This window comes from Bilifractor sp. LCP21S3_A7 (assembly GCF_052118825.1).
In the GTDB taxonomy this organism is placed as follows: domain Bacteria; phylum Bacillota; class Clostridia; order Lachnospirales; family Lachnospiraceae; genus Bilifractor.
Genome location: NZ_JBQKGL010000015.1, coordinates 1 through 82,171 on the forward strand (window position 1 = coordinate 1; position 82,171 = coordinate 82,171).

74 protein-coding genes and 2 tRNA genes are annotated in these 82,171 nt (G+C 51.0%); 63 read left to right on the forward strand and 13 right to left on the reverse strand.

The features are described from left to right. Positions 1-168: 168 nt before the first annotated feature. From ACTQ1O_RS12360 to ACTQ1O_RS12370, 3 genes are all read right to left on the reverse strand, one after another. The gene (locus tag ACTQ1O_RS12360; protein ID WP_441487524.1) at positions 169-1,596 is read right to left on the reverse strand and encodes a sensor histidine kinase; all 1,428 of its coding nucleotides are present in this window, start codon (positions 1,594-1,596) and stop codon (positions 169-171) included. A gap of 234 nt (positions 1,597-1,830) precedes the next feature. Next, on the reverse strand, positions 1,831-2,502 hold the full coding sequence (locus ACTQ1O_RS12365) for a response regulator transcription factor (RefSeq protein ID WP_441487525.1): 672 nt from the start codon (positions 2,500-2,502) through the stop codon (positions 1,831-1,833). Between the two features lie 141 nt (positions 2,503-2,643). Beyond that, positions 2,644-3,909, reverse strand: a complete 1,266-nt coding sequence (locus ACTQ1O_RS12370; RefSeq protein WP_441487526.1) for a hypothetical protein — start codon at positions 3,907-3,909, stop codon at positions 2,644-2,646. 242 nt (positions 3,910-4,151) lie between these two features. Between ACTQ1O_RS12370 and ACTQ1O_RS12375 the strand changes: the two genes are divergently transcribed. The 15 genes from ACTQ1O_RS12375 (at position 4,152) to ACTQ1O_RS12445 (ending at position 22,860) form a co-directional block, all read left to right on the forward strand. Next, entirely contained in the window at positions 4,152-5,657 is a 1,506-nt protein-coding gene (locus tag ACTQ1O_RS12375; protein ID WP_441487527.1) for a MurT ligase domain-containing protein, read from the forward strand. Between the two features lie 21 nt (positions 5,658-5,678). Then, on the forward strand, positions 5,679-6,434 hold the full coding sequence (locus ACTQ1O_RS12380) for a type 1 glutamine amidotransferase (protein WP_441475667.1): 756 nt from the start codon (positions 5,679-5,681) through the stop codon (positions 6,432-6,434). A 91-nt stretch (positions 6,435-6,525) separates the two neighbouring features. Further along, complete coding sequence (locus ACTQ1O_RS12385; protein ID WP_441475666.1) at positions 6,526-7,425, forward strand: cation diffusion facilitator family transporter; 900 nt, start codon at positions 6,526-6,528, stop codon at positions 7,423-7,425. A gap of 496 nt (positions 7,426-7,921) precedes the next feature. Further along, positions 7,922-8,353: a division/cell wall cluster transcriptional repressor MraZ gene (mraZ, locus tag ACTQ1O_RS12390; protein ID WP_441487576.1), complete on the forward strand. Its 432-nt coding sequence runs from the start codon at positions 7,922-7,924 to the stop codon at positions 8,351-8,353. Positions 8,354-8,375: 22 nt separating this feature from the next. After that, positions 8,376-9,320: a 16S rRNA (cytosine(1402)-N(4))-methyltransferase RsmH gene (gene rsmH / locus ACTQ1O_RS12395; RefSeq protein ID WP_441475665.1), complete on the forward strand. Its 945-nt coding sequence runs from the start codon at positions 8,376-8,378 to the stop codon at positions 9,318-9,320. A gap of 25 nt (positions 9,321-9,345) precedes the next feature. Next, complete coding sequence (locus ACTQ1O_RS12400) at positions 9,346-9,882, forward strand: hypothetical protein (RefSeq protein ID WP_441098775.1); 537 nt, start codon at positions 9,346-9,348, stop codon at positions 9,880-9,882. Between the two features lie 271 nt (positions 9,883-10,153). After that, on the forward strand, positions 10,154-12,421 hold the full coding sequence (locus ACTQ1O_RS12405; RefSeq protein ID WP_441487528.1) for a peptidoglycan D,D-transpeptidase FtsI family protein: 2,268 nt from the start codon (positions 10,154-10,156) through the stop codon (positions 12,419-12,421). Between the two features lie 156 nt (positions 12,422-12,577). Beyond that, entirely contained in the window at positions 12,578-13,528 is a 951-nt protein-coding gene (gene mraY, locus ACTQ1O_RS12410) for a phospho-N-acetylmuramoyl-pentapeptide-transferase (RefSeq protein ID WP_441098773.1), read from the forward strand. A 95-nt stretch (positions 13,529-13,623) separates the two neighbouring features. Continuing rightward, positions 13,624-14,994 carry a UDP-N-acetylmuramoyl-L-alanine--D-glutamate ligase gene (murD, locus tag ACTQ1O_RS12415; RefSeq protein ID WP_441487529.1) on the forward strand — a complete coding sequence of 457 codons (1,371 nt, stop codon included), beginning with the start codon at positions 13,624-13,626 and terminating at the stop codon, positions 14,992-14,994. An 11-nt stretch (positions 14,995-15,005) separates the two neighbouring features. Beyond that, positions 15,006-16,658 carry a hypothetical protein gene (locus ACTQ1O_RS12420; protein ID WP_441487530.1) on the forward strand — a complete coding sequence of 551 codons (1,653 nt, stop codon included), beginning with the start codon at positions 15,006-15,008 and terminating at the stop codon, positions 16,656-16,658. Between the two features lie 175 nt (positions 16,659-16,833). Then, positions 16,834-18,012, forward strand: coding sequence for a cell division protein FtsZ (gene ftsZ / locus ACTQ1O_RS12425; protein WP_441475682.1), 1,179 nt, complete (start codon positions 16,834-16,836; stop codon positions 18,010-18,012). A 323-nt stretch (positions 18,013-18,335) separates the two neighbouring features. Further along, positions 18,336-19,568: a type I 3-dehydroquinate dehydratase gene (gene aroD, locus ACTQ1O_RS12430; protein WP_441487531.1), complete on the forward strand. Its 1,233-nt coding sequence runs from the start codon at positions 18,336-18,338 to the stop codon at positions 19,566-19,568. 233 nt (positions 19,569-19,801) lie between these two features. Next, a complete protein-coding gene (locus ACTQ1O_RS12435) occupies positions 19,802-20,617 on the forward strand; it encodes an FHA domain-containing protein (RefSeq protein WP_441098769.1) in 816 nt (271 codons plus the stop codon). Positions 20,618-20,631: 14 nt separating this feature from the next. Beyond that, complete coding sequence (locus ACTQ1O_RS12440) at positions 20,632-21,696, forward strand: AAA family ATPase (protein WP_441487532.1); 1,065 nt, start codon at positions 20,632-20,634, stop codon at positions 21,694-21,696. Beyond that, the gene (locus ACTQ1O_RS12445; RefSeq protein ID WP_441487533.1) at positions 21,697-22,860 is read left to right on the forward strand and encodes a GTP-binding protein; all 1,164 of its coding nucleotides are present in this window, start codon (positions 21,697-21,699) and stop codon (positions 22,858-22,860) included. Positions 22,861-23,092: 232 nt separating this feature from the next. Here ACTQ1O_RS12445 and ACTQ1O_RS12450 read toward each other — a convergent pair. Next, a tRNA-Arg gene (locus ACTQ1O_RS12450) sits at positions 23,093-23,166 on the reverse strand. Between the two features lie 294 nt (positions 23,167-23,460). On the opposite strand from ACTQ1O_RS12450, the gene ACTQ1O_RS12455 reads away from it, so the two are divergent. The 3 genes from ACTQ1O_RS12455 to ACTQ1O_RS12465 all read left to right on the forward strand — a co-directional run bounded on the left by ACTQ1O_RS12455 (position 23,461) and on the right by ACTQ1O_RS12465 (position 25,363). Then, positions 23,461-23,820, forward strand: coding sequence for a metal-dependent transcriptional regulator (locus ACTQ1O_RS12455; RefSeq protein ID WP_441487534.1), 360 nt, complete (start codon positions 23,461-23,463; stop codon positions 23,818-23,820). Between the two features lie 212 nt (positions 23,821-24,032). Further along, entirely contained in the window at positions 24,033-24,200 is a 168-nt protein-coding gene (locus tag ACTQ1O_RS12460; RefSeq protein WP_441487535.1) for a hypothetical protein, read from the forward strand. Between the two features lie 332 nt (positions 24,201-24,532). Continuing rightward, positions 24,533-25,363, forward strand: coding sequence for a glycerophosphodiester phosphodiesterase family protein (locus ACTQ1O_RS12465; protein WP_441475654.1), 831 nt, complete (start codon positions 24,533-24,535; stop codon positions 25,361-25,363). 228 nt (positions 25,364-25,591) lie between these two features. On the opposite strand, the gene ACTQ1O_RS12470 is transcribed toward ACTQ1O_RS12465, so the two are convergent. Next, positions 25,592-26,371 carry a lysophospholipid acyltransferase family protein gene (locus tag ACTQ1O_RS12470; protein WP_441487536.1) on the reverse strand — a complete coding sequence of 260 codons (780 nt, stop codon included), beginning with the start codon at positions 26,369-26,371 and terminating at the stop codon, positions 25,592-25,594. A 179-nt stretch (positions 26,372-26,550) separates the two neighbouring features. On the opposite strand from ACTQ1O_RS12470, the gene ispE reads away from it, so the two are divergent. The 3 genes from ispE to ACTQ1O_RS12485 all read left to right on the forward strand — a co-directional run bounded on the left by ispE (position 26,551) and on the right by ACTQ1O_RS12485 (position 28,428). After that, the gene (gene ispE / locus ACTQ1O_RS12475; protein WP_441487537.1) at positions 26,551-27,435 is read left to right on the forward strand and encodes a 4-(cytidine 5'-diphospho)-2-C-methyl-D-erythritol kinase; all 885 of its coding nucleotides are present in this window, start codon (positions 26,551-26,553) and stop codon (positions 27,433-27,435) included. 23 nt (positions 27,436-27,458) lie between these two features. Beyond that, entirely contained in the window at positions 27,459-28,106 is a 648-nt protein-coding gene (locus tag ACTQ1O_RS12480; protein ID WP_441475681.1) for a GntR family transcriptional regulator, read from the forward strand. Positions 28,107-28,355: 249 nt separating this feature from the next. Further along, positions 28,356-28,428: transfer RNA gene (locus tag ACTQ1O_RS12485), tRNA-Ala, on the forward strand. 214 nt (positions 28,429-28,642) lie between these two features. On the opposite strand, the gene ACTQ1O_RS12490 is transcribed toward ACTQ1O_RS12485, so the two are convergent. The 5 genes from ACTQ1O_RS12490 to ACTQ1O_RS12510 are packed head-to-tail and all read right to left on the reverse strand — an operon-like array spanning position 28,643 to position 31,264. Continuing rightward, positions 28,643-29,416, reverse strand: coding sequence for a nucleotide-binding protein (locus ACTQ1O_RS12490; RefSeq protein WP_441487538.1), 774 nt, complete (start codon positions 29,414-29,416; stop codon positions 28,643-28,645). Next, on the reverse strand, positions 29,416-29,658 hold the full coding sequence (locus ACTQ1O_RS12495) for a kinase (protein WP_441487539.1): 243 nt from the start codon (positions 29,656-29,658) through the stop codon (positions 29,416-29,418). Before ACTQ1O_RS12495 ends, ACTQ1O_RS12490 begins: the two co-directional genes overlap by 1 nt. Then, positions 29,649-29,828: a hypothetical protein gene (locus ACTQ1O_RS12500; protein WP_441487540.1), complete on the reverse strand. Its 180-nt coding sequence runs from the start codon at positions 29,826-29,828 to the stop codon at positions 29,649-29,651. The genes ACTQ1O_RS12495 and ACTQ1O_RS12500 overlap by 10 nt, the downstream gene beginning before the upstream one ends. Then, complete coding sequence (locus ACTQ1O_RS12505) at positions 29,825-30,481, reverse strand: DUF3786 domain-containing protein (protein ID WP_441487541.1); 657 nt, start codon at positions 30,479-30,481, stop codon at positions 29,825-29,827. Before ACTQ1O_RS12505 ends, ACTQ1O_RS12500 begins: the two co-directional genes overlap by 4 nt. Positions 30,482-30,493: 12 nt before the next feature. Beyond that, on the reverse strand, positions 30,494-31,264 hold the full coding sequence (locus tag ACTQ1O_RS12510) for a nucleotide-binding protein (protein WP_441487542.1): 771 nt from the start codon (positions 31,262-31,264) through the stop codon (positions 30,494-30,496). Between the two features lie 283 nt (positions 31,265-31,547). On the opposite strand from ACTQ1O_RS12510, the gene ACTQ1O_RS12515 reads away from it, so the two are divergent. The 3 genes from ACTQ1O_RS12515 (at position 31,548) to ACTQ1O_RS12525 (ending at position 32,873) form a co-directional block, all read left to right on the forward strand. Then, a complete protein-coding gene (locus ACTQ1O_RS12515; RefSeq protein ID WP_441487543.1) occupies positions 31,548-31,997 on the forward strand; it encodes a TetR/AcrR family transcriptional regulator in 450 nt (149 codons plus the stop codon). After that, positions 31,987-32,586 carry a DUF3786 domain-containing protein gene (locus ACTQ1O_RS12520; protein WP_441487544.1) on the forward strand — a complete coding sequence of 200 codons (600 nt, stop codon included), beginning with the start codon at positions 31,987-31,989 and terminating at the stop codon, positions 32,584-32,586. Before ACTQ1O_RS12515 ends, ACTQ1O_RS12520 begins: the two co-directional genes overlap by 11 nt. A 161-nt stretch (positions 32,587-32,747) precedes the next feature. Then, positions 32,748-32,873: a TnpV protein gene (locus ACTQ1O_RS12525; RefSeq protein WP_441487577.1), complete on the forward strand. Its 126-nt coding sequence runs from the start codon at positions 32,748-32,750 to the stop codon at positions 32,871-32,873. A gap of 86 nt (positions 32,874-32,959) precedes the next feature. Here ACTQ1O_RS12525 and ACTQ1O_RS12530 read toward each other — a convergent pair whose 3' ends face one another. Continuing rightward, positions 32,960-33,094: a hypothetical protein gene (locus tag ACTQ1O_RS12530; protein ID WP_441487545.1), complete on the reverse strand. Its 135-nt coding sequence runs from the start codon at positions 33,092-33,094 to the stop codon at positions 32,960-32,962. A 49-nt stretch (positions 33,095-33,143) separates the two neighbouring features. Here ACTQ1O_RS12530 and ACTQ1O_RS12535 point away from each other — a divergent pair, with 49 nt between their 5' ends. From ACTQ1O_RS12535 to ACTQ1O_RS12625, 19 genes are all read left to right on the forward strand, one after another. Continuing rightward, positions 33,144-33,479, forward strand: coding sequence for a hypothetical protein (locus ACTQ1O_RS12535; RefSeq protein ID WP_441487578.1), 336 nt, complete (start codon positions 33,144-33,146; stop codon positions 33,477-33,479). A gap of 121 nt (positions 33,480-33,600) precedes the next feature. Continuing rightward, positions 33,601-34,137: a hypothetical protein gene (locus ACTQ1O_RS12540; RefSeq protein WP_441487546.1), complete on the forward strand. Its 537-nt coding sequence runs from the start codon at positions 33,601-33,603 to the stop codon at positions 34,135-34,137. 63 nt (positions 34,138-34,200) lie between these two features. Beyond that, the gene (locus ACTQ1O_RS12545; RefSeq protein ID WP_441487547.1) at positions 34,201-35,610 is read left to right on the forward strand and encodes a uracil-xanthine permease family protein; all 1,410 of its coding nucleotides are present in this window, start codon (positions 34,201-34,203) and stop codon (positions 35,608-35,610) included. A 166-nt stretch (positions 35,611-35,776) separates the two neighbouring features. Beyond that, positions 35,777-36,544, forward strand: a complete 768-nt coding sequence (locus ACTQ1O_RS12550) for an alpha/beta hydrolase (RefSeq protein ID WP_441487548.1) — start codon at positions 35,777-35,779, stop codon at positions 36,542-36,544. Positions 36,545-36,682: 138 nt separating this feature from the next. Continuing rightward, a complete protein-coding gene (locus ACTQ1O_RS12555) occupies positions 36,683-38,698 on the forward strand; it encodes a B12-binding domain-containing radical SAM protein (RefSeq protein ID WP_441487549.1) in 2,016 nt (671 codons plus the stop codon). 94 nt (positions 38,699-38,792) lie between these two features. Next, complete coding sequence (locus tag ACTQ1O_RS12560; RefSeq protein ID WP_441487550.1) at positions 38,793-40,172, forward strand: aminopeptidase; 1,380 nt, start codon at positions 38,793-38,795, stop codon at positions 40,170-40,172. A gap of 191 nt (positions 40,173-40,363) precedes the next feature. Continuing rightward, complete coding sequence (gene greA, locus ACTQ1O_RS12565) at positions 40,364-40,867, forward strand: transcription elongation factor GreA (RefSeq protein WP_441487551.1); 504 nt, start codon at positions 40,364-40,366, stop codon at positions 40,865-40,867. A gap of 277 nt (positions 40,868-41,144) precedes the next feature. After that, complete coding sequence (gene ftsH / locus ACTQ1O_RS12570) at positions 41,145-43,031, forward strand: ATP-dependent zinc metalloprotease FtsH (protein ID WP_441487552.1); 1,887 nt, start codon at positions 41,145-41,147, stop codon at positions 43,029-43,031. Positions 43,032-43,399: 368 nt separating this feature from the next. Continuing rightward, on the forward strand, positions 43,400-46,000 hold the full coding sequence (gene glgB, locus ACTQ1O_RS12575) for a 1,4-alpha-glucan branching enzyme (protein WP_441487553.1): 2,601 nt from the start codon (positions 43,400-43,402) through the stop codon (positions 45,998-46,000). Positions 46,001-46,119: 119 nt separating this feature from the next. Then, positions 46,120-46,593: a ribosome maturation factor RimP gene (gene rimP / locus ACTQ1O_RS12580; protein ID WP_441487554.1), complete on the forward strand. Its 474-nt coding sequence runs from the start codon at positions 46,120-46,122 to the stop codon at positions 46,591-46,593. Positions 46,594-46,637: 44 nt separating this feature from the next. Further along, entirely contained in the window at positions 46,638-48,020 is a 1,383-nt protein-coding gene (gene nusA, locus ACTQ1O_RS12585; RefSeq protein ID WP_441487555.1) for a transcription termination factor NusA, read from the forward strand. 44 nt (positions 48,021-48,064) lie between these two features. Beyond that, positions 48,065-48,316, forward strand: coding sequence for an RNase P modulator RnpM (gene rnpM / locus ACTQ1O_RS12590; RefSeq protein WP_441487579.1), 252 nt, complete (start codon positions 48,065-48,067; stop codon positions 48,314-48,316). Continuing rightward, the gene (locus ACTQ1O_RS12595) at positions 48,306-48,626 is read left to right on the forward strand and encodes a L7Ae/L30e/S12e/Gadd45 family ribosomal protein (protein WP_441475641.1); all 321 of its coding nucleotides are present in this window, start codon (positions 48,306-48,308) and stop codon (positions 48,624-48,626) included. Before rnpM ends, ACTQ1O_RS12595 begins: the two co-directional genes overlap by 11 nt. Positions 48,627-49,236: 610 nt before the next feature. Beyond that, positions 49,237-51,888, forward strand: a complete 2,652-nt coding sequence (gene infB / locus ACTQ1O_RS12600; protein WP_441487580.1) for a translation initiation factor IF-2 — start codon at positions 49,237-49,239, stop codon at positions 51,886-51,888. Then, positions 51,885-52,268 carry a 30S ribosome-binding factor RbfA gene (gene rbfA, locus ACTQ1O_RS12605; RefSeq protein ID WP_441475640.1) on the forward strand — a complete coding sequence of 128 codons (384 nt, stop codon included), beginning with the start codon at positions 51,885-51,887 and terminating at the stop codon, positions 52,266-52,268. The genes infB and rbfA overlap by 4 nt, the downstream gene beginning before the upstream one ends. Then, positions 52,252-53,202 carry a DHH family phosphoesterase gene (locus tag ACTQ1O_RS12610; RefSeq protein ID WP_441487556.1) on the forward strand — a complete coding sequence of 317 codons (951 nt, stop codon included), beginning with the start codon at positions 52,252-52,254 and terminating at the stop codon, positions 53,200-53,202. Before rbfA ends, ACTQ1O_RS12610 begins: the two co-directional genes overlap by 17 nt. A 115-nt stretch (positions 53,203-53,317) precedes the next feature. Continuing rightward, the gene (gene truB, locus ACTQ1O_RS12615; RefSeq protein WP_441487557.1) at positions 53,318-54,421 is read left to right on the forward strand and encodes a tRNA pseudouridine(55) synthase TruB; all 1,104 of its coding nucleotides are present in this window, start codon (positions 53,318-53,320) and stop codon (positions 54,419-54,421) included. Between the two features lie 12 nt (positions 54,422-54,433). Next, positions 54,434-55,360: a bifunctional riboflavin kinase/FAD synthetase gene (locus ACTQ1O_RS12620; protein WP_441487558.1), complete on the forward strand. Its 927-nt coding sequence runs from the start codon at positions 54,434-54,436 to the stop codon at positions 55,358-55,360. Positions 55,361-55,643: 283 nt separating this feature from the next. Next, the gene (locus ACTQ1O_RS12625) at positions 55,644-55,970 is read left to right on the forward strand and encodes a YerC/YecD family TrpR-related protein (RefSeq protein ID WP_441487559.1); all 327 of its coding nucleotides are present in this window, start codon (positions 55,644-55,646) and stop codon (positions 55,968-55,970) included. Positions 55,971-56,205: 235 nt separating this feature from the next. On the opposite strand, the gene ACTQ1O_RS12630 is transcribed toward ACTQ1O_RS12625, so the two are convergent. Continuing rightward, on the reverse strand, positions 56,206-57,183 hold the full coding sequence (locus ACTQ1O_RS12630) for a DMT family transporter (protein WP_441487560.1): 978 nt from the start codon (positions 57,181-57,183) through the stop codon (positions 56,206-56,208). Between the two features lie 140 nt (positions 57,184-57,323). Between ACTQ1O_RS12630 and hisH the strand changes: the two genes are divergently transcribed. The 10 genes from hisH (at position 57,324) to ACTQ1O_RS12680 (ending at position 66,715) form a co-directional block, all read left to right on the forward strand. Beyond that, complete coding sequence (hisH, locus tag ACTQ1O_RS12635) at positions 57,324-57,938, forward strand: imidazole glycerol phosphate synthase subunit HisH (protein WP_441487561.1); 615 nt, start codon at positions 57,324-57,326, stop codon at positions 57,936-57,938. A 123-nt stretch (positions 57,939-58,061) separates the two neighbouring features. Beyond that, positions 58,062-58,826: an imidazole glycerol phosphate synthase subunit HisF gene (hisF, locus tag ACTQ1O_RS12640; RefSeq protein WP_441487562.1), complete on the forward strand. Its 765-nt coding sequence runs from the start codon at positions 58,062-58,064 to the stop codon at positions 58,824-58,826. A 47-nt stretch (positions 58,827-58,873) separates the two neighbouring features. After that, complete coding sequence (locus ACTQ1O_RS12645) at positions 58,874-59,557, forward strand: uracil-DNA glycosylase (protein WP_441487563.1); 684 nt, start codon at positions 58,874-58,876, stop codon at positions 59,555-59,557. 61 nt (positions 59,558-59,618) lie between these two features. Further along, on the forward strand, positions 59,619-61,250 hold the full coding sequence (locus ACTQ1O_RS12650; protein WP_441487564.1) for a putative polysaccharide biosynthesis protein: 1,632 nt from the start codon (positions 59,619-59,621) through the stop codon (positions 61,248-61,250). Between the two features lie 581 nt (positions 61,251-61,831). Beyond that, positions 61,832-62,380, forward strand: coding sequence for a hypothetical protein (locus ACTQ1O_RS12655; protein ID WP_441487565.1), 549 nt, complete (start codon positions 61,832-61,834; stop codon positions 62,378-62,380). Positions 62,381-62,539: 159 nt separating this feature from the next. Further along, the gene (locus tag ACTQ1O_RS12660; RefSeq protein WP_441098737.1) at positions 62,540-62,905 is read left to right on the forward strand and encodes a metal-sensing transcriptional repressor; all 366 of its coding nucleotides are present in this window, start codon (positions 62,540-62,542) and stop codon (positions 62,903-62,905) included. 12 nt (positions 62,906-62,917) lie between these two features. Continuing rightward, entirely contained in the window at positions 62,918-63,577 is a 660-nt protein-coding gene (locus ACTQ1O_RS12665) for a DUF3786 domain-containing protein (RefSeq protein WP_441487566.1), read from the forward strand. A 110-nt stretch (positions 63,578-63,687) separates the two neighbouring features. Continuing rightward, the gene (gene cbiM / locus ACTQ1O_RS12670) at positions 63,688-64,731 is read left to right on the forward strand and encodes a cobalt transporter CbiM (RefSeq protein WP_441487567.1); all 1,044 of its coding nucleotides are present in this window, start codon (positions 63,688-63,690) and stop codon (positions 64,729-64,731) included. A gap of 323 nt (positions 64,732-65,054) precedes the next feature. Next, on the forward strand, positions 65,055-65,867 hold the full coding sequence (locus ACTQ1O_RS12675; RefSeq protein WP_441487568.1) for an energy-coupling factor transporter transmembrane component T: 813 nt from the start codon (positions 65,055-65,057) through the stop codon (positions 65,865-65,867). A 41-nt stretch (positions 65,868-65,908) separates the two neighbouring features. Then, the gene (locus tag ACTQ1O_RS12680) at positions 65,909-66,715 is read left to right on the forward strand and encodes an energy-coupling factor ABC transporter ATP-binding protein (protein ID WP_441098733.1); all 807 of its coding nucleotides are present in this window, start codon (positions 65,909-65,911) and stop codon (positions 66,713-66,715) included. A 140-nt stretch (positions 66,716-66,855) separates the two neighbouring features. Here ACTQ1O_RS12680 and ACTQ1O_RS12685 read toward each other — a convergent pair whose 3' ends face one another. Further along, positions 66,856-68,094 carry a class I SAM-dependent rRNA methyltransferase gene (locus tag ACTQ1O_RS12685; protein ID WP_441487581.1) on the reverse strand — a complete coding sequence of 413 codons (1,239 nt, stop codon included), beginning with the start codon at positions 68,092-68,094 and terminating at the stop codon, positions 66,856-66,858. Between the two features lie 401 nt (positions 68,095-68,495). Here ACTQ1O_RS12685 and scfA point away from each other — a divergent pair, with 401 nt between their 5' ends. From scfA to hisS, 10 genes are all read left to right on the forward strand, one after another. After that, entirely contained in the window at positions 68,496-68,642 is a 147-nt protein-coding gene (scfA, locus tag ACTQ1O_RS12690) for a six-cysteine ranthipeptide SCIFF (RefSeq protein ID WP_441098732.1), read from the forward strand. Positions 68,643-68,744: 102 nt separating this feature from the next. Continuing rightward, positions 68,745-70,142: a thioether cross-link-forming SCIFF peptide maturase gene (gene scfB / locus ACTQ1O_RS12695; RefSeq protein ID WP_441487569.1), complete on the forward strand. Its 1,398-nt coding sequence runs from the start codon at positions 68,745-68,747 to the stop codon at positions 70,140-70,142. A gap of 28 nt (positions 70,143-70,170) precedes the next feature. After that, on the forward strand, positions 70,171-72,480 hold the full coding sequence (secD, locus tag ACTQ1O_RS12700; protein ID WP_441487570.1) for a protein translocase subunit SecD: 2,310 nt from the start codon (positions 70,171-70,173) through the stop codon (positions 72,478-72,480). Between the two features lie 206 nt (positions 72,481-72,686). Next, positions 72,687-74,429 carry a single-stranded-DNA-specific exonuclease RecJ gene (gene recJ, locus ACTQ1O_RS12705; RefSeq protein WP_441487571.1) on the forward strand — a complete coding sequence of 581 codons (1,743 nt, stop codon included), beginning with the start codon at positions 72,687-72,689 and terminating at the stop codon, positions 74,427-74,429. Positions 74,430-74,669: 240 nt separating this feature from the next. Next, positions 74,670-75,194 carry an adenine phosphoribosyltransferase gene (locus ACTQ1O_RS12710; RefSeq protein WP_441098728.1) on the forward strand — a complete coding sequence of 175 codons (525 nt, stop codon included), beginning with the start codon at positions 74,670-74,672 and terminating at the stop codon, positions 75,192-75,194. 105 nt (positions 75,195-75,299) lie between these two features. Beyond that, complete coding sequence (locus ACTQ1O_RS12715; protein ID WP_441475622.1) at positions 75,300-77,654, forward strand: RelA/SpoT family protein; 2,355 nt, start codon at positions 75,300-75,302, stop codon at positions 77,652-77,654. Between the two features lie 33 nt (positions 77,655-77,687). Next, entirely contained in the window at positions 77,688-78,320 is a 633-nt protein-coding gene (locus tag ACTQ1O_RS12720) for an MBL fold metallo-hydrolase (RefSeq protein ID WP_441487572.1), read from the forward strand. 18 nt (positions 78,321-78,338) lie between these two features. After that, positions 78,339-79,802, forward strand: a complete 1,464-nt coding sequence (hemZ, locus tag ACTQ1O_RS12725) for a coproporphyrinogen dehydrogenase HemZ (RefSeq protein ID WP_441487573.1) — start codon at positions 78,339-78,341, stop codon at positions 79,800-79,802. Positions 79,803-79,811: 9 nt separating this feature from the next. Next, a complete protein-coding gene (locus ACTQ1O_RS12730; protein WP_441487574.1) occupies positions 79,812-80,642 on the forward strand; it encodes an HD-GYP domain-containing protein in 831 nt (276 codons plus the stop codon). Further along, positions 80,639-81,889 carry a histidine--tRNA ligase gene (hisS, locus tag ACTQ1O_RS12735; protein ID WP_441487575.1) on the forward strand — a complete coding sequence of 417 codons (1,251 nt, stop codon included), beginning with the start codon at positions 80,639-80,641 and terminating at the stop codon, positions 81,887-81,889. Before ACTQ1O_RS12730 ends, hisS begins: the two co-directional genes overlap by 4 nt. The last annotated feature ends 282 nt before the right edge of the window (positions 81,890-82,171 follow it).

Here is an 82,171-nt window from a genome sequence, read left to right on the forward strand (position 1 = left end):
CAAAGAAACTTCCCGTAGCCATAAAGTGAAAGCCAGCGCCTTGAGACGCTGGCCTAGCAACACGGGCTTATAGCCCGGACCGAACCACCCGTTTCACGGGTGGCGGCGATTGTGTGAACAGGCGGGCAGTTGTCAGGAATCTGCTGCCTTCTTCAGCCGGGAAAAGTCTCAAAGAGTTACGTGGAAGGAGATATCCGGTTTCCTGTAGCTGATGAAGATCTTGCCGTGATGGTTTTCTACGATCTGCTTTGCCATGGAAAGACCGATGCCGTAGCCGGATTTTTTGCTGTTGTGTGAGGTGTCCTCGCGGTAAAAACGGTCGAAAAAGCGGGTGTAATCTGTACCTTCGCCATCTGCGTAGGTATTGGTTACGGTGAGGTGGATGCCCTTGCCGTGATTTCTCGGGTGCAGGGTGAGGAAGACGGTGCCGCCTTCGTCACAATATTTCGCGGCGTTGTCCAGTAGGATATTGAACAGCTCTGAGAGTGCACTCTGATCTCCGGTAAAGTGAAGCTCGTCGTCGATCACGGTTTCGAGATGCTTGCCCTGCTGTTCGATGACCGGCCGGAAGTTTTCTGCGGATTGTCTTGAGACTGCTGACAGATTCATGTCTTCCGGATGCTTGAAACTGGTTTCCTGCATCCTGGTAAGTGTGATCAGGTTGTTCACAAGTCCGGTCAGGCGGGAAACCTGGTTGCGGATGCTGGTGGTCCACTCATTTTTTCCGTTGATCATCTCCAGGACCTCGGCATTGGCGGAGATCACAGTGAGCGGCGTCTTCAGCTCGTGTCCGGCATTGGTGATGAACTGTTTCTGGCTTTCGATGTTGCGGGCGATGGGCTGTACGACTTTCCGCGAGATGAAGGTGATGATAATCAGAAAAACAATCGTGCAGAATATGGCGAAGATGATCGAGTACCGGGAGAACATCTGAAAAGAACGATAATCGTTTGTGGAATCCATGAAAACGAGAATATAGGTTCCGTCTTCAGCGGGCTGTCCGTAATAGGAATAGATCATCTGGTTGTAATGGATCATTCCGCTGTTCTGACCAGATGCATAGCAGGATTCGGCAAAGCTGCGGGTTTCTTCCTCTGTGAGAGAGGAAATATGGTCGTTTTTCATGGTGAGAATGTGACCCTCTGCGTCAAAGATTGCGGAAAAATACCGGATCTGATAGCTGCTCTCGGGGGTCAGCTCCAGATATTCTGTCTTTGTGCTGTCCGGACCGATTTTCAGAGCACGGAAATATTCGCGAAGCCTGTACAGAATAGAGTTGATGTTGATGGTGATACCGGTTTCTCCTGATGTCGAAGACGAAGAGCCGGATACCGTACCGCTTTCCGATGAGACATCCGGGGAGGCGTCGTAATCGTGGTAATCCGGATCGTTCTTTTTCAGATAATCCTTGTATTCATTGAGCGTGATGGATGGAAGCTCGCCGCCGTTGTCCGCGATATATTGCAGCTCATCGTGTATATCGGACGATCTGTTCAGATAATTGAACAGGTTGACGGGGATGAGCAGAAGAACCATCAGGATGATGATGGCAAGGGTAGAATAAAGGATGAACTGGTGCTGTAATTTCTTGATCATTCCGGACTCCCTTTCAAAGTAAAATGCCATACGATAAATTGCGCCACATACAGTATAAGCTGCGGAATTGCTCCGCGCTTTGCACTCCCGCAATCCCACAGATAACCGACTTTGCGTTCACCCCACCGCTTCACACTTTGTGTCAGCGGGTGTGGCTCGCTGCCGGGACACATTCCATTACGTGCCGCTTGCGCGTTTATTTACGTGCCTGGGGCGGTCGGCCCGCTTCGCTGATTATCTGAATTGACGCAGCACGTAGGTTCCGCCGTGTTCACCGGCGATTTCGATATCTGCCCGGATTGCCTGAAGCTTGTTGCGCAGATAGCAGACATATACCCATACGATCTCCGGATCCTTATCAGTATTATCGCTCCAGATATGGTCGAGGAGTTCCTGCGTCGTCAGCTCTTTTCCTGCGTTCAGCATGAAAAATTCCATCATCTTTGTCTCTTTGCCGGCCAGGCGTATGGAGTTGTGACTGGAGAGCTCCTGCTCATCGGTATTCAGCGTGACATCTCCGAGGCGAAGCTGCTTTGGGGTGTAGGACTCGGAGCGGCGGGTGAGTGAGCGGATCCGGGCGAGAAGCTCGCCCATTGCAAAGGGTTTGGTCAGATAGTCGTCGGCACCGGCGTCCAGACCGGTGATACGGTCGTCAATTTCTGCCTTCGCCGTGAGCATGATGACGGGCGTCACGTTGCCACGACTCCGCAGAACCCTCAGGGCTTCGATACCGTCCATCTTCGGCATCATGATGTCAAAGATCATGCAGTCATAAGGGGCAGCCGCTGCTTTTTGTACGGCTGCTTCACCGTCATAAACTGCGTCAATTTCGTAACCTGCGTGTGAAAGAACCGCGACCAGTGCGCGGGAGAGATCTGGTTCATCTTCTGTCAGTAATAATTTCATTCTATCTATATGGCTCCTTTCTGCTGTTATCTTGCTGCGTCGCCCATCGGGTCCGGGATGCTCATGATCGGGCATGAGGTGCCTGACAGGCCTGAAATTTCCATCGGGTCTGATGCATGTCAGGCAGACGGGCTCTTTGTCTTACTGCTCTTTAGCGGAGCCTTCGTTGATCAGAGCGCGGATCGTCTGCATAGAGACGTCGCAGGATGCTAGTTCATCCGCGCACCGCTTCAGTTCAGAGGTGATCATCGAAGCATTGGATATGTTCTGCTTGTACTTGAGCTGGTGTTCAAGACTTGCCCACATGTCCATCGCAATGGTCCGGAGCTGAATCTCGACATAGTATTCTCCCGGGAAATTTCCTCGGACATCCTCATACGGAACGGCAGCCTTCAGAATCATATGGTAACTCCGGTAACCGTTTGGCTTGGCGTTTCGGATGTAATCCTTTTCTGTTATAACAGTCAGATCAGAGGATGCTTTCAGGTGACGTATGATGGCGTAGATGTCGTCGATGAATCGGGTCACGATGCGGATACCGATTGCATCAGTGATGACATTGAGCGCGGAATCGGGTGTCTCGGGCAAACCTTTCCGTCTGCATTTCTCACGCATGCTTTCCTCGCTCTTGATCCTGGCACTGAGATGTTCATAGATACCTTCGCCCTTTTCGGAACGAAAACTGTCGTTATAGGCGCGGATGCGGTCGGTCATGCTGTCCATCACAAACTTCAGCGCGGATTTATATTTTCCGTAAACGGAGTCTTCCGTATCCGCGGTCTGCGGCTTCGGCTCGGCGTCCTTCGTATCCGTGGTCTGCGGCTCCGGCCCGGCGTCCTTCGTATCCGCACTCTGCGGTTTTGGCCCGGCGTCCTTCGTATCCGCACTCTGCGGCTTAAGCCCGGCGTCTGTCGTGTCAGTGCATCTTGTCTGAACCCAGTAGGCACCCATGCTCTGACCGGGCTTTCCGGTGACTTCGTCATTGAGATAGGCGGAAAGATCCGCATCTTCCGGTTTCCAGGAAAGAGCAGCTTCCACGGTCGGGAATTCGATTTCAGCGTACCAGAATTCCGTTTTCTGTCCCTCGTCGACATGATTTACTTCAAGATGGCTGCCGTCCGAAAGCAGATATGTCCTCCGGATTTTCGGGATCAGTGGGAGATGGATGAGATCCTCCAGCTGTCGGAATTTGTCTTCTGAGATGGAAAGCTCGATCTCCTTTCTGGCAAGTGTCCCTGAGGATTTGAAGCAGAGAATATAATCCGTATCTCCTCCGCTTCTGGATTCCTCCCGGATCCGGACGGTCGGCGTGACCGAGAGATATCCCTGACGCATCCGATATTCAAAAAGAAGAGGGAGGGGCTTCTCCGGCCACCCCTTTACCATCCATTTTCTCTCAATTTCCATATGGTGTTCCTCGTTTCTGTATGTTCTGTGTTTTGGATTATGGCATACACGTTTTTTTCTGCGGTTTTATTTTAACATGGAAATGAAAGGATTGTGTGAAATAATAATCACGTCCTGAAATCTTGAAAACGTGTGGGGCATGTGCTATGGTAAGGTTGTTTTTTACGTTTATTCAGGGGAAAAGGCACCTTACCTGCACGGGGAAGTGTACTTTCATGACTATATAATAAGGAAGAAGAACTATGGCAAATCTTTTAAAAACCATGCTTGCCGTCGGGGCATGCAAGGCATCGAGGACGGCTCTCCGGATGATGCACCGTGGAGGTACGACGACGCCGGGCCGGCTGGCTATGAAGATCGATGGTGATATTCTGGAGACGGTTTCCCGGGACATGGAAATCATTGTGGTGACCGGAACAAACGGGAAGACGACGACTTCGAATATGATCGATCACGCGCTTTCGGGCAGCGGCAGAGAGGTGCTTGCGAATAAGTCCGGGGCAAATCTGCTTCCTGGCGTCACAGCGGAGTTTACCTCGAACGCGACGGCGACAGGCAGACCGAAAAAGCACTATGCAGTGATTGAATGCGATGAGGGCGCCCTCAAGCAGGTGGTTCCGAGGATACATCCGAAGGTGATTGTCGTGACGAACCTGTTCCGCGATCAGCTTGACCGGTACGGTGAGGTCATGCATACACTTGAGGAGATACGTAAGGGAATCCGCCTGGTTCCGGACGCGATTCTCTGCCTGAACGCCGATGATTCCCTGACGGCATCTCTGGCGCTCGGCGTTCCGAACCCGGTGACGTATTTCGGTATCGACTGTCCTGTCGGAGAACAGAAAAATGTGGAGATTTCTGACGCAAGATATTGTATCCGGTGCGGCACAGAGTATGAGTATGATTACCATACCTATGCGCATCTGGGAGGGTTCCGCTGTCCGAAGTGCGGATACCGCAGGATCCGTCCGGGGGTTGCCGTGACCGGGATCGAGAAGGTATCTTCCTCAGGAAGTGTTGTGCGGATGCGGTTCGGAGCAGACGGGAGTACGGACGCCGCCGCAGAAGATGGCAGGATCAGAGGAACAGCCGACGGGACAGAAGGCGGCAGGGACAGAAGCAACACTGCCGGGGCAGAGGAAGGCAAGGGCAGAGACACCGCCGCAGAGACGGAGCAGGAGGTCACAATCGGGCTCCCGGCTGTCTATAATATCTATAACGGTGCAGCAGCGATTGCCGCGTATCAGGCAGCGGGCTTTGAACGTAAGGAGATCATCGCTTCACTGGCGGATGTGCACAGCAGTTTCGGAAGAATGGAAACCTTCCGGCTCGGAGAAGTTCCGGTCCAGATGATTCTGGTGAAGAATCCGGCCGGGTGCAATCAGGCCTTGTCTTATCTCTCCGGACTCGGTGAGGATTACCAGGCGGTCTTCTGCCTGAATGACCGGACTGCGGACGGACATGATATCTCCTGGATCTGGGATGCGGATTTTGAAAAGGTCTGTCGGGATCCGCATATGATGCATGCTTTCGTTCTGGGAGACAGAGCGGACGACATGCGCCTGAGGCTGAAGTACGCGGACGCTGAGGAAGAGGACGTAGAGAAGGTGTCAGATAATGCGGCGCTGATTAAAAAGCTGAAGAAAAGCACGGTTCCGGTATTTATTCTTCCGAATTATACATCCATGCTTTCTCTTCGGGCGGCGCTCGGAGCGATTACCGGGAAACAGGAATTCTGGAAAGGCTGACAAGGAGAGGAAGGTTGAGCTATGAGTGAATTGAAAATCTGCCATCTCTATCCGGAAGTGCTGAATCTGTACGGAGACCGCGGAAATATCCGGTGCATGCAGAAACGGCTGGAGTGGAGAGGCATTGACGCGAGCATTACGCGGGTCGGCCTTGGAGATCATGAGGATCTCTCCCAATATGATCTGTTCTTTATCGGCGGCGGCCAGGACTTTGAACAGGAGGTTCTTTTGAAGGACCTGAAGGCAGGAAAGGCGGACGCGATCCGTTCAGCCATTGAGGACGGAAAAACATTTCTGTGTATCTGCGGTGGTTACCAGATGCTCGGACATTACTATGAAACCTATGACGGAGTCAGATGTGAGTTCCTGGGCGCAGTTGATTTTTATACCAGGGGCGGAAGCACCCGGATGATTGATAATTATGCCTTCCGGCTGGATGCCTCCTGTGGCGGAAGCACGGTTGTCGGTTTTGAAAATCACAGCGGCAGAACATATCTGGGCAAGGGCGTGAAACCGCTCGGTACGGTTTTGAAGGGTTATGGAAACAATGGAGAGGATGGAACAGAGGGCGTGCATTACAGGAATGTTTTCGGTTCCTACAGCCATGGGCCGGTGCTGCCGAAGAACCCGGAGTTCTGTGATTTCCTGCTGAAAACGGCGCTGGAACGGAAATATGGAAGCTTTGATCTGGAGCCGCTGGAGGATGCTTTTGAAAAACAGGCCCACGACAGCGTTCTTGCTGGCGTAATGGCCGGCACCGCCGGAGCAGATGACTGAGCACATTTGGATTGAAAGAGCCCTGGAGCCTGAGATGCCGGTGATCGGTGAGCTGGTATAGTGAGCTGGTATAAATTGGAGACATCTGTGTATGCAGGAGAAAAAACTGAAAATTGAAAAGGTCGCGATGCGGATCTCTTTTATCGGGACAGTGGCATTTGCTGCCGCCGAGTTCCTGATTTTTCTGATCGCGGGTTCGAGAGCGGTTCTGATGGACTTTGTCTTCGATTTCGTCGACGTGATTCTCATCGGACCGCTGATGGTTCTGATTCCGTTTCTTTATAAGCCGGCATCGGAACGGCATCCGTACGGGTACGGACAGGTGGAGTCGCTGTTTATTATCATGAAGTACCTCGCTCTGGTAATTGTGGATATCGATCTTCTGTACGACAATATCCGCACAATAATCGGCGGAGGGCAGATGATCGATGCCGGTGCCGTCTTTCTGTATGAGATGATTTCGAGCATCGGCACGCTGGCGATGTGCCTGGTTCTGAAGCACCTCAGCCGCAAGTATGAGTCCATGATCATCGAGGCGGAGATCTACTCCTGGAAAATTTATGTATATACCAGCGCAGGACTTGCGCTGGCCTTTCTTTTGACTATTTTCCTGAAAAAAACGCCGTATGCATTTGTCACGCCCTACATGGATCCGGTGATTGCGTCGGTGATGGCGATTGTCCTGATCATCCGTCCGATTCGGGAAATTGCGGCGAATACCCGTAATCTTCTGCTGTTCTCGGCGCCGCCGGAAACCGTTGAGGAGGTACGTGCGGTAGCTGAGGAGGAGCTGCGGAAATATTCATGTGATATTAACTTCCTCGAGGTTATCCAGACCGGACGAAAGACATGGGTGGAGATTTACATTGACAGCGAGTCGGATGTTGTGGTTTTGCGTCATCTGCATCTGATTCGTGACGCGATTCGGGAGAAACTAAAGGATAAATTTGATCAGTACTATGTGGAGCTGATTCCGGATATTCCGAATTGACAAAAGAAGATGACGTGAGCTGATTCCTGATATTTCAAATTTGACAGTAGAAATTGATGCGAAGGAGGCATTGCCTTTGACAGAATTTCTCGGAGCGGCCGGAATCATAGCCGCATTGTAACAGGATGCCGTCATTGCTCCGGTGAATGGCACGATGTACAGGATTTCCGGCGGCTGATCATTGCTATCGCCTTCCGGGGCAATGTTCCGGCGCGCCGCTTCACTTACGACAAGGCGGATGCTGACCGAAAGTGGCACATCCGCTACATCATGTGTCAGAGTTGACACGAAACACAAGATAGACCGGCCCTGTAACGGGGCCGGTTTTTTCACATAATTTTCGCGAAAACCGGTTGATTTTTAGGGGGCGCAAGACTAAAATGGGAACATAGGTGGTGATTTGTGGTGAATTGTGGTGGAAAAGGGAGACCAGAACACTTCTTGGGGAGGAAGTGGAGGACTCTCTGCCACGATCACGAATGAGGTTATTGTTTCTATGTTCATGGGTGAGTACAGCCATACAATTGACAGCAAAGGAAGACTGATCATCCCATCCAAGTTCAGGGAGGAGCTTGGGGAGAACTTTGTCCTGACAAGAGGATTGGATGGGTGTCTGTCAATCTATCCGGCTGCATCATGGAAAGCCTTCGAGGAGAAACTGGCCGAATTGCCACTTACAAGTAAAGATGCAAGAACCTTCACCCGTTTCTTTGTCAGCGGAGCAACAGGCTGTGAACTGGACAAGCAGGGGAGAATTCTCGTGCCGGGTACGCTGCGGGAATATGCAGGTCTGGAAAAGGATGTGATTCTGGCCGGGAACCTGGATCGCATTGAAGTCTGGAGCAAGGACCGGTGGGCGGATAACAACGATTACGAAGACATGGATGCCATTGCGAAGGGACTGCAGGATATTGGAGTGTCAATCTGAAGTCTGATGCAGGAGCTGGGATATGGAATTCAGTCATAAATCGGTATTGTTAAATGAGACCATCGAGAATCTGAATATTAAGCCTGACGGAATCTACGTGGACGGCACATTAGGGGGTGGCGGACACGCGTTTGAAGTTTGCAAGCGTCTTACAGGTGGGGGAAGACTCATCGGGATTGATCAGGATGCTGACGCGATTGAGGCGGCCGGGAATCGTCTTATGGAATATAAGGATCGGGTAACGATTCTCCGGGGCAACTATCACGAGATGAAAAGCATGCTGACAGATCAGGGCATTGCCGGCGCAGACGGTATATTGCTGGATCTTGGTGTATCTTCGCACCAGCTGGATGATTCAAGCCGTGGATTTACCTACCGGGCAGACGCCCCACTGGACATGAGAATGGACCAGAGGCGTGAGCTTTCTGCTTATACGGTCGTAAACACCTACAGCAAAGAGCAGTTGTATCAAGTGATTCGTGATTATGGTGAGGAGAAATTTGCCGAGAATATCGCCAAACATATCTGTCTGGAGCGGGAGAAAAAACCGATCCGGACAACCGGAGAACTTGCCGGTATCATCAAGGCCTCTATTCCGGCCAGAATGAGAGCGACAGGCGGACATCCGGCGAAGCGGACGTTTCAGGCGATCCGTATAGAGGTTAACGGTGAACTTGATGTTCTGAAAGATTCGCTGGACAGCATGATCGGTCTGCTGAATGAGGGCGGAAGAATCTGTGTGATTACGTTTCATTCTCTGGAGGACCGCATCGTCAAGAACATTTTCAAAAGAAATGAAAACCCGTGTATCTGTCCTCCGCAGTTTCCGGTCTGTGTATGCGGAAGAAAGTCAAAAGGTTTTGTAGTTACACGAAAGCCTATCGTTCCGTCGGTAGAAGAAATGGAAGAAAATCCCCGCTCGAAGAGTGCCAAGCTCAGGGTATTCGAGAAGCGAAGCGCAGGATGATTTCCCTGAATACAGGATAGCAGGAATGGCCAGAAGAAATACGAAATCATATACAAATGCAAAACGAAGGGTAAATTCGATAAAATCGGGTTCGGCAAAGTACTACAGACTGCAGGAATCATATGAAGACGGTAATGCCGTCCGAAGTTTCGAGGAAGAGACAGAGGAGGACATTATTGAGGAGGTAAAGCCGAAGGTGAGTGAGCGGACAAAGAGCAACCGCGCCAGGGCGAAGAATATGAGCGCCGGATATGTTCTTTTTCTTTCCGCAGTATGTATCGTCACGGTTTTTCTCTGCATTCATTATCTGCAGCTCCGCTCTGATCTGACCAATCAGACAGAGGAAATCGCCTCGATGCAGAATGCGCTCAGTCAGCTTAAAGCGGATAATGACGCATATTACAAGGAAACCATGGCATCACTGTCGATGGATGATGTGAAAGATACGGCATTGAATAAGCTGAATATGCATTACGCAACGGAATCCCAGATTCGTTATTACAGCGCAGAGGATGAGAGCTATGTGCGTCAGTACCAGAACTTATCGGAAGACGATGGCTGATTCGGATGAGTCGGGAGAGAAAAACGACTGCGAATCGCCGATGGATCCGGGATGCTGAATGGAAAACGAGACAGGCAGACATTATTATGTTATAATTTCAGAACCATGTGAATTGATCTGAGAAGACGCGCCGCTGTCGTCAGACAGTGCGTATCCGCGGCTTCCCAGATTAGTTCATATGGTTCTGATGTTTTTTGCACAGAAAAGTATATTTAGGGACTGCTTTTCCCGGGAAAAGACAGATCTGTGCGCCTGAAAAAGGAGATTTGATTTGAGCAGAAGAACGAATCGAAGAGAACGTCTGGAAAAGAGAAGAGAGCGACGCATGCGTCAGCGCCGGATCGGACACAGGACGAGCAGAAAACTTGTGGGTCTGTTCCTTCTGGTTGTCCTATGCCTGGCGGGGCTTGCCCTTCGGATTACTTATATCAACGCCTCTCAGGGAGAGCGGTATGAAAGAATCGTGCAGACACAGGCACAGCAGCAGTACTCGAGCTCGACGATTCCTTATCGGAGAGGAGATATTACAGACCGGAACGGGACAATTCTGGCCTCAAGTGAGAAGGAGTACAATGTCATTCTGGACTGTAAGGTCGTGAATACTGAGGTGAACGGTCTGGACGGGACTTCCAGCCAGACATATCTGGAGCCTACGGTAAAGGCACTTGTCAATGTTCTGGGAATTGATGAGGCTTCGATTCGTAAGCTGCTTACGGATGATGAGACAAAGAACAGCCAGTATCAGATTCTGAAGAAAGGATTGTCCATCACGGACAAGCAAAAATTCGAAGAATACACAGATGTGACCAGTGAGGAAAATGCGAAACTCACCGATGAGGAGAAGGAAGAAAGGGAAGACATCAAGGGAGTCTGGTTTGAAGAAAATTATGTCCGGACGTATCCGCTGAATTCGCTTGCCTGCGACACGATCGGCTTTACCTATGACGGCACAACCGCGGACTGGGGAATTGAAGGATACTACTCAGACATTCTCAACGGAGTCGACGGAAGACAGTATGGATATTACACCGATAACGCGGATGTAGAGCAGTCTACTATTGCCGCGAAGGACGGGGATAACGTCGTATCCACGATCGATGTTAATGTCCAGCAGATTATCCGTGACGCGCTGGAAGCGTATGAGAATGAGCAGGCAGATAATGAAGAGAAGAATAACGGCGCAAAAAATGTAGGTGTCGTTGTGATGGATCCGAACACTGGAGAAGTTCTGGGCCTGGATTCCGATAAATGGTATGACCTGAATAACCCGCGTGATCTGACTCCTTTCTATTCCGAGGAAGAGATCAAGAAGATGAGCAATGACGATATGATGGATGCTCTGAGCAATCTGTGGCAGAACTTTACCATATCAAATGCTTTTGAGCCGGGATCGGTTTACAAGCCGATCACTGTCGCAGAGGGATACACGACCGGAGTTCTGAATGATAATTCCACCTTTATCTGTGACGGGGGACAGCAGGTGGCCGATAAATATATTGCCTGCGAGGGCACTCACGGGCAGGTTACGGTTGACGAGGTAGTGAAGTATTCCTGCAACGATGCGCTGATGCAGATTGGCGCATTGATTGGCGAGAAGAACTTCCTCAAATACGACAACATCTTTAATTTCGGCATGAAGACCGGCATAGATCTTCCCGGGGAGAGCTCGGGCCTCCTGTTTGACGCGGATACCATGGGACCGGTCGAGCTGGCAACATCCTCCTTCGGGCAGGGATTCACTGTAACGATGATTCAGGAGGCCGCTGCGATCTCCGCAGCCATCAACGGCGGCTATTATTATAAACCGCACGTCGTTAAGCAGATCACGGATGAAAATGGTGCTGTGGTTCAGACCATTAACCCGGTTCTTGAAAGAAGGACGAACACCGAGGCGGTGAGTGAGAAGGTCCGGGAGGCCATGGGAACGATAATGGAGTATGGCGGAACCGGCTATGTGGCAAAAATTCCGGGCTACAGCATGGGAGGAAAAACAGGAACCGCAGAGACGCTTCCGCGGGGCAACAACAAGTATATTCTTTCCTTTATCGGATTTGCGCCGCTTGACGATCCGAAGGTTGTGGTCTATGTTACGGTTGATGAGCCGAACGCAGAGAATCAGGAATCTTCATGCTACGCCGAAAGCATTGCCCGGAACATCTTCACGGAGCTTCTTCCATATATGAATATCTTCCCGGATGAAGACGGGTACACTGCTTCAGATGTCGAGACAGGCTTTGTAACTACTGCGCAAATGATCAACAAGGAGTTCTCGATTGGCGAGAATGGCCCGATTTATACGACAACGGGAGGTTCAGCTTCCGGAAATGCCACACCTTCTGGAAATGGAGAGACGGATGCGTCTACGACGGAGGCGGGAGAAACTGTGACTGGCAATGATACAACCGTAGGAACGGCACAGGATGGAACGGATCTGCCGACCGTGGACATCGGTTCGGAGGATACCGAGAGCGGGAACGATTACTTTACCGATGGCGTCAGCAATGAAGACCTTTCAAATTACCTGGCGGAGAATCAGTAATGGAATATATCCCGCAGGCGGTTGACAGGATGCGCAAATTATGTAATATATGTGTACGGCACAAGGACTGCGAAAAAATAGTCGGAGTGTTAACTGACCGGGCTTTTTCGGGGCGCCGGTCAGTTATCATATGAAATCAGGAGTGGGAGACAGAATATGAGATGGATTGAATTTTTACCGGTATTTATAGCGTTTCTGGTGACTGCGGTCTGCACAGGACTGCTGATTCCTTTTTTGAATCGCAAAAAGGTAGATCAGACAGAACGGAAGGAGGGCGTTGCATCTCATCTGAAGAAGGCGGGAACACCGACGATGGGCGGTATTGCGATTATCGCGGGAATTCTTGTGGTGGCGCTTCTCTATTTCCGGTCAGAGCCGGCCATCGTCCCGATCATGATACTGACCTTTGGCTTCGGACTGGTAGGCTTTCTGGATGACTTTCTGAAGGTGGTACTTCACCGTTCCGACGGACTTATTGCATGGCAGAAGCTGATTCTTGAATTTGTTGTGACCGCCGTCTTTCTGTATGTGATGGTGCATGTGTACGGTGTTTCCCTTTCCATGCTCGTTCCGTTCAACACAGCGGCATCTGTCGATTTCGGGGCCTTCAGTATTCCATTCGCTTTTCTTGTGATTCTCGCGACGGTGAACGGTGTAAACTTCACCGACGGTCTGGACGGGCTTGCATCCTCCGTCACGATTGTGGTTGCACTGTTCTTCTCGGTATCGTCGATGATGCTTTCCGGCGGAATCACGCCCGTTACCTTTGCTGTGGTCGGCTCTCTGATGGGATTCCTTCTGTTCAACGCTTATCCGGCGAAGATCTTCATGGGAGATACCGGATCTCTGGCGCTGGGCGGCTTTGTTGCCGGGAGCGCGTATATGATGAAGATGCCGCTGTACATTCCGATTGTCGGATTTATCTATGCTTTTGAGCTGGTGTCTGTAGCGCTTCAGGTAACGTATTTCAAGCTGACCCACGGAAAACGGATCTTCAAGATGACGCCGATTCACCATCATTTCGAGCTTTGTGGATGGTCTGAGACCAGGATTGTGACAACCTTCACGATTATTACGGCTCTGCTCTGCCTCCTCGCCACAAAGTAATACGGCGAGTCAGGGGCAGGCACAGAATTTATCAGAGGTAAATATCCAGGCTCCGGAAACGGGACCGTCATTTCAGAATAGGAAGGGACATGGACATGGAGTTAAAGGGAAAGAAAGTACTAGTATTCGGATCCGGAAAAAGTGGTATCGGTGCAGCGCATCTGCTTCTGGCAAGGGGAGCGGTGCCGGTGATCTACGATGGCAATGAGAAAGCTGACCGGAAGGAGATTCTGGATAATGTTGGCCGGGATGTGGAGATCATTCTTGGCAGTCTTCCGGATGAGAAGGCGAAACAGATTGATCTTGTGGTCATGAGCCCGGGAGTTCCCTGCGACATACCGGTTGTACAGGATTTTTACGCGAGAGGAATTCCGGTCTGGGGAGAGATCGAGCTTGCTTACAGGATCGGCAGGGGAAAGGTGCTCGCTGTCACAGGAACGAATGGAAAGACGACAACGGTAACGCTTCTGGGCGAGATTATGAAGGATTATTTCCCTGAGGTCTATGTAGTCGGAAATATCGGGACACCCTATACGGACGTGGTCCTCGGGCAGAGCGAGAATGCGTGGACGGTGGCGGAAGTCAGCAGTTTCCAGCTGGAGACCATCGACAGTTTTCATCCGGTTGCATCGGCGATTACAAATATTACGGAGGATCACCTGAACCGGCATCATACGATGACGGAATATATTCGATGCAAGGAGCGGATTGCGGAAAATCAGACCGAGGAAGATATCTGCGTTCTAAATTATGAGGACGATATACTTCGTGAATTCGGCAGCAAGGTAAGAGCAAAGGTGATCTATTTTTCCAGTCGCAGAGTTCTGAAACATGGAATATATCTGGACGGCGGTACGATTTACATTGCGGATGGCAAGGAAAAGCTTCCGGTAGTCCGGACAGATGATCTTCAGCTTCTCGGTCTTCATAACTTTGAAAACATCATGGTTGCTGTTGCCATGGCGTATCACGCAGGTGTACCTGTGGAGAGTATCCGTAAGACGGTATGTGCTTTCAAGGGAGTTGAACATCGCATAGAGTATGTGGCCGAGGTAAACGGCGTAAGATACTATAACGATTCTAAGGGCACGAATCCGGATGCTGCCATTAAGGGAATTCAGGCGATGAACCGGCCGACCTGTCTGATCGGGGGCGGTTTCGACAAGGAGCTGGCTTTTGATGAATGGATCAAGGCGTTTGACGGTAAAGTAAAGTTTCTCGCACTGATCGGACAGACAAGAGAAAAGATCGCAGAGACGGCAGTGCGGCTCGGCTTCCCGAAGAAGAATATTGCTTTCTTCGATAACCTGGAGGAGGCGACGAAGGCTTGCGCGAAACATGCGGTTCCCGGAGATGCCGTTCTGCTCTCTCCGGCGTGTGCGAGCTGGGGCCAGTTTGACAATTACGAGCAGCGTGGAGATATGTTCAAACAGTACGTCAGAAGCATGTGCGAATGCCACGAATAAAGGAGTTCGTTTTGGATCAGGAAAAAAGAGGACATCAGGAAAAGAAAAAACGGGAGAGGATCCGGAGGAAAAAACTGCGGATTATCCTTGCGGCTGTCGGAGGCCTTCTGGTGTGCTTCGTGATTTTCATCGGCGTATTTTATGTTCCGGATCAAAATGCGGAAGTGACAGGGAGTTCGCGGTATACGGAAAAAGAGATCAGGGAGATGGTGTTCGGAGGCTTCGCGGATCGGAATTCTCTGTATCTGTGCTATGTGAGAAAGACGATTAAGCCCGAAAACGCACCGTTCATCTCATCTATACATGTGGAATACATGGGCCACAGCAGTGTCAGGCTCGCGGTAAATGAAAATTCTCCTGTTGGATATATTCAACAGGACGGAATCAACTATTATTTCGACGCAAACGGAATCGTGCTGGAGGCGGTTAAGGACGATAATCCAACGTCTGACGAGGAGGAGACAGAGTCCGTGGTGTCTTCGTCATCGGTTTCGGCTTCGTCTGTTTCTTCCTCTTCGGTTTCTTCATCCGGCACGCAGAAGACCGATTACAAGTCGCTCGGCCTTACGGCGACGCTGGTGGATCTCAACGGCGACGGCGTTCCCGAGACAGATGCGGATGGAAACTGGCTTGTGGACACTGATAGCGACGGGATGGTTGATCAGACAACTTCTGGTGTCGGACTGATTGATATTGACGGCGACGGCGTTCCGGATATCACACAGACAGACTACGACAATGCTAAGACGGCAAAAGAAGAGGAGAAAAAGCAGAAAGCCCAGACATCTGGGGCGGCAGCTGCAGCAGATTCCTCTGCGAACCGGACGGAGAATGGATCAAATGTACTTCAGGCTGTTTCATCCGGGTCTTCCGAACCTTCTGGCGATTCTTCCGCTGACACAGAGTATCATCCGGCATTGACGGATGTAACAAGGATTATCGGACTAACCGATAAGAAACTGACCGTTGGAAAGGCCGTTCCGGTTTCAGACAATAGCGTCTTTTCTACAATTCAGGCCTTGAGCCGGCTGATCAGCAAATTTGACATCAGACCGGACAAGATCGCGTTTGACAATGACCAGAATATTACCCTGTATTACAACGATGGAAAGGTGAAGATCCTTCTGGGAAAGGATACCCTTCTGGAGGACAAAATGTCGAAGGCTGCAGCGATTTTGCCTCAGCTTTCGGGAATGGAGGGAACGCTTCATCTTGAGACCTATACGGAGGATACGGTAAATATCATCTTTGATACGACGGAGACGGGGAAGAATTCCTCCGACAGTTCCGGAAGTACGGGAACAGTGACTGCTTCCGGAAATACGGCAGATGCTGGCAATACGACCGCTGAGGGAACCGACACTGCGGACGAAAACGGCGGAACGGCAGATACGTACACTGCGGGCGGAGACGGAAGCACGAATGCCGCATATGGAGACGCAGACACAGGGAATGCGGGCGGAGACGGGAGCACGGATGCCACATATGGTGAAACAGACACCGATGGCACCGGCGGAGCTGGAGACACGGACGCCGCATATGGAGACACAGACACAGGGAATGCGGGCGGAGACGGGAGCACGGATACCGCATATGAAAATGAAAACACCTATGACGACGGGACAGACGGAACGGCGGATGGCTATGGCGGAGCTGCATACTGATGACTGTGGCTGCCTACGTTTTTTTGAAAAAGTGTTGAATATTTCCTGCGAAGACTATATTATAGGAAGTGTGTTGTTTTCTTTGATTATAAGGAATGAGGGAAGATAAATAATTGGCAGAAGACCTGCTTCAGGTTTCTGGTCAGATAAAGGAGGAAGCATTTTGTTAGAGATTATGACGAACGAGGCTGAATCTTCAGCAAAGATTGTGGTAATTGGTGTCGGAGGCGCCGGCAACAATGCCGTAAACAGAATGGTAGACGAGTCCATCGGAGGGGTGGAATTCGTTGGAATCAATACAGATAAGCAGGCACTGACACTTTGCAAGGCACCGACTGTTCTGCAGATCGGCGAGAAGGTTACAAAGGGACTCGGAGCAGGAGCAAAGCCTGAGGTAGGACAGAAGGCTGCAGAGGAGAGTGCGGACGAGATCAAGAAGCTCGTGGAAGGCGCCGACATGGTATTCGTCACCTGCGGTATGGGCGGCGGAACCGGAACCGGTGCTGCTCCGGTGGTTGCAAGTCTGGCAAAAGAAGCCGGATGCCTGACAGTCGGTGTGGTTACCAAGCCGTTCCGTTTTGAAGCAAAGCAGCGGATGACAAATGCTCTTTCCGGTATCGACAGACTGAAGCAGAATGTAGACACATTGATTGTGATCCCGAATGATAAGCTTCTCGAGATCGTGGATCGCCGCACGACTATGCCGGAGGCACTGAAGAAGGCGGATGAGGTGCTTCAGGAGGCAGTACAGGGCATTACGGATCTGATTAATGTACCCGCGCTGATCAACCTCGACTTCGCGGATGTACAGACGGTTATGAAGGACAAGGGGATGGCGCATATCGGAATCGGTGCTTCCAAGGGCGATGACAAAGCACTTGAGGCGGTTCAGGAGGCAGTTCAGTCCCCGCTTCTTGAGACAACGATTGAGGGTGCTTCCAATGTCATCATCAATATCTCAGGAGATATCAGCCTGATGGATGCCAATGACGCTGCCAGCTATGTACAGAATCTCGCCGGTGACGACGCAAATATTATCTTCGGCGCGATGTATGACGACTCCACGCCGGATACCTGCAAGATCACGGTGATTGCGACCGGACTGGATGATGCATCTGCCAGAGTAGCAAATGTAAAGGACGCAGAGGCGGAGAAAATCGAGAAGACAGAGCCGACGATCCTCGGTTCCTCACAGAACCGCAGAAGCGGAGCCGCAGCTAAGACTGCACCTTCCTATTCCATGCCGAGCTTCACGATTCCAAAGCAGACCGCTGCACCAACCACGTCGAGACCGACAGCCCCGAAGACACCGAAGAAGGATATCCAGATTCCGGATTTCCTCCAGAAGCACTGAGATAGGGAGCGAAGAGAGGCGCATTTTTCCTCCGCAGGGAATAAGGATATTTTTCCGGTTCCTGCATGGAAGGAAGATTTGTGTCTGATTCAGGAGAAGAACGACAGATCTCAGAGATACCAAATGGGATCATAATTATCGAATTAGATAAATAATTAAGAGATTTTACAGCCCGGAACCTATCCGGGCTGTTTTAGACTGCAGATATTATCGTCGAGGTTCTGCTGCGATAGCAGGAAGTCCGGCGATTCAGGGGCAAAGGAGAAGATATGTGGTTCACAAGACGAAGAAAAAGAAATACATTTTTAGGAAGAAAGAACAGGATGGCAGAAGGCCAGAATACTGTGGATGAAAAGGAATCGACGGCAGGACGTGATGAGGAAAGTCTGTCGTGCGGGAATTCTGCGGAAATGAACCTGGAGAAAAAAACACCCGAAGAGTATTCGGAGAATGTGAATCCGTCAGACCAAGTGAACGTGACAGCAGAAGAACCTGCGGACCATGAGCCTGCGGAGGCTGAGAGCGAACGGCAGAAAGAGGGCGAAAATATCCGGTCTGTAGATGATGAGAATGGGCTGCACGGAGAAAACAAGAATGAGCTGCCCAGAGAGAACGGGAATACGCTGTCCGGAGAGAAGAGCGTAGAGAAGACAGATGATCCTGAAGCGGAGAAAGACGCGGATGTGCGATCGGATCATAGGGGACAGGAAATGAGACGAAATAAAGTTCACGAGAAAAAACAGCGTTCGCTCTATGAGTGGCGCCGTGAAAAGCCTGCAAAATCGCCGAAGCCGTTGAAGGCAGTCAAGAAACCGGTGCATCTGAAGAACGGAGTGATTCTGGGAGAGGGACTGCCGAAAATCTGTGTTCCGTTAACCGGGACAGGAAAGGATGAACTGGAAGCACAGGCACGAGAAGCTGCTGCGGCGTCTCCAGATCTTGTGGAATGGCGTGCCGATTATTTCGAGGACCTTGGAGACGTGGAGAAGGTGGCGGAAGTGCTTATGTCCCTACAGGAAATTCTGGGTGAGACTCCGATTCTCTTCACCATCCGCACGAAGAGAGAGGGAGGCAATGGACAGCTGACGCCGGAAGAATACCGGTCACTGCTTCTGTATGCGGCCGGGCGTCCGGAAGTTTCTCTGGTTGATATTGAGGGACTGAATCCGGAGATCAATACAGAACTCCTGATTTCCGAGGTCCATCAGCTGGGGATGCCGGTAATCGCGTCCTGGCACAACTTTAGCAGAACACCCAAAAAACCGGAGCTGGGCCTTGTGTTTGACAGACTGTCACGAACCGGGGCGGATGTGCTGAAGGTGGCAGTCATGCCAAAGAAGGCAAAGGATGTGCTGCGGCTTATGAGTGTTACCGAGGAGAAGAACCGTCAGTTCCCGAGTCCGCTCGTGACGATGGCAATGGGAGACCTTGGGAGGCTCAGCCGCGTGAGCGGAAGAATTACCGGATCAGTGCTGACCTTCGGAATCGTCGGAGACGCATCCGCGCCGGGACAGCTTCCGGTCGAGGAGCTCCGGGAGATGCTCAGGGCTATCTGATAAACAGAGTATTCGTTTCGGGATGGTTTCAATACACCCGCAAGGCCGGAAACGCTGCGAATGACAGCATTTTATTTCCGGCGTTTTCGGAGCGTTTCGCTGGTGTTTTCGGAGCGTTTCGCTGGCAGTTGTATAATTTTGTGAACTGATGTACAATGACTCTGGCTGATATCTGAGGAGGGGCGGAAAACAGCTGAAATCTTACAGACAGAGGATGTAGTATGAGGGATTTTTTGATTAATTCAGAAGAACTGCTCGATACGAGGGCCCTTGCCTTTGTGAATGGACAGGGAGCAGACTACGGATTGTTTCCGTGCTTCTGGATTCATTATAACGAACGAATCAAGCTGGCTTTTTTCCCGGAACGTTACAGAACGCTCGGGGAGGCGACGCAGGATATGGATCTCAACGAGGTGACAAAGGCGGCTCAGGCGCTGCTTGAGAGAGTGAGTGCTCTGTCAGAGCATGAGGAAATTTCACTGGAGAATGTCATCTGGGATACGGACAGCATTTATCTGGATGACGGAGGACAGGTGTATCTGATCTGCCTTCCGGCAACCATCCCTGAGGAGTCCAGGCATAGCGGTATCTATATGAAGCGGCTCTATTCCCTGATAGAAGATCTGGTATCGGATCGCGATGGCGGTGAATTTGTCTGCAGGCAGATCGCCTATCAGAAGCAGCAGAATTTCGGCGACTGGAAGAGCCTTTCCACTGCTTTGGAGCAGCGGTCTCCGGCTGAGCTCGACAACGAAAGTCTCACATTGAAGAGCATTAACACACCGCATCCGCTTACCTTTATCATCCGACAGGAAAAGTTCCGGATCGGGACAGATCCGGGGGAGGCGGACGGACTGATCACAGATGTGGATACAGTCAGTCCGGTTCACGCGATTATCGGTTGGAATGGCATCAATTATTATGTCAGTGATATGAACAGCGAAAATGGCACATATATCAATGATCAGAAGATTGCCCCGAATACGGAGATTCCGATTGGTGAAGGTACTGTTATTCGTTTCGCGGATTATACATTTAACGTAGAGTGAGGGCAACAGTGATTATGGAAGGTAAAAAACCGCAGCTGATCATAATAGACACCGATTCAGGATTTCTCAAACGGTATGAGGAGGATATCATCAGACGGTATTCTGTGAATGCCGAGGTTCAGGTTATCACGGATCCGGGATTTGTGGATGCCTACTTTTCGACGGAGCAGGACCCGGATCTGATGCTGATCGATGAGGCTTCCTATGGAGACGGCAGTCAATTTGAGGGGCATTCGATCGGCAAGATCTATCTGCTTGTTCCGGAGGTCGAAATGACAAAAACATATCCGGACAATGTGACGGTTCTGGTTGAGTTCATGCCTAAGGAAGAGATTTTCGAGAAGATCGATATGGCCCTTTGGTCAGAAGATGAGGCGGAATCTGCCGCACAGGCGGAGGATGTGACGCCGGCTCCGAAGCAGACAAGGGTGGTTGCCGTTTATTCTCCGATCGGGGGATGCGGGAAAAGCCTCGTGTGTGTGGCCCTTGCAAGAAAACTTAAGATGCTGGACCAGAAGGTGCTTCTGGTCGGATGTGATGACACACAGAGCCTGTCCGTATATCTTCCAGGAGAGAATTACGCCTCTCCGGAGCTGGCGGAAAAGCTGATTCACCCTGACGAAGATACCTACTGGACGATTCTTCAGAACATCAAGACGGATGTCGTTTCGTATCTGCTTCCGTTTGAAAAATCCCTGGGGATGATGAATATCGGCCTGGAGGAATTCGATGTTCTGATTCACACGCTTGTGGAGAAGCAGGATTTTGATTTTATTATTCTGGATATGGGGACCCGTCTCACCCGGGAGATCACGGAGAGACTGAATAAGATAAAGGCATTGATTCTGCTGACCGAGGCAAATGTTCTGGCAAACCGTAAAATGCAGAAACTGCTGAAAAACAGCGAGCTTCTGCCAAAATGCCAGTGCATGATCATCGCAAACGAGTATCAGTCGGATGACACCAGGGTGCTGAGGGATAAGGTTTTCGGGACTATCTCACCTTACCCGAACTGGGAAAAGGCACTGGAGGATCCGGTTTTCTACCGGCTTGCGCTGGCTCTGGAGGAGAGTGTGTAGATGCAGGTTAAGATCGATCTGATCACCGGCCTTCTTGGTTCCGGGAAGACGACGTTTATTATCCGGTATGTGCAGAAGTTTCTGCGAGAGGGAAAGCGTGTCTGCATTCTGGCGAATGACTATGGGGCAATCAGTGTGGACAGAGCGCTGTTGACGGAGGCTTTGGGAGAGGCATGCGATGTGGAGATGGTCACGGCCGGGGATTGGGACTGCTATCGCAGACGATTCCGGACGAAGCTGATTTCCATGGGCATGCTTGGCTATGACAGAGTCATTGTGGAGCCGTCCGGAATTTTTGATACGGATGATTTTTTTAACATACTCAATGACAGCCCGATCGACAGATGGTATTCGCTGGGGAATATTCTGTGCATGGTGGACGCGCATATACCGGAGCGGCCGGATGACACATGGAAGTATCTGTTCACTTCGGAAGCGGCAAATGCCGGCCTTCTGGTTGTATCCAGAGCGCAGGAGATTCCCGGATTTCCGTCTGTTAAGACATCGGAGGAAATCTGCGGCAGTATTCTCAGCCTGCTGAATGAGGGATCGGAGAAATACAAACTAAACAGGAATTTTCGGCAGGAAGATATTCTTGTCGCTGACTGGAACCGGCTTAGCGATGAAGACTGGAAGAGGATTCTGGAAGCCGGACACCGGAAAGGGGATATGGTTAAGCTTCCGATCGCAGAAGACGGCAGCTATCAGACCCTTTTCTATTATCACATTTCCAGACCCGTTCCGGAAGTATGCTCGCTTATTGCCGGTTTGTTTACCAATGAGGAAAAATACGGAAGAGTCATCCGAGTCAAGGGATTTTTCCACGCGCCGGGACTGAATAAACCGGAAGGATCTTCCGGATTGGAGAAGAATGACCGTTGTGAAGATGACCATTGCAGGGATGATTGTTGTGATGACAGCAGTCGTGCGGATAGCGGTTGTTCGGATGGCAGTTGCGCGGATGGCGGTTGTTCGAATGGTAGTCGTGCGGATGACAGTTCTGAGGATAGCTGGTATGAGATTAACGCGACTGCTGAGCACACGGAGATCAAGCCGACATCATTCCGGAAAGAGGTGATGATCATCGTGGGAGAGCGTCTGAAAGGCGCGGAGGTCGGACTGGCCTTCGGGGAGACCAGAAGTGTCACATACTATGATGTATGATACATGATATGTGAGATGCATCATGAGATACATGACGTGCGGGACACATGATGTGCGGGATATATAAAAATATATGAGAGATAAGGGAAAAGAGCCTGCCGGCGATCGGGTGAAAGGGCTCTTTTTTGTGTGCGGTGAAAAGGAAAGGAACACGCAAAAGGGTTCACAGGTGTTCCGTGATACAAAAAAGCTTCCGATCTCTTCAGAAAATCGGAAGCCTTTCATCTTGTAGCGTGTGATAGAGGATTCGAACCCCCGGCCTTTTGGTCCGTAGCCAAACGCTCTATCCAGCTGAGCTAATCACACACGGCTGTTTTTCAACCAGCGATGATTATCTTAACGCATACGAATTGTTTTGTCAATAGATAAATTAAAAAAACATAATCTTTTATTGACAACAGATATGGAGAAGTATAAACTTTACAGAGGTTAATAGCATCTAATATATATATGAGACAACAAATATATATTCGTATATATTATACTGCGTACAGGACATTTACCATTGATTCGACACCATTATAAGACCAATATGACACCATATGTTTTGCTGATCAGCAAACCGCACTGCCGGTTGTTGTTTTCGATGGAGGAGAAGGGATGATTACAGATGCGATGCAGGACTACTTATACACAATCCTGAAGCTTGAGGAGGACCGGGAGGAGGTGCGTTCCATAGATATTGCGAACGTATTGAAATTCTCCAGAGCCAGTGTTCACAATATGCTCCAGCAGCTGGAGGGAGAAGGGCTGATTCATATCTCACCCCGAAAGAAAATATCTCTGTCTGATTCGGGAAGCTCCATTGCCTGCGCGTATTGTGACCGGATTACATTTTTGTGTAAGATGCTGACAGACGCGGGAATAGAACCGGAGGAGGCACAGCAGGAGGCGAGAGCAATGGCGCGTTGTCTGAGCGAAGCATCCTACAAGGCACTCAGTCACTGCGACCGCAAATGAGAAGTATTTGTCATCTCTTCGAAGTACAGTATGTGGTGTTGTCTTAAGTGTGCTGTTTATTGCATGACGGTTTACCAAATGCAATTCTGTTCACAGCTGATCCTGCTGCAGAGATCAGGACAATCTGCATTACTTGCATATCTGTGTACAACTAATGTCTGGGTTGACAAACAGGAAATGAGCTTGTAACACTGCGGAGAATTTCAGACGCTTTGGTCAAAAGGATCAACCGTAACTACAGGAAGATTATGGTATTCAATACCCTGCTGATCATTCTGTGTGTGACAGGAGTTGTGATGCCCGGGACAACAGCTGCCCTTCACAATATGTCGACAGTTGCGATCGCACTGTCGAGTATGACGGACCTTCTGGACAAATAAGCGCTCTGACACGGACAAGCTTCTGTGGGGCCTGAACCCTGTACATGTAATAGGAATAGGTCCCGGCGGCACGGGACGGGCTGAAAAATGACTGGTATTTCTTTGATTTTGGAGATGCCTGTGTTATACTGTATAAAACCGTTGTCCAGCAGGCGGCCTTTGGGCATGCGAAGCATGCACGGAAGCTGCGAAGCAGCGAAGTGACGCGGGGACTTGTACAGTTTGTAGCACGATTTATCGTATGGGCGTTTACTGAGCAGGTAAATGAAAAATTCCGAAACCGGAGAGATACCGGCACAGAATACATACAGAAAAGCCTGGAGGGTGTTGCTATGGGTAAGACATTTAAGAAGGTGGCGGGTGTCTGCATCGGCACAGTTGCTGCCTGGACGTTTGCGGTGAAACCGAGAATCTGGAATAAACCGGATATCAGTGAAATCCGCCGTTATGATTATGCGAGAAGAGGGTACCGGGGAGAGGATGGCAGGATTCCGGAGAACAGCATGGCGGCGATCCGCGCTGCCATTGATCACGGCTACGGTCTGAACCTCGACGTGAGACTGACTCGTGACGGAGTGCCTGTTGTTTTTGCAGACTCCAGACTGGAGCGGATGACGGGAATAGAAGGCTCTGTGGAGAACAGTGTCCTGGACGAACTGAAGGAACTGAAACTTGGAGATTCAGAGGAGGAGATTCCGACGCTGGAGGAGGCTCTCCACGAGATCGATGGTCAGGTTCCGGTACTGCTGAATATCCATACGGAGGAAGACAATTATAATGCCATATCGGATCAGGTGTGTGAGGTTGTAGATGCCTATGAGGGCGTATTTGCAATTGAATCGATCGATGTGAGAGTACTGAGGTGGTATCGGAAGCAGCGCGGGGAGTACATCCGCGGACAGATTTCGGATTTTAATCACAGAAGCGGCTCCTCCTTTATGAATCTTCTGTTCGACATCCTTACAAGCTGTCTTCTGATGAATTTCCTGACGGCGCCGGACTACATCTCTACCAATATTGATTCACGCAATAATCCGAGCATCTGGCTGTGCCGACTCGTTTATCGCGTACCGAGAATGGACCGCACCGTCCGCTCGCTGGAGGATTATGAGCTGGTGAAGACAGATGGATCTACGGTTGTGTTTGAGGATATTCAGCCATAAGGCCGGTGGCGGAAACCGGACATGAAAAATCCATGGGGTTCTTTGAAGAAAGAATTCCATGGACTTTTTAGCGTGAATAAGTTATCTTTTGAATATGACATCTTTATCGTGGACAAGAGATCCTGTTCGGCGGTCAGCTCAGAGGAGAGTGATATTCCGGCAGACCGCCATCAGGCGGCCGTCTCAGAGGAGAATGATATTCCGTCAGATCGCCATCAGGCGGCCGGCCTACAGGAGGCTGGCATTGCGCTCGAGGGTCTGCGTCATGATCTTCCGGGTGTATTCACCGACATGCTTCTTCTCTTCACGGGATAGAGTCGCGGGATCGATCGGCTTTCCGAATTCGATGATGACATGTGTGGCCTTCAGCCAGGGAAAATGTCGCTCGAAGATGTTGATGGAGTTGGAAATGGACACCGGAATGATCGGCGCGCCGCTCTTCGTTGCTACACGGAAGCTTCCTTCGTGAAATTCCAGGAGAGGCGTGTCTGACTCCGCTTTGTTCCGGGTACCTTCCGGGAAGATAAAGACAAACTTGCCTGACCTGACTTGTGCGATTGCATCGAGGATTACCTGCATTCCCTGTTTCAGATCATTCCGATTCAGGAAGAAGCAGTAGATGTAGCGCATCCAGATGTTGAAAATCGGTATTTTCGCGATAGAATCCTTGGCGATGTATCCGCCCATGGTTTTCATAAACGGATAAGTCATGATTACATCATAAATACTGCGGTGGTTGCCGATGAAAACGGCGCCGCGGTCATCCGGAATATTTTCCTGTCCGATGGCAGTGATGCGGATGCCGGCGAGGACGCAGAGTACGCGAAACGCCCACCGGATCATGACCTGAGAAATCCGGCCTGCTTTTTCAGGATCTTTCCGATGAATGAGGGTTATGATTCCGAGCACAGGAAGTGTCAGAATCAGGTAAAGAACAGCAAATAATATCGAGATAAGTGAACGCAGCATATAATTTCCCCCGTTTTTCTGCTGATTGGAATTGTGCATGAAATGCTCCCCGTTTATGAAAACGATGGAACAGAACATGAAATGCCCCGGGCTATGAAGCTGATCGAACAGAGCATCATACGCTATAGATTATAAAATCGCGGGGAGGGTACTGCAAGCAGTAATCAGACAATTAACACATTTTTATCGGGGATTTGTCATGCAAGGATGGAGCAGCCATGGAATTAAAAGCAAGAGCGAAGATTAATCTGAGCCTGGATGTTGTCGGAAGGCGTCCGGACGGCTATCATCTGGTCCGGATGGTGATGCAGACGGTCGACGTCTGCGATACACTGGTTTTGCAGAAAAAGGATTCTGCAGGGATTTCGTTTGCGTGTGATGCGCCAGGGGTGCCGGCGGACAGCAGGAATCTGGCCTGGAAGGCGGCAGAGCTTCTGATGCAGGAATTCGGGGTCAGAGATGGTGTCAGCATTCTTCTGAAAAAAAGAATTCCGTCTGCGGCAGGCCTCGCTGGCGGGAGCGCTGATGCGGCCTGTGTTCTGAAAGGAGTGAATGAGCTGTTCGGATTCGGGCTGACGGAAGAGGAGCTCTGCAGAAGAGCCGTGAAGCTCGGTGCGGATGTGCCTTATTGTATTATGGGAGGTACGGCTCTTTCCGAGGGAATCGGGGAGGTGCTGACGAAACTGCCGCCCGTTCCGGATTGCCGGATCTTGCTTGCGAAGCCGGAGGACAGCGTTCCGACGGGACAGGTATATCATGACCTGGATCTGCTGGAGAGCTATCCCCATCCGGATGTGAACGGACAGATCCGTGCGATCCGCGAGGGAGATCTGGACGGGATCGTCCGCACGATGGGAAATGTTCTGGAGCTTGTGACGATACCGCACCATCCGGCTGTCACAGAGCTGATTCAGATTATGGAAAGAAACGGGGCAGAGGGAGCAAGAATGAGCGGAAGCGGACCGACCGTTTTCGGAATCTTCCGGCGGGAGGAGGATGCCCGAATAGCGTACGAAGAACTTGAGAATAGCGGACTGGCGAAGGATGTTTTTCTGACAAGGCCATATCCGGTGACAGATACCATGCAGGAGGTTTATGCGTGAAGACAGATAAACTGGTACAGACGATGAGTGAATACGAGGGGATGCCTCTTCGGGATGTCGTTTTTCAGACGCTGCGCAAGGGAATTCTCCGGGGCGATCTGAAACCGGGAGAGCGGCTGATGGAGATTCAGCTCGCCAACCGGCTGGGCGTGAGCCGGACTCCGATCCGGGAAGCTATCCGCATGCTGGAACTGGAGGGCCTGGTATACAATATACCGAGAAGGGGCGCACAGGTGGCAAGGATCACAGAGCAGGATCTGAGGGATGTTCTGGAGGTGCGCCTCGGTCTCGAGGAGATGGCGGTTGATCTCGCTCTGGAGCGGATTACGCCTGAGGGACTGGACCGGCTTTATCAGGCAAGCCGGAACTTTGAGAAAATGATTGGAAAAGCCGGGGTCACAGAGCTTGCGCGAGCCGATGAGGACTTCCATGCCATCATCTATGAGGCGACCGGCAATCGAAGACTGATCCAGCTGATCAGCAACCTGCGTGAGCAGATGTACCGCTATCGCGTCGAATATCTGAAGGATGAGAGCAATCGGAACACCCTGATCCGGGAGCACGATGAGCTCTGGAAGAGCCTGAAGGATAAGGACAAGGAGTCCGCGGAGCAGTATATGCGGCGGCACATCGAGCGGCAGATGAAGAATATTCAGAGCAACATACAGTGAGCACACGGATGCGGCAGAGTTATACTGCAGATGAAAAATATTCAGAGCAACATACAGTGAGCACACGGATGCGGCAGCACTATACTGCAGATGATATCGACTGCCGAATGTTCTGCGCGGCGGAATATTGAGAAGACAACCGGTGAAGGCTTCAGGGTTAACAGAATAAAAATATCGATGCTTAGAATTAAAAAAATTACTTGAAAATCATTGCTTGAAGGTTTATTATAGACAATGATTTCACAAAGAGGGGCATTAGCGCAGTTGGGAGCGCGCCACATTCGCATTGTGGAGGTCGTGAGTTCGAATCTCATATGCTCCAGACAGCCGGAAATCCTTTGTTTTCAAGGGCTTCCGGCTTTTTCTTTTCTGAAAATCGACTTCGATAAAAAACGCACAAAAACCGGATAAAGCTGTTCAAAGCAAAATGCCGGAAAGCCTTTATTTCGCTTCCTGAATCGTAAGCACTCAATAACCACCCCCTATAAAACAAGCAGACCCGAAACCCTGGGTCTGCCTGTTTTATAAGTGGGTGGTTATTGGATCAAAAACTGAGCCATTTCACTGATTGGAGCAATTGTCATTTGAAGCTCTGTACCAGTGAGACCTGCAAAAGCAAGATCGTGATTCAGCGGCATTCTGCCAATAATAGCTCCATGTTTACCGACTTCCTCTTCCATCATCTGCGCAGTTTCTTCGGTCAGCTTATTCAGGCAGAACCAGATGGGCTTGCCGATGCTCGTGCTTAAATCCGCAATTTTGGCGGACAGCCGCAGGGATTCAAAGGATGGGTCTACGATCATCAGAATGCCGTCCACGGAGTTATCCGTACCCCTGCCAAAATGCTCCACACCGGCTTCCATATCCAGCAGCGCAATTTCATCCTCCGCAAGGGTCAGATGAGCAACAAACTGCTCCAGAATGCTGTTCATGGTACAGGCACAGCCCTCATTGGCTTTGTGGATTTTTCCGCTGGACATGAGCTTTACGCCGTCTTTTTCACTGTAATATTCCTCCGGAATATCTGCCATGGTAAAATCCTCGGAGAAAAACTTCTTGGCAAAGGCAGAAAGCTTCATAGAGTCCAGCATGCCGGCGGTCATCATGGTTTTGAAAGCTTTATCCTTGCCGCCAAAATATTCGGTGAAATCTCTGGGCAGCTCGACCCCCAACTGACGGTGCAGACCGAAATTGGATTCATCGGAGTCCACTACCAGCACTTTTTTTCCCATGCGCGCCAATTCCTTTGCAAGGAGCGTCGTCACGGTGCTTTTTCCGCAGCCACCCTTGCCACATACGGTTATTTTCATCAAAATTCCTCCCATGTCGTGAAAATCTCTAAAATCGCTTCTTCGTAGTTGTGGCCAAATTCCTCACTACGACCCGCGATGCGAACATTGTTCTGTGCACCACGCTCCGGTTTGGGAAATTCCCAAATATGATAGTGAAGCCCACGATGGTCAAATTCAATACTGCCGCAGTCGTCCTCTTCCCAGTATTGAAAGGAAAGGTGACGATCTTTCAGAAATTGTTGAATTCCGGCTAAACACATTTTATATCTCCAATGGGTGTGGATTGTTCAATGGTATTGCCGCATTCGGTGCAGACCGAATCGGTGCAGACCACACCGTCCTTGACAAACACCTCAACGCTGTCTCCACATTGTGGACATTCCACTTCCAGAATTGTGATGGCATTTCTGGCTTCCTGACAGGTGATCATTTCTGTACCCCTTTCTCCTTCATAACACCTAAAATAATTTCTACAATATCCGTTAAATCGTAGGCGGAAAATGCCGCCGCGAAATTACTGGAAAACAGGATCTGACTGGACGCAGGAAATTCCTCGTCTGCCTCCCATAAAAGAAAGCGGATATAAAGATTATCAAACAACTCCAATTCAACTGCGGCATCTCCACCGGGAATCAGAATTCCTCCCAGCTTGGCAGCCGTTTCCTTGAAATCCGGGATCCGCCCCGAATAGGTCCTGAGCAGCCGCTGGATGCACCTTCCGTGAAAAACGTCATAGTACAGCTCTCCGGATGGAAATTCCCGGTAGGACTTAAACTCCCCATCCGGGAAATATACAGTGGAATAGAGCAAATACCGCAGAAGAAGAATTCGTGCCTTGGGGTTTCTGCCAAAAAGGTTGTCTTCCGAATCAATGGGGTTAATCTGGAAATCTGAACAGCGGGCGATATATGTCTGACCCAAAAAAACGAAGGTGAATTCTTTGCGCAGGGGATCATATGGAATCCCTAAACGGCTGCTGATTTTGTGTGGGTCTGTTTTTTCAAATGCTTCCAAATAGTATTCCAACGGCTTTTCCGTCAGGTTGTTCCTACCATATTGATCCAAATAGTTGTTTTTTTCCATGGTCTTATTCCTTTACAGCCCGATGTTCTGTAAAATGCGCACCAATGCCGTCCGGACAGGGGAATCCTCCGGCAGCTGAACCGTGGGTTTTCCGTCGCAGTCATAGCGATAAACCTCATCGCTCTGAGGTACCACGCCAAACAGCTGCAGCCCTTGCTTCTGAATTTCGTCCATGGTGCCGGCATCCAGCTTGCCATCCGGCGCACGGTTTACTATCAATCCTACCTGCTTGGGCTTGAAGTTCAGCTCCCGCATCAGTGCCGCGATCCGTCCCGCCGCCTGAACGCCCCGGCGGGAGCAATCACTGACCAGAATTGCCACATCCATGGTGGGAAGAAGGCCGCGGCTAATATGCTCCATGCCCGCTTCGTTATCCACCACAAGATAAGGGTAGTTGGCTTGTAGCCGCTGAATTTGGGTCTGCACCAATCCATTCACAAAGCAATAGCAGCCCTGGCCCTGGGTGCGGCCCATGACCATCAGGTCAAAATCCTTTTCCTCTGTAATGGCATCCTCCAGCCGCATTTGCAGGTAGTCGCCCTTGGTCATGCCTGCAGGGATGGGAGAATTTTGTGCCATTCCTGCCCGTTCGATTTCCTCCCGGATTTCTCCCAGGGTGGGCGGAGCTTCCACACCCAGCACCTCATTCAGATTGGAATTGGCATCCGCATCTACCGCAAGAATGGGTGTTTTGCCGTTCTTACACAGGTATTGAATCATCAGACCGGTCAGCGTGGTTTTTCCGACGCCGCCTTTTCCGGCTACAGCAATAATCTTCGCCATAGTTTTCTCCTCATGTTGTTAATTAGTAGACATCCTGTTGACTTTTTGCTTCAATATCATTATACTGATTGTCAGCAGATTAACAATAATCAGATTCTGGAAGCTGTGCAGAAACGAAACAGTTTCCAAAATCTGTTGAGGAAGGTGTCATATTTTGCAGCGAAAAGAAATCAATACCAAAGATCGCCGGACGAAGTATACGCGCAGTGTCATTCGGGAGGCTCTGATGGGGCTTCTGCGGATCAAACCCTATTCCAAAATAACCGTGACGGAGCTCTGCCGTTTGGCAGACATCAACCGGGGAACCTTTTACATCCACTACTTTGATGTGGATGATGTGCTGGACGACATTTTGGCGGAGTCTTTCTCGGATGTGAGCCAAACCATAGGTCATGTACTCTGTCCCCAAAAAGAAACCTGCACCTATCCATTTTGCCAGAAGGTACAGGAGAATGAAGCGCTTTGGCCCCTGTTTATGGATGAGACTGTCTCGGAAAGGATCATAAAACGACTGGCAGGCAAAAGCAAAGAAGGCTTTATCAGTTATCTGATGCAGCACAGCGATTTGACCTTTGAACAGGCAGAGAGTATTTTCTATTTCCAGATTCACGGCTGTCTGACCATTAACCGGCTGATGCTTCAAAACAATTGTCGGGACTGGCATAACGTACAACAGACCATTGATCGGTTCATTCGGGCAGGCTTACAGGAGTTTTTGCAAGATGGAGAATAATGGGCAGTTTGAATTGATGCGCTTTGCCGCCAGGCAGAAATTGGAAGGCGCAGATCCTGTTCGGCTTTCCGTACTGACCGGACTGTGCTGGGATGGAAGGACATTTGACACGGAAACTTTGGGAATCCCTATTCGGATCAGTTGGCCGGAATGTCAGATTTCTCCGGCACTGGAGATGTGGCACGACCTGACAATTTTGCAGTATCTGGCAAATACGAAAGGAACTGCGCTCACCGGAAAATTCCTTGCCCTGAGTGAATTTCACTCCGGCGGCTTGGCAAAGGGTACAAGCTTTGACCGGGATAATGACCGTATTATCAGCCGGATTGGTCTGCATGACCCTCAGGCAATCCGGGAAGCCGCTGCGAAGCTGGGTGGAACGGAACTGCATGAAAAATCTGATTTGTCCTTTTTGTTTTCCTTTCTGCCCCGCATTCCGATAAAGTTCAATTTGTGGCTGCCGGACGAAGAATTCCCTGCTTCCGGAAAAGTCCTTTTCAATGCTTCTGCGGAAAACGATCTGCAAATTGAAGCCGCCGGAACGGCAGCTGCAATTTGTCTTTCGCTTTTGGAAAGAAACATACTTTAAACGTCCAGCAGGTGGCACCGCATCGAGATTGATGCGACTTGGAAAAATACCCGACAGAGATGCTTTTCGGAGGAAAGAATAAGGTAAAGGGATCCCTGAATCTCCACCTGGAAGAAATTGACCACCAGACGCAGGAAACGGAACAGTGACACATTTCTCAGCTGGCCCAACAGAAGAACCTTACTGAGAAACTGAAAGCAGACAACCAAATGGAATGGGTTGCCCGGATGAACAACATTCGGCACCGGGCCGATGAGATTGTTCTGAATGAACTGATTTACGCCTAGAACACGGATCTTTATGAAAAAACGACAGACAGATTGGCATTTGCTCCAGTCTGTCTGTCATTTCTTTTTTGTATCTGATATTCCTATCAAAAAAGCTCCTTGTTCTTCTGCCCCAGCAGAGACTTCAAATCCACAACCGCAACCGTGTCCAGATTTCGGAAAGAAAAGTATTGCCTGCCGTATGCTTCCAGGTAGCTTTGTGCCAAGGAGGTCTTTCCCATTCCGCGCTTTTCCCGTGACCGCTATGATAGTGCCCACTACAAGCACATTCTGAAAAAGAACGGAGTTCGGCTGATTTCAGCCAAGGAGAATATTTCTGACGGCCCGGAGGGCATTATTCTGGAATCCATGCTGGAGGGGTATGCGGAATACTACTCAGCAGAGCTGTCCCAGAAAATCCGGAGAGGGCAGCAGGACAATGCCAGGAAGTGCATGAATAACGGCAGTAATATACCGCTGGGGTACTATGTGGACAAGGCCACCGGGCGGCTGGCGGTGAATCCCGAAACAGCCCCCTATGTCCAGGAGCTGTTCCCGGAGATTGCACGAACAGAAACTTCCGGTGTGAAATCCTCAGCGCCGCACGAACAGAGATGTTCAATGTAAAATTTCGTGTGGCATTTTTCTGTACATATGGAATTCAAGATGGTATCATATCTGTTTAGTGAGTACGTGAATTACGAGTGTGTGTACAATTGGAAATTTTAGGTAAAGGGGAGGTTACCCTTTGAAGCATTTTGTGAATAAGTACCAATACGGTCCAAAGGAAGTGGAGGAGTCGATGGGCGCATGGTGGCTCAGAAAATATCGGATTCCTCTCGCCGCGCTTCTGGCAATGTTTCTGGTTTTTGCGGTGTGTGCAGCAGTGACCGGGAATGCGGTCTGGCTGGTTCCCGGTCTGACCGGTATTTTCGGATTTCTGATGTTCATCGTCAGAGAGCGGCAGGCGGTCGGACGTGAGAAGGAAAATATCGTGCGAACCTATCATATGAGCGATCCGTTTATGCGTGTCGAGATTGATCATGAGATCCGCACCGTTGTCAGCAATACCAGAAATTCCATACCGCTAGCGGGAGTTGAGGGCGTAATTGTTACAAAACATATGATTGTGCTCCAGCTCAGCCACGACATGTCTCTCGGACTGAAAAAGGATTCCTTTGAACGGGGCACAGCGGAAGAGTGTCTTGCTTTCATGAAGGAGCAGGTGGAGAAGAACAGGAAAGACCGGAAAGAGTTTTCGAGAAAGAAGAGAAACAAAAAATAGCAGACATGTTTAAACATCGCCCAAAACAGTTATTCAGAGTGAAGAAAATGAGGAGGGAAACACATGAGACTGGTTTATGATGTTGAAGAGAGGCCGCCGTTCCGAAAGAATGTGATTTACGCGTTTCAGCAGCTGCTGGCGATCATTGCCGCGACGCTTCTGGTTCCGACCCTTGTCAATCTTGGAACGAAAGGCGCCACGGAGGTTGTGATGAGCCAGCCGGCGGCGCTGTTCGGGGCGGGAGTCGGAACACTGATCTATGTACTGTGTACACAGAAAAAGAGTCCGATTTTTCTCGGAAGCTCGTTCGCCTTTATCAATCCGCTGATCGGTGCCTGCACTTTCGGCTATCTCGGAATCTTCCTTGGCGCTGTCTTTGCGGGTCTGGTATATGTGGTGATCGCGCTGATCATCTGGAAGGTTGGAACCGGATGGGTTGACCGTCTGATGCCGCCCGTGATCATCGGGCCGACCGTCGCGCTGATCGGACTGTCTCTGTGCGGCTCCGCTGTGAATAATCTGCAGAGCAATGCGGCAGGAGAATACAATTTGATCGCGATCTTCTGCGGACTCTGCGCTTTCTTCACGACGATTGTGGTATCTGTCCGGGGCGGGAGATCAGTTCGGATGATCCCGTTCATCATCGGAATCCTTGTCGGATATGTTCTGGCATCTGTCTTTACTCTGATTGGTTATGCGGCAGGAATCGAATATCTGAAGATTGTTGACTACTCAGCGCTGATCGATAATTTCCGCACCCTTTCCGTGAACAGTTTTTTCAGCGTGCCGAATTTCACATTCCTCGGAATTTTCCATAATGGCGCGGACGCGATGAAAGGAGTCGCAGGCGTGCTTCAGGTCCTTCTGCTGTTCGGGCCGGTAGCACTTGTTGTATTTGCCGAACATATCGCGGACCATGAGAACCTCGGATCGGTTATTCGGAGAGACCTGATCCGTGATCCCGGCCTTCACCGGACACTTATGGGAGATGGACTTGGAACAATTATCGGATCATTCTTCGGAGGGTGCCCGAACACGAGTTACGGAGAGGCCATCGGATGTGTCGCGATCTCGGGTGATGCTTCTGTGTCCACCATCATTCTTACCTCCTGCATGGCGATTGTACTTTCTTTCTTCTCGCCGTTTGTGGCCTTTGTCAATACGATTCCGGTCTGCGTCATCGGCGGTATCTGCATTGCGCTTTACGGATTCATCGCGGTCAGCGGTCTCCGTATGATTCAGACCGTGGACCTGAATGACAACCGTAATCTTTATGTTGTCAGCGCAATTCTGGTGCTGGGAATCGGAGGACTCATTCTGGATCTGAAATATGTGCAGATTACAAGCATCGCTACCGCTCTTATCGTCGGGATTCTTGTCAACCTGCTGATGCACAAAGGGAAAAGCCCTGAGGAAGAGGAGGAAGAGCAGGAGAAGAAATATGAGTATGATAAGAATGAAAAGCTCTTTTGATTTACGCGAACAGTGAGCTGCAGCCGAATGCAAAGTATTCGTGTGCGGCGAGTGTCGCGATAGCGAGATAAAACTCGCGCAGCGTGTTTTATCTCGTTTTGACTGAACGCAAAATGAAGCTGTCACGCCGGTAAACCCGGCGCGGCAGCTTTTTCAGGAGGAGAAAATGAAATTCGCAGTTATTTTTCCGGGAATCGGATATCATTGTGACAAACCGCTGCTCTATTATTCGGCGAGAATTGCGAAGAGTCTGGGAATGCAGATCGTGAAGGTCTCCTTCCACGATCTTTCCGGAAAGAAAGATCTGATCGGCAATGAGGAAAAAATGGAGCACGTTTATGAGATCGCGAGAGATCAGGCGGAAGAAATTCTCAGAGAAATGGAATGGGACAGGGCAGATGAACTGGTATTCCTGTCGAAAAGTCTCGGAACAGCAGTCGCGGCATCCTATGCGCGGGACCATGGCTTGAGGGTACGCCATGTCTATTATACTCCGGTCGCCGGTACTTTTCATTTTATGGAGAAAGCATCCGGGATTGCCTTTCACGGAACAGGTGATCCATGGGTTGAGACGGAGGTTGTGCGGCAGGGATGCAGGGAGAAGATGGTTCCCCTGTACATCACAGACGGCGCGAATCATTCTCTGGAGACCGGTGATGTGATGGCGGACCTGCAGAACATGCGGAGTATCATGGAGAAGACATATGAATATCTGGCCGGCGGGGAGAGGATCTTCCGGATCCTCCGGATTTCGGAGGCGGACTATGGATGCGAGGAACTGCCGGAGAATACGGATGTCCCGGTATCCGTTCTGCTTGAGGATGCTTCCGGCATGGAAATGAGCATCACCGCAGGGGATGAGGAGCTGTACGGGAAGGATCTGAATGCCGGAGACCTTGCGTTTGTCCGGAACGGAAAACTGTTTCATGTATAAGAAGTGTCAGGAGACTGGACGGAAGCTTTGCTTTATGCCCAGGGCGTTGAGAAACTTCAAAAAGAAGTGTCGGGATCATGGACGGACGGCTGTTCCGGGAACTGTCCCGCGGGAAGCAGAACGCGGAGAGGAGAATAGGTGAAAATAGTACTTGCGGCGGTCAATGCAAAATTTATACATTCAAGTCTCGCGATCCGTGATCTGAAAGCATATGCGGAAAGTCACCGGGAATATCGGGGAAGACAGGGCGGCGGTCAGCGTGACACGATGATAGAACTGGCGGACTATCCGCTCAATAATCGTGACACGATTATCGAGCTGGCGGAGTATACGATCAATCAGCAGCCGGACAGGGTCCTCGCGGACCTGTACCGGAGACGGCCGGACGTGATCGCTTTTTCCTGCTATGTGTGGAATATGGAGTATGTGGCATCTCTGCTCGGCGATCTTCGCCGGATTCTTCCGGGCACGGAGCTCTGGCTCGGCGGCCCTGAGGTCAGCTATGACGCGGCAGAGGTCCTTCGGAATTATCCGGTCCTCCGGGGCGTTATGGCCGGAGAAGGGGAGATTACCTTCACCAATCTGGTAAATGCCTATGAAGCAGCCGGGAGAAGCGGATCGATGCCGCAGCTTTCGGGAATCAGAGGAATCGTATACCGCAGCGAAAGACAGAAGAATTCAAGGGAACAGTTATGCTCAGCTTCGGAAAAAAGTTTTGAGCCGGACAAGGATCTGACATCAAATGAAACAATGACCGGAAGCGAGAATCTTGCATTATATGAGAAGGTGACCGCAAAGTCAGAGGCAGAGCATGAAATTCTGGTTAATCCTCCCGCGGAAGTACCGGATCTCGACGAGATCCCTTTTTTTTACGCAGATCATAATTCCGCAGGCGAGGAGATCCTCCATCAGTTTGAACACCGGATCATTTATTATGAGAGCAGCCGGGGCTGCCCCTTCCGGTGCAGCTACTGCCTGTCATCGATCGGAAAGAGCGTCCGCTTCCGGGACCTTGAACTTGTGAAGAAGGAGCTTCAGTTCTTTCTCGATGAAGGTGTGCCTCAGGTCAAGTTTGTGGACCGCACGTTTAACTGTGATCATGATCACGCGTCTGCAATCTGGAGCTATATCCGGGATCATGACAACGGGATCACAAATTTTCATTTTGAAATCGAGGCGGAGCTTCTGACGGAAGAAGAGATCCGCCTGCTGTCCGGCATGAGACCGGGACTTGTGCAGCTGGAGATCGGAGTACAGTCCACGAATCCTGCGACCCTCCGGGCAATCTGCCGGCCGCAGAACGTGGATCATCTCCGGCAGATTGTATCGGAAATTCACGCTGCGGGGAATATTCATCAGCATCTCGATCTGATCGCGGGACTTCCGGAGGAAGATTATGAGAGCTTTGCCGCATCCTTTGATGAGGTCTATCGAATGGAGCCGCAGCAGCTTCAGATGGGCTTTCTCAAGCTGCTGAAGGGATCGTCTCTTCACAGGAATGCAGAGAAATTCGGAATCGTCTGCCATGAGCGGGCGCCTTACGAGGTGATCCGGACAAGGTGGCTGAGCTACGATGATATTCTCCGGCTGAAGGGGATTGAAGAGATGGTTGAGGCATATTATAACAGCTGGCAGTTCGCGTGCACCATGCGGGTACTTGTGGAGCGCGTCGGAAGCCCGTTCCGTGTATACGAAAATCTCGCAGCTTATTACTCGGAACATCATCTCACGGAGATTCATCTGTCCCGTCCGGAGCGATTTGAGGCACTTCTCGGTTTTGCCGCCGCGTTTGATCCCGGTTCGGAAAAATTATACCGGGAGCTCCTGGTCCTGGATCTGTATCTGAGGGAGAACAGCCGAAGCCGACCGGAGTGGGCGCGTGATCTCAGCTCTTGTCGGGAATTTTTTCGCAGATACTACCGGGAGGTAATGAACATAAAGCAGGACCGCCGGATGGTTCACGGGGATCTTTTTCTTCCGGAGACGCTGATCGCTGCGGGTCTCGTTTCCCCGGAGAGCCCGGAGCTGAAACTACATGAAGGCGTGGCGGTTCCCGTGGTTTTTGATTACCGGAAGAGGGATCCTCTCACAGATAACGCGGTGGTGACTGTCCTGCCCGGACGTACGGATCAGGGAGCTGCGGGCAGCATGTGAGCAGCAGAGGAAGGAACCGGATTTGAACTTTGACCGTTTCAAAATACAGATTTTGTGATATGATCTGTGTATCGAAAGAAAAGGAGAAAATCGAATGAAAGAAAAAAAACAAACGATCTGGGAAAAGGATGATGAGCAGAAGCTGAACGATTTCTGTGAAGATTACAGAATTTTCCTTTCCGGACATAAAACAGAGAGGGAAAATGTCGCAGGCATGGAAGAGGAACTGAAGAAGGCTGGAGCAAAATCTCTGGAAGAGGCTGCCGCTGAGGGCAGAGCTCTTAAACCCGGAGAAGTTGTATATACGGATATGATGAAGAAGTCTCTTCTGATCTTCCGAATCGGACAGAAGCCGATGACAGAGGGACTGCGTCTTCTCGGTGCGCACATCGATTCCCCGAGACTGGATCTGAAGCAGCATCCGTTGTATGAGGATACCGATCTGGCGCTTCTTGACACCCACTATTATGGCGGAATCAAGAAATATCAGTGGACGGCGCTTCCGATGGCCCTTCACGGCGTCATCGCGAAGAAGGACGGCTCGGTTGTGAATGTCTGCATCGGCGAGGATGAGAACGATCCGGTGTTCGGTGTCAGTGACCTTTTGATTCACTTGGCTGGAAAGCAGATGACCAAGAATGCCGCTGAGGTTGTCGAGGGAGAGAACCTGAACGTTTTGGTCGGAAGCAGACCGCTCGCATCCGCGGATGAGGACGAGAAGAACGCGGTTAAGGCGAATATCCTGAAACTTCTGAAAGAAAAATATGATATGGAGGAGGACGACTTCGTATCGGCGGAGATCGAGGTGGTTCCCGCGGGACAGGCAAGGGATTACGGACTGGACCGGAGCATGATCATGGGATACGGTCAGGATGATAAGGTGTGCGCATACCCGTCCTTCCGGGCAATCATGGACGAAAAGAATCCGGAGTACACCAGCGTCTGTCTTCTGACAGACAAGGAGGAGATCGGATCTGTCGGCGCGACCGGCACACATTCCCGATTTTATGAGAATACACTGGCAGAGGTCATGAATCTGCAGGGATGCTACAGTGAGCTGGCACTCCGCCGTCTGCTGACGAAGACCAGGGTTCTTTCCTCTGACGTAAGTGCCGGATTTGACCCGGATTATCCGGATGTGATGGACAAGAACAACTGCGCGTATCTTGGAAGAGGACCGGTATTCAACAAATATACCGGTTCCCGCGGCAAGAGCGGTTCCAATGACGCCAATGCGGAGTATATTGCGTTCCTGAGAAAACTGATGGAGGAGAACAATATTATCTACCAGACCTCTGAGCTTGGAAAGGTAGACGCGGGCGGCGGCGGAACGATCGCCTACATTCTCGCAAATCTTGGAATGGAGGTTATTGACTTCGGTGTTGCCGTTCTCAATATGCATGCGCCCTGGGAGATTACAAGCAAGGCGGATATCTATGAGGCTTACAACGCATACCGCGCATTCCTGAAGTAACGGAATCGGGATCCGGGAGGCGGAATTTCCTCCCGGTAAACCGTAATGCTCCGCAGGCGAGGCAGCAGACACTGTATAAGCTGCGGATTGCTCCGTGCTCCGCAGGCGGGGCAGCAGACACTGTATAAGCTGCGGATTGCTCCATGCTTCGCAGGCGGGGCGTCACAAACTGTATAAGAAGGTAAGAAATCATGCATGACAGACTGACACAGAGCGATATTGACAAGATGCAGGCGGAAATTGACCATCGGACTCTGGTGGAGCGGCCTCGAATCCTGAAGGAGGTTCAGGAGGCGAGAGCGCAGGGAGATCTGAGCGAAAATTTCGAGTATTATGCCGCAAGAAAGGCCAATCGGGAGAATAACAGCCGGATTCATTACCTTGAGAAGATGATTGAAACGGCAATTGTAATTGAAGACCGCTCAAAGAGCGATGAGGTCGGATTGAACAAGAAGGTGACTCTGCAGTTTGACGACGAGGAGGAGACCGAGACCTACAAGCTCGTCACCTCTGTACGCGCGGATTCCATGCAGGGAAGGATCACTCCGGAATCTCCTCTAGGAAAGGCCATCATGCGTCATAAAGCCGGCGATGTCTGCCACGTCAAAGTCAGCGATACCATCGAGTATGACGTCAAGATCGTTGGCATCGAAAACGTCGGGGAAGAGGAATCGGATACGATCCGCAGGTTCTGAACCGGACGCATTTGGACGACAGGCGGGACAGACGCAAGGCGCGGATTCACCATGGTTCGCTGTTTGTATAAGGCAACAGGCAATTAGAAAAATTGTATAAAATTTATATCCGCACGGTTGACAGGAGATCGCTGATGTAAGATACTGGTCTATATCAGATTAGCCATCAGACGACTCGGCTGCTAATGACGGGGCCGTCGATGAAGATTCGGGACGAAAAGCTGACACACAGTCCGGAATCTGATCTGGAACCAAAACAATGAACGGAGGTGATAGTTTGAAAGAGGTAAAAAACGATAAAAAGCCGATTGCGTTTTATTATGCCATCGTGCTGCTTGTGCTGCTCCTTCTCAATTTTCTTCTGATCCCGCAGATTAATAGTGCCAAGATACAGGACACAACATACGGCAACTTCATTGAGATGCTGGAGGATGGGAAGGTAAGCCAGGTAGAGGTCAACTCGGCGGACAGTGAGATCGAGTTCAAGGATTCCTCGGGTAATATGTACCGCACCGGTATGATGAATGACTATAAGCTGGTGGACCGTTTGCTTTCAGCGGGAATCAAGGACTTCGAGAGCCCGATTCAGCAGCAGATGTCACCTGTTCTGAGCTTCCTGCTGAGCTGGATTCTTCCTCTTGTCATTTTCTTCTTCCTTGGAAGATGGCTTATGAGTTCAATGACAAAGCGTATGGGCGGAGGCATGGGTGATGCCATGAGCTTTGGCAAGAGTAATGCCAAGGTGTACATACAGTCGGAGACCGGCATTAAGTTCAAGGATGTGGCCGGAGAAGACGAAGCGAAGGAGCTTCTTCAGGAGATCGTCGATTTCCTGCATAATCCCCAGAAGTACACGGAGATCGGCGCGAAAATGCCGAAGGGCGCTCTTCTGGTAGGCCCTCCGGGAACCGGTAAGACGCTCCTTGCCAAAGCCGTTGCCGGCGAGGCGAATGTACCGTTTTTCTCTATTTCAGGCTCTGAATTCGTCGAGATGTTTGTTGGAATGGGCGCGGCAAAGGTCCGGGATCTGTTCAAACAGGCCAACGAGAAGGCACCGTGTATTGTGTTTATCGATGAGATTGATACCATCGGTAAGAAGCGTGACGGCGGAGGATTCTCCGGCAACGATGAGCGTGAGCAGACATTGAACCAGCTGCTTGCGGAGATGGATGGATTTGATGGACGAAAGGGTGTCATCATCCTTGCGGCGACCAACCGTCCGGAGTCCCTGGATCCGGCGCTGACCCGTCCGGGCCGGTTCGACCGGAGAATTCCGGTAGAGCTTCCGGATCTGAAGGGAAGAGAGGAAATCCTGAAGCTTCACGCGAAGGATATCCGGATTTCCGACAATGTAGATTTCAATGCGGTTGCGCGCACCGCTTCCGGAGCAAGTGGCGCCGAGCTTGCGAACATGATCAATGAGGCGGCTCTTCGCGCGGTACGCGACGGGAGGAAATTTGTAACCCAGAACGACCTGATGGAGAGTGTTGAGACCGTAATCGCCGGATACCAGAAGAAGAACAAGGTGCTGACGACGAAGGAAAAGCTGATCGTCTCCTATCATGAGACCGGACACGCCCTGGTCGCTGCCCTTCAGACCCATTCAGCGCCGGTCACAAAGATCACGATTATCCCCAGAACATCAGGAGCTCTTGGTTACACCCTTCAGGTGGATGAGGGAGAACATAACCTGATGAGCAAGGAGGAGATCGTGAACCGGATCGCAACGCTTACGGGCGGACGTGTTGCGGAGGAACTGATCTTCCATTCCGTGACAACGGGAGCGTCAAATGATATCGAGCAGGCGACGAAGCTGGCAAGAGCAATGGTGACGAGGTTCGGCATGAGCGATGAATTCGGAATGGTAGCGATGGAAACCGTTACGAATAAGTATCTCGGCGGTGATACATCTCTGGCGTGCTCCGAGGCAACATCGGGTAAGATAGACGAGATGGTTGTGAAGATTGTGCATGACGCGTACAGCAAGGCAAAGAGTCTGCTTTCCGCCAATATGCCGAAGCTTCATGAGCTTGCCAAATATCTGTATGAGCGGGAAACAATCACCGGTGAGGAGTTTATGCAGATCCTTGAGAAAAAGCCGGAGCTGATACCGGATCAGAATCAGGGGGAGGCAGGACAGGGCACCGCTCCGGCGGCACAATAACCGGTTCGCGGCATTCGCACTGTGAAAATTGCACCCTGATCCAGTGAGCAGTAAGGACTCATACGATGCTGTTCACGCAGCGCGAAAATCTTTGCTGTACATTGTTGGGGCGAATAGTAACGCTCATCGGAAATCTGCGGTGAACACTGTGCAGATTTGTAGATATTATTCTGAGAAATGATGTATAATGGGAACCAAAGTTCTGTCAGAGGCGGCAGTGCTTTGGTTCCTTTTTTACGCGAACAGTGAGCCGCAGCCGAATGCGAAGTATTCGTGTGCGGCGAGCGTCGCGATAGCGAGATAAAACTCGCGCAGCGTGTTTTATCTCGTTACAGAATGGGGAGAAGCATTTTTCAGGAGGAGACCAGATGAGCATGAAGGAAAGTATGGAAAGCAGAATCTATGACCTGATGGACTGGGCAGAGATCGAGGCTGTCGTATATGCGGAGGAGGATTCGCCGCGGAGAGTGCTGGGCCCTGTGGCGCTGCCGGACGGCGTTTTGATCAGAGCATTCTTTCCGGGAGAGGAAAACGTCAGCGTAAAGACGGCTTCAGGGGATGTCGTCCCGATGGTTCTGGAAGACGAGGCAGGATATTTTGCGGTCATGCTTGACCGGAAGAGAATACCTGATTACACTTTTGTGATTCTGCACGAGGATGGTACGGTGTCGGAATACAAGGACCCATATGCATTTCCGTGCCAGATCACAGAAAAGGAAGAAATCCGGTTCCAGGAGGGCATATGGGACAGAGCTTCGGAAAAAATGGGCGCGCATCTGATGAACATCAACGGCACAGAGGGAGTTTATTTCGCGGTGTGGGCGCCGAATGCGATCCGTGTGTCCGTTGTCGGTGATTTTAATCTGTGGGATGGACGCAGACTTCAGATGAATCGTCTGCAGAGCGGTATTTTCGAGCTGTTTGTACCAGGAATTAAAGCAGGAAGTTTCTACAAGTTTGAGATCAAGGCAAAGGCCGGTCTGGTCTATCTGAAGGCGGATCCGTTCGCATTCCGCGCGCAGCAGCTTCCAGAGGCAGCTTCGGTGATCACGAACACCGGCTATGAATGGAAGGATGAGGAGTGGATGAAACGCCGGGAGGGATTTGATCCGTCCCATTCGCCCTTTGCGGTTTATGAATGCAATATCGGGACGTGGATGAAGCGGGAAGCTGGAAACCCTGAGAGGACTGCAGAGAACCGGGAAGCAGAGGATGGATCGGAGCATGCCCCGGACCTGGAAGAAGAGACTGGAGCGGTGCAGGCCCCGGACCAGAAAGGAGAGAATGGAGCCGAGAAAGCCCTGGATCTGGAAGAAGAAACCGGAGCGAAGCGGGCTGAAGACCGGAAGAAAGGGATCGGTGAGGCACCTTCGGTGTACCGGGACATCGCGGAAGATCTCGTCTTGTATCTGAGGGACATGGGTTATACGCACGTAGAATTCCTACCGGTGATGGAGTATCCGGACGATGCTTCTATGGGATATGTGACCAGTGGATTTTTTGCCCCGACCAGCCGTTACGGAACACCTGCGGATTTCAAATATCTGGTTGATACGCTGCATCAGAATGGAATTGGCGTACTTCTTGACTGGGTGCCTGGGTATTTCGCAAGAGGGAATGACGGCCTCGCATCCTTTGACGGAACCTGTCTCTATGAGCATATGGATCCGAAGAAGGGAGTCTGCCCGTCCAACAACGCACTGATCTTCAATTATGGACGCGGCGAGGTCGAGAGCTTCATGAAATCAAGCGCGATGTTCTGGATTTCGGAGTATCATGCGGACGGCCTGCGGATTCCGGATCTCTCCGGTATGCTGTATCTGAACTACGGCAGGCGCGATGGGGAGTGGATTGCGAATATGTACGGGGGCAATGAGAACCTGGAGAATATTGAGTTTCTCCGGAACCTTAATAATGATATCCGGGCAAACGGACACGGAGCGATCACCATTGCGGAGGAGACGACCGGATATCCGGCGGTTACCGGAAATACAGAGGAGGAAGGCCTTGGATTTGGTTTGAAGTGGAATAACGGATGCATCGATGATTATCTGAAGTATATCCAGCTCGACCCGCTCTTCCGCGGGGCGCACCAGGATGATCTTACATTCAGCATGGTATACATGTATACGGAGAAGTTCATGCTTGCGCTGTCACACAACATTCTGGAAAATGGAAGACCGCTGCTGCGCATGATGCCGGGCAGGGATGATGCCCTGAAGCTTGCAAATCTCCGTCTGACCTATGCGTACCTGATGATGCATCCGGGCAAGAAACTGATCTGCCAGGGGCAGGATTTCGGGCAGAAATCGAGAATGAGTGCTTCGGACGGCGTTGACTGGAGTGAGCTTGCCAACGGGGATCAGAAGAAAATGCAGGATTTCAGCAGAGCTCTGCTGAAGTTCTACCGAGAGCAGCCTGCGCTGTACCGGCTCGATGAAGAACCAGAAGGCTTCGAGTGGATCAGCAACCTCGACTGGGAGAGAAACCTTCTGGTATTTCTGAGAAAGACGGAGAAGGAGGAGGACACCCTGCTCGTTGTCGCGAACTTTTCGAATGTCGTATATGATAATTTCATGGTCGGAGTACCTTATGCGGGGAAATACAAAGAGATCTTCAACAGCGATGCCGCGGAATTCGGCGGCGGCGGTGTGATAAATCCGAGGGTGAAGCTGAGCCGGGCGGTAGAACAGGATGAACGGAAGGATTCGATCAAGATAAAGGTACCGCCGCTCGGAGTATCCGTTTTTCGCTTTACCGAGGCATTTGAGCGTACAGCACCGGATCGGGAGGAGAAGAAGCCGGATCGGACAAGCGTGAAATCCGCAAAAGCCATGAAGAAGGGGGAAACCGAGAAAACGGGAGAGACTCTGAAGAAAGCAGCAGTCACGAAAACGGAGAAAACCGTGAAAAAGGTCGCGGCTGCGGCTTCCAGGAAAATGGTGAACAGGAGAAGGGGAAAAGCGTAATGTATACAGCAGGGGCTTGCATTTGCGCGGCTTTCGTGGTATTTTGGTAACGTTAATAGTTGACTAAGGTAGGAGTGGGCGAGAAAAGTCCACTCCTATTTTATGAAAGGAGAGATTGCGTGAGCAGTAAGACGGAAGCAATCGAGAAGAAGGCGGAAGCGATTCTGATCCCGATTCTGGATGAGATGCACTATGAATTTGTGGATCTGGAATATGTCAAAGAGGCCGGCTGCTGGTATCTGAGAGCATATGCGGACAAAGAAGGCGGGATCACGGTGAACGACTGCGAAGACATCAGCCGGGTTTTCGGTGAAAAGCTTGATGAGCAGGATTTTATCGAGGATTCCTATATTCTGGAGGTCAGCTCTCCCGGACTTGGAAGACCGCTGAAGAAGGAAAGGGATTATCAGCGTGCAATGGGACAGCGAATTGAGATCCGCACGTTCAGGATTATTGATCACGCAAAGGAATTTACCGGGGTGCTGACGGGCTATGATAAGGATACGGTGAGCATCGTGGAAGATGAAACTGAGAAGCCGATGACCTTTCACAAAAAGGAGATCGCCCTGATCCGTATGGCGTTTGATTTTTAACGGTTGAATATAAGTTGGTTTAAGACCAGGAGGATAATGAAAAAATGAACAGCGAGTTACTGGAAGCTCTGAATACTCTTGAAAAGGAAAAGGGGATCAGCAAGGACACTCTTCTGGAGGCAATTCAGCAGTCTCTTCTGCAGGCCTACAAGAATCAGTATGACCGTACGGATAATGTAACGGTCACGATTGATCCGGAGACCTGTGATTATCACATTCTTTCCGCCAAGACAGTGGTAGAGCATGTGGAGGATCCGGTCACAGAGATCGGACAGCAGGAGGCGTTCAAGATCAATTCCGGTGCGCAGATCGGCGACACAGTGAATGTTGAGATCCAGTCCAAGAGCTTCGGGCGGATTGCAACCATGAACGCGAAGAACGTTATACTTCAGAAGATCCGCGAGGAAGAGAGAAAATCCCTGTACAATGAGTACTATGAGAAGGAACATGAGGTTGTCACGGGTGTTGTTCAGCGATATATCGGAAGGGATGTCAGCATAAATCTCGGCAAGGTAGACGCGATTCTGAAGGCCAAGGAAATGGTAAAGGGCGAGAAGTTCAAGCCTACGGAAAGAGTCAAGGTCTATGTGCTGGAGGTGAGAGATACCCCGAAGGGTCCTAAGATCCTTGTATCCCGCACACATCCTGAGCTGGTGAAGCGGCTCTTCGAAGAAGAGGTCGCGGAAATTCGTGACGGTGTAATTGAGATCAAGGCAATTGCCCGTGAGGCCGGATCGCGTACAAAGATCGCTGTTTACAGCAATGAGCCGAATGTTGATGCTGTGGGAGCCTGTGTCGGTGTGAACGGATCCCGTGTCAACGCGATAGTGGATGAACTGGATGGTGAGAAGATCGACATCATCAACTGGGATGAGAACCAGGCATATCTGATCGAAAATGCGCTTTCTCCGGCAAAGGTTATCTCCGTTCTTGCGGATCCGGATGAGAAGCAGGCACTTGTCATCGTCCCGGATTATCAGCTTTCCCTGGCGATCGGAAAAGAAGGCCAGAATGCCCGCCTTGCGGCGCATCTGACGCAGTTCAAGATCGATATCAAGAGCGAGACGCAGGCGCGTGAAGAAGGTCTGTTTGATGAATACGCGGAAGACGATGAGGACGATGAGGATTACGACTATGACGAGGAGGAATCCGGCAGGGAAGAATCCGAAGAGGCCGGATCCGGCGAGGAGAACTCCACAGAAACGTCCGACGCAGACAGCGCTTCTGCAGATGCTGAAGATATGAAAGATGACGAAGATACCACAGATACGGAAGAATCAGATCTGGAGACCGGATCTGAGGATTCCTCTGACGGTGAGAAGGACACTCCGGAAACGGAAGAAGACAGCGCCGCGGCGAATAAGAATGACGCAGATGAGGCTGGAGCTGATCCTGACACGGAGGAAGACAGCAAACCTGAGGCATAAGCTGGCGAGGGAGGCGTTCATTGAGTATAACCCGTAAAATACCGATGCGTACCTGTGTCGGATGCCGTTCCAAGAAGACGAAGAAAGAACTGATCCGCGTTTTGAAAACGCCGGAAGGCGAGATTCGGCTGGATCCGACAGGCAGGCAGAATGGAAGGGGCGCGTATATTTGCGCAGATCCCGGCTGTCTGGCAAAGGCAAGGAAAAATCACGGTATAGAAAGATCTCTGGGCTGCGCAGTTCCTGACGAGGTATATGACAGGCTTGAGGAGGAGATGAAACAGATTGGACAGTAGAAAGGCACGGTTCATGATCAGTATCTCCATGAAGGCCGGAAAAGTCGCTGCCGGGGAATTCGCCGCAGAACAGGCAATCCGGGCAGGCAGCGCGGAATTGGTGATCGTCTCGGAAGACGCATCGGAAAATACAAAGAAAAAATTCCGCGATATGGCTGCTTACCGGAGTATTCCGTTTATGCAATTTCTTCCGAAATCGGAGCTCGGCGCTCTAATCGGAAAAGGGGAGCGTTCTTCGCTGGTAATCACAGACGCGAACCTGGCACGGGAAATCCGAAGCCTTCTGGGATCGGAGAGCGAACAGATATAAACACAGACAGATCAGGATTCATTGAAATAAAGAGGTAAGCGATACATTGAATAATAATGAAAATGAAGGAAAGATTGTAAACGATAAGATAGAAAAGTCAGCGAAGGCGGAGGAATCTAAAACCTCCAGAGAAGACAGTGCGGCAAAGGGAGAGAAGGAAGCAAAACCGGTAAAGAAAAAGAAAAGACTGATCGCTGTTTTTCACCCGCAGAATGCATCCAGTAAAGAGGGTAAGAGCTTCCATCAGGTCATGGATAAGGATAAAAAGAAGAAAACCAGAGAGAAGACCGGAAGAACAGATGGTGCCGCCGGTCGCGTGGAAGGCTCCCGACGCGGTGTGATGCAGGAGAGCAGCCGCGGTGGACGCCCTGTCGGCAACCGTGCGTCTGCCGGAACTCCGATTGTGAAGGTGCCGAGACCGCATCCGGTTATCCGGACTGAGGAGGCTCCGAAACCTGCTCCGGCGGAAACAAAGAAGAGTGCTGTCAGAAACACTCCTGTGACAGAGGCGGCAAAGCCGGAAGCAACTGCTGAGACAATCGGAGCTGAGACGGCTTCTGCAAAAACGAATGCTGCGGAATCGGCAAAAATCAATTCATCCGCTGCGGGAATGGCGGAAAAGAGCTCTTCGGCGGGCACGGCTACAGAAATGAAAGTGTCGAATGGAAAGAACGGGGCACCACAGAGTGAGGCAACAGCAGCTGAGAAGAGTGAGCATGAGACAGCATCTCAGGAGAGACCGGCTGCCGGAACAGCATCTGCTGCCGCTGGCGAGAGTTCGGAATGGCAGAACCAGGGCACCAGAAACGACGCGGACCGGAATGGCGGCGGCCAGAGCAGAAGCTATGGAGACCGCAGCAGCGGCCAGGGCAGAAGCTATGGAGACCGCAGCAGTGGCCAGGGCAGAAGCTATGGAGACCGCAATAACGGCGGCCAGGGCAGAAGCTATGGAGACCGCAGCAGCGGCCAGGGCAGAAGCTATGGAGACCGCAATAACAGCGGCCAGGGCAGAAGCTACGGGGACCGCAATAACGGCGGTCAGGGCAGAAGCTACGGAGACCGCAATAACAGCGGCCAGGGCAGAAGCTACGGAGACCGCAATAACGGCGGTCAGGGCAGAAGCTACGGAGACCGCAATAACGGCGGTCAGGGAAGAAGACCGTTTGGCGACCGCAACAACCGTCCGGGATTCGGAGGAAGCAGACCTGGTTTTGGAGGAAACAGACCTGGGTTCGGCGGTAAGGACGCAGAAGAGGGAAATCGTTTCCCGGGACACTCCAGAGGACAGCACAGTGATCACAAGGGCGGTCAGGGCGCTGCGATGGATATGGGGCTCAAGAAGCCGTCGAGAGATGGTGCCGGACACAATAAGGACAAAGACAAGAACAAGAATGATCTTCGCGGCAACAAATACACCAGCGACAGAGGAAATGGACGCAACAACAGACATCTGATCCCGAAGGCACTGCAGAGACCGGTGCATAAGAAAGAGGAGAAGAAGGAAGAAAAGGTGACAGAAATCAAGATCCCGGAGAAAGTTACCATCCGCGAGCTTGCGGATAAGATGAAGATGCAGCCGTCCGTCATCGTGAAAGATCTCTTCATGAAGGGTGAGATGTATACCGTCAACCAGGAGGTCGATTACGAGAAGGCAGAGGAGATCGCTATGACATATGATATTCTCTGTGAGCCGGAGGAGAAGGTGGATGTCATTGCCGAGATGCTGAAAGAGGATGAAGAGGATGAAAGCAAAATGATTCCGCGTCCTCCGGTAGTCTGTGTCATGGGACATGTCGATCATGGTAAAACATCTCTGCTCGATGCGATCCGTCACGCACATGTGACTTCAAAGGAAGCCGGCGGAATCACACAGAATATCGGCGCATATGTCGTTAATATCAACAACAAGAAGATCACCTTCCTGGATACGCCGGGACATGAAGCGTTTACGGCGATGCGGCTTCGTGGAGCTCAGTCCACGGATATCGCGGTACTTGTCGTAGCGGCGGATGACGGTGTAATGCCGCAGACCATCGAGGCAATCAATCACGCGAAGGCAGCCGGCGTTGAAATTATCGTTGCGATAAACAAGATCGACAAGCCGGGAGCAAATGTCGACCGGGTAAAACAGGAACTCACAGAGTATGGACTGATTGCAAGTGACTGGGGCGGTCAGACGGAGATGGTCGAGGTTTCCGCGAAGACCGGAGTTGGTCTTGATGATCTTTTGGAGACAATTCTCCTTACGGCGGATATCATGGAACTGAAGGCGAATCCGGACCGTCTCGCGAGAGGTCTGGTCCTTGAGGCGAAGCTGGATAAGGGCAAGGGACCGGTAGCGAACCTTCTCGTTCAGAAGGGAACCCTTCATGTCGGCGATTATATTGCCTGCGGCGCATGCTCGGGAAAAGTCCGTGCTATGACTGATGAGAACGGAAAACGTGTAAAAACAGCAGGCCCGTCCACCCCGGTTGAGGTGCAGGGACTTGACGGTGTTCCGGATGCGGGCGAGACGCTGGTAGCTATGGAGACAGACAAGGAGGCGAAGAATTTTGCCGCAACCTTTACCGCCGAGCACAAGAATCAGCTTCTGGAGGAGACCAAGTCCAGGATGTCTCTGGATGATCTCTTCAGCCAGATTCAGGACGGCTCTGTCAAGGAGCTTGAGCTTGTTATCAAGGCGGATGTACAGGGATCGGTAGAGGCTATTCGTCAGTCCCTGCTCAAGCTTTCCAACGATGAAGTAGTTGTAAAGATCATTCACGCCGGAGTCGGCGCGATCAATGAGTCTGATGTCACACTTGCGGCGGCATCAAACGCGATCGTGATTGGATTTAATGTTCGTCCGGACGCGAACGCCAAAGCCCTGGCAGAACAGGAAAAAGTAGATGTGCGTCTGTACAAGGTAATCTATCAGGCAATTGATGATATCGAAGCAGCGATGAAGGGAATGCTGGAGCCGATTTACGAGGAGAAGGTCATCGGTCATGCCGAGGTACGCCAGCTCTTCAAGGCATCCGGAGTCGGAACCATTGCCGGAAGTTATGTCCTCGATGGAATCGTACAGAGAGGGTGCAAGGTTCGCATCAGCCGCGGAGACAAGCAGATTTTCGAGGGAGACCTCGCAAGTCTGAAGCGTTTCAAGGACGATGTAAAAGAGGTCAAGGCCGGCTATGAATGCGGTCTGGTGTTTGAAGGCTTCAATGAGGTCAGGGAAGGCGACCAGGTTGAGGCATATGCTATGGTCGAGGTGCCGCGTTGAGAAAAAACAGTGTCAAGAACATAAGAATTAATGAATCAGTAAAGGAAGAACTGAGCAATATCATCCGAAATGAAGTGAAAGATCCGCGGATCGCTCCGGTCGTTTCCGTTACGGAAGCCATAGTGGCGACAGATCTGAAAAACTGCAAGGTCATGATCAGCGTTCTTGGAGATGAGAAGGCGAAGGAAGATACAATGGAGGGACTGAAAAGTTCCTCCGGTTTCATCCGCCATATGCTCGCTGTGAATCTGAATCTGAGAAACACACCAGAACTTCATTTTAAGCTCGATGAATCGATAGAATATGGTGTTGAGATGTCAAAACGGATTGATGAGGTCATGGAACAGGATCGAAGAGGAAAGCATGCAGAGGAAAATTGATGAATTTTTAAAGGATGTAAATACAGTCGCGATTGCGGGACACGTTAACCCAGATGGCGACTGCGTCGGGTCGTGCATGGGTATGTACCTGTATTTGCGGGATAATTATCCGGAGATCAGCGCGGACGTGTATCTCGAAAAGCCCCGCAGTTCCTTTGACATGATCGAGGATATTGACAAGGCGAGACAGGTCTGCTCTGCAATCCGGTATGACCTGCTGATTCTTCTGGATATCAGCAGTCAGGACAGGATCGGTGTTGCCGGAGCTCTGCTGAAGACTGCAGACCGCGTTCTCTGTCTGGATCACCACAAGACGAACCGTGACCACTACACCTGGCTGTTTAATTATCCGGATCTCAGTTCCACCTGTGAGGTTGTCTGGAATTTTCTGGATCCGGAGAAAATCGGGGAGAAGTGCGCAGAGGCATTGTACATGGGCATTGTTCATGACACAGGGGTTTTCCAGTACTCCTGTACGTCACCCCGCACGATGCGAATCGCCGCGTCTCTGATGGAGAAGGGAATCCCGTTCAGTAGAATTGTAGACAGTACATATTATGAGAAAACCTTTATTCAGAATCAACTCCTCGGAAGAGCGCTTATGGAAAGTTTCCTTATGTTTGACGGGAAAATGATTGTCTCCTGCATCCGCAAGAAAGATATGGACTTCTACAATGCTTCGCCGGCGGACATGGACGGAATTGTGAGCCAGATGAGAAATACGGCGGGAGTAGAGGTTTCTGTTTTCATGTATGAGCTGGAAACCGGAACATGGAAGGTTTCTTTGCGCTCTGTCGACAAAGTGGATGTGAGTGTTGTTGCGCAGATATACGGCGGCGGCGGGCATGCGCGCGCGGCAGGCGTGACGATGCAGGGATCCTGTTACGATGTTGTCAATAATCTGACCTTGTATCTGGAAAAAGAACTCGTCTGACCGGTCGGACGGACTGGACATCAGCAGAGAAAACGTCTGTTCGATCGAACAGACTGGACATCAGCAGAGAAAACGTCCGTTCGACCGAACGGGTTGGACATCAGCAGGGAGAACAATGAAAAACGGAGTCATTAACATATACAAGGAGAAGGGCTATACCTCCTTCGATGTTGTCGCGAAGCTCAGAGGCATCCTGCATCAGAGGAAGATCGGTCATACGGGTACGTTGGATCCGGACGCTGAAGGCGTCCTTCCGGTCTGTGTGGGAAAGGCCACTGGACTCGTGGAGCTTCTGACCGATGAGACGAAGACATATGAGGCAGTGCTTTTGCTTGGAAAGGACACCGACACGCAGGATATCAGCGGAGAGGTATTGTCCGAGCATGCGGTGACATGCGATGAGGAGGATCTGGAGAATTGCCTGAAATCCTTTGAGGGCGCACAGATGCAGATTCCGCCGATGTACTCCGCTCTGAAGGTTAACGGGAAGAAGCTGTACGAGCTTGCCAGAGAGGGAAAGACGGTGGAGAGAAAGGCCCGGCCGGTTCATTTCTATGAAATCCATCTGCTCTCCTGCAATCTGCCGAGAGCGGTTATCCGTGTAACCTGCTCGAAGGGCACCTATATCCGGACGCTCTGCCATGACATCGGGGAAAGGCTGGGCTGCGGAGGCTGCATGGAAGCACTCACCCGGGTCCGCGTCGGACAGTTTCACATTGAGGATTCGCTTCGTCTTTCTGAGGTTGCCCGATTAACCGGAGAAGGGAAATGGAACGATATTCTGATTCCGGTTTACCGGCTGTTTGATTATCCTTTGGTCCGCACTTCGGCCGGGACAGACCGTCTCGCCCATAACGGGAACCGGATCCCCGAAGAGGGATACCGCGTGATACAGGACAGGGACCTGGTTTCGGAGGATGGAGTCCGTGTTATAGAGGACGGGAGCCGGGTTTCGGAGGATGGACACTATGTGATACAGGACAGGGTCGGGAATCCGGAGGATGGAGTCCATGCTGCAGATGACAGGGACGGGGATCCGGAGACCGGATTTCAGGTCGAGAGAGCTACAGGTCAGTCCGCAGAAGAGAAACGGCGGGTGAGGCTTTTTGATTCCGAAGGCGTTTTTATCGGAATTTATAAATCTGCGACACCCGGCGGTTTACTGAAGCCGGTCAGGATGTTCTATGACCCGGATGATGAATGCAGAGTTAAAATTTGAGGAGCGTCAGCTTTGGAATATATACAGGAAGTGGAAAAATATACCGGCGCAGAGCGCTGCGTCGTTACGCTTGGAAAATTTGACGGCGTTCATAAGGGCCACCGGAAGCTGATCGCCCGGGTGAAGGAGATTGCCCGCGCGCACGGATGGAAGACTGCTGTCTTTACCTTTCAGGTGTCGCCCCAGGTATGCATGGGGGCACGACGGCCGAAGATGCTGATGACAAATGAAGAGCGAAGAGAGATTCTCCGGGAGCTGGATGTGGATCTTTTGTTTGAGTGCAGGTTTACAGAAAGAATGCGCAGCATGGAGCCGGAGGATTTTGTCCGTGAGGTTCTGCTGGACAGGCTTCATGTATCGGCAGTCGTCATGGGAATGGACTTCCATTTCGGGAAAGACCGGAAGGGAGATTCGGAACTGATGAAGCAGATGGGAGAGAAGTACGGATTCCTGGTAGAGGTGCTTCCGAAGGAGAAATATCACGGCAAGGATATCAGCAGCAGCTATATCCGGGAGGAACTGGCGCTGGGCCATATGGAGAAAATCACCAGGCTGCTCGGACAGCCGTACTTCATCACGGGAAAGATTGTGCATGGCAGGCATCTCGGACATTCCCTCGGATTTCCCACCATCAATCAGATTCCGGATCCTGTCAAGATGACTCCTCCCCGGGGCGTCTACTATTCCAGAACCCTCGTGGCTGGCAGGTGGTATCAGGGAATCTCAAACATCGGAATCAAGCCGACTGTCGGCGGCACAGCGGTCGGACTGGAGACATATCTGTTTGACTGTACATTGGATCTGTACGGCCAGGAGGCTAGAGTAGAGCTTCTGTCCTTCCGGAGACCGGAAGAAAAATTTTCGGACATCAATGAGCTGAAGGAGCAGATGGACCGCGATATCCAGGCGGCAGACAACTATTTTTCCAGAGAAGAATGAAAATCGCCAGAAGAATAAAATCACCGCGCGCTGAAAATATGCAATCGCGGTCACACCGGTTGCGTTGAAACAGCGAAACAGATTCCTGCCCCGGGATTTTCTCAATTTTTTTCATGGCAGCCGTTATCAGGCTTTGTATGCGCCTTGCGAAAATGAGCTGTTCTTGACTGCGGTACACTAAAGTGGTAACATGATTTTAGCAGTCACTTTGATACTGTGAAATTGTGAAGTATCAGAGATACATCGGTTGCGTGACGAAATAATAATTTTGGGAGCAGAGAAAATGAGCAAAGATATTCATACGGAAGAGGTGGATCAGCTGTTTCAGGCTATTCTGACGCTGCGCACGCTGGATGAATGCTACACGTTCTTTGAGGATGCGTGCACGATCAATGAAATCCTTTCCCTCTCACAGCGCTTTGAGGTTGCAAAGATGCTGAGAGAGAAGAAGACGTATCTCGACATCTCCAGAAAAACGGGCGCTTCGACGGCGACAATCAGCCGCGTAAACCGTTCGCTGATCTATGGGAATGACGGTTATGAGATGGTTCTGAAGAGAATGGGAATCGAAAAGCCGGCGGATTCGGAAGAAGACGGCGGAGAAAGCTGACATATATCCATAACGCACGTACAAAGAAGTACCGGGTACCGATCCCTGATGACGGGGATCGATACCCGGTCTTCTTTTAATCCATCCGATAAGGCGGTGTCCATGATCTGACGCAGTGTCCATCATCGGAAGACGGTAATTTCCCGCGTTCGATAATAACCGCAATACGATACATCGTTCCACAAATTGTACAAGCTATGGCTGACATCGTGCCGGAGCACTCGCAATTCTACAGTTATTTATGGAGCTTCCGGATGGAAGGAAGCTGCGCCAGAATGACCCCGGTGAATACGAAGATACATCCGGTCAGTTCCTTCGGTGACATGGAATCGCCGAGGACGATCCAGCCGGATATGGCGGAGATGACCGATTCCAGGCTCATCAGAAGTGAGGCAAGTGTCGGATTAAGGCCCCGCTGTCCGATGATCTGAAGGGTGTAGGCCACCCCTGAGGAAAGAATTCCCGCATAGAGGATAGGCCAGATGCACTGCGCGATGGAGGAGATGTCAGGAGTCTCCAGAAGAAAGGCAGGGAACACGGAAAGCGTTCCGGATACCAGAAACTGAATACAGGAGAGCTGGATTCCGTTCACGCGTGGAATGAAATGGTCCACCGTCAGGATGTGCATGGCAAACATACAGGAAGAACACAGCGTCAGAAGATCACCGCGGTTCACGGAAAATCCTCCCCTGATACTGAGAAGATAGAATCCGATGACAGCGAGGGCAACCGAAATCCAGACCAGAGGCGGACACTTCTTGTGCAGGAACAGCCCGAAGACCGGCACAAGAATAATGTACAGGGCAGTGATGAACCCGCTCTTTCCTGCGGTTGTGTATTCGAGGCCTGCCTGCTGAAAGCCGCCGGCAAGAAAGAGAAGTATGCCGCATGCGATCCCGCAGATCCGGAGATCCCGGGTCCGTGATTTCTTCGGACGCATCCCTGGAATCGAAGCGCCGGTGTAGTTCGGAGCTAATGGATCTTTCTTTCCCACCAGAATTGCGACTGGCAGCAGAACGAGAGCACCGACGTAGAATCTGCAGAAGTTATAGGTGAAGGGCGAGATGCTCTTCGCGGCAATGCTCTGCGCCACAAAGGTGGTGCCCCAGATGAGCGCTGCCAGAAGGAGCAGCAGCGAATGCTGTATTTTCAGGGAATTTCGGGAATGACTCCGAACTGCTCCGGTATCCTTTGACGGGGTGTCTGATGACATATGAAAACCTCTTGTATTCGTGAAAAAAATAAGTTACGATGTAATTTGTCCTGAAAGAAGGTCACGCAGCCGGCAGGAAAAGCCGGCGTGCGGCAGACAGACTTAATTATCATAACATCTGAAAATGGAGAATTCAAGGAATGATAGCGATAATTGATTACGATGCGGGGAATATCAGGAGCGTTGAAAAAGCGTTCGTTTCACTCGGACAGGAGGTAACGGTGACCAGAGATGCCGGAGTACTCCGGAGCGCGGATAAAGTGGTTCTCCCCGGAGTCGGAAATTTCGGAGACTGTATGCAGAATCTGGAGAAGTTCGGGCTTGTTCCGGTCATCCGTGAGATCGCATCGAGCGGCAAGCCTTTCCTTGGAATCTGTGTCGGTCTCCAGCTTTTATTTGACGAGAGTGAGGAATCTCCGGGGGTGAAAGGTCTCGGAATCCTGAAGGGCAGAATCCTTCGTATCCCTGACGGGGAGAATCGGAAAATTCCCCACATGGGCTGGAATTCGCTTCATCTGGTCCGGCAGAACGGTACCGGCAGGTTGTTCCGAGGAATCCCTGAACAGTCCTATGTCTATTTTGTACATTCCTATTATCTGAAAGCCGCGGATGAAAGCATCGTTACCGCGACCACCGAGTACGGCGTGACAATCCATGCATCCGTTGAAAAGGGCAATGTGTTTGCAACCCAGTTCCATCCGGAGAAGAGCTCTGACACCGGGCTTGCGATTCTCAGAAACTTTGCCGGGCTTTGATAAGCAGAACGATGATCCCGGGAAATGGAGTTAAGCAATCAATAATAAGGATCTAAGCGAATACGGATCTAAGCGAATACAGATCTAAGCAATTAAATATTCAAAATACTCATGGAGAATGCTATGTTTACAAAACGAATCATTCCCTGCCTGGATATCAAGAACGGGCGGGTTGTAAAAGGCGTGAACTTTGTAAATCTCAGGGATGCCGGAGATCCGGTGGAGGTCGCGAAGGCTTATGACAGAGAGGGTGCGGACGAGGTCGTTTTTCTCGATATCACCGCTTCCAGTGATCACAGGAACACCGTAGTGGATATGGTCCGGAAGGTTGCCGAGAATGTTTTCATTCCGTTCACGGTGGGTGGAGGCATCCGCACTGTGGAGGATTTCAAGGCTCTTCTTCGTGAGGGCGCAGATAAAATTTCCATTAACTCTTCCGCCATTGAGAACCCGGATCTGATCAGTGAAGCAGCTATGAAGTTCGGCAGCCAGTGCGTTGTTGTGGCGATCGATGCAAGAAGAAGGCCCGGCGAAGAGGGCTGGACGGTTTATAAGAACGGCGGCAGGGTCGATGTGGGACTTGATGCGGTAGAATGGGCCGCCGAGGCAGAACGCCGTGGCGCCGGAGAGATCCTGCTTACCAGCATGGATTGTGACGGCACCAAGGCAGGATATGACCTGGATCTGACCGGCGCGATTTCCAGGGAGGTCGGAATACCGGTCATTGCTTCCGGAGGTGCCGGAAGTCTGGAGGATTTTTACAAGGCGCTGACAGTGGGAGGCGCTGACGCGGCACTGGCGGCATCGTTGTTTCATTACAGGGAGCTGGAAATCCGGCAGGTCAAGAAGTATCTGCAGGAGCACGGGGTGCCCGTGAGACTGGTCTGAGGCAAGAATTATGACAGGCGGATGAATACAGCAGGAGGGAGCAGGAGATGGCAGGTCTTACCGGAAGCTGGGAAAAGGCTATGAAACCGGAATTTTCCAAGCCGTATTACCGGAAACTTTTTTTAACCGTAAATCAGGAGTACAGGACGGCGACAGTATATCCTCCTGCAGGGGACATTTTTAATGCCTTCCATTTTACACCGCTGGATCAGGTGAAGGTGGTCATTCTGGGACAGGACCCGTACCACGAGCCGGGGCAGGCTCACGGACTCTCTTTTTCCGTGAAGCCGGGAATTGAGATCCCTCCTTCCCTCGTAAATATCTACCAGGAGCTTCACGATGATCTCGGGTGTTACATCCCGGACAACGGTTATCTGGTCAAGTGGGCGAAGCAGGGCGTTATGATGCTCAATACGGTTCTGACGGTCCGCGCTCATCAGGCAAATTCTCACCGGAATATCGGATGGGAGGAGTTTACCGATGCGGCGATCCGTGTACTTGCGGATCAGGACAGGCCGATGGTGTTTATTCTGTGGGGCAGACCTGCCCAGAGAAAGGCGGATATGATCTATAATCCGAAGCACCTTGTGCTGAAGTCACCGCACCCGAGTCCGCTTTCCGCGTACAGGGGCTTTTTCGGAAGCAGACCCTTCTCGAAGACAAACCGGTATCTCGAGGAGAACGGAATAGAACCCATTGACTGGCAGATCGAGAATATCGCCGGAAAATGAGAAAAACAGACCGGCCGGACCGTGGCCGGTAGATGGAAATATTAGCAGGAGCACGGATACCATGTCAGGGAAAAGTTCAAATTCACTCGTAAAAAACGCGTCCGTTCTGATGATCGCGTCCATCATTTCACGCGTCATCGGTCTTCTCTACCGAAGACCTCTCGGAAGTATTCTGGGGTCGGTCGGACTTGGGTATTATGGATACGCAAGCAATCTGTATTCGATTCTTCTTCTGATTTCTTCCTACAGTATTCCAATGGCAACATCTAAGATTATCTCTGAGATGCTTGCAAAGAAAGAATACCGGGGAGCACATAAGGTCTTCCGGGGAGCCATGCTCTATGCGGTCATTGTCGGAGGAGTCACGGCACTGATCTGCTTTTTCGGTGGCGCAATCCTTCTTCCGCAGAACCAGCAGAATGCACTTCCCGCGCTTCGCGCGCTGGCACCGACGATCTTTCTCTCCGCGATCCTCGGCGTACTGAGAGGCTATTTTCAGGCACACCGGACGATGACGCCCACCTCCATCTCGCAGATCCTGGAGCAGATCATGAACGCGATCGTCAGTATTCTGGCGGCATGGATTCTGATCCGCAATCTTGCGCCGGAGGGCGGCACAAGAGCTGCCATCTACGGAGCCATGGGCGGAACCATCGGAACCGGTGCGGGCGTTGTGGTCGGACTTCTGTTCATGACATTTGTGTACATGCTGAACAGAGGCTATTTCCGGAGAAAAATTGCGCATGACCGCAGATCCTCGGAGCAGAGCTACCAGGAGATCCTGAAGATGCTCGTTCTGATGATCACGCCGATCATTTTTACCTCATTTATCTACAACTGCAGTGCATATGCGGACAGTTATCTGTACTCGGCAATCCAGGGGTTTAATGGAATGTCTGCGGATTCCATATCCGCTGCCTACGGAGAATACAGTAATTACTATGTTCCCCTTGTCTCGATTCCGCTGGCTATGGCCTCCGCCAGTACCTCTGCCATGATGCCCGAGGTATCAGGGAAATACGCAATTGGTCAGCTCGATGAGCTGAACCGCCAGGTAAATCAGACACTTCGTCTGACGATGTTCATCTGCATTCCGTGCATGATCGGACTGACGGTTCTCGCGAAACCAATCATGGGCGTGCTCTTTCCGTCAGCAAGTGAGCTGGCGGAGAAGCTGCTCTTCGCCGGTTCCGTCTTCGTTGTGACGGATTCCTTCTCCATTGTGACGGGAGGCGTGCTTCAAGCAATCGGAAAGCAGCATGTGGCTCTGGTCAATGCAGGAATTTCGCTTGTCGTCAATCTGGCTTCTCTCGCGGTTATGCTATTCGCAAGACCCGGACTTGATATTTATGCGGTTATGCTCTCCAATATCATTTTCTCGCTGGTATGCTGCTTCCTGAACATTCTGTCCATGAAGAAACACTTAAGAACAAGGCACGAGATCCGGAAAACATATGTGGAGCCTCTGGCATCGTCCGTGATCATGGGGGCTGTCGCCTGGCTCATCTACACGGCGCTGTTCCATCTTACGAGGAGACCGTTCATCGGTCTGCTTGTGGCGATTCTGGTTGCGATTGTTGTCTATCTCGTATCCTATGTCGTCATTTCAAAGACAACAGAGGAGGAGATGTACCGGTTCCCGATGGGAGGGAGAATCGTGAAATTCCTGCGGCTGATCCGGATCTATCGGTGATCTGTGAGAGAAATTTCCCGGCGACTGAGGATTCTTCCTGCAACGCTTCATGGAAATCGTGCATTTTCTCACAATTCCTCTCGCAGTTCGCATTGCCGCAATATCTGGTTTGATGTTTCAAGATCGGGCAGCCAAAGATAAGCTTAAGATCTGCGCTGCAGGAATATCCGATTCGTATTTCAGGATCGAGCAATGAAAGATATATTTTTGTAGTGTAAACTGCCGCAACGAGATAAAACACGCTGCGCGAGTTTTATCTCGCTATCGCGACGCTCGCCGCACACGAATACTTCGCATTCGGCTGCGGCTCACTGTTCGCGTAAATAACCGATTCCCGGGCATGTTCGCCCGGGAATTTTGTTACATAGATATTAATGAATTTTACACGCTGTTACGCGTTGTTACGCAAGATCTTGTGGTGACTGCATGCAGATGCCACTACCTGTACATGGTGCGACAGAAAAGTAAAAAGCCTTAAAATAAAGGCTTTTTTTGCTGCGGGAACTGTGATATAATCGGTATCAGTCAGAGAATATAAGGGATTCCCGACTGGTTATACAGAGGAAAGAGGGAGTATTACAATGAGAGGGGCCAGAAGGAAAGTTACAAAAATATTAATCACTGTTGCACTTACATTAAGCATGTTTGGCTGTGCAACAAGCGTATTTGCAGCCGGGCGCGATCTGGTAGGCGGAGGAACGAGCAGAACGGTTGTCCGCAATTCATCGTCATCCACCGGGAACGCTGCTTCTTCTGCGGCTGCCGGTTCCGGCGCAGCAGCTTCAGCATCCACCGGCACACAGACGGTCTCCGGATCTGCGGGCACACAGGCTGCATATGGAAATACCGCTTCGTCAGAACAGCAGAATGCGGGTACGGCCGCAGGCGGCGAACAGAGCACCGCTCCCGCGGTAACGGTCGCTGCAGGAAATGCGGCGACGGGATATATTGATATCATCACGCCGTTCATGGTATTGTTTGTATGGACATTCCTTCTGTTCTGGGCGCTGACGATCACCCTGATCCATCGTGTCAGAGAGAGAAGAAATGCGGTCTATCACGAGGAATATCTGGAATTCCGGAGAACGATGAGCCAGGATATCGATCTTGGCAGCATTATCACCATTTAAATTCAATATCATCAAACCCTCATCGGAGAGATTCGGATGAGGGAATTTGGATGAAGAAGTCATGCAACGAAAAGAGAGACGGGTCTGCCGCGTGAACCTGAGGATTTCACGGCTGACCCGTTATCTTTTGGGAAGAACATCGGACACAAGGGAGGAAAAATGACGGAGCAGAAGAAAGACACCGTTCTGTCTAATGTCCGGCACACGCATGTGCTGGAGGACGGAACAGAGATTACACATACCCACGAACATACCCACACGCATACACACCAGAACACGAAAGCGGTAGTCAATCGTCTTTCCAGGGCAATTGGTCATCTCACCATGGTGAAGAGAATGGTAGAGGAGGGCAGGGACTGCAGCGATGTTCTGATTCAGCTTGCCGCGGTCAAGTCCGCACTGAACAGCACAGGAAAGGTGATCCTGAAAGATCATCTGGAACACTGCATGGTTGATGCCATTGAGAGCGGAGACATGAAGGAAATCGAAGAGCTGAACAGAGCAATTGATCAGTTTATCAAGTGAGGATAAATGAAAATGAGTACATTCGACAGAGAGAACGGGACAGATGTCTCCGAGGAGAAACTGTTCAGGCATTATCAGGCTCAATATGCAGAGACGGAGCCTACACATATCGCAAACAGACTCGGACTTCCTTTTGACTATATTTTCGAACGGTTCAGCGTCTCCTTTATGGGAAAGGAATACTATGTCTCACATCCCGGCATGAGGATCGAGGCTGCTGATGGAGAGGATCCATATCGGCTCGAAAGCCTTCCTTCCGGAAGAATTCTGATTGGAAGATATCTCCTTCACGCGACAGTGTTTCCGCAGAACGGGGAATTTATGGCATTCCGGGAACTGCCCAGCGGCGAGGTATATGCGCGGCAGTTTGAGGAACGATGCCTGAGCCGTCTTGCCAGACGGTTTGGAAGCCACCTGGATGAATTCGGGGATATTATGGAATATATCGGCGCGGAGCATATTCACGGCGCAGATGAGGCATGGGAATTTGAATTTCTGGACGGACTGTCCATTCGTTTCTTATTCTGGAGAGGGGACGAGGAGTTTGCGCCAACGGCACAGATTCTGTTTTCCAGCAATTTTCCGGCGGCTTTCGGCACCTATGATCTGGCGGAGATCATTGACACCTGCATGGAGGCATTCGAAAATATTCTTCAATATCTGAAAAAATAACCCCCCACCCAGCTTCTTTTTTGCCGGAGCAGGGACTATCATTGTGTGTGAACGGTGATGCAGGTACTGCCCGCGCGCCGGAATATGTAGTTGACACGGGGGATTCTTTCATGCACATTCCAGAAAATTATCTAAGCCCACAGACCTGTGCGGTGATGACCGCAGTGATGATTCCGGTCTGGGTACATGCGGTGAAGAAGATCAAGGTGGAGATTCCGAAGTCGAAGATGCCTCTGATGGGGGTGGCTGCGGCATTCTCCTTTGTTGCAATGATGTTCAACGTTCCGTTGCCTGGTGGCACGACGGGACATGCGGTAGGGGGAACGCTGATTGCGCTGCTTCTCGGCCCGAATGCGGCCTGTATCTCGGTGACGATCGCTCTTCTGATACAGGCACTGCTTTTCGGGGACGGCGGTATTCTGGCTTTCGGCGCCAATTGCTTCAATATGGCTTTTGTCCTTCCGTATCTCGGATATGGGGTTTACCGACTGATCCGCAGCCGGACCAGATCTGAGAAGGGAAGGCTTGTAGCCGCGGGAGTCGGAGGCTATATCGGTATCAACGCCGCGGCGTTCTGCGCGGCCGTTGAGTTCGGTATTCAGCCCGCGCTCTTTCACACGGCGTCCGGTCAGGCTCTGTACTGCCCGTACGGACTGAACATTGCAATACCGGCCATGATGCTCGGACATCTCACTATCGCAGGCATTGTCGAGGTGATCTTCACTGTTGCTGTGCTGGCATATGTACTCCGCACTTCACCGGGGATCCTGCCGGACGCGTCACATGAACAGACGGCCAAGAAAGCAGGGGTAAAACCGCTGGCGATCCTTCTGGCAGCATTGATCTGTGCGGTGCCGCTTGGACTTCTGGCTACGGGAACGGCATGGGGAGAATGGGGCGCCGATGAGATCGCGTCGGTTGTCAGTGGCGGAAAAGCACTCGGCTATACACCGGCCGGAATGTCACAGGGCTTCTCCCTTGAGGCACTGCTGCCGGATTATTCCATCGCGGGGCTTCCGGATGCAGTCGGATACATTCTTTCCGCGCTGATCGGAGTGCTTCTGCTGATCATTATTTTTCGAATCATTGCGGCATCGATGAAGGAGACGGTAGACTTTCACAAGAAGAAGGCATCCGGGGCATCCGCGGATTGAGAGAGAATAGAATATTCGGGAATGAGGATCCGCGCGACTTTGTGTCGGATCCTCATTTCTGCTGCCGCACAGTCTTTGGGTGGTGAGCAATATCCGCTCACACCGTGTGAAGTGGCGGAGTGAACGCTGCAGCAGGCCGACGAAGCCGGCCACAAGTGGCTGCTGCGAGCGCTGCGAAGCAGCTGGCGTAATACAGTACGCAGCATATTTATTGTTTGGGCGTTTGCTGTACAAACGGGACGCGTGGGGTTAAAATGACTGTCAGACCTGTTCGACGGGATCGGAAGGCCTAACAGGTTACAATCAGAAAGTGTGAGTATAATATGACTGCTGAAGAAAATGAAATTCCCGAGTGGCTTACGGCAGAGGAAGATTACGATCCGCCGGAAGACCGGGACAATTTTATCACAAAAACGATGCTGAAGCTGATTGGGGTTCTGTCCAGCGCGCGGGAGGACGGGAAGATCCGGGCGCAGGGAGCAAGCCCGGCGGTAAAAATCATCTACATTCTGTACTTTATCGTTCTGACAGCGCTCTGCACAAACGCATTTTTTCTGTATTGCATGTTGGCTCTTTGCCTTGCGCGGTATTGTTTTCTTCCTGCGAAAAAGCTCGGAAGAATTCTTCGAAGCGGGATAACTGCAGCGCTTCTGAGCATGCTGATCCTTCTCCCGGCAGTTTTTCTCGGACAGCCGTCGACAATGCTCACGGTTTCCCTGAAGGTGTTTCTCTCTGTCAGCATGCTGACGTTTCTGTCGGTAACGACTCCCTGGAACCGGCTGACAGGCGCACTCAGAATCTTTCGTGTACCGAACATTTTTATTTTTACCTTTGATATTACACTGAAATACATTGTGATACTCGGGGACATGTGCGTGAATATGCTGACCGCAATGAAGCTTCGATCCGTCGGAAGAAACAGGGATAAAAGCAGATCGCTGTCCGGCGTTCTCGGGAGCGTCTTTTTGCGTTCGAGGGAGATGGCGGAGGAAATGTACGGCGCCATGCAGTGCAGAGGATTTGAGGGAGAGTATTATTCTATGAGGAAAAATCTGTTTGCAGGAAGAGACGTGCTGTATATTTTTCTGATGGCGGCAGTGACCGCAGGATTTCTCTTTCTGGAAACAGCAGCCTGAACGATTTATGACAGATACGAAATAAAAAAAGGAACAAATAGATGAATGATACATTATTACAGCTGAAGGATATCTGCTATGCGTACGAGGATCATATTGCGCTGCGGTATATCAATCTTGAAATCCGGAGAGGAGAAACCATCATTCTGGAGGGCGCGAACGGAAGTGGGAAATCCACGCTTCTGAAGCTGATCAATGGTCTTGTTTTTGCAAATGAGGGGAGCTACCTATTCGAGGGAAGAGAAATTTCCGAGGAGAGCCTGAAAAATAATAAATTTGCGAAGTGGTTTCACCAGAAAATCGGCTTTGTCTTTCAAAACTCCGATATACAGCTGTTCTGTTCAAATGTCGAGGAGGAAATCGCTTTCGGACCTCTGCAGATGGGATTGGATGAGGAAGCTGTCAGGCAGCGGGTAGATGATGTGATCCGGCTTCTGGATATCGATAAGCTCAGAGACCGGGCACCCTATCATTTGAGCGGAGGCGAGAAGAAGAAGGTCGCAATCGCCTGTATCCTCTCAATGAATCCGGAGATCCTGGTGCTTGATGAGCCGCTGGCGGGACTGGACCGTCCCGCCCAGGAGTGGCTGATTTCGTTTCTTCTGAAGCTGAAGAAAGCAGGGAAAACGATGATCATCGCGACACATAATGAGGAACTCGCGGAACATCTCGCGGACCGGCATATCTTTTTTAATGAAGAGCATGAAGCCGAAGAGCTTCAGGTGTTTTACCACACACACAGGCACTGCCACGTCCTTCATCCGAAGTCGGAGGAGGAAGAAATGCTTGTGGAGGAGGGAATTGAACACCATACGCACACGGAGGAAGAACTGTCCGGAGATCTGTGATCCGGCGCCTGTTTCAGGATCTGTGCCATTCCTTGAGCTTAAGCGGACACCCGGTACGCGGTCTGAGCTGTTACGGGAGCGGAGCAGGCGGAGTACAGGACAGCAGCTCTGCGTTTGAGCCATCCATGCTAAAGGACGCTTTAGTACTCACGAAGTACCTGAAAAATATAAAATTTCAGGTAGTAGGAGTCGTCTTCCGCCCCAAACAGGATCGGATGATCCGGAGCCTGGGTGCGGAATTCAGCCTGGCGGAGACGGACATGAGCATCTCTGGCTGCCTGTGCAATTGTTTTCGAAAAGAGCTCCTGGTCCATGAAGTGAGAGCAGGAACAAGTCGCAAGGAATCCGCCGTCCTTTACCAGGCGCATTCCCCGGAGGTTGATTTCGCGGTAGCCCTTTGCGGCAGCCTTGATGGAATTCCTTGATTTTGTGAATGCGGGCGGATCCAGGATTACGACGTCGAACTGCCTGCCTTCTTTTTCGAGCTCCGGAAGGAGATCGAAGACATCGGCAACCTGATAATCAATCCGGTCGGCCAGACCGTTGATTTCGGCATTTTTTTGCGCCTGTTCGATCGCCGTATCCGACGCGTCAATCGAGATGACATGCTTTGCGCCGGCAGACGCCGCGTTCAGTCCGAAGGAGCCGGTGTGTGTGAAACAGTCGAGAACCTCTGCGTTCCGGCAGATGGGCCAGATGGCTTTCCGGTTCAGCTTCTGATCCAGAAAGAATCCGGTCTTCTGGCCGTCGCGAACGTCTACTATATAGCGGATGCCGTTTTCTGTGATGCGGACATTTGTGTCAAAGGGAGCAGAGAGGAAACCTTTGATTCTCGGCAGCCCTTCCTTTTCACGCACCCTGGCATCGCTTCGCTCAAAGATGCCGCGAATCCGGATGCCGTCCTCTTTCAGCACTTCGACCAGCGCCTTCAATATGAGATTCTTCAGACGGTCGATACCAAGTGCCAGGGATTCCACGACGAGAACGTCCTCGTATTTATCGACGGTCAGACCGGGCAGACCGTCCGCATCCCCGAAGATGATCCGGCAGCTGGAGGTATCAATCACCTGCTTCCGGTAATTCCACGACGCCCGGACTCTTTCCTTCAGGAGCGCGGGAGTGACCTTCTCGTCCTTTCTTCTTGTAAGCATCCGGATTCGAATCCTTGAAACGGTATTGATAAAACCATAGCCCATAAAATACCCGTCAAAGTCCTGAACGCAGACAATTCCTCCGTTCGTGAAGCTTCCGGCAACGGCGGCAACCTCATTGTCGAATACCCAGAAGCCTCCCTTTTTCAAGGTCCTGCCTTCTCCCTTTTTCAGGGTAACGGATGCGCCTTCTGCCAGATCGCGATCCGATTCTGTATCTATCGTCATGTCAAGTATATTCTCAAGCTGTTGGACTTCTTTGATTTCGCTCATTCTGCCTCCTGTATCTCCGGAAATGAAATATTCTACCGCATGGGAATGCTCTGCCGCCTGGCACAGCTGATTTTGCTTCTGCGTCAATATCCGGGTGCCTTCCATGAACGACCTTCAACTCGCGTGAAATTTTTAAAATGCACCTGAATTTATTCGAATTCTAACATAGGCTATAGTAAATAACAAGCCGTATGAACTGCCCCTTCCATTGAGCGAAGGCTTACCGGAAGGAGGCTTGTTAACCCGGATGAACCCGGATGAAGCATAGATAAAAAAACCTTTTAAAACAGTCTTTGCTATGATATAATCAATTGGAAATACCGGAAACAGGTATGCGAATAACGAGGAGGCAGAAAATGAAGCATATTAAAACATTAAATACAAGAAATCTTCAGAACTCAGTTAAAGACGGCGGATGTGGCGAGTGCCAGACATCCTGTCAGTCTGCATGCAAGACATCCTGCACAGTAGGCAATCAGACCTGCGAGCATGCAGCAAAGTAATTTTTGCATAACCGAACAAGTACAATGATGAGGTGTTCCTGTTCCAGCCGGAGCGGGAACACCTTCTTCTTGTAAGACCAGATGAAAGTTAGGAGAGCATTTTTGATACATTTATATAAAAACAACGGATACAATATCTGCCTGGACGTGAACAGCGGATCGGTTCATGTCATTGATGATCTCACCTACGATGTCCTTGAACGGATGGATCAGGGAAAGAGTGCGGATGAGATCCAGCAGGAGCTTTCCGGAAGATATGATACGTCAGATATCTCGGAGGCAATCAGCGAATGTGATATGCTGAAACGCCAGGGGATGCTGTTTTCAGAGGATTCCTACCGGGGAGCCATCGAGCATTTTTCGGAGCGTCCTACTGTAGTGAAGGCTCTGTGCCTTCAGATCGCTCACGACTGTAACCTCGCCTGCCGCTACTGTTTTGCGGATGAAGGCGAATATCACGGAAAGCGCGGACTGATGTCATACGAGGTCGGACGGAAGGCTCTGGATTTTCTGATTCGAAGCTCCGGAAACCGGCACAATCTTGAGGTGGATTTCTTTGGCGGAGAACCGACCATGAACTGGCAGGTGGTCAAGGACCTCGTTGCATATGGCAGATCCAGAGAGAAGGAATGCAACAAGAAGTTCCGGTTCACACTGACCACGAATGGTGTCCTTGTCAATAAAGAAATCATGGATTTCTGTGACCGTGAGATGGGCAATGTGGTAATGTCCGTGGATGGCAGGAAATCGGTTCATGATCACATGCGCCCCTTCCGCGGGGGAAAGGGCAGCTATGATGTCGTCATTCCGAAGTTTCAGGAATGGGCGGAGAGAAGACATCAGGACAAGTACTATGTAAGAGGAACTTTTACTCATTATAATCTTGACTTTGCGGCGGATGTCCTTTCTCTTGCGGATCTCGGCTTCAAGCAGATTTCGATGGAGCCGGTTGTGGCTCCGCCTTCAGAGGATTATGCGATCCGTGAAGAGGATATTCCGAAGATCTGCGAGCAGTACGACATTCTCGCAAAGGAGATGATCCGGCGCGCGAAGGAGGGAAGAGGCTTCAATTTCTTCCACTTCATGATTGATCTCTCCGGCGGTCCCTGCGTGTACAAGAGGCTCTCAGGCTGCGGATCCGGAGGAGAATATCTGGCAGTTTCCCCTTGGGGAGAGCTCTATCCCTGCCACCAGTTCGACGGCAATCCGGACTTTATTCTGGGAAATGTGGATGAGGGAATTCTCCGTCCGGATCTTGTACAGGAATTCAAGAAGGTAAATGTATATTCCAAGCCGGAGTGCACGGCATGCTTCTCGAGATTTTACTGTTCCGGCGGCTGCGCGGCGAATTCTTATAATTTTACCGGGGGGATCAACGACGTTTACAGAATCGGCTGCGAGCTTCAGAGAAAGCGGGTAGAGTGCGCACTGATGATCAAGGCCGCTCTCGCGGATGACGAGGGCAACACCGAGATGAAGATAGACGGGAAAGATTTATAAAAGATATTGTAACAAGAGGGAAAAAGAGATGAAAAAGAAACAGAGCGTAGCGGTGCTGATTATCACAGCCGTTCTAACAGTGCTTCTCGGATATACGGTAATATTCGGATGGGGAAGCCACCACACAGGAGCAATGAAGAATATCCGGACCGGACTTGATCTTTCCGGAGGCGTCAGCATCACATATGAGGCGACGGAATCTAATCCGTCCGCGGAGGACATGTCGGACACCATCTACAAACTTCAGCAGAGGGTGACTACATACAGCACCGAGGCGAATGTATATCAGCAGGGACTTAACCGGATCAACGTCGAAATTCCGGGCGTCACAAACGCGAATGAGATTCTGGACGCACTCGGAACACCGGGTTCCCTGACATTCCAGGACGGGAGCGGCAACACGGTGCTCGAGGGTACGGATATCGCGGACGCACAGGGTGTATCCACGACGAATCAAAGTACAGGTGCGAGAGAGTATGTCGTTGAGCTGACGATGACAAGCGCGGGAGCAGAGAAATTCCAGAAGGCGACCGCTGCGAACATTGGCAAGCAGATTTCCATTATCTACGACGGTCAGACGGTAAGCTCGCCGACCGTACAGAATGAGATCAGCGGCGGAAAGGCACAGATCACCGGCATGAGTTCTCTGGAGGAGGCACAGAAGCTTGCGTCCTTCATCCGTATCGGTTCTCTGTCCCTGGAACTGAAGGAGGTTTACTCGAACGTAGTCGGAGCGTCTCTCGGTCAGGAGGCACTGACAACGAGTATTACTGCCGGCATCATCGGACTTCTGCTGGTGGCGCTGTTTATGATCATCATTTTCCGGATGTCGGGTGTGGCGGCCGCCTGGGCTCTGGTCATCTTCACCTTCCTTGATCTCGGCTTCATGAATGCCTTTGATCTGACACTTACACTGCCTGGTATCGCGGGTCTTATTCTGACCATAGGAATGGCAGTGGACGCGAATGTCATCATTTACACGCGTGTAAGAGAAGAGCTGGCAACCGGTGTAACCCTCTATCGGGCGCTGAAGGCCGGCTTCCACAAGGCGTTCTCCGCAATTTTTGACGGACAGATCACTACTCTGATCGCGGCTGCTGTGCTTTATATTATGGGAACCGGTACAATCCGCGGATTTGCTACGACACTGGCAATCGGAACAATCCTTTCCATGTTCACGGCTCTTGCGATCTCCAGATGGCTGAGCTACGCATTTTACGGCATTGGAATCCGGAATGTACGGTTCTACGGAACGACGACACACAAGAAAAACTTCCGTTTCGTTGAGAAGAGAGCCGTTACCATGACCATAGGCCTTATCCTGATGATTTCTGTACCGGTCGGCATGATCATGTACAGTGCCAAGGGAAAGCGCGCGATGAATTACAGTCTGGATTTCATCGGCGGAACTGCTACTACGGTTGATTTCGGACAGGAGATGAGTCTGACCGACCTGGACAATAAAGTCGCTCCGGTGGTTTCAAAAGTAACCGGCAACAGCGACGTACAGTTCCAGAAGATATCCGGCAGTAACCAGGTCGTGATCAAGACCACAGAGCTTGATGCCGACGAAAGGCAGGCGCTGAATGATGCCCTTGCCAAGAACTTCAGCACGATCGATGAGTCAAAGATTACAGCAGAGAATATTTCCTCCACGATTTCCGGAGAAATGAGGAGAAATGCGATTCTTGCGGTTATCATTTCCGTTATCTGCATGCTCTTCTATATCTTTGTCCGGTTCCGTGATATCCGTTTCGCATCCAGTGCGGTTCTGGCGCTGTGTCATGATATCCTGGTAGTCGTTGCCTTCTACGTGTGGTCAAGAGCTGCGGTGGGAAGTACATTCATCGCCGTCATGCTTACGATCCTCGGATATTCCATCAACTCGACCATCGTTATCTTTGATCGTGTCCGTGAGAATATCCCGATCATGAGGGGAACCAGCTACAAGGAAATCGTTAACGCGTCCATTACACAGACGCTGACCCGAAGCCTGTACTCCAACATCACAACTCTTATCACCATTGTGGTGCTGTTTATCATGGGAGTAAGCTCGGTGCGTTCGTTTGCGCTTCCGATCATTATCGGTCTGGTAGCCGGCGCGTATTCTTCCATCTTTATCACCGGACCGCTCTGGTACATGATGAAGACCAGGAATGGCAGGAACGATCTTGCACCCGCCACACAGGGAGCGTCAGGCAGGACCGCAGGAGGAGAGAAGAAGGCATCGGGAGATTCTTCGGATGTTCCCGGGACCGGCAGAAAGAAACATGTCAAAAAGGACAGGAGTGAGCTTTCGAGCGTGAAGCCGAAGAAAGGCAGAAACAGAAAGTTCTGAATAATAAAACTCTGAGAGGACGAGAGCGGTGGCTTCCGTCCGACAGCAGAACAGACGGCAGGCATCCGGACAGGGTCCGGGTGCCTGCCTTATTGTAAGGATTGCGGGAGTGCGAAGCACGGAGCAATCCGTAGCTTATACAGTGTGTGGCACGATGTAACGTATGGCCGTTACTGTACACAAACAATCCCCGAAAGGAAAGAAGAATGGAAGAGAAGTGGGTGGTCGCCGCAAAACGGGCGGATTTTAGCGGTATCGGGAAAAGACTTCATCTGGATCCGGTTATCGTGCGGCTGATTCGTAATCGCGATGTCTTTACGGAAAAGGATGATCCGGAAGTCGCGGATAGAAAAATCCGGAAATATCTGGACGGAAGGCTGTCTGACCTGTATGATCCGTCACGCATGAAGGACATGGAGACAGGCAGCAGAGTCATCTTCGACGCAATTCGCGACAGACAGAAGATCCGGATTATCGGAGACTACGACATCGACGGAATCATGTCGTCCTGCATTCTGATCACCGGTCTCAGAAAACTGGGAGCGGATGTGTCCGTGAGAATACCGGACCGTATCCGGAACGGATATGGTCTGAATGAAAGCCTTGTGCGGGACGCTCATGAGGACGGCATTAATCTGATTGTTACCTGTGATAATGGCATCGCCGCGGCAGAACAGATCCGTCTGGCTCATGAACTCGGAATGAAAGCTGTTGTGACGGATCATCATGCCATCCCATTTCGGGAGACGGAGAATGGAGAAACGGAATATCTGCCTCCTCCGGCAGATGCGGTGATCAATCCGCACCGTGCAGATGATTCCTATCCGTTTGACGGTCTCTGCGGAGCAGGAGTTGCATTTAAGCTGGTCTGTTACATGTATGATCAGGCAGATATCGCGAACCGTGAGGAGGAGAAGGAGAAGCTTCTGGAATTTGCGGCGATTGCAACAGTCGGTGATGTGATGGATCTGACAGATGAGAACCGGATTTTGGTGCGGGAGGGCCTGAAACGTCTGCATCGGACTGCGAATCCGGGTCTCTGTGCACTCGCAGAGCAATGCGGGCTGGAAAAGGAGGAAATCGGAACCTATCACATCGGTTTTATCCTCGGACCATGCCTGAATGCGAGCGGAAGGCTGGACAGCGCCGAGCGGGCGCTTCGGATGCTGCTGACAGACAGCCGGAAGGAAGCGGAAGAGCTGGCAGCCGATCTGGTCAGTCTGAATGCCAGCCGAAAGGATATGACGGCAGAAGGACTGGAGACGGCACTCGAGATGGTGGAAAGCTCCGATCTGAAGAAGGACAGGGTTCTTGTCGTATATCTTCCGGAATGCCATCAGAGCCTGGCCGGCATCATCGCCGGACGGCTGAGGGAGCATTACTACAGGCCGGCTTTTGTACTTACCGGTACCGATGAGGTCAAAGGATCCGGACGTTCCATTGAAACCTATTCGATGTATGAGGAACTCTGCAGGGTCCGCGATGTATTTACAAAATTCGGCGGGCACCCCATGGCTGCAGGCGTGTCTCTTCCTGCAGAAAAGGTCGGGGAATTCCGCAGAAGAATTAACGAGGTCTGTACCCTCACTCCGGAGCAGCTGACGCCAAAGACGGTCATCGATGTTGCAATGCCGGTTTCCTACATACGGGAGGATCTGATCCGGCAGATGAAAATGCTGGAGCCGTGCGGTAAGGGGAATAGTCGGCCTGTTTTCGCGGAGAGTCAGATGCAAATTCAGTCGCCTAGAGTATTCGGGAAAAACCGGAATGTGTGCAAGATGAAGCTGTCAGACCGGAATGGATACAGGATTGACGCGGTCTGGTTCGGTGATGCAGACGAGTTCGTCCGCAGCGCATCCGGACGGACGATCTCGGTTACCTATTATCCGGAGATTGATACCTGGCAGGGAAGAAATCGTCTTCAGGTACGTATTCTGTCTTATCGCTGAGGATAATGACTGTTTTATTTACGCGAACAGTGAGCCGCAGCCGAATGCGAAGTATTCGTGTGCGGCGAGCGTCGCGATAGCGAGATAAAACTCGCGCAGCGTGCTTTATCTCGTTACAGAAACAGTAACAAGGGTAACGGCGTCTGTACGTGAGGGCAGTAAATATTGCGGCGGCAGAAATTTGATGTTATACTGAGGTTTACGGTCACCCGAAGAAGACAGAACAGGAGATAAAACAGGATGAAAGAGTTAAAAGATTATGTAACTACAATTCCGGATTTTCCGGAACCGGGTATTATGTTCAGAGATATCACCAGTATCCTTGACGACGCGGACGGTCTGCAGCTTGCCATTAATACACTTCAGAAGTTTCTTGAAGGATTGGATGTGGATGTAATCGCCGGAACTGAATCCAGGGGATTTATCTTCGGTATGCCGATTGCGTATAACCTGCACAAGCCTTTTGTGCTCATCCGCAAGAAGGGCAAGCTTCCGAGGGAGACAATTTCGGAGACCTACGATCTTGAGTATGGTCAGGCGACGATCGAAATCCATAAGGATTCCATCCGGCCGGGGCAGAAGGTCGTGCTTGTCGATGACCTGATCGCGACCGGCGGCACGATCGAGGCAGCCGCGCATCTGGTCGAGAGACTTGGCGGAGAAGTGGTCAAAATGATTTTTGTCATGGAGCTTGCCGGACTTAAGGGAAGAGAGCGCCTGTCAAAGTATGATATTGATTCTGCCATTATTTATGAAGGAAAATAATTTCCGAGGCTGATTTTTGTTTACAGGAGCTTTGCGATAGCGGGGGAAACGTGTGAAAGGCATTTTGCCCCGCTTTTCCGGTATGCGGGGTCTGGAGAACATCATATGGAGAACACGCAGAAATTAAACCCGATCGATAGAGAGAAGCTGCGCAGGGAAGATGAAAAGCTGAAGAAGGATGTGGCAGAGGTTGATGCAAGCCTCAAGACCATGGAAGATTTCTCGTCTCCGGAAAAGCTCTATGAGGAACTGGTCCGGAGCGTCAAAAAATACCATCCTTCTACGGATCTGTCCATGATTGAGAAGGCATACAAGGTTGCGTCGGATGCTCATAAGGATCAGAAGAGAAAATCCGGCGAGCCGTACATCATTCATCCCCTTTGCGTTGGCATCATTCTTGCGGATCTTGAACTGGATAAGGAGTCCATTGCCGCAGGGCTGCTTCATGATGTTGTTGAGGATACAGTGCTTACCAAGGAACAGGTCGCCGAACTTTTCGGCGATGAAGTTGCACTGATCGTAGACGGCGTGACAAAGCTCGGTCAGCTGAGCTATTCGGCGGACAAGGTGGAAGAGCAGGCAGAGAATCTGCGCAAGATGTTCCTGGCTATGGCGAAGGATATCCGCGTCATCATGGTCAAGCTGGCGGACCGCCTGCATAACATGCGGACACTGCAGTATATGCGGCCTGAGAAGCAGCTGGAAAAGGCCAGAGAGACCATCGATATTTATTCTCCCATCGCGCAGAGACTCGGCCTTGCGAAAATCAAGAATGAGCTGGATGACCTCTCTCTGAAATATCTGGAGCCGGAGGCATACTATGATCTTGTGCACCAGATTAATCAGAAGAAATCCGAGCGTGAGGCCTTCGTCGAGGAAATTGTCGAGGAAGTAAGAGTTCAGATTGAAGATGCCGGAATTGAGGCACAGATTTACGGAAGAGCCAAGCATTTCTTCAGCATCTACAAGAAAATGGTCAATCAGCACAAGACGCTGGATCAGATCTACGATCTGTTTGCGGTCCGCATCATTGTGGAGACGGTGAAGGACTGTTATGCTGCTCTCGGGGTTATTCATGAGATGTACACCCCGGTTCCCGGACGCTTCAAAGATTATATTGCCATGCCGAAGCCGAATATGTATCAGTCTCTTCATACGACGCTGATCGGACCGAACGGAACCCCGTTTGAGATACAAATCCGGACCTTCGAGATGCACCGGGTGGCGGAGTATGGTATTGCTGCGCACTGGAAATACAAAGAGGCGTCAGACGGCAAGACGCCGGGGCCTGAACAGGAAGAGGAGAAGTTGAACTGGCTGCGTCAGATTCTGGAATGGCAGCAGGACCTGTCGGACAACAGAGAGTTCATGAGCCTTCTGAAAAGTGATCTGAATCTGTTTAATGAAAATGTCTATGTGTTCTCGCCGGCCGGCGATGTGAAGACACTGCCGGCGGGGTCGTGTACCATTGACTTTGCCTATTCGGTACATTCTGCGGTCGGGAACCGGATGGTCGGTGCCAGAGTGAATGGTAAGCTTGTTCCCATCGAGACCGAGCTTCATAACGGCGACCGTGTCGAGATCATAACCTCGCAGAACTCAAAGGGACCAAGCCGAGACTGGCTGAAGGTCGTGAAGAGCACACAGGCGAAGAACCGTATCAACAAATGGTTCCGGGAAGAGAAGAAGGAAGACAATATTCTCCGCGGGAAGGAACTTCTGACCAGTTATGCCCATTCGAAGGGACGGACGATCAGCGATCTTCTGAAGCCGGCTTACATCGAAAAGGTGATGCACAAGTATGGCTTTCAGGACTGGGATTCCGTTCTGGCAGCGATCGGGCATGGCGGCCTGAAGGAAGGCCAGGTCATGAACAAACTGGTTGAGTGCATGGAGCGGGACCGCAAGATGCAGATGACCGATCAGGATGTTCTGGACGCGGCCGCGGCGAACGCGCAGTCTCAGGATAAGGCAGGTGTGAATGATCCTGAGGTTCTGAAGCACAAGGGCGGGATAACTGTACGGGGCATTCATGACGTCGCGGTGCGTTTTTCCAAGTGCTGCAGCCCGATTCCGGGAGACGAAATCGTCGGATTTGTGACGCGGGGCCGGGGGATTACCATCCACAGGACAGACTGCATCAACATCATGAACCTCCCGGAGGCGGAACGAAGCAGGCTGATCGAAGCGGAATGGGCACCGGAGCAGGACAAGGGAGAGTCTTATTCTGTCAGCATCGTGCTTTACGCGAACAACCGCACGGGACTTCTGGTTGATATCTCCAAGATTTTTACCGAACGCGACATCGATGTATCGGCGATGAATGTGCGGACGAGCAAGCAGGGCACGGCTACCATCGATATGACCTTCCATGTGAGAAGCACAAATGAGCTGCGTGATCTTACCGAGAAGCTTCGTCAGATACCAAATGTTCTGGATGTAGAGCGGCAGAAGGGATGAAAACCTTATTTTATACAGAGCAGGAGAAGATTTATGTCTGAGATGGAAGTACAGAGCATGGTTCTCGGCATGGTCCAGACCAATGTATATCTGGTGAAAAACAAGAAAACCGGCGAACTTCTGGTGGTGGATCCTGCGGACAACCCGGACCGGATCGCCCGGAAAATTGGAGAGATGGACGGGAAGCCGGCGGCTATTCTGCTGACACACGGCCATTTTGATCATATTGGCGCCTGTGCGGCGCTTCGTGCAAAATATGGAATCATGGTGTATGCGGAGGAGCATGAGAGAGAGGTTCTGACGGATCCGACGAGGAATCTGTCTGCCTCCTGGGCCTCTCCGGTAACGGCTGAAGCGGATCGTTATGTGAAGGACGGAGACATTCTGCGGCTCGCAGGTTTTGAGATTCACGTATATCACACCCCGGGACATACCATAGGGAGCTGCTGTTATTATTTTCCGGAGGAGAAAGCGCTGTTCAGCGGCGATACTCTGTTTTGTGAATCCTACGGAAGAACAGACTTTCCAACCGGAAGCAGCCATGATATGGAGGAAAGCGTTCAACGCATTTTGAGAGAAATACCGCCGGATACCGCCGTGTACACCGGCCATGAGATGTTTACGACGATTGCCCGTGAACGGAAGTATAATCCGCTCGCCCGGTGACGGGAAATGAGGTGAAAGGTGCCTGCCAGATTTACGCTGCAGTTCAATGAACGAGAATATGAATACGATGTCTATAACCTGATCCGGGCATTTTTTCCCTTATCAGAGATTACAATATGGTACGAGGGAGAGGAGCGTCCAGAGGGGGATTTTGACGAGGATTTTGTGATCACCTATTACAGAACGTACGTCTCCTTTTCCTATGGCTCGAGGCGGGAGGAATGTTCCCTTTCCGATCCGGATGACAGGATTCATACGAAGAATGAGCTGAAGCGGCTTATCTACAGGACCTTATCGGACGCAACCGGGATTACGCTGCCGTGGGGGGATCTTACGGGTATACGCCCGACAAAGATCGCGATGAAGCTCTTGGAGGAGGGCCGGACCGATGAGGAAATCAGCCGCGAAATGCGGGAGAATTACTTCACATCGGACAGTAAGATCCGGCTATCTCTTTCTGTGATACACAGAGAGAAGGATATCCTCGACCGGATGCACCTCAAGAAGGGCTACAGCCTTTATGTGGGCATTCCGTTCTGTCCGACCATCTGTCTGTATTGTTCGTTCGGCTCGCACCGGCTGGATCTCTGCCGGAAAATGGAGGAGCCGTATTTTCATGCCATGTACCGGGAGCTGGCATTTATTGCTGACGAGATGAGAGATTTTACCCTGGACACGGTCTATATCGGCGGCGGCACGCCGACCTCGGTCTCGGCGGAGCGTCTTGATGAGCTGCTGTCGGTTCTCGACCGGGAGTTTGATCTGCATCACCTGGCAGAATTTACCGTGGAGGCAGGACGTCCGGATACGATCACGGAGGATAAGCTCCGCGTGCTTCAAAAATATCCGGTGAGCCGCATTTCCATCAATCCGCAGACCATGAATCAGAAGACGCTGGATCTGATCGGCAGGAAACACACGGTAGAAGAGACAATCGAGAAGTTCCGGCTCGCGCGCAGAATGGGATTTGACAATATCAATATGGACCTGATCGTCGGTCTTCCCGGGGAGGGAGCAGACGAGGTAAGCCACACGCTGGAGGAGATCCGGAAGCTGGATCCCGACAGCCTCACGATACATTCGCTTGCGCTGAAACGCGCGACGCGGCTGAATCTCTTCAAGGAGGAGTATGAACCAATTTCCTTCCGCAATTCCACGGAAATTATGAACCGCACGCAGGCCTGCGCAGAAGAGATGGGAATGAGCCCCTATTATTTGTACCGCTACAAGAATATGGCGGGAAATTTCGAAAATGTTGGATATGCCAGACCCGGCAGGGAGGGGATCTATAATATTCTGATTATGGAAGAAAAACAGAGTATTCTGGCAGCCGGTTCCGGAGCCTCCACAAAATTTGTTTTTGAGGATGGAAAGCGGATTGAGCGCGCCGAAAATGTAAAGGATCTTCAGAATTATACAGAGCGTATCGAGGAGATGTGCCGGCGCAAGAAAATTGGGATTGATTCTTATCTGAGGCAGTGAATACAAGGTATGAAGAAGAAAGACAGCAAATCCGGTGAAGTGAAGGACGGAAAAAAGGGGAAAGAGAAGAATCCAAAGAAGAAGCATAAGACGCGTGACGGACAGAAAACGTCAGGCAGGCACAAGGTGCATGACAGGCAGAAAACGTCAGACCGGGACAAGACGAAGAACGGGAAGAAAAAAGCGGACATAAAGGCACTGAACGGGCCGAAACGATCTAAGACACAGAACAAGATTTCCGCCTATCACAATACCCGTCATCTGTTTGGCGCAAATATGTCTGAACAGCTGAAACACGGAGAAAATGTCAGCAGTCTTGCGTATGAGGTCGGCCGTGAGCTTGGACTGTCTGATAGGGAGTGCGAAGATCTGATCATCGCGGGATTTTTCCACGATATCGGAAAGGCTCAGATCTCGAACGAGGCGCAGGGAAGGGATTGCATGCTGGTGGAGGAGATGAATTCTGTCCGGCAGCACCCGAAGGCAGGATACGAAATACTGAAGCGTCACGGCTTCTCGGAGGAGATCTGCAGGGAAGTCCTGTACCACCATGAGAATATGGACGGGAGTGGCTATCCGGAGAGCCTGGAGGGGGCCAATATCCCGCTGGGGGCTTGCATTCTCCGTGTCTGTGATGTATTCTGTGCATTGATTCAGGATCGTCCATATCGGAGTGCGTTTCCGCCCGAAACCGCTATGAAAATGATGATTGAAGAAGTGGAAAAGTATAACCTGAAAGTTTTTCTGGCATTCCAGCGGGTTCTGCACAGGAGTCCGGACGGCAGCATTGCCTTGCCTGAGGTACGGCCGGAAGTGAGAGGAGTTTGGAAGAAATTATGAAGCTTACAAAAAAACCTGTGACAGGAATGAAGGATATTCTCCCCCGGGAGATGGAAATCCGCAATTATGTGATTGGTATGATCAACGACACCTATTCCAGATTCGGCTTCACGCCGATCGAAACTCCCTGTGTGGAGCATATTGAGAATCTGAACAGCAAGCAGGGCGGAGAGAATGAGAAGCTGATCTTCAAGATCTTGAAGAGAGGTGAGAAACTGAAGCTGGCAGAGGCGGAATCTGAGGCGGATCTTGTGGACAGCGGACTCAGATATGATCTGACATTGCCGCTTTCCCGCTTTTATGCCAATAACGCGAATGAACTTCCGAGCCCTTTCAAAGCGCTTCAGACCGGAAACGTGTTCCGGGCGGACCGCCCTCAGAGAGGAAGATTCCGTCAGTTCAGACAGTGTGACATTGACATCCTCGGTGAATCCTCGAATCTTGCTGAGATCGAGCTTATTCTTGCCACGACCACACTGCTCGGGAAACTGGATTTCCGGAACTTTACGATCCGCATCAATGACCGCCGCATTCTGAAAGCAATGGCAGCGTACAGCGGTTTTCCGGAAGGATCTTACGACGAGGTCTTCATTATCCTTGACAAGATGGACAAGATCGGGATGGACGGAGTGGAGAAGGAACTTCTGGAATCCGGATATGAAAAAGAATCCGTGGACAAATATCTGGAGCTGTTCCGCATCATCACTCCGGACGCTGCAGGGGTGAAGACGGCAAAGGAAAAGCTGACGGGCTTCCTGGACCCGGAATACGCGGACGGTCTGATCACCATTATGAACAGCGTCGATGCGGTCAAAACCGCTGATTTCCGCATGAAATTTGATCCGACACTTGTGCGGGGCATGTCCTACTATACAGGTCCGATCTTTGAGATCTCAATGGATGAATTCGGCAGCTCCGTCGGAGGCGGCGGAAGGTATGATGAGATGGTCGGAAAGTTCATCGGACAGCCGGTACCCGCAGTTGGTTTCTCCATTGGCTTTGAGCGAATCGTCATGCTGCTTTTGGAGCGCGGCTATCAGGTGCCGGGAACCGCTGTGAAGAAGGCGTATCTCATCGAGAAAAAATGCTCCGGAGAGAAGATTCAGGAGACAGTCCGCAAGGCCATGCAGGAAAGAGCAGAAGGCAAGACCGTGAATCTTCTGGTGATGAAGAAAAATAAAAAATTCCAGAAAGAACAGCTGACGGCAGAGGGATACACAGAAATAGAAGAGATTTATACTGCATAAGCTCTTCGAAAACGCAGACAGGATCGTCACGCGCGAAGCGTGTGAAAGAGACTGGATGCGATTTCGAAGGCAACAGGTATGAGGATGAAGCGCGAAGGCGCGAAATCCGAATACCTGTAGGATTGCGGGAGTGCGAAGCACGGAGCAATCTGTAGCTTATACAGTTATTAAATAAGCTCTTCGAAAACGCAGACAGGATCGTCACGCGCGAAGCGTGTGAAAGAGACTGGATGCGATTTCGAAGGCAACAGGTATGAGGATGAAGCGCGAAGGCGCGAAATC

Excerpts from the sequence above, each read along its gene's own strand:
- ACTQ1O_RS12360 (WP_441487524.1), bottom strand. The coding sequence starts at position 1,596 with ATGATCAAGAAATTACAGCACCAGTTCATCCTTTATTCTACCCTTGCC.
- ACTQ1O_RS12365 (WP_441487525.1), bottom strand. The coding sequence starts at position 2,502 with ATGAAATTATTACTGACAGAAGATGAACCAGATCTCTCCCGCGCACTG.
- ACTQ1O_RS12370 (WP_441487526.1), bottom strand. The coding sequence starts at position 3,909 with ATGGAAATTGAGAGAAAATGGATGGTAAAGGGGTGGCCGGAGAAGCCC.
- ACTQ1O_RS12375 (WP_441487527.1), top strand. The coding sequence starts at position 4,152 with ATGGCAAATCTTTTAAAAACCATGCTTGCCGTCGGGGCATGCAAGGCA.
- ACTQ1O_RS12380 (WP_441475667.1), top strand. The coding sequence starts at position 5,679 with ATGAGTGAATTGAAAATCTGCCATCTCTATCCGGAAGTGCTGAATCTG.
- ACTQ1O_RS12385 (WP_441475666.1), top strand. The coding sequence starts at position 6,526 with ATGCAGGAGAAAAAACTGAAAATTGAAAAGGTCGCGATGCGGATCTCT.
- mraZ (WP_441487576.1), top strand. The coding sequence starts at position 7,922 with ATGTTCATGGGTGAGTACAGCCATACAATTGACAGCAAAGGAAGACTG.
- rsmH (WP_441475665.1), top strand. The coding sequence starts at position 8,376 with ATGGAATTCAGTCATAAATCGGTATTGTTAAATGAGACCATCGAGAAT.
- ACTQ1O_RS12400 (WP_441098775.1), top strand. The coding sequence starts at position 9,346 with ATGGCCAGAAGAAATACGAAATCATATACAAATGCAAAACGAAGGGTA.
- mraY (WP_441098773.1), top strand. The coding sequence starts at position 12,578 with ATGAGATGGATTGAATTTTTACCGGTATTTATAGCGTTTCTGGTGACT.
- murD (WP_441487529.1), top strand. The coding sequence starts at position 13,624 with ATGGAGTTAAAGGGAAAGAAAGTACTAGTATTCGGATCCGGAAAAAGT.
- ftsZ (WP_441475682.1), top strand. The coding sequence starts at position 16,834 with ATGACGAACGAGGCTGAATCTTCAGCAAAGATTGTGGTAATTGGTGTC.
- aroD (WP_441487531.1), top strand. The coding sequence starts at position 18,336 with ATGGCAGAAGGCCAGAATACTGTGGATGAAAAGGAATCGACGGCAGGA.
- ACTQ1O_RS12440 (WP_441487532.1), top strand. The coding sequence starts at position 20,632 with ATGGAAGGTAAAAAACCGCAGCTGATCATAATAGACACCGATTCAGGA.
- ACTQ1O_RS12445 (WP_441487533.1), top strand. The coding sequence starts at position 21,697 with ATGCAGGTTAAGATCGATCTGATCACCGGCCTTCTTGGTTCCGGGAAG.
- ACTQ1O_RS12455 (WP_441487534.1), top strand. The coding sequence starts at position 23,461 with ATGATTACAGATGCGATGCAGGACTACTTATACACAATCCTGAAGCTT.
- ACTQ1O_RS12465 (WP_441475654.1), top strand. The coding sequence starts at position 24,533 with ATGGGTAAGACATTTAAGAAGGTGGCGGGTGTCTGCATCGGCACAGTT.
- ACTQ1O_RS12470 (WP_441487536.1), bottom strand. The coding sequence starts at position 26,371 with ATGCACAATTCCAATCAGCAGAAAAACGGGGGAAATTATATGCTGCGT.
- ispE (WP_441487537.1), top strand. The coding sequence starts at position 26,551 with ATGGAATTAAAAGCAAGAGCGAAGATTAATCTGAGCCTGGATGTTGTC.
- ACTQ1O_RS12480 (WP_441475681.1), top strand. The coding sequence starts at position 27,459 with ATGAGTGAATACGAGGGGATGCCTCTTCGGGATGTCGTTTTTCAGACG.
- ACTQ1O_RS12490 (WP_441487538.1), bottom strand. The coding sequence starts at position 29,416 with ATGAAAATAACCGTATGTGGCAAGGGTGGCTGCGGAAAAAGCACCGTG.
- ACTQ1O_RS12495 (WP_441487539.1), bottom strand. The coding sequence starts at position 29,658 with ATGTGTTTAGCCGGAATTCAACAATTTCTGAAAGATCGTCACCTTTCC.
- ACTQ1O_RS12500 (WP_441487540.1), bottom strand. The coding sequence starts at position 29,828 with ATGATCACCTGTCAGGAAGCCAGAAATGCCATCACAATTCTGGAAGTG.
- ACTQ1O_RS12505 (WP_441487541.1), bottom strand. The coding sequence starts at position 30,481 with ATGGAAAAAAACAACTATTTGGATCAATATGGTAGGAACAACCTGACG.
- ACTQ1O_RS12510 (WP_441487542.1), bottom strand. The coding sequence starts at position 31,264 with ATGGCGAAGATTATTGCTGTAGCCGGAAAAGGCGGCGTCGGAAAAACC.
- ACTQ1O_RS12520 (WP_441487544.1), top strand. The coding sequence starts at position 31,987 with ATGGAGAATAATGGGCAGTTTGAATTGATGCGCTTTGCCGCCAGGCAG.
- ACTQ1O_RS12530 (WP_441487545.1), bottom strand. The coding sequence starts at position 33,094 with ATGGGAAAGACCTCCTTGGCACAAAGCTACCTGGAAGCATACGGCAGG.
- ACTQ1O_RS12545 (WP_441487547.1), top strand. The coding sequence starts at position 34,201 with ATGAGACTGGTTTATGATGTTGAAGAGAGGCCGCCGTTCCGAAAGAAT.
- ACTQ1O_RS12550 (WP_441487548.1), top strand. The coding sequence starts at position 35,777 with ATGAAATTCGCAGTTATTTTTCCGGGAATCGGATATCATTGTGACAAA.
- ACTQ1O_RS12560 (WP_441487550.1), top strand. The coding sequence starts at position 38,793 with ATGAAAGAAAAAAAACAAACGATCTGGGAAAAGGATGATGAGCAGAAG.
- greA (WP_441487551.1), top strand. The coding sequence starts at position 40,364 with ATGCATGACAGACTGACACAGAGCGATATTGACAAGATGCAGGCGGAA.
- glgB (WP_441487553.1), top strand. The coding sequence starts at position 43,400 with ATGAGCATGAAGGAAAGTATGGAAAGCAGAATCTATGACCTGATGGAC.
- nusA (WP_441487555.1), top strand. The coding sequence starts at position 46,638 with ATGAACAGCGAGTTACTGGAAGCTCTGAATACTCTTGAAAAGGAAAAG.
- rnpM (WP_441487579.1), top strand. The coding sequence starts at position 48,065 with ATGCGTACCTGTGTCGGATGCCGTTCCAAGAAGACGAAGAAAGAACTG.
- infB (WP_441487580.1), top strand. The coding sequence starts at position 49,237 with ATGGCGGAAAAGAGCTCTTCGGCGGGCACGGCTACAGAAATGAAAGTG.
- ACTQ1O_RS12610 (WP_441487556.1), top strand. The coding sequence starts at position 52,252 with ATGCAGAGGAAAATTGATGAATTTTTAAAGGATGTAAATACAGTCGCG.
- truB (WP_441487557.1), top strand. The coding sequence starts at position 53,318 with ATGAAAAACGGAGTCATTAACATATACAAGGAGAAGGGCTATACCTCC.
- ACTQ1O_RS12625 (WP_441487559.1), top strand. The coding sequence starts at position 55,644 with ATGAGCAAAGATATTCATACGGAAGAGGTGGATCAGCTGTTTCAGGCT.
- ACTQ1O_RS12630 (WP_441487560.1), bottom strand. The coding sequence starts at position 57,183 with ATGTCATCAGACACCCCGTCAAAGGATACCGGAGCAGTTCGGAGTCAT.
- hisH (WP_441487561.1), top strand. The coding sequence starts at position 57,324 with ATGATAGCGATAATTGATTACGATGCGGGGAATATCAGGAGCGTTGAA.
- hisF (WP_441487562.1), top strand. The coding sequence starts at position 58,062 with ATGTTTACAAAACGAATCATTCCCTGCCTGGATATCAAGAACGGGCGG.
- ACTQ1O_RS12645 (WP_441487563.1), top strand. The coding sequence starts at position 58,874 with ATGGCAGGTCTTACCGGAAGCTGGGAAAAGGCTATGAAACCGGAATTT.
- ACTQ1O_RS12650 (WP_441487564.1), top strand. The coding sequence starts at position 59,619 with ATGTCAGGGAAAAGTTCAAATTCACTCGTAAAAAACGCGTCCGTTCTG.
- ACTQ1O_RS12655 (WP_441487565.1), top strand. The coding sequence starts at position 61,832 with ATGAGAGGGGCCAGAAGGAAAGTTACAAAAATATTAATCACTGTTGCA.
- ACTQ1O_RS12660 (WP_441098737.1), top strand. The coding sequence starts at position 62,540 with ATGACGGAGCAGAAGAAAGACACCGTTCTGTCTAATGTCCGGCACACG.
- ACTQ1O_RS12665 (WP_441487566.1), top strand. The coding sequence starts at position 62,918 with ATGAGTACATTCGACAGAGAGAACGGGACAGATGTCTCCGAGGAGAAA.
- cbiM (WP_441487567.1), top strand. The coding sequence starts at position 63,688 with ATGCACATTCCAGAAAATTATCTAAGCCCACAGACCTGTGCGGTGATG.
- ACTQ1O_RS12675 (WP_441487568.1), top strand. The coding sequence starts at position 65,055 with ATGACTGCTGAAGAAAATGAAATTCCCGAGTGGCTTACGGCAGAGGAA.
- ACTQ1O_RS12680 (WP_441098733.1), top strand. The coding sequence starts at position 65,909 with ATGAATGATACATTATTACAGCTGAAGGATATCTGCTATGCGTACGAG.
- ACTQ1O_RS12685 (WP_441487581.1), bottom strand. The coding sequence starts at position 68,094 with ATGACGATAGATACAGAATCGGATCGCGATCTGGCAGAAGGCGCATCC.
- scfA (WP_441098732.1), top strand. The coding sequence starts at position 68,496 with ATGAAGCATATTAAAACATTAAATACAAGAAATCTTCAGAACTCAGTT.
- secD (WP_441487570.1), top strand. The coding sequence starts at position 70,171 with ATGAAAAAGAAACAGAGCGTAGCGGTGCTGATTATCACAGCCGTTCTA.
- recJ (WP_441487571.1), top strand. The coding sequence starts at position 72,687 with ATGGAAGAGAAGTGGGTGGTCGCCGCAAAACGGGCGGATTTTAGCGGT.
- ACTQ1O_RS12710 (WP_441098728.1), top strand. The coding sequence starts at position 74,670 with ATGAAAGAGTTAAAAGATTATGTAACTACAATTCCGGATTTTCCGGAA.
- ACTQ1O_RS12715 (WP_441475622.1), top strand. The coding sequence starts at position 75,300 with ATGGAGAACACGCAGAAATTAAACCCGATCGATAGAGAGAAGCTGCGC.
- ACTQ1O_RS12720 (WP_441487572.1), top strand. The coding sequence starts at position 77,688 with ATGTCTGAGATGGAAGTACAGAGCATGGTTCTCGGCATGGTCCAGACC.
- ACTQ1O_RS12730 (WP_441487574.1), top strand. The coding sequence starts at position 79,812 with ATGAAGAAGAAAGACAGCAAATCCGGTGAAGTGAAGGACGGAAAAAAG.
- hisS (WP_441487575.1), top strand. The coding sequence starts at position 80,639 with ATGAAGCTTACAAAAAAACCTGTGACAGGAATGAAGGATATTCTCCCC.